The sequence below is a fragment of the Mesorhizobium sp. USDA 4413 genome, assembly GCF_056280365.1.
In genome coordinates, this window is the sequence record NZ_JBVPRP010000001.1 from 6,411,416 (window position 1) to 6,523,782 (window position 112,367).

Below are 112,367 nucleotides of genomic sequence, written 5' to 3' on the forward strand. Positions count from 1 at the left end.
GAGGCGAGGAAGCCGCAGGCGAGCAGCGGCAAGGCGCCACCCTTCCCCTATCCGGCGCTCGTCTGTCTCGGCTTCAGCGTCGTGCTGATCGCCGCCGCCGGCATCGACATCGCCCTGCTGCGCTCGTCCCTGCTCCTCCTGCTCGGCCTGATCGGCCTGGCGCTGTTCTTCCGCATCGATGCCCTTAGGCCGCAATCGCGGCTCTTTCCCTCGCCCTTGTTTTCATGGCGCTCGCCGCTTGGCAGCGGCATGACCATGGTTGCGGCATTCTCGGTAGCGACCTGCACCTTCACCATTTACGGGCCGCTGCTCCTCACCACGCTGCACGGCATTCCGATCCTGACCACCGGCTACATCATCGCCGCCGAATCGATCGCCTGGTCGATCCTGTCGATCCTCATCGCCAATGCGCCACTGGAGCGCGAAAGGCTGATCATCGTTATCGGCGCACTGATGATCGCCTCCGGCCTTGCCGGCTTCGCTTACACCATCCCGGCAGGCTCGATCCCGCTGATTCTGCTCTGCGCCCTGCTGCAGGGCGGCGGCTTCGGCGTTTGCTGGCCTTTCCTCACACGCGTCATCGTCGCTTCGGCGCGCGATGGCGAGCAGACGATCGCCTCGGCCGCGGTGCCGACCATGCAACGCATCGGCTATGCCGTGGGCGCGGCACTTGCCGGCATCGTCGCCAATGCCAGCGGGTTCTCGGAGGGTCTGAACCGTGAAGCGGCTGCAGGCGTTGCCGGCTGGCTGTTCCTGGCCTTCGTGCCTCTGGCTATTCTGGGATGCATCGCCGCCCTGAGGATCGCGTTGCCGACGCTGCGGCCTCAGCAAGCGCCCGGCTAGAGCAATTCCAGGAAAAGTGTGTAACGGTTTTCGGCCCGGAATTGCGTCAAAACAAAGGGTCTAGACTAAACAGTGACGGTCTGCTGCAGACGCTCCGCGATCAGCGCGGCGAGCCGCGCCGCCACCTCCTCCTTGCCCATTTCCGGCCATTCCTCGACGCCGGTTCTGGAGACGATGCGCACCTTGTTGCGGTCGCCGCCCATCACGCCGGACGGCCCGATGCCGCTTTCATGCGAGACGTCGTTGGCGACGATGAAGTCGGCGCCCTTTTTCTTGAGCTTGGCCTCGGCATTGGCGATGAGATCCTGCGTCTCGGCGGCGAAGCCGACGACGAGGCCCGGCCTCTGAACGTGATGGCCGATGCCGGCCAGGATATCCGGGTTCTCGACCATCTGCAGCGAAGGCGGCCCTTTGCCCGCCACCTTCTTGATCTTCTCGCCGGCGGCGTTGGCCGTGCGCCAGTCTGCGACGGCGGCAACGAACACCGCGGCATCCGCCGGCAATAGGCTCTCCACCGCTTGCTTCATCTGCGCGGCTGTTTCGACGTGAGTGGTCGCGACCCCGGCCGGATCGGCGATGGTGACCGGGCCCGACACCAGCCGCACGTCGGCGCCGAGCTTTGCCAGCGCGGCAGCGATCGCATGGCCCTGCTTGCCGGAAGACCGGTTGGCGATGTAGCGCACCGGATCGATCGGCTCATGCGTCGGCCCGGAGGTGACGATGATGCGGCGCGCCGCCAGCGGCTTCGGCCTCTCGTCGAGCATGGCCTCGATCGCGGCGACGATCTCCAGCGGCTCGGCCATACGGCCCTCGCCCGCTTCGTTGCTCTCCGCCATCTCGCCCTTGGCGGGACCGACAAAGGCTATGCCGTCCTTCTGCAAGGCCGCCCGGTTCCGCCGCGTTGCCGGATGCGCCCACATTTTCGGGTTCATCGCCGGCGCCATCAGCACCCTCTTGTCGGTGGCCAGAAGCACCGTCGAGGCAAGGTCGTTGGCATGGCCGTTGGCGAGCTTCGCCATCAGGTCGGCGGTGGCGGGCGCCACCACCAGCAGATCGGCCTCGCGCGACAGCCTGATATGGCCGACATCGTGCTCGTCATTGCGGTCGAACAGTTCGGTGAAGACATGATCGGCCGAAAGCGCGCCGACCGACAGCGTGGTGACGAATTCCTGCGCGGCTGACGTCATCACCACCCGCACCGCAGCGCCGCGCTCGCGCAGCCGTCGTATCAGGTCGAGCGCCTTGTAGGCGGCGATGCCGCCGCCGATGACGAGCAGGATGCGCTTGCCGGAGAGAGAACCTCGCGAAACTGATTTGGCGGATGCGGCGACGACCGGCGCTGCCTGCTCCTTCGAGCCCGTCAGCGCACGCAGCTTTTCCTCGATCTGGCCGATGCGCTCGGCCTGCCCTGCCCGGCCTTTGACCGCGGCGCGTATCATCGCCCGCGCCTGCTCCTCCATCGAACGGCCATTCTCGGCCGCCAGCTGCCGGAGCAGGTCTTTCACTTCATTGTCAAGATTGCGGATGGTGATGCTGGCCATGCGATTGCACTCGCCTTCGGATAAGCGCTGGCAATGATAGCAATGCAATCAACTGGCGACAAGCCGCGTGGGATCAGAGCAATTTCCACGCGATATAAATCAGCGTCAGCGCGATAACCCACAGCGCCACGCGGCCGGAGCGGGTGTGGCGCGCTTCCGCCCTACCAATTGCGTGCGCGGTCGCTTCGTCGAAGCGCAGGCCGTTCTCGGCCATCAGATCGATCTCGCGCGACAGCCGCTCGGTGCGGGCGACAAGATCCGGCGCCTGCCTTGCCAGCGACACAAGGGCTCTGCCGGCGTCGCGCGCGTCCGTGAGCATGCCGCGCGGGCCGAGATTGCCGGCGATCCAATCGCTGACCACGGGCTCCGAGGTCTTCCACATGTTGAAGGCCGGATCGAGTGTGCGTGCGACACCTTCGACCACCACCATGGTCTTCTGCAAAAGCACCAGTTCGGTCCGCGTCGCCATATCGAACAGTTCGGTGACTTCGAAAAGCAGCGTCAGCAGCTTCGCCATCGAGATCGTCTCGGCCGATTGGCCGTGGATCGGCTCGCCGATGGCGCGGATCGCCTGCGCGAAGGCCGAGACATTGTGCTGGCGCGGCACATAGCCGGCCTCGAAATGCACCTCCGCGACGCGCTGGTAGTCGCGCACGATGAAACCGTAGAGAATCTCGGCGAGGAACCGCCGCTCCTTCTTGCCGAGCCGGCCGGCAATGCCGAGATCGACGGCGACGATGGTGCCGTCCGCCTCGACGAACAGGTTTCCCGGATGCATGTCGGCATGGAAGAAGCCATCGCGCAACGTGTGCCGCAGGAACGACTGGATGAGGTTGACGGCGATCGCCTTGAGGTCATGCCCGGCGGCGGCAAGGCCCGCCAGATCGTTCATCTTGATGCCGTCGATCCACTCCATGGTGAGCACGTCGCGGCCGGTCCGTTCCCAGTCGACGGCCGGCACGCGAAAACCCTGATCGTCCTTGGTGTTCTCGCCGAGTTCCGAAAGCGCTGCCGCCTCCAGCCTCAGGTCCATCTCGATTCTGGTGGTCTGCGCCAGCGTCTGGGTCACCTCGACAGGGCGCAGCCGGCGCGACGACGGTATGTATTTCTCCTGCAGGTGGGCGGCGAGGAAATAGCTTTCGAGGTCCTGAAAGAAGCGCCGCCGCACGCCGGGCCGGATAACCTTCACCGCCACGCGCGAAGCGCTGCCCTCGCACAAGACCTCGGCACCGTGCACCTGCGCGATCGAGGCCGCCGCCACCGGTTCGCCGAAGCTCGAATAGAGATCGTCAATCCTGCGCCCGAGCGAGGCTTCGATCGCATGGATCGCTGCGGCCTTCGGGAAAGTATGCATCTTGTCCTGCAGCAATGCGAGGTCGAGCGCCATGTCGTTGCCGACAACGTCGGGCCTCGTCGCCAGGAACTGGCCGAGCTTGACGTAGGAGGGTCCGAGCCGCACCACCGCGCGCGCCAGCCTGTCGCCGCGCTGATAGCTCAGCGCCCGGCGGCGGGTGAAAAGCCGCGCCACGCGCCAGCCGAATTTCGGCATGCCGGAGAGCTCTTCGCCCGGCAGCGCGGCGACGACGCCTTCGCGGACCAGCACCCAGCCGGCCCGGGCGAGCCTGAAGGCGGCGGCGACGCTGCTCATAGCCCAACCTGCGTCAAAGGAGGCTGCTTCAGAGGGGCCTGCTTCTGCTGCAAAGCGCCGCGCCTCAAAGCTTCCAGCCGGAATGAAGGGCGGCGATACCGCCCGAGTAATTGCGGAAGGTGACGCGATCGAAGCCGGCGCGGGTAATCATCGCCGCGAAATTCTGCTGGTTGGGGAACTTTCGGATGGATTCGACCAGATAGGAATAGGGCTCGCCGTCGCCGGTCACCGTCTTGCCGATCCTGGGGATCGCGTTGAACGACCAGGCTTCATAGGCCTTGTCGAGCAGCGGCATGTCGACCTCCGAGAATTCCAGGCACAGAAACCGTCCGCCGCGCTTCAGCACGCGATAGGCTTCGGTAAGCGCGACCTCGATGCGCGGCACATTGCGGATGCCGAAAGCGATCGTATAGGCATCGAAGCTATCATTCGCGAACGGCAGTTCCTCGGCATTGGCCTCGACGAAGTCGGTATTGGCTGACAGACCCTGCTTTTCGGCGCGGTCGCGGCCGACGGTAAGCATGGAGCCGTTGATGTCGAGCACGGTGGCGTGCGCATGGCGCTGGCTGGCCTCGACGATGCGGAAGGCGATATCGCCGGTGCCGCCGGCGACATCGAGCACCTTCCAGCCCGGCCGCTTCGGCGGGTTGAGCCAGGCGACCATCGCGTCCTTCCACAACCGGTGCAACCCGGCCGACATCAGATCGTTCATCAGGTCGTATCGGCTGGCCACCTTATGGAAGACGTCGTTGACCAGGGGCTGCTTCTCCCCTGCCCCGACCTTCCTGAAACCATAGGAGGTTTCCATCCCGCCCGCGGTCGTGGTTCTCTCAACTGACATTATTTTGATCCGTCATAAAACCGGCGGGACCATAGCCGATCGATGGTGCCGACGCTATTGTCCAAGGCGCGGTTTTCGGCCGCGCTTTCAAACCCCGGCCGGGAGAGGTCTTGCATGATTTTCCGGCCAGCCCCTGTGCGAGAGCAGCATACCGGACGGGATGACCGCATGATTTTGAAGGCCGAACTGCACTGCCACATCGAAGGAGCGGCAGCGCCCGAACTCGTCGTCGCCCAAGCCCGCAAATACGGCAAGGACCCTTCGCCCTATATCCAGAACGGCTCATTCGTCTGGCACGATTTCACCTCCTTTCTCGCGGCTTACGATTTCGCTTCCGACCTGTTCCGCAGCGAAGAAGATTATGCGCGCCTTGCCGACCATTATCTGACCAGCCTCGCTCGCGACGGCGCCATCTATTCCGAGGTTTTCACCTCGCCGGACCATGCCAAAAGGGCCGGGCTGTCGCCAAAGGCCTATACGGACGCGCTGGGCGAAGGCATGGCCCGCGCCAGGGCCAGGACCGGCATCGAGGGCCGCATGATCGTCACCGGCGTGCGCCATGTCGGCGTCGAGTCGATCGAGCAGGCGGCGCGCTTCGCGGCGCGCTGCGCACATCCGCTGGTGACCGGTTTCGGCGTCGCCGGCGACGAGCGCATCGGCGATTTCGAGGATTATGCGCGAGCCTTCGAGATCGCGCGCGAAGCGGGCCTCGGCATCACCATTCATGCCGGTGAGCTGATGGGCTGGGAAAGTGTTGCGGCGGCCCTCGACCACATCCGCCCGTCGCGCATCGGCCACGGCGTTCGCGCTATCGAGAACCCTGACCTCGTCCGCCGCATAGCCGACCAGGGCGTGGTGCTGGAATGCTGCCCGGGCTCCAACATCGCGCTGAAAGTCTTCGACAGCTTCGCCGACCATCCCTTTCCGGCGCTGCGCGCCGCCGGCTGCAAGGTGACGCTCAACTCCGACGACCCGCCCTACTTCTGGACCTCGCTGAAGCGCGAATACGATATCGCCGCCGAGCATTTCCGCATGGACGACAAGGCGCTCACCGCCGTCACCAGGACGGCCATCGAGGCGGCCTTCGTGGACAAGAAGACCAGGGCGATGCTGCTGAGCCGGCTGGACGTGAAGGTGCGGTGAGTGAGTAGGGAGTAGTCGGTAGTCAATAGTTATGGATTTGGCCGAGCGCGCATAGATCGGTTGAAGGCCGGAGCTTTGCCCGAGGCCGGGACTCGCAAATCGGCTCACTATTCACTACTCACTACTGACTACTACCCACTGCGAACCAGTCGGAGCACATCATGCAGGGCGTCACCGTCGTCGACCACCCCCTTGTCCAGCACAAGCTGACCATCATGCGCAAGAAGGAGACCTCGACGGCCGGTTTCCGGCGGCTGCTGCGCGAGATTTCGCTGCTGCTCGGCTATGAGGTGACCCGCAATCTCGAGCTGACCACGACCATGATCGAGACACCGATCGAGGAGATGGAGGCGCCGACGCTGGAAGGCAAGAAGCTGGTCTTCGCTTCGGTGCTGCGCGCCGGCAACGGCCTACTCGAGGGTCTGCTCGACCTGGTGCCGGCCGCGCGCGTCGCCCATATCGGCCTCTACCGCGACCATGAGACGCTCGAAGCGGTCGAGTATTTCTTCAAGGCGCCGAGCGATCTTGCCGACCGGCTGGTTATCGTCGTCGATCCGATGCTGGCGACCGCCAACTCGGCGATCGCGGCGATCGACAAGCTGAAGGGACGCGGCGCCACCAACATCCGCTTCCTGTGCCTGCTGGCCGCCCCGGAAGGTATCGAGCGTTTCACGAAGGCGCATCCGGACGTGCCGATCTTTACCGCTTCCATCGACCGCCAGTTGAACGACAAGGGCTACATCATGCCCGGTCTCGGCGACGCCGGCGACCGCATGTACGGGACAAAGTGAGCGCCTTTCTTAACTGGCCGTTTACGCAAGCTTGCGGTTCCAGCACGAGTTAAAGTCGTAAAAACCATGCCGGGCTTATGGATGCTGCTTCGCGAAGGGGCATCCATGCTGCGCAAGCTTCTCATCCTCGGCATCTTTGCCGGAACCTCGGCTTCGATTCCGATCGTCTATCAGGCTAACCCGCATCTGGTGGACGGCCTCTTGAAATCGACCGTCGCCTCGCAGCCGGCAGCACCGGAGGCCCAGCCGCAGGTCAATCTCGCTTCGGTCCCGGCCAAGCCGGCGGCGCCGATGCCGCTCGGCCGCCAGGTGCTGGTCAACGCCGATGCGCGCGGCCACTTCACATCGCAGTTCAAGCTCAATGGCCGCCAGATCGACGGCATGATCGACACCGGCGCGACATTGGTTGCCATCAACGCCTCGACCGCGCGCAGGATCGGCATCTCGCTCAACCCGTCCGACTTCAATCGACAGGTGAACACCGCCAATGGCGCGATCAAAGCCGCCGTGGTGACGGTCGAGCGCCTGCAGATCGGCAAGATCTCGGTCGACAATGTCCAGGCGATGGTGCTCGACGACCGAGCGCTGCAGACCAACCTGATCGGCATGAGCTTCCTGCAGCGGCTGCAGAAATACCAAGTCCAGGACGGATCGTTGCTGCTCGTTCAGTGAGTCCGACGTAAGAAATTCCAGGAAAAGTGCGCAGCGGTTTTCCGTCCGGAAACACAAAAGATAGAGCAGTTCACCATTTCCGCGAAATGATGAACTGCTCTAGCGATGCAGTATCCGCCTGAGCACGGTCTTCTCGGCGGGCGGTTTGGAACCCCCGATCGTATAAGCGGCACGCACGGCCGCTGCCGCCGCCTCGGCCTCCGCATTGGTGCGGGCATGGACCAGCGCCAGCGCCTCGCCCGGGCGCAGCTCGGCACCGATCGGCAACAGCCGGGTCAAACCGACGGCGTGATCGATTTTGTCGTCCGGACGGGAACGGCCGCCGCCGAGCGTGACGACGGCAAGCCCGATATCGCGCGTGGCGATGCCGGTCACGAACCCGCCCTGTTCCGCTTTCACGGCCAGCTCGACCGGTGCCGTCGGCAGGTACTTTTCCGGGTTCTCGATGAAATCACCGGGACCGCCGAGCACGGACACCATCCGCGCGAAGACGGTAGCCGCGCGGCCGCCGGCGAGCGCTTCGTTGGCGCGCCTGATGCCGTCCTGGTTGGACGAGACGAGCCCCGCCGACTGCAGCATCTCGGCGGCCAAAGCCAGCGTCACGTCCTCGAGCCGGCGGTCACGATAGCGGCCGGTGAGGAAATCGACGGCATTCTTCACCTCGACGGCATTGCCGGCGGCCGAAGCCAGCGGCTCGTTCATGCCCGTCACCAGCGCCGACGCGCTCAGGCCGGCGCCATTGGCCACCTCGACCAGGCTGTTCGCCAAGGCGGCCGCGTCGCGCGACTTTTCCATGAAGGCGCCGTTGCCGACCTTGACGTCGAGCACCAGCGAGCCCAGGCCCGCGGCAAGCTTCTTCGACAGGATCGAAGCGGTGATCAGCGGGACCGATTCGACCGTGCCGGTCACGTCGCGGATCGCGTAGAGCCGGCGGTCGGCCGGCGCGAGATTGGCCGTCTGGCCGATGATGGCGCAACCGGCCTCGAGCACCGTCTTGCGGAACAGCGCCACGTCCGGCTGGCTGGCATAGCCGGGGATGGCATCCATCTTGTCCAGCGTGCCGCCGGTGTGGCCGAGGCCGCGGCCTGAAATCATCGGTACATAGGCGCCGCAAGAGGCGACGATCGGCGCCAGCATCAGTGAGACATTGTCGCCGACGCCGCCGGTCGAATGCTTGTCTGTGGCCGGACCCGGCAGATCGGACCAGTCGAGCACGTCGCCGGAATCGCGCATGGCGAGCGTCAGCGCCACCGCTTCCTCGCGGCTCATGCCGTTGAGGAACACGGCCATGGCGAAAGCGCCGACCTGGCCTTCGGAGATGCTGCCGGCCGTCAGCCCGGCGATGAAGGCCGCGATCTCGTCGGCCGAGAGTTTGTGGCCGTCGCGTTTGCGGCGGATGATCTCCTGCGGCAGCATCAGTCGGGCAAGCCGTCCTGGAAGACGCGCCGCAGGATCGTCGCCAGCCGCGCGCCGCCCACCGGCGCCATGTCCTTGGTTTCCTGGTGCGAGAGTTCCGCCCCTGTCATGCCGGCCGCCAGATTGGTGATGACCGAGCAGGCGGCGACCTTGAGCCCGAGGAAGCGGGCAAGGATGACCTCCGGCACGGTCGACATGCCGACGGCGTTAGCGCCCATGACGCGCGCCATGCGGATCTCGGCCGGCGTCTCGAAGCATGGTCCGGAAAACCACATATAGACGCCTTGATGCAGCGCAGTCCCCGTTGCCTTGGCCGCCTTTTCGATCGCGCCGCGCAGGCCCGCATCATAAGCCTCGGTGAGGCCGACGAAGCGGCGGTCGCTCGGCTCGCCGATCAGCGGGTTGGAGCCGGAGAAATTGATGTGGTCGGTGATCAACATCACCGAGCCCGGTCCCATCTCAGGATCGACCGAACCGGCCGCATTGGTGAGGATCAGATGCGAGATGCCGATGCCGGCAAGCACCTCCAGCGCCGGGCGCATCGCGGCCGCGTTGCCATGCTCGTAATAATGCGCCCGGCCGGAGAGCATCAGCACCGGCGTGCCGGCGAAATGCCCGGCAACCACCTCGCCGGCATGGCCGGAAACACCGCTGCGCGGAAAGCCCGGCAGTTCCGCATAGGAGATGCGCCTGGCATCCTTGACCTGGTCGACCAGCCCGCCGAGGCCCGAGCCCAGCACGAGCGCCGTCGTCGGCGCCAGCCCGTCCAGTTTCTCGACCAGATGATCCAGCGCTTCCTTCATTTCAAGATATCGCCTCTGAAGCCGTAGGGCAGCATGTCGCCCATGGTGACCGTCTCGGCCACGCCGCTGTTGTCGCACAGATAGAGCTTCGTATCCGGCCGGCAGAATTCCGCCAGCCGCTGCCGGCAGCCGCCGCAAGGTGAGCATTTGGCCATGCGTTCGGCGATCACCGCGATTTCCACAATCTTGCCGCCGCCGCCCATGATGTAGTGGCCGAGCGCCGTCGTCTCGGCGCACCAGCCTTCCGGATAGGACGCCACCTCGATATTGGCGCCGGTGAAGACGCGCCCATCCTCGGTGCGAAGTGCTGCACCCACCGGGAACTTCGAATAGGGCGCATAGGCCTTGGCCATCGCCGTCTTCGCCGCCTCGAACAGATCATGCGACATCCGGTTCTTCTCTCCCAATGTCCAAATGCCGGTCGCCGCCGGACGAAATTCTGCCCCGGCGCTCGGCGACCTCAACGTTCCTTCACATAGGGTACGCCGCCGGCGCGCGGCGGAATGGCCTTGCCGATGAAGCCGGCGAGCAGGATGACGGTAAGCACATAGGGCAGCGCCTGCATGAACTGCACCGGCACCTTGCCGATGACCGGCAGCGGCGTGCCTTGCAGGCGAATGGCGGCTGCATCGAGAAAGCCGAACAAAAGGCAGGCGAACATCGCATTGACCGGCTTCCATTTGGCGAAGATGAGCGCTGCCAGCGCGATATAGCCCTTGCCCGCCGTCATGTCCTTCACGAAGCCGCCATTCTGCACCATGGAAAGATAGGCGCCGGCGACCCCGGTGAGGATGCCGGTGCAGATCAGCGCGCGATAGCGCAGCCAGGCGACCGAGATGCCGGCGGTATCGACGGCGGCGGGATTTTCGCCGACGGCGCGCATCCTCAGCCCAAAGCGGGTGCGAAACAGCACCCACCATGTGAACGGCACCATGGCGAAGGCGAAATAGACCAGGATCGAATGGCCGGAGATCAGCTCGGCATAGATCGGGCCCATGACCGGCACATCCTTGATCGCATCGGCGCCGGGCCAGGTGATCGCCTCGAAGCGCTCGCCGGGCTGCAGCGCCGGCGTGCGTCCGCCTTGGCTGAACCAGGCCTGGCCGAGGATGATGGTCGATCCGGCGGCGATGAAATTGATCGCCACGCCGGAGACGATCTGGTTACCGCGATGCGTGATCGAGGCGAAGCCGTGCACCAGCGCGAAGGCGACCGAGATCAGCACCGCCGTGCCGAGGCCGATCATCGCCGAATGGAAGACGGCGGCCGCGGAAGCCCCGGCAAAGGCGCCGACCAGCATTTTGCCTTCCAGCCCGATGTCGAAGATGCCGGCCCGTTCCGAATAGAGACCCGCCAGGCAGGCGAGCAGCAGCGGCACCGAAAGGCGAATCGTCGAATCCAGCACCTGGACGATGGCGTTGAACGTGTCCATCTCAGGCCCCCTTCCCGTTCACCGCCTGCATGCCGACCGACTTCGGACTGACCGAGGCGAACAGCGCCTGGATGTAAGGCCTGAACATGTGTTCCAGCGCGCCGGCGAAGAGGATGACCAAGCCCTGGATGATGACGATCATGTCGCGGCTGATCGCCGGCATCTCGAAGGCGAGCTCGGCGCCGCCCTGATAGAGCATGCCGAACAGGATCGCTGCCAGCACGATGCCGACCGGATGCAGCCGGCCCATAAGCGCCACGGCGATGCCGACATAGCCGGCGCCCGAGACGAAATCGATCGCGACATTATGCTGGTCGCCCATGACAGGATTGAGCGCCATCATGCCTGCCAGCGCGCCCGAGATCATCATCGCGGTGATGATGATGCGGGTTTCCGAAATACCGGCATAGCGCGCCGCCTTCGGGCTGTGGCCATAGGTCGCGCATCTCATAGCCGAGCCTGGTGCGCCAGATCAGAAGCCAGACCAGGAAGGCCATGACCAGCGCCAGCAGGAAGCAGATGTTGAGCGGCGCGGAACGGATCTTGGCGCCGAACAATTCGATGATCCAGTTGAGCTTCGGCAGTTCGGCCCCGGCGAGGAAGTTGCGCGTCTGCGGCGCCTGCGAGCCGGCCGGCTTCAGCGGGCCGACCAGGAGATAGACCATCACCGAAGCGGCGATGAAGTTGAACATGATGGTGGTGATGACGATGTGCGAGCCGCGCTTGGCTTGCAGATAGGCAGGGATGAAACCCCAGGCCGCGCCGAACACCGCCGCGGCCACGATCGCGATCGGAAAGATCACCCACCAGGGCAGCACGCTGTCGAGGCTCAGGCATACGAGCGCGATGCCGAGGCCGCCTATATAGGCCTGGCCCTCGGTGCCGATGTTGAACAGGCTGCAATGCGCCGCCACCGCCACCGACAGCCCGGTGAAGATGAAGGTGGTGGCGTAGAACAGGGTGAAGGCGATGCCCGTGCCCTTGCCGAAAGCGCCTTCGACCAGGATGACGGCGGCGCGGAACGGGTTTTCCCCGACCAGCATCACGACGAAGCCGGCAACGATGAAGGCGACCGACAGGTTGATCAGCGGAATCAACCCATAATCGGCCCAGGCCGGCAGCTTGGCGTAAGGCGTGCTCATTCGGCGGCCTCCTGGTGCTCGACGCCGGCCATGAGCAGGCCGAGCTCGCCTTCGGTCGCGTCGGGGCCGCGCTCGCCGACGACACGGCCGGCGAACATCACCAGGATGCGGTCGGAGAGCGAGCGGATCTCGTCGAGCTCGACCGACACCACCAGCACCGCCTTGCCCTGATCACGCATGGCGATCAGCCGCTTGTGGATGAATTCGATGGCCCCGACATCGACGCCGCGCGTCGGCTGGCCGACGATCAGCACGCCCGGATCCTGTTCCATCTCCCTGGCCAGCACGATCTTCTGCTGGTTGCCGCCGGAGAAGTTCGCCGTCTTCAGCCGCGGATTGCCGGGGCGGATGTCGTATTTCTCGATCTTGTCCTTGGCGTCGGCCATGATGGCATCGATGTCGAGGAACGGTCCTTTCAGATAGCGCTCGTCGTCATGATAGCCGAGGATCGAATTCTCGTTCTCCTCGAAGGCGAGCACCAGCCCGACATGGTGGCGGTCCTCGGGCACGTGGGCGAGCCCGCGGTCTCGCAATTCTCCCGGGTCGGCCCTGCCGGTGAGATCGATCGGCTTGCCCTCCAGCATCACCTCGCCGGAGACCGCATGCCGGATACCCGAGATCGCTTCCAGCAGTTCGGACTGGCCGTTCCCGGCAACGCCGGCGATGCCGACGATCTCGCCGCCGCGCACGTCGAAGGAGACATTGTCGACCATGGTGACGCCGCGCGAATCCTTCACCGTCAGGTTCTTGACCGACAGTCTTATCGCGCCGGCTTCCGACTGGCCCTTCTCGACCCTGAGAAGCACGCGCCGGCCGACCATCAGCTCGGCCAGTTCGCCGACCGTGGTTTCCTTCGTCAGCCGGGTCGCCACCATCGTGCCTTGGCGCATCACCGAAACCGTGTCGGTGATGGCCATGATCTCGCGCAGCTTGTGCGTGATGAGCACGATGGTTTTGCCCTGCTCCTTCAATTGCTTGAGGATGCGGAAGAGGTGGTCGGCCTCGGCCGGCGTCAGCACGCCCGTCGGCTCGTCGAGGATCAGGATCTCGGCGCCGCGATAGAGCGCCTTGAGGATTTCGACACGCTGCTGCAGGCCGACCGGCAGCTCTTCGATCACCGCGTCGGGATCGACTTCGAGCCCGTATTCGCGCTCCAGCCGATCGAGCTCCGAGCGCGCCTTGGCGATGCTGCTCTTCAGCAGCACATCGTTCTCTACGCCGAGGATGACGTTTTCCAGCACGGTGAAATTGTCGACCAGCATGAAATGCTGGTGCACCATGCCGATGCCGAGCGCGATGGCGTCGTTGGATGTATTGATCGACACCGGCTTGCCGCCGACGCGGATTTCGCCGCTGTCGGCCTGGTAGAAGCCGTAGAGGATCGACATCAGTGTCGACTTGCCGGCGCCGTTCTCGCCGACAATGCCGTGGATGGTGCCGCGCGCCACTTCCAGGTTGATGTCGCGGTTGGCGCGCACCGCGCCAAAACTCTTGTTGATGCCTATGAGCTCGATTGCGGCTTGCGCCATGCAGCCTGTCCCACTCGTTATTTTTATCGCTTGGTCAAAACGCCTAGCATGACGCCCCGCTTATGCCAATCGGCCGTTCACTCTCGACAAATCCCCGCGCCCTTGTCAATTTCGAACCTGAGCAGGTTCCGCAAAAGTGTCCCGCGTTTTGAGGTCAGAACCTGCGAGAACCAACAGAGCATGAGCAGATATTCGCGGGCGTCCCACGAATATCCGCTTGGGTGAAGGCTTCATATTTGCAAGGGTCGGTTTGCATGGCCACGCCTGACGATCGGCTGACGACGCTGGAAATCCGCGCCGCCGAGCAGGAAAAGACCATCGAGGAACTGTCCGGCCAGATCGCCGAACAGTGGAAGGTGATCGAGCGCATGGAGCGCAAGCTTGCGGCCCTCACCGACCGGTTCCTGGAGTTGGAGGAGAAGACCGCTCCCGATGTTCCGGTGACCAAGCCGCCGCATTGGTGAGGCCATGGGGAAGGACGGCCATGTCCAATGAAAGTGACCGTGTCGCCAGGGCCGGCGATTATGTCTTTGGCCTGATGAACGACAGGGAACGCGCCCGCGCCGAGCGCGACCTCGAGATCGATCCCGCCTTTCGCGACACGGTCCTGCGGCTGGCCGAGCGCTTGCGCGCCTTCGATCCAGCGGGACCCGAGGGGCGCGACAGCCGTTGGGAACTGGTCACGCAACGCCTTGCCGAACTGCCGCAGATGCAGACGCGGCTGGCTGGCATTCCTACCCCCGCCGCCGAGCCGCCGCCTGTGATGATCCACCGGCTCGAGCGCAAACCCTACGGCGTCGGCCTGCATTCGCTGGGCGGCAGGCTGGGTTTTGTCATCGCGCTCGCCCTCGTGGCCGCCTTTGCGCTCGGCTATCTCGCCGGCACGCTATAGCGCGCTTCTTCACGGAAACGGCGAAACGCCCTATCTTTTTGTTTTTACGCAATTCCGAACGGAAAGCCGCTCACACTTTTCTGGAATTGCTATAGGTCGCGCGACATCAGAAGCATCGGCGCGCCGTCCTGCTCGAAAGTCTCGACTGCCGTCCAGCCAAGCGCTTCGTAAAACCCGCGCGCCTGCCAGGTATAGAGATAGAGCGTGCCGATGCCGGCCGACGCGGCATGGGTCTCGACGGCCTTGACCAGCGCCGTGCCGATGCCGCCGCCTCGATAGGCTTCCTCGACAACCAGTCCGGCCAGCCATGGCGTGAGATCGTGCGGCGAATCGATTTCGTCGCGGACGAGCAGGCAGCTCCCGATAGGCCGGCCACGGTCGCGGGCCACGAAAGCCGCCTCGAAGCCGTCGCCGGCGATCAGCCCGCGCAGCCCGGCCATGTCTTCGTCGAATGTCCGGCCGGTGCCTTCAAAGAAGGCCTTGAGCCGAAGCCGCGCTATCGTCTCGACGTCGCCTTCGGCCATGGTTTCGATCGTCGGTTGCATCATGCCGTCTCCAAAACGAAACCGCCGGGCCATGGCCCGGCGGTTCAAAGCTTGGTTCGACTGCCGATCAATACGGGCAGTTGTTGTCGGAGGTGTAGTCGTGCACCTGCACCTTGCCGGCGATTATATCGGCCTTGGCCTTTTCGACGGCCGCCTTCATCTCATCGGTCACCAGGGCCTTGTTGTTGTCGTCCATGGCGTAGTCGACGCCGCCTTCCTTGAGGCCGAGATTCTCGACGCCGCCCTTGAAGGTGCCGTTCTTGCCGTCCATGAAGGCGTTGTAGACGGCAACGTCGACACGCTTCATCATCGAGGTCAGCACCTTGCCGGGCTGCAGGCCGTTCTGGTTGGAATCGACGCCGATGCCGAGCTTTCCGGCATCCGCCGCCGCCTGCAGCACGCCGACGCCGGTGCCGCCGGCAGCCGCGTAGACCACGTCCGCACCCTGGTCGATCTGCGTTTTGGCGATCTCGCCGCCCTTGGCCGGGTCGTTCCAGGCGGCCGGCGTGTCGCCGGTCATGTTCTGGATGACCTCGGTGGCGCCGGCCGACTTGGCGCCGCCGACATAGCCGCATTCGAACTTGCGGATCAGCGGGATGTCCATGCCGCCGACGAAGCCCACCTTCTTCGACTTCGACGCCATCGCGGCCAGGATGCCGACGAGGTAGGAGCCTTCATTCTCCTTGAATACCAGCGAGCGGACATTGGGCAGGTCGACGGCATCGTCGATGATGGCGAAGTTGAGGTCGGTATATTCGGCCGCGACCTTCTTCAGCGCGTCCTCCCAGGCAAAGCCGGCCATGACGATCGGGTTACGGCCGTCCTCGGCGAAGCGGCGCAGCGCCTGCTCGCGCTGCGAAGCGTTGGAGACCTCGAATTCGACATAAGAGACGCCGGTTTCCTTCTTGAACTTCTCGGCGCCGTTATAGGCGGCCTCGTTGAAGGATTTGTCGAACTTGCCGCCCAGATCGTAGAGAATGGCCGGCTGCACATCCGCCGCGAAAGCCGGAAGAACCATTGCGGTTGCGGCCAGAAGGCCAAGAACGATACGTTTCATGTGATCCACACCCTGTCGGTTATTTTTCCGTTTGCACCGCCTGCCCGCCCGGTTCTCCGGCGGGCTTGGGAGGCCAGGCAGGAAGTGTTTTCCCCTCCCGCTCGCGGTCAATCTGGCACGGCGCGAAACAAAATTCACGTGGAATTTTGACCTGTTGGAAAAAGCGGTTACCGGCGGTTGGGCTCGGCGGCTTCGCCGTAGCCGTCCCTCCGCAATCGCGTCAAAAACGAGAGCCTTCAAGGGGTTGGGGCGAATTCCGCGCCGCGGCGCTTGCGCCGGTAGCCGATGGCGTAGAGCAGGAAAGCCAGCACCGCGAACACCGCGAAACCGGGTTGCGCGAGCACCCAGGCGACGGCGCCGTCCCAGACCAGCGGGCCTGCCTTGGTGCGCACGAAAGTCTCGAAGGCCGCGCGGGTATCCGGCGAGACGGCCAGCCAGCTTGCATTGAGCGGCGTCATCACCAGCGTGGAGGCCGCGACCGAGCGTGTCGTGTCGATCACCGCCATGATGACGGAAATCGACAGCGCAACCATGGCTGCCAGCCGAAAGATGAAACGCAACATCGACGCTCTCCCCGGGAACGCTCCGTCTACCCCGCAATCGACATAGAGGGTGCGTGGTTCCCGCGCAATCGCCGCCCATAAAATTAGCGAGCCCGCGCCGGCCTGCGCCGGTTCACCCGCCAGACGGCGAAAATGCCGCCGGCGATCGCGCCGACGATCAGGCCGCCCAGGCCGACAAAAGCCGCGAAAAATCCGCAGGCGCCCTCGAAGCAGCTCATATGCGTAAGGTCCGCGATCAGCGAACCGGCGAAGAACCCGCTGAATGCGCCGATCACGCCGCCAAGGATGATGCCGAGCAGCGCGGCAAGGATCGAGACGAAGACCGGCGGCCGCTCGGTCTCCGGATTGGCATAGACGGTCTCGGAGCCGGCACCATTCCGCAGAAGGTAGATGCAGAGCAGGCCGATGGCGATCTCGGCCACGGTGAAGCCCAGAGCCTCGACCGAGAAGACGAAGGCATAGGACACACAGGCCTGGCGCAGGACAAGCCAGATGATGACGGCGATCTGCCAGATCGTGTAATGGCGCGGGAAACGAGCCGAGCGGTTGAAGGCCAGGCCAAGCAGGTACAATCCCCACAGGATGGTGATCACGCCGCCGGTCAGGCCGCCATAAACGAGAAGGAATGCATTTTCCGGCAGGCTGAAGTCGCCGATCAGCCGCCAATTCGCAATCAGGCCGTAGGCCGACAGGCCCATGACGATGACGAGCCAGGCCACCGGTATGAAGGAAAGCCCGCTGTCCGGCCGCCCCGCGGGTTGCTGGTCGATCGACGCCATGCCAGGACGATCCCCTCGCCCGAACAATTCCATGGAAAGCGCGTGATGGCTTTCCGTCAGGAACTGCAAAAAACCTGAACCCGCAATTCCAGGGAAGCTCGCAACCGTTCCAACCGGGATTGCACGGAAACCAAGAATTCCGGGCAGTCGACAGCCGCGCGCAGCCGAAGTCAAGCAGCGCCAGCCGGAGGCGGCCGGCCTGTGCACATCATTCGAACGCATGACCTCTTTTGGACCCGGCTTTTGCTGCCATCCAGGGCAAAAGCTGCGGCAATGCCATTATGGCTTGGCATTCGCTTTCGGATCGACTAGATGAGCCCCGCGCCTGTTTGCCTAGACGGCTATCGGCGCAGGGAAGGGTTGCCTGCCGGTTGAAGGCACACCAGATATCCGTTGAGGACTTCCCATGGGAGCATCTCCCCAACCCGCACGGCGAAACCGGCCGGCGCGAGATGCTAAGGACGGAGAGGTGGCCGAGTGGTTGAAGGCGCACGCCTGGAAAGTGTGTTTACGGGAAACCGTAACGCGGGTTCGAATCCCGCTCTCTCCGCCAGCTAACTTCCCAAACCAGATTAAGAACTGGCGGAACTCCAAGAAGCGCGCTACGCAAACTTGATCGGCGTCATCGGCGACAAAGAGATCGCTCGCCTGACGCGAGATGACACAGTCGCTTTCCGTGAGTGGTGGCAGAAGCGGATCGTCGGGGGCGGTCTCGATATCGCTACAGCCAACAAGGACATCGGTCACATCTCCAAGATGCTGCGCGTCGTGGACCTCACCCACCAGCTCAACCTGGAGCCGGTGTTCCACCAATTGCGTCTCTCGGGTCCCGTCGCGGCTCAACGCGCGGCGTTCACAGCGGAGTTCGTCCAGGGACAGATTCTGGGAGCGTTCGAGTTCCGCGACCGATGGATGGAAGGAAGCAGCTACGCCCTCGCGAGGTGCGCAAGGTCCTCTCCGGTAGGCGAACCATGCGATCGGTCAGCGCAGCATCGTCTGCCCAGAATTTTATACCTGATCCATGCCCCTGCAGGGATCAACAACCTCGGACAGTGCAAAGGCCTGCGCCCCTCCAATCTCGTTCCGAGTGTTGACCATATAGTCGATCGGTTTTGGCAGCCGCACCACATTGTAGGCGGCAGCCGCGAAGGTGAAGGCACATCAGACGCGGTCGCGATCATGGACCTTCCCCTCGCCCTGCCCGGCGATGACCTTGATCCAGCCGATGCTTCCTCGAGCCGCTTGCGGATGCGCTGTCTGACAGCATAGCCGCTGTGCCGCGTCGTGCGCCTTTGTGCCCTGCAGGCTGGCCTCGATCTCAGCTATGGTGCCTCGATGGTCTTCTTCGCATAGCGGCATCGACGAGATGACCGAAGTCAGCGGTGACGGCTTCGCCGAAGTGCTCGAAGTCGGCTCGATCGACACCACTTTCGTCTGTCACAAAGGCGGTGCGGCCTTCTCGCGGCCATGCGCGATGGAAGAACCATGATAGTCGGAGCGCCAGTAGAGGAACTCAGTTGCTTTTTCGCGCACGCGGAGCCGATGATGGGCTTGGATCGGCAGCGTCTAGTGAAAGGACGGCATTCTTCCGCATTGGCCTCGCTCTTCGTCAGAAGGTCGAGACCAGTCATGCTGAAGCCATACTGGGCCAATAAACGCCTGCCACCGGGACCATTTCGGAGAATAACGTTTGAATCTCGTTCTCAGACGTCCGCTCGTCCAGGCTTCTATTCACGGGCATGGACAAGCGGGGCTTACTTATCGTGCAGATATTGACGGTCTGCGTGCCTTGGCCATCGTTCCGGTGGTGCTTTACCATAGCGGAGTACCAGGCTTTGGGGGCGGCTTCGTTGGCGTCGACGTGTTCTTCGTCATCTCCGGCTTTCTCATGGCGTCCCTGATTTCGGGGGAAATCACTCGCGGCGATTTCAGCTTACTGCGTTTTTACGAGCGTCGCATCCGGCGGATCTTTCCGGCGCTCTTCGCAGTTCTGGCGGCCTCGTCCATTGCCGCATGGTTCCTGCTGATGCCCGCCGAACTGGAATACTTCGCCCGCAGCGTCAAGGCCGCAGCATTGTTCACGTCGAATATCCAGTTCGAGAAGGAGAGCGGCTATTTCGACATTGGCGCGCAGATGAAGCCGCTGTTGCACACTTGGTCGCTTGCGGTCGAGGAGCAGTTCTACATTCTGTTTCCGCTGCTGCTGGTCGCAATCAACCGATTCGCGCGGCGATACACGATGCCCATCCTGATCGGGTTGCTGACCGTCTCGTTTGTGGCGGGCGCATGGATGGTCTTCCGTTCGCCGGTCGCGGCGTTCTATCTGCTGCAGTTTCGCGCCTGGGAACTGCTGGTTGGCGCGCTGATTGCCTTCGACGCGATACCGACGCCGAAGCGGTCGACCATGCGGGGAGGCCTGGCAGCCGCCGGCATCTTGCTGATCCTTCTGGCCGTGTTCGGGTTTGATGATCGCACCCTCTTTCCCGGCCCGACGGCGCTGCTGCCGTGCCTTGGCGCCGCGCTGGTGATCCACGCGCGCGACGAGCAAGGGCCGGTCAGTCGGGTCCTTCGATCGAAGCCGGTTGTATTCATAGGCTTGATCTCCTACTCGCTTTATCTGTGGCATTGGCCCGCCATCGTGTTCAGCCGGGAGATAGCCGGCCGTGAGCCATCCTCGCTTCATGGCAGCCTGATCGCCCTGGCGTCTTTAGCCACTGCCGCTTTTTCTTGGTGGTTTATCGAACAGCCCTTCCGCAATCGCAGTGGCCGGATCGGCCGACGTTCGATGTTGGCCGGAGCGGCCCTTATGACTGCCGTAGCCGTCGGCTTTGGAAGTCATATCATCCACGACAAGGGCGTTCCATCGCGCCTTCCTGTCGATGCTCGGACCGCCTACGCCGCGACCTACGATGAAAGCCGGTTCAGCGTTCCGCCCTGTTTCGCCGATTCCGATACAACGGGGCCGACCCCGGCCGACATACGCATGGGCAAGCTGTGCCCGCTCGGCGTCGAAGGTTCGAACAAACCCGCTTTCCTCGTGTGGGGAGACTCCCACTCCGGTGCAATGGCCCCGGCCATCGACGTAGCTGCCACGCAAACCGGCGTTTCCGGTCTCTTCGCCGGTCATTCATCATGTCCGCCTTTGCCAGGCGTTCAGCTTACGCCGCGTGGCGATACCAAACGGTGCGGCGACTTCAATGGAGCAGTGCGCGATCTGATCGTATCCAGGCACATCCCCCTCGTCTACCTGCTCGCCTACTGGCCCAAATACGTGCACGATGCCGAACTGCCGAACGAAGGTGTTTATTTCGACCCCTCGGTGCCCCCACCGCTTGACGACAGATCCGCCTCGGTCGTCGAAACGCTCGATCGTCTGATGAAAGAGTTGACGCAACAAGGCACTAAGATTGTTTTGGTCATGGATGTCCCAGAGATGGGACATTATATGCCGGAGGCGGTCGCCAAAGCGATGATTGCAGGACGGTCCACCGATGTGGCCGCTCCTTGGGATTATGTTGAGAAGCGGCAGGCGCTTTCACGTGCGATATTGGCGCGACTGGCCGCAAAATATGGCGCTGCCATTGTCGATCCGCTTCCAACGATCTGCAGCCATGGCCATTGCGACGCAGTTCGAAACGGCTTGCCCATCTATAAGGATGCTGATCACATTACCGCAACCATGGCAAGGAACCTGAGCTCTCTGTATATCCCTTCGCTATCGACGACTCGTCAGTCGCCGGCGATGCCCACCCCCTGAACATCTAGTCGCGATTCAGATCTGGGCAGATTGGATGTGCACGGTTGGGAGACGATGGGAGGCGTTTGACAGCCAGCAGCGTTCAAACTCGGTCTGGAGACTGAACGCGTTGTCGAGCGAGCTGGTGAAGCTGTACTGCTCGCCGATCACCGGATCGATGACCGCGCGCCTTTCTTCACGGTTTCAAGCCAGCCGGTCATGGCTGTCGCCAATGGTTGGAGCAGGTTCAGTCGGTGTATCACTAGCCCGCTGTCTCACTGCATCTATCAAGTCTCGTGTCGCTTGAGCGACTTTGGCAACGGGTAGTCGCTGAACGCAATATACGCCGCCCGGGTTGTTAGGTTTGCACAAATCGGGCGCAACACACTGGCAAGGCAACGGCGGCGCAACGGTGCGGTGAAGCACCCCAACAGGCCCCCAGATGTCGGGGGGCGTAAGGCCATACAGGCCCACAACTGGGGTTCCCACTGATGCAGCCAAGTGCATTGGGCCGCTTTCGTTTCCGAGAAAAATAAATGCATCCGCAAGCAATGCGGTTAGCGTCTCAAGCGAGGCTTCGCCAACAACGCTCACCAACGGCGACTTTGCCACGTTCAAGATAGCTTGCGCGATTGCCCTTTCATCAGGTCCACCGACCAGCAGTGACCGCAGGCCAGTGGTTGCGTAAACCTCGTCGATTACCGCAGCGAACCGTTCAGGTTGCCAACATCGTCCTTCGAATCTTGCTCCAGCGTGTACTGCAACGAAAGCTTTTACGGGCAGATTGCTTTGCGCCAGAATCTGGGCAGATGCGCTCCGCCCGACTGGTGTAGGTTCAAGCCTCGGTGTCACTTCGCGTAATTCTATACCGAGCGCTTTGGCCGGGGACAGATATCGGTACAAGTAGTGCGCGCCACTACGGCGGCCCGAGGGTTCGGCAAATATATTAGCAGGCTGAACTTCCCAGAATTTCAGCGGCCTGTCCGGCGGATTATATCCGACGCGCAGCGGAGCCCCGATCAACCTCTGCACTATCCTGGATGTCTTCGAGTCAGCCACATCAATGGTGAGATCGAATTTTCGGCGGCGGAGGTCAGCGACCAAGCTTGAATATTCCTTCACTCGCTGAAGCAGACTTCTACCAGCACTTCGACCGTCGAATCCGATGGCCACGTCAGCGATATTCTGGCGGACTACGAAGTCTCGCAGGCCAGGAGCGCAAAGCATGGCGATCACAGCGTTTTGGTAAGCGAGGCGCAGGTTTCGCACGAGCGCCGAGGTCAGAACAACATCCCCGATGTACTTCGTCTGAATAACGAGAATGGACTTGATAGCCAGCCGATCGGTCGTCGAGATATTCAGCACATCGACCTCACGAAGGGCGGGTGACATCGGTGATGGCGGGCTCACGATTCCGGCTAATGGACGTTGCCCTTTTCAAAGTCGAAGCATGGTCGCCTTTGCTATGAAGTTCGGAATGGTCCTCCATATTGCGAGCTCCTAAGAGACACTGCGCACTCTCCCTCCCGAAAACACGCAGAGGTGCGCAAAGGATGCTGCGACAGGAAAGCCGCTCACATGCGAAACCTCAAATCCTTGGCCGCTGACGCCGGTTGCCTTCACTATCGTCGGCGCTTTTGGAAATGCTAGGCGATGCCGCACCGGCCCGAGTATCTGCGCTATTCGCCATCGGCCCTGCTGCTGTCGTCGTCATGGCATCTGCCCCTGCCACAACGGCAATCCACTTTCTGCAGCGAAGTCTCTATCCTCTGCGTAGATCGGTTCGCCCCTTCTCACCACCCGCCGAAGCAAATCCGCGTCTTCGTCGGCATGATATCGGAAGGCATTTCGGGTGTCGTATCCATGCCCGGCTTGGGAGAGGGAAAACCCGCTGACTACAACGGGAGCGAACCCCGCGAAACGCGCCAGCATGATTGCGAAGACTCCGGTGGAGATTTTCCGATACCAGCCGCGGGATACATGATACTTGCCGCTAAGCCGCCAGACGATGTTGGCAAGCTGCCATTTGGTAAGCGCCTGCAAGGTGTCATAACGATAATTGAAGGTGCGACAACCGGCTTTCAACTTGTCCTCAACGTCCGTCCAAACCGGGATGATCAGATGCTTTGCTTGCCGTCCTTTTAACAAATCGCGCTTGTAAAAATCCTGGTCGCCACTGTCGACTAGAATGCCGCGGCGTATCACCGCAAGATCAGGAACCCGGAGGCCGAAGGTTTCCGCCAAAAGCTGAGAAGCGTTAACGGTCACAAGCGCCCAGTCGGCATCATAGCCCTTGGGAAGGCGAAAATTCGGCGCCGACCCCATCACCAAAGCAGGACCCATGACCCTGGGCACGTGAAGAATTGGTTTTGAGAAGGTTGGCAGGAGCTTCAAAAGCGAAGTTTTCATGCGGGAATCTGAATCGCATATTCCTCAAACGCGCGCAGAATGCTCTCTTCTCGGCTCCACAAGTCGTCCCATTGCGTGGCACCGGACCAGCCCGCAAACCAAGGGCCGCCGAGCGTATAGTGCGCCAGCGAGACATCGGCGGGATCCAGTTCCGAAGCCGAAGCTCCTACGAGGTAGTTCCAGGCCAGAGGCAATTCCCCAATCTCATGGTCCTCAAGCCATTTGAAGGCGTGGAGGTCACGTCCGGGCCAGGTATTGAGCATCTCGTTGGTCAGCCGTTTGTTGGAGGGATGATCTAGATTCCACAAAACGACCGACGACCAGTTTTTGCGGCGATAGAAGGTCTGCGTTTGTCCGTCCATCTTGACAGCTTCGGATTCGCGTTGCTGGTGCTTAACCGCCATAATCGCGTAGGAAGGATCGACGAGTTCGAGCAACTTGACTGGATCCTTCAAAAAAAGGACGTCACAATCGCAGAACATCGCCCAACCGCTTTGCCTCAAAAACGGAACGGCAAAACGCGATATGGCAAACTCGGTCGCCATCGGTGCCTCGGAAATCGGGCACCAGAGCTTACCATCACGCACCACTATCGGCCGCTTCATGATTCCTTGGGCTTCAAGATCTTTGAGCACGAGTGGCTCTATCTGTAACGGCGCGCTTGTCCGCCGATAGGCGCTCCATCGCGCTACGTCTAGAACTCGGGATTCGCGTGGATCGTACCCAATGTAGATTGGTATCACGTGCCAACTCTATAATTTGACTTCGATTTGCTCGAATTAAGCATGGCAGCGCTGCCAGCGGAAGACCCCGAGTTCAGCGGATCACCTCGTCGCGTGCAACCCGACTCTGGCGTCCGTCCTGCACGGCAGGCGGTATGATCCTCCGCTCCCTGCCCTATTCGAACAGAAATCTCGACCGTCAAGCGAACTTTCCTTTCCGCCGGGCATCTTTGATGATGATATTGTCGAAATCCGGAGGCGCGTATGGAGCACGTGAGCTTTGCGCAGCGGAAAGGAACCAGCGATGCGGCGCTGGTCATCGAGGCCCGGAATGGCCAGGTGCACAGCCTCGGTCTGCTCTTCGAACGCCACCGGCCGCAGCTCTATGCGGCAGCCGTATCGCTGCTCGGCTACACGAGCAACGCCGAGGACGCCGTTCACGACACTTTCCTGACCGCGCTCGCGCGGCTCGACCAATTGCGCGAGCCCGCGGCCGTAGGCGGTTGGCTTCATGCGATTCTCAGAAACTGCTGCATGACCGAGCGGCGGCGGCGCCGGCCCCAGATCGGCGGCGCGCAGGCGGAGCAGCATTTCCGCGACATGCCGGACGACGAGCGGATCGAGACCGGCATCGAAAGCCGCGAGCTGCGCGACTGGGTGTGGGCGGCATTGCGGAAGCTGCCGGAAGAGCATCGCGCTACGGTCATGCTGCGCTATTTCAGCTTCTACAATTCCTATGAGGAGGTTTCGACCATCCTCGGTGTTCCGGTCGGCACCGTGCGGAGCCGGCTGTTCGATGCCAAGATCAGGCTGTCCGAACTGCTCCTGTCTGCCGCAGGCGACCGCGACGAGACGCACGAGCAACTCCAGGCGGAACGCCGGTCATTTTATGAAGACGCCTTCCGTACGCTCTATTGCGGGCAGCGCGACAAGTTCCTTTCGCATTTCTCCGACGACCTGCAACTGATCTGGTCAACCACCGGCAACCGCTTCCACGGCCGGGAACATTTCGATGCGGAGATGGATTCCGATCTGCGAACGGGCGTGCGGGTCCAGCCGAAGCGGATCATGGCGAGCGACAACATCACCGTGCTCGAGGCGGCGATCGCCAATCCGCCGGAAATGCCCGATCTCTGCCCGCCCGGCGTCGTGATGGTCATGAAGGAGGGCGCGGCGCAGGTGGAGCGTCTCTATCTCCATATGGCTGCCCGTCCTCCGTTTCCAATCGGCTGACGCTGACGAAATATCCGCTCCTTCTCCCCGAGCGAACTTTCGCGGCGGCGAATGCATCTCATTCCCATAGGGACCGCTGTGGTCCCAGACCAGGAAGGAGTTCCATGATGACTGCTTTGCTTTCGACCTTCGCGCGGGTGCTGGCCGCCGGCGGCACCGCGGCATTTCTAATCTATGTTCCGTCGCCCGCTTATGCGGACGATGCGTCCAATGCCCTCGCCGCAACCCATAAGGATATCGAACAGACCTTCGGCAAGGTGCCGGATTTCCTCAAGGCGTTTCCCGACAGCGGGTTGCCCGGAGCCTGGGCGGAAACCAAGGCTCTCGAGTTCAGCGACGGCGCCCTGACGGTGAAGACCAAGGCCCTGATCTCACTCGCCGTATCGGCGCAAATCCCTTGCAGCTACTGCATCTGGTCCGACACGGTCTCGGCCCGGCAGGCGGGCGCCACCGACGCCGAAATCAAAGAGGCGGTGGCGATGGCGGCCATCACACGGCATTGGAGCACGATCTTCAATGGCATGCAGGTGGATTTCGAGCAGTTCAAGAAGGACCTGGGCGGCGACACCACTGCCAACAAGTAGCCGGCGCGGCGCCAATCCTCGGCGAGCGGTGGGCAATTCCATCCGTTCGCCGGTTGGCGCAACCACGTCGTTCGCACCAAGCCTGACAAGCCTGGCCATTCATCGAGGCGCCTAAAAAGCCAGCGTCACGACGTTGGCGCCACCCGTCACGGCTTTGCGCTCTGTAGGGGTTCGCTGCAGCTGCCGGCGAAGGTTTCGCCGTGCGCTGCGGCCAATAGTGCTAATGACCTCCAGGCTCGACCAGACGATATTTGAAACGATCGCGCACAAACTCATTGAAAAATTGCCCTTTGGAAAAAGCCGCCTTGAAAGCGTTGAATATCTCTGGTCCCACGTTCTCGTAGTCATAGCGCTTGCCCGTCGGAACGAACCAGACCGAAAGGACCCGTTTCGACCGATCGTAATGAATATTCCGGATCGCGGTGGAAGGCATGTGCCGTCTCCTGCTTCCAACTCTTAATCCTTCATGCTCTCCCTAGGTTCCACCATGCCGGCACCGGCCTTGCACAGGTGTCCCGATTGCCTATCTGAGCCCCATGTCATCAGCCAGAAACCGAAGCGGCGGGCGCGCTTTCCAGGGCGACCTCTTCGGCGCGCCCGCAAGCCCGCCGCCCGCACCCGAAGGCTTCTCCTACCAGCCGGACCTGATCGACCGCGACGAGGAGCGCGAACTGATCCGTGACATCCGGGGCTTGCCTTTCAAGCCGTTCGATTTTCACGGCCATCTTGCCAACAGGCAGGTCGTCGGCTTCGGCCTGCGCTATGATTATGAGCGCCGCGAGGTGCTCGAAGCGCCACCGATTCCGGACTTCCTGATGGCGCTTCGCACCAAGGTCGCCGCCTTCGCGGGCGTCCCGGCAAGAGAATTCGCGCAGGTGCTGATCAACGAGTATCGCCCGGGCGCCGGCATAGGCTGGCACCGGGACAAGCCGCATTTCGACCTTGTCGCGGGCGTTTCCCTGCTCTCGTCCTGCAGTTTCCGGCTGCGCCGCAAGAACGGCGCGGCATGGGACCGTGAGACGGTCGAGGTCGAGCCCAGGTCCGTCTATCTCATGGCCGGCCCGGCGCGGAACGAGTGGGAACACAGCATCCCGCCCGTCGAACACCATCGCTATTCGGTGACGTTCCGGACAATGCGCGCGCTTTAAACAGCCGCACCGGCGACCATCCGGGAACCATCGCCAGACCCCAGGGTTGTGTCGTCAGATTCGAGATCGAAAGGAAACACGATGCGTATATTGACGATGGTCCTGACGCTGTCGGCAATGGCGTTGGCGCCCGCTTCCGCTCAACGCGCCGATCCGCAGCCGCCGCAAGCCCCGCCTCCTGCCCAGGAGCCGATCCCCGACCAGCCCATTCCCGGCCAACCCCAACCCGGCCAGGGCGATGCCGCCCAGAACGTCACCAACATCGTCGTGGTGGCGATGGAGGACTTGCCCGCGGAAGTGAAGGCGCAAGCCGAAGCCATAGTCACCAGGACGACCGCCAAGGAACTGGCCAAGCTGCAAAGCTCGGTCGACGCCTCGCCCGAGGCGACGTCGGTTCTGCATGCGAACGGGCTGAATTCCTCGCAGGTGGTCGCCGCCAACATCGATGGTGACGGCACGCTGACGCTGATCATCCAGACGACGGCCTGACTGGGGGATGCCCCGGCCGAACGGCGGCCGACGGCCCGCGGTTCGCATTCCATCCTCACTCTTGCGGAGGCCGTCATGACCGAAACCGCAGTCCGCAACTTCACGCTCAACTTCGGACCGCAACACCCTTCGGCCCATGGCGTGCTCAGGCTGGTGCTGGAACTGGACGGCGAGATCGTCGACCGTGCCGACCCGCATATCGGCCTGCTGCATCGCGGCACCGAGAAGCTGATCGAATACAAGAACTATCTGCAGGCCCTGCCCTATTTCGATCGGCTCGATTACGTCGCGCCGATGAATCAGGAGCATGCCTTCTGCCTCGCCGCTGAAAAGCTGCTCCAGCTGTCCGTCCCCCGGCGCGGCCAGTTGATCCGCGTGCTGTTTTGCGAGATCGGGCGGCTCCTGTCGCATCTTCTCAACGTCACCACGCAGGCCATGGACATCGGCGCGCTGACGCCGCCACTCTGGGGTTTCGCCGAGCGCGAGAAGCTGATGGTTTTCTATGAACGCGCATCCGGCGCCCGTATGCATGCGAACTATTTCCGTGTCGGCGGCGTGCATCAGGACCTGCCGGAAGAGCTGCTCGATGACATCTGGGATTTCTGCGATCCGTTCCTGAAGGTTTGCGACAATCTCGAAGGCCTGCTCACCGACAACCGCATCTTCAAGCAGCGCAATGTCGATGTCGGCGTGATCTCGCTCGATGACGCCTGGGGCCTGGGCTTCTCCGGCCCCATGATTCGCGGATCGGGCGCCGCCTGGGACCTGCGCAAGGCGCAGCCATACGAATGCTACCCCGAGATGGATTTCGACATCCCGATCGGCAAGCACGGCGATTGCTACGATCGTTATCTGGTGCGCATGGAAGAGATGCGCCAGTCGGTGCGCATCATGCGGCAGTGCCTGGAGAAGTTGCGATCGGCCGACAGCCGGGGTCCGGTCGCGGTGCCGAACCAGAAGATCACGCCGCCGCCGCGCGCCACCATGAAGCGCTCGATGGAAGCGACCATCCACCATTTCAAGCTCTATACCGAAGGCCACCGCGTGCCGCCCGGCGAAGTCTATGCGGCAGTCGAGGCGCCGAAGGGCGAGTTCGGCGTCTATCTGGTCTCGAACGGCAGCAACGTTCCCTATCGCTGCAAGATACGCGCGCCGTCCTTCGCCCATCTCCAGGCGATGGATTTCCTCTCGCGCGGGCATATGGTGGCGGACGTCGCAGCCATCATCGGCTCGCTCGACATCGTCTTCGGCGAGATCGACCGCTAAAGAGGGAGCGCAGAGGCCCGGTCAGGCCTCCACCGCTCCCATCGAGGTCTTGATCGGTCGCGATTGCATGCATCGCGGCCGTCAATGCATGAACACCGCTCTCAACCAGGCAAGAATACCCGCGCCCGGAGAGATCGCCGCGCGCACGCGCGATGCCGCCCAGCGGGCCGGCATGTTGGCGCCGACATGGCAATGGCAGACGACCTCATGCAGTTGCCAGTCGCTCATCTCGAAGAAGCGCCTGGCTTCACCATAGGTGTCGTCCCGCAAGCCTTGCGCGCGAAAGATCGGATCCTCGAAAGCGACGGTGATCGCCGATCCGTCCGTGCGCATTCTTTGACGCACATCTGGCGACGCGTATTCGGTGCCGGTCAGCGCCGTAAGCCGGCGGCCGGGATTTTGTTCGAGAAGTTGCGCCCAGCGCTCGAGGCGCTGGCCACGATTGGCGATGAGAGCCGGTGCTTCGGCATGAACGTCGGCAACGGCGTTGATTTGGTCAAGGGTTTGGTGCTTCACGGCCGTCTCCTGTACAGGCACAATTGGCCACCCGCTGACAATGGAACTAAGGCACGGCCAGTCGCCGGCAAGAGCCGAAACAGGCGCGCAGAATCATTTGATCGCCGCTTGCCGTCGTCGCACGGCGCGGTCGTGTTGGAACCATCCGCGGGCGTGGCCGTTCTGCCAGCTTGCGCTGCCCATCGCTCCCGACGAAGCGGCTGAATGCGGCAGCGATCACACCATCGTTTCAGATCGGGCTGCAGATCCCGGTTTAGGATCGCGGCAAAGCTCGTCGGCCACAGAGTGGAAGGAAAGCGCGATGGCCATTCTCCCCAATCCGGACCCGTCTCCCACGCCGGTGCCTACACCGCCGCCAATCCCGGAGCCGAAGCCGATGCGCGAGCCGGATCCCGACCGGTTGCCCGACGAGGAGCCGGTCCCCAATCCCGACGAGAATGACTCGCCGCCCAAGCATTCCGCAACCGGACGCGGCTCCGCCGTCAACACCGGACTGGTGATGGCCGGCGCCAGGCTCGCCGTGCTGCCGCCGCTGGTGCTCTTCGTCTTCCTGCAGCGCTTCTTCGTCGATTCGATTGTGGGCTCGGCGATCAAGGGATAATGCCGCGCCGGCGATCGGCGTGGGTGGGGCTTCACGATCTGACGGCGCGCAGGTAATGGAGGCTGAGCCAGTTGAGCGGGCCGCCTTCTATGCGTTCGAACCCGGCTCCGGCCAGCGGTTCGCGAAGGCGGTGCAGGTCGAATTGGCCATGCAGGCCGTGTTTTGCTGACATGTGTCCGCGCTCACTCACCGGACCGCCATAGTCGATCAGCAGCAGCCGCCCGCCTGGGGGCAGAACGGGCGCGGCCTCGCGCAGGCAAAAGCCGCGCCTTGCCTCCGGAACCATATGCAGCACCGTCGTGAAAGTGACCACGTCGAAGCGACCGTTCTCGAACGGCAGACTGGCCGCATCAGCGTGATGAAACGGAATTTCCAGCCCAGCCCGGTTTGCCTTGCGGCGAGCGGCGGCGAGCATTTTTTCGGAGACGTCGACGCCAACCACGGATCCACCGGGCTGCACGCGGCGCCAGGCCGAAATCGCCTGGGTGCCAGTACCGCATCCGACGTCCAGCAACTGGAAGCCCGGCGCCAAGCCGGCCAGATCGAGCAGCGCCTCACGATAGGCCCTGTCACGCCCACGGGTCAGCATGAGGACCAGCAGGTCATAGAGGCGCGGAAAGCCGATGCCCTTGTTGGCCTCAGGACCGACTGCGGCTCCGGCGGCACGTATTTCGCTTCGCAAATGGTGCATGTTTGTCACGTCCTCTCTTCAGCGGCGGGGCCGGCCAATGCCGGCATTGCGACTGAGGCTGGTGCTGTTTCGAAACGGCTCGTATGATAATGGACAGCTTGTTCGGGATTTTCGACGAACAAAGAGGATGGAACGTTCGTTACCGAACAATCCCGACCCGCTGTCCCGGAAAAGTCGCCCCATCCATGTGAGCAGCAAGGAAGCGACCCATGCCACGGGATATCGACCGGCGGGCCGCCCGCACCCGCAAAGCCCTTCACCAGGCACTGCTGACGCTGATGCTGCGCAAGGGCTACGAGGCCCTTTCAGTGCAAGACATTATCGACGAAGCCGATGTCGGCCGCTCGACATTCTATGCGCACTATACCGGCAAGGAGGACCTGCTGCGCAGCGGCTTCCAGATGCTTCGGGGAGAACTCGAGGAGGCGCAATCGACAGCGCGCGCCGGAGCCGAAGCATCGCATGACGATCCGCTAGGCTTCAGCACGGCCATGTTCGAGCATGCGGCCCGGTATGCCGACCATTACCGCACGATGATCGGCGGTCGGGGCGGCGCCGTGACGGAAAACGAAATTCGCCTGATCCTGTCGGAAATGGTGCGGCAGGAATTGCCGCCTACCCTCCACGGCGATGCCATCCCGCGCGACTTCGTCGTGCAATTCATCGCGGACGCCTTTCTTACGGCGCTGAATTGGTGGTTCGAACGAAAGCCTCGGCTGCTTCCGTCTCAGGTCGACGCCATGTTCAGGCGCCTCGTGCTCGGCGGGCTCTCACAGCTGATCGGCGACGAGCGCCGGCAGATCGATCGCCCGACTGCAAATCGCGATATGGATTGATTGGTTCATGGACGCAAGAGGCGCATCGCTTATCCAAACCGCGCCGGCGTCCACGCCCCTCCAGCCGCGTTCGACTCCACCGCCGCCGCGACGAACTTCACGCCGCGCGCGCCGTCGACCACGTCTGGCACCTGCGCGACGCGCCCTGGATCGACCGCAGCGCCCGAACGATGCGCGCGGATGATGTCGGCGGCGTCGCGGTAGAAATTGGCGAAGGCCTCGATATAGCCTTCCGGGTGGGCGGCCGGCATGCGCGAGACGCGCCTCGCTTCCGCCGTCGAGCCGTGACCGCCGCGCACCAGCGTGCGCGTTTCCTCGCCATAGGGCGAGAAGCGCAGTTCCTCCGGCCGCGATCCAGACCATTCGAGCCCGGCCTTCTCGCCATAGATGCGCACGGAGAGGTCGTTGTAGTGGCCGGGCGAGGTCTGGCTGGCGAGGATGGTGCCGCGCGCCCCGCCCGTCCAGCGTAAGAGCACATGCGCGTTGTCGTCGAGCCGCCGACCGGGCACCGCGGTGAAGAGGTCTGCAGAAACCGCCTCGGCCTCGAAGCCGGAGACGAAGCTGGCCAGGTTGAAGGCATGCACGCCGATATCGGCGAGCACCGCCGACTGGCCGGCGCGCGCCGGGTCGGTGCGCCACTCCGCCTGTTTCTGACCCTCGGCGTCGATCGGCTTGGTCAGCCAGTCCTGGATATAGGCGCCATGTACCGACACGATCCGGCCGAGCTCGCCCGCCGCCACCATTTCGCGCGCCTGGCGGACCATGGCGTAGCCAGTGTTGTTGAGCGTGACGACGAAGCGGCGCTGCTTGGCTTTGGTCAGCGCCACCAGGGCTTCGGCCTCGGCAAGTGTCGTCGACAGCGGCTTGTCGCAGATAACGTCGATGCCGGCCTCCAGGAAGGTGGTGGCGACCGGCGCGTGCAGGTGGTTGGGCGTGACGATGACCACCGCCTCGATGCCGTCGGCCCGCGCTGCTTCGGCTTTCGCCATGGCGTGGCAGTCGGCATAGCTGCGCTCCGGCGCGATGCCGATTTCGGCGGCGGAGACCGCGGCGTTCTCCGGATCCGATGACAAGGCGCCGGCGACCAGCGCGATCTGGTCGTCGAGCCGCATGGCGAGGCGATGCACGGCGCCGATGAAGGCGTTGCGGCCGCCTCCGACCATGCCGACCCGCAGGCGTTGACGCGACGTACCATCGGCGGTTGCATAGACCATGATTGCGATTACTCTCCCCAAGGTTCGATCTGCCGGCCGGTGCGGATATCATAACCGGCGGCGGTTGTTTTCGAATGATATTTCTATTTTTTGTTTTGTAAAACGATTGTGCCGCGTTAGCTTTTTACCCTGGGTCCAGGTGATGGACCGCATCCGGTGGGCAGGGATCGGATGATGCATCCGATGGTTGGGGTTACGATGAGGCATATCCCATGAGCGGCCGCGGCAAGGCGACCGACGAGCCGTCTGCGCATAGCTTGGAGACGGCGGCGAGAAAGCGGAGCCGATCACTGGCAGCACTTGGCTACACAAAGCCGCAAACCTATGAAGAGCTGCGGGCGGTGCTTGCGTCGGGAACCGTGCATTTCCCGAAACGGCTTCGTCAGGTGGCGATCTTCCTCTGGCAGCATCCGAGCGAAGTGGCGCTGGGCACGATCGCGCAGGTGGCGGACCAGGCCGGCGTGCAGCCCTCGACCCTGGTGCGCTTCGCGCAGATCTTCGGCTATTCCGGCTTTTCCGATTTCCAGCTCCTCTTCAAGGACCGCATGAAGGGCTCCTGGCCGGATACGCAAGGCAGCCAGGACAAGGCCGGGGAGCCGAATGCAAACCTGCATTTCCTCAGTGGCATGGTCGGCGCCTGCCAGGCTTCGCTCGGCCGCATCGGCAATGATTTCGATATCACCGCTTTCGAGACGATGGTCGATCAACTGGCGGCGGCCGACCTGATCTATGTCATCGGCAGCAAGCGCGCCTTTCCCGTCACCACCTATCTGTCGCTGACGCTCTCGCAGCAGGGCGTGCGCAACGTGCTGGTCGACAATGTGGGTTCCACCGCCTTGGACCAGGTCGGCTGCATCACGCCGCGCGACGCGGTGCTCGCCGTCTCCTTCAGCCCCTACAATTCGATCACGCCCGACCTCGTCGCCGTCGCGCATGAGCGCAAGGCGCGCATCCTCACCATCACCGACAGCACCTTCTCGCCGCTGGGCAAAACTCTCCGACACCTGGCTGGAAGTGGTCGAGCAGGACTTCGGCGGTTTCCGCTCGCTTGCCGCCTCGCTCGCCGTCGGCATGGCCTTGGTCCATGGCGTCGTCGCGCGCCGGACGGGCTGATCGGCGCGGTTGACTAAAGGGAACTACCGTTCCATATTTGAAAAAATGGAAACTTTGTTCCGGGAGGAGGAATGGAGGTTCGTCTCGACGGCAAGGTGGTGCTGGTCACCGGCGCGACGCAAGGCATCGGCCGGGCGATCGCCGAGATTGCCGCGCGCTCAGGCGCCGCCGGATTGCTGATCACCGGGCGGGACCAGCAGCGCGGCGACGCGGTCGCCGCCGAGCTGGTGGCCACGGGGATCCCTGCCGCCTTCGCTGCTGCCGATCTCGGCGATCCCGAAGCTCCGGCACGGCTGGCTGAGGCCTGCATCGAACGTTTCGGCCGCATCGACGGCCTGGTCAACGCCGCCGGCCTGACCGATCGCGCCTCCTTCGTCGATGCAACGCTCGACGACTGGGCGTCGCTGTTTGCCGTCAACGCCCGCGCGCCTTTCTTCCTGATGCAGGCGGCGATCGCCGACATGAGGAAACGCGGTCAGGGCGGCGCGATCGTCAACATCCTGTCGATCAACGCGCATTGCGGATCGCCGGAGCTGGCCGTCTATTCCGCCACCAAGGGCGCGCTGGCGACGCTGACCAAGAACGCCGCCAACGCCCACCGCTTCGACCGCATCCGCGTCAACGGCATCAATGTCGGCTGGACCGACACGCCGGCCGAACGGGTCATGCAGGCCGAGACGCTCGGCCAGGGTCCGGGCTGGCTCGACGCCGCCAATGCGACGCAGCCCTTCGGCCGGCTGTTCTCTGTGACCGACATCGCCAACCTGGCCGTCTTCCTGCTGTCCGACGCGGCCGGCCCGATGACCGGCGCGCTGATCGACCAGGAGCAATGGGTGATCGGAGCCAACCGGTGAGCGCCGGGAACCTCAGCCCTGCCCTGCTCGACCGCTTGCCGCCCGAGGTCAGCAAGCCGGCTTACGATCGCGCCGCGCTCAAGCCCGGGATCGCCCATTTCGGCGTCGGTGCCTTCCACCGCTGCCACCAGGCAGAATACACCGACGATCTTCTGGCCAAGGATTTCGATCGCTGGGGCCTGGTCGGCGTCAACATAAGGCCGCCTCTGCTGGCCGAGACACTCGGCCGGCAAAGCGGGCTCTACACGCGGCTCATCCGCCAGAACGACGAGATCGAAGCGCGCGTCATCGGCAGCATCGTGCGCGTCATCGACAGCCAGGACACTGCCGCCCCGGCGCTGGAAGTGCTCGCTTCGCCCGAGATCCAAATGGTCACCATGACGGTGACCGAGAAGGGCTATTGCCATATCCCGTCGAGTGGCGCGCTCGACCTCGACCACCCCGATATCGTCCACGATCTTGCCAATCCTGAGGCGCCGCGCAGCGTGCCCGGCATCATGGCGCGCGCGCTGGAATTGCGCATGGCCTCGCATGGCCGGCCGGTGACGCTACTCTCCTGCGACAACATCCCCAGCAACGGCATCATCCTCGGCAATGTCGTGCGCACATTCGCTGAGCGGCGCGGCGGGAAGCTGGCGGACTGGATCGAAGCCAACACCGCCTTCCCCTCGGCCATGGTCGACCGCATCGCGCCGGCGACGACCGAAGCTGACATCGAAACCGTCGAAAAGCGCTTCGGCTACCGCGACGCCGCCGTGGTGGTGGGCGAGCGCTTCCGCCAATGGGTGATCGAGAACCGCTTCGCCGGACGCGTGCCGCGCTGGGATCTTGTCGGCGCGGCTTTCGTCGACGATGTCACGCCGTTCGAGCATCTCAAGATGCGGGTGCTGAACGGTGCCCAGACGACGCTCAGCTATCTCGGCGTTTTGGGCGGCTTCGAGCATACGTTCGAAGCGATCGCCGACCCGCTCCTGGCCAGGTTCGTCCGTCGCATGCTGACGGAGGAAACGCTGCCGACGCTGATGCCCGTGCCCGGCATCGTGCCGGCCGTCTATGTCGAGCAAAGTCTCTCGCGCCTCACCAACACCGCGATCCGCCACCGCAATCACCAGATCGCCACCGACGGCTCGCAGAAGATCGTCCAACGCCTGCTGAACCCGATCCTCGACCGCCTGACGAAGGGCGGGAGCATCGCGCTTCTCTCGGTGCCGGTCGCCGGCTGGATGGCTTATCTGATCAAGGCGTCAGCGCGCTTCGGCCGCGCCTGGCAGGTGTCCGATCCGTTTGCCGACAAGATCGCTGCCATTGCCGACCGCATCGGTGCGGACAGCGAAGCGCTTGCCGATTCGATCCTCGCCATCGACGCTATCTTCGACCCGTCCTTGGCCGCCGACGCGACGTTTCGCGCACATATCGTCGCCGGGCTCGACGGCTTGCTCTCGAACGATCCGATGGGCTTTGTCGGACAAGTCTGCGCTGGGCCAACCGATGCGCGGTTGAAGCAGCCGGCGCGATCTGCATAGTTAGCACCTGGGAGGGATCATGAAGCTTGGACTGCTGACAGCACCGTTTCCGGATACGCCGCTCGGCGAAGTCGCCGACTGGGCGCGCTCGGCCGGCTTCGAGGCACTGGAAATCGCCTGCTGGCCGAAGACGTCCGGCGCCAGTCGCCGCTATGCCGGCACCAGCCATATAGACGCGGACGTCTCGGCCGCTGAGGCCAAGGACATCGCCGTCGAGCTTGCCCGCAAGGGCCTGGCCGTCTCGGCTCTCGGCTTCTACCCCAATCCACTCCATCCCGACCGGGCGCATCGCGAAGCTGTGATCGACCATCTGAAGAAGGTGATCGTGCTGGCGAGCCGCATGGGCGTGTCGCTCGTCAACACCTTCTGCGGCGGCGATGCTTCGAAGAATGTCGATGCCAATTGGGAAGACGCGCAGGAGGTCTGGCCTGCGATCATCGCCCATGCCCGCGAGCATGGCGTCAAGCTCGCCTTCGAGAACTGCCCGATGATCTTCAGCTATGACGAATGGCCGGGCGGACACAACATTGCCTACTCGCCCTACGTCTGGCGCCGCATCCTTGAAGCCTGGGGCGGAGATGTCGGTATGAATTTCGACCCTTCGCATCTCGTCTGGCAGATGATCGACCAGGAGCGCTTCATCCGCGAGTTCGGCGGCAACATGCTGCATGTGCATGCCAAGGACCTGATGATTGATCATGATGGTTTGTACGAGCGCGGAATCCTTTCGGCCGGCATAGGCTGGCAGGTGCCGCGCATACCGGGACTTGGGGATATCGATTGGAGCAGGATTTTTTCGGGCCTCTACCGGGCCGGATATGACGGGCCGGTCATCATCGAGCATGAGGACCGGCGCTTCGAGGGGACGGACGAAAAGGTCAAGCGCGGCTTCCTGCTGGCCCGCGACGTGCTGCGCCCCTTCATCAAATGACCAAAAGCTTGGCGCCGACCGCATCGGCGCCCAGGAACTGAACCGAAAAAATCGAACTGAAAGATCAATGTGGAGGAGTACTGACATGAAAAGACATTTGACCGTGGCTTCGCTGCTTGCCGGCGCCGCCTTGCTTGCCTCGGTGGGCGCCTCGGCCGCCGCGGGCAAGTACACGATCGGCATTTCCAACACCGTGCAGGGCAATGGCTGGCGCGAGGAGATGATCTGCGCCATGAAGGCGCAGGCGCTGGCTTCCGGCGAGGTGGCGAAGCTCAACATCGCCCACCGCAACACCGACGCCGCCGGCCAGCTCGAGGACATCCGCAACCTGATCAGCGCCAAGGTCGACGCCATCGTCGTCAATCCGGCCGATCCGGCAGGCATCAAGGCCGGCCTCGAGGAAGCCACCAAGGCCGGCATCGTCGTCGTCGCCGTCGACCAGGCGGTCACCGAGCCGTCCGCCTACATCATCTCCAACAACCAGGAAGAGTACGCCTATCTCGGCGCCAAGTGGCTGTTCCAGCAGATGGGCGGCAAGGGCGATGTCTTCTACATGCGCGGCGCCGCCGGCGCTTCGGCCGACAGCGATCGCGACAAAGGTTTCAAGAAGGCACTCGCCGAATTCCCCGACGTGAAGGTCGCGCAGGAAGTCTTCACCGGCTGGCAGCAGGACCAGGCCAAGCAGCAGATCCTGTCCTTCCTCGCCACCGGCACACCGATCAACGGCATCTGGACCTCCGGCATCGATAACGTCATCGTCGACGCGCTGGTCGAGCAGCAGGCGCCTATGGTGCCGGTCGTGGGCGCCGACAATGCCGGCTTCGTCGGCCAGTTGAGCTCGGTCAAGGGCCTGGTGGGTGCGGCCGTCACCAATCCTGGCTCGATCGGCGGCGCGGGCATCACGTTGGCGTTGCAGATCCTCGATGGCAAGAAGCCGGCGCAGCAGACCGTTCTGGTCCAGCCGCAGCTCTGGGAAAACGCCACCGAGGAAGGCAAGGCTAAGCTGAAGAGCGTCGTCGATCCTTCGCTCAGCCCTGAATGGCCGGTCTCGATCTCGATCCCGGACTGGACGACCTACACCAAGGAGCAGATCGTCGCCTGCAAGGGCCCGGGCGAGTAAGAGATCAAACACCCTTCTGCCTTCTCCCCATTGTGGGAGAAGGTGGATCGGCGCGCAGCGCCGAGACGGATGAGGGGTGCTCCAGCGGAGTGAGACGTCGGCATCAGTTTCTGGAACGAGAACCACACGATTTGACAACAAACCCGTCGCCGCAAAGCCCTCTCCTCGACGCCACAGGCGTGGCGAAGAACTACGGTGCTGTCGCCGCGCTGCGCAACGCCTCGCTATCCGTTCTGCCGGGCGAAGTGCATGCGCTGATGGGCGCCAACGGCGCCGGCAAGTCCACGCTGGTGAAGATCCTGACCGGGGCGATCAAGTCGGACGCCGGGCGCATCCTCATCCGGGGCCAGCAGCTCGATGTCCGCTCGCCCGCCGACGCCCGCCGCGCCGGCCTGCTGCCGGTCTACCAGGAACCGGCGCTGATCCCCGACCTCGACGTCCTGTCCAATCTTCGGCTGACCGGCACGCCGGTCGAGCCCTTTCGTGCTTGGGTGCGCGAGCTCGGCATTCCCAACCTCGATATCCGCGAGACGGCTCGCCATATTCCTTTGGCCATCCTGCGCGTGCTCGACCTCGCCCGCGCGCTCGCCGTCGAGCCCGACGTGCTTCTGCTCGACGAGATGACCGCGGCCTTGCCGGCGAACCTCGCCGAGAAAGTGCTGGAAGTCGTGCGCCGCCAAGGCGACGCCGGCCGCTCGGTCATCTTCATCTCGCACCGTTTCGTCGAGATTTCCGCGCTCTGCGACCGCGCGACGGTTTTGCGCGACGGCTCTACGGTCGGTGTCGTCGACATCGAGCCGGGCATCGAGGAAAGAATAGTCGAGATGATGCTCGGCACCCGCATCGAGAAGACACGCGTCACCGCGCGCGCGGCAAACGATGTGGTGATTGCCGGCGGCGGCCGGCCGCGACTGTCGGTCCGCAACCTGCAGCTCGGCACCAAGCTAAATGATGTCTCCTTCGATCTCGCCAATGGCGAGGTCGCCGGCGTCTTTGCGCTCGAGGGACAGGGCCAAGACGAGCTCTTCGCCGCCCTTGCCGGCTCGATCCGCCCGACAGGCGGCAGCATCGAAGTCGACGGCGCGCCGGTGAAATTTTCGCATCCGAGCGACGCCATCCAGGCCGGCATCGCCTATGTGCCGGGCGACCGCGCCGAGGCCTTGGCCATGCAGCGTTCGGTGCGCGAGAACATCGCCCTGCCCTTCAGCGCGGCGCTGCGCAAATGGGGGCCGATCCGCATGCGCCGGGAGCAGGTGGTGGTTTCCGGCGCCATCGGCAGATTGCAGATCGATACCCGCGCACAGGGCGAAGTGCAGCGCCTTTCCGGCGGCAACCAGCAGAAGGTGACGATCGCCCGCTGGATCGCGGCCAACGCCCGCACCATTCTCTGCTTCGATCCGACGCGCGGCATCGATGTCGGCACCAAGCAGGAGATCTACAAGCTGCTGCGCGAGCTCGCCGGCCAGGGCAAGTCGGTGCTGTTCTACACGTCCGAGATGGAAGAGGTGCAGCGTGTCTGCGACCGGGTCATCGTCATCTTCGGCGGCCGCGTCGTCGACACTTTCCCGGTCGAAGAAGCCGACGAAGCGGCCTTGATGCGGGCTGCCTACGGCCTGCCGCGCGGCGCCAAGGCGGATGTCGGCATCCTTGCCGACGTCAAACCCGGTTCCCATACGGAGGCCGCGTCATGAGCCGCTTCCTCCGCAACCAGGGCTGGGTCGCAGGCCTCTTCGCCCTGCTGATCTTTCTTTTCGTCGTCACCAAGCTGATCCAGCCGGGCTATGGCAGCGGCGACTTCGGTTCGCTGGCGCGGGCGGTTCTGCCTTACGCCTTCGCGGTCGCGGCCCAGACGGTCGTCGTTATCGCCGGCGGCATCGACCTGTCGGTCGCAGCCATGATGGCGCTGACCAGCGTGACCGCCGCCTCGATGATGAATGGCGCCAGCGAGGAATATGCGTTCTTCGTCGTGCCCTTCGTGCTGGCCATGGGGCTGGTGCTCGGCGCGCTGAACGGCATCCTCATCGTCGTCACGCGGGTGCCCGACATCGTGGTCACCCTGGCCATGCTGTTCGTGCTGCAGGGAGCGGCACTGCTTGTGCTTGAAGCGCCCGGCGGCGCCGCCGCCGAATGGCTGAAGGCAAGCGTCATCGGCACCGTGCCGATCCCCGGCCTGCCCGATTGGGCCGACGCCTGGGTTCCCAAGGCTCTGGTGCTGCTTTTCGTCTGCCTCTGCATCGTATGGATTCCGCTCCGGCGCTCGCGCCTCGGCCTTTCCATCTGCGCCATCGGCAGCAACGAGCTCGCCGCCTTCCGCAGCGGCGTGCCGGTGGCGCGCACCAGGATCGTCGCCTATGCGCTCTCCGGCCTGTTCGCCGCGCTCGGCGGCCTGTCGCTCACCATCAGCACGGGCATCGGCGCGCCCATCCCCGGGCCTTACCTGCTCGCCAGCGTCGCCGCGGTGGTGCTGGGCGGCGTCGCCCTCGGCGGCGGCAAGGGCGGCCTGCTCGGGCCGATCATCGCCGTCTTCGTGCTGAGGCTGGTGCGCACCGACCTGACGCTTCTGGCCATCGATCCGAACGTCACCGCAATCATCGAGGGCTTGATCATGGTCGCGGTCGTGATGTTCGGCGCCTTCATCACCATGCGCAGCCGCCCGGCAGGAGCAACGGCATGACCGACATCGCGACCATGCCCCAGCCGGTCTCGTTCGGCCGGCGCCTGAAGCGCTTCATGGCGGACCGGCCGCTCATCCCGCTGATTATCCTTTTGATCATCCTCGTGGTGATCCTGCAGATCCTGCGCCCCGGCATCGTCAACGAGCGCTGGATCGCCAACACGGCGAAATTCGCCATCCCGCTGGCGATCCTCGCCGGCTGCCAGACCATGACCATGCTGACCGGCGGCATCGACCTTTCCGTCGGCACGGTGGCGACGATGAGCGCCTTCATCATGGCTACCCAGATCGTCAACCAGGACCCGGCGGTGGCCTTTCTGCTGGCCATGCTGCCCGCCGTGCTGATCGGTCTCGTCAACGGCGTCGGCGTCGGCGTGTTCCGGGTGCATCCACTGATCATGACGCTCGGCACCAGCCTGATCGGCACCGGCTTCCTGCAGGTCTACCAGCGCACAGTGATCGCTTCCGGCGCGAAGATCCCGGGTTTCCTCAACTGGCTGGGCACTGGCCTCACCTATGGCTTTCCCAACGCGCTCTTCCTGTTCGTGCCGGTGGCGGTGCTGATCGTCTTCATGCTGAACCGCACCGGCTTCGGGCGCCTGCTCTACGCCGTCGGCGACAATGAGCGCGCCGCGCGGCTGTCCGGCGTGCGCTACTGGCAGGTCATCACGGCGCTCTACGTCCTCTCCAGCCTGCTCGCCGGCATCACCGGCCTGCTCTATATCGGCCTGATCAAGGCGCCCTCGCTGTCGCTCGCCGAACCGCTGGTACTGGCCTTCGGTGGCAGCGGCCGTCATCGGCGGCACGTCGATCTTCGGCGGCCGCGGCGGCTACACGGGCACCATCATCGGCGCGCTGATCCTGACCGTGCTGACGACGCTGCTCACCATCCTGCAGATGCCGGAAGGCGGCCGCCGCATCCTGTTCGGCTTCATCGTGCTGTTCGTGACGGCGGCCTATCTGCGGATTGTCGAGGACCGCTGAAACCGCCCGTAACGGTCACAGCTCACTCCGCCGCCTGCACCTGGCGGGCCTCGATGATCGCCCGGATCTCGGAGCGGCACGAGCCGCAGTTGGTGCCGGCGCGCAGCGTCGCGCCGATTGCTTCGAGGCTGTCGCATCCGGAAGCCACCGCCGACGCAAGCTGGTTGGCGCCGACATGGAAGCATGCACACACAACGCGGCCGATGGCCGGCATCGGCACCGGCGAGCGGCCGGATAGAAGCGCGTGGCGATCGGCCGTCGACAGCTTTTGGGGGCTGGCAAGCAGCGACACCAGCCAGTCCCGCATCGGCAGTTGGTCGGGAGCGGCGACAAGCAAGGCTTCGGCCATGGCGCCGGCATCGTCGATGGCGGCGGCGCGATAGGTGAGCCCGCGGCGATCGGTGTATTCGAGCAGCTGATCCCGCCGCTGGACGCCGAGCAGCTTGCGCGCCAGAAGAATGCCCTGGTCCGGCGGCTCGGTACCGGTCAGCTCGTAAACCCAGCCGCCGTCGACCGCATATCGGCTCCAGTGGACGAAACCTGTCGGCCTGAGATCGCGGCGGGTGATGAGCACGCCGGCCCAGCCGGTCTCTTCCCGCACGATCCGGACCGGAACGTGCTTGAGTTCCGGCTGGCCGGAATGCGGATCGGTGACCGGCGAGGACAACAGGCCGGCGGAAGCCCTGGCCGCGAACTGCCCGCTCCAATGCATGGGCATGAAGGCCTGGCCGCGCCGCTGTGCGTCCGCCACCCGCACCCTCGCGCGGACGAAGCCGAAGCGCGTCGAAAGCTGGGCGAGGTCGCCATCCTTGAGATGATGCGCGGCCGCATCCGCCGGATGGAGATCGACCGCAGGTTCCGGCGCGTTTGCCATCAGACGCGGCACATTCCCGGTGCGCGTCATCGTGTGCCACTGGTCACGAAGCCGGCCGGTGTTCAGGGCAAGCGGATAGTCGGCGTCGACCGTGAAGGCCGTCGCCTCCTGCCGCACCGGCACAAAACGCGCGCGGCCGTCGGGTGTTGGAAAACGGCCATTGCCGAACAATCTTGTCTGGTGCTCGCCTCGCTCCGACGCAGGCCAGTGGCGTGGCGCGAAGGCGGCGTAGCCGGCGTTGTCGAGGTCCGCCAGACCGCCGAGATCGAACAGGCGCTCGCCGTCGTTCTCGAAGGCGGAGAGCGCGGCGTGCTCCCGGAAGATCTCGGCCGGTGACTGGTAGGCGAAGGCATCACCAAATCCCATGCGGGCGGCGACCTCGCAAATGATGCGCCAATCGGCCTTCGCTTCGCCAGGCGGCGGCAGGAACGGCCGCTGACGCGAGAGGCGCCGCTCCGAATTGGTGACTGTGCCGTCCTTCTCGCCCCAGGCAGCGGCCGGCAGCAGCACGTCCGCATAGCGCGTGGTGTCGGTGCGGGTGACATCCGAGACGGCGACGAAGTCGCATTTGGACAGCGCCACACGCACGCGCGAAGCGTCCGGCATCGAGACCGCGGGATTTGTGCCCATGATCCACAGCGCCTTGATGCGGCCGTCGGCGACCGCCTGGAACATGTCCACGGCCTTCAGCCCGGCGCGGCGCGCGATGCCGGGCGCCTTCCAGAAGCGGGAGACCCGGTCGATGTTTGACTCGTCCGCGAAGTCCATATGCGCAGCGAGCTGGTTCGCCAGACCTCCCACCTCGCGGCCGCCCATGGCGTTCGGCTGGCCGGTGACCGAGAACGGCCCCATGCCGGGCTTGCCGATACGGCCGGTGGCGAGATGGCAGTTGATGATGGCGTTGACCTTGTCGGTGCCATGCGCCGACTGGTTGACGCCCTGGCTGTAGACGGTGACGGTCCGCTCGGTGCCGGCGAAGAGATCGTAGAAGGCCTCGACGTCGGCGGCCGCCAATCCGCAGCCTTTGGCGACACGCGCGATCGACGGCGCATCGGCGCCGGCCAGCGCGGCTGCGGCGTCGAAGCCGGACGTATGCTCGCGGATGAAGTCTAGATCGATCTTTCCGCTGTGGACGAGATGCGCGAACAGGCCGCTGAACAAGAGCACGTCCGTGCCGGGATCGAGCGCCAAGTGCAGATCGCATTCGTCGGCCGTGGCGGTGCGGCGCGGGTCGATGACGACGATTTTCGTCCCACGCTCCCTGCGCGCCGTAAGCATCCGCTGGTAGAGGACGGGATGGCACCATGCGGTGTTGGAGCCGGTGAGCACGATGAGATCGGCGCACTCGAAATCCTCATAGACGCCAGGAACGATGTCCTCGCCGAAAGCGCGGCGGTGGCCGGCGACGGACGAGGCCATGCAGAGTCGCGAATTGGTGTCGATATTGGCCGAACCGATGAAGCCCTTCATCAGCTTGTTGGCGACGTAATAATCCTCGGTGAGCAATTGCCCCGAGACGTAGAAGGCGACCGAATCCGGCCCATGCTCGGCAATTGCCCGCGCGAATTTTGCGGCCACAAGGTCGAGCGCTTCGCCCCAACTCGCGGGCTTGCCGCCGATTTCGGGGTAAAGCAAACGGCCGTCCAGGCCGAGCGTCTCGCCGAGCGCGGCACCCTTCGAGCAGAGCCGGCCGAAATTAGCCGGATGCTCGGGGTCGCCGCGGACGGTTGTCTTGCCGTCCGCGGCGATCTTGGCCAGCACGCCGCAGCCCACCCCGCAATAGGGGCAGGTGGTCCTCACCTCGCGTGCTTCTTCCATGCCTCAGGCCGCTTTCGAAGCCAGCGCTTAGAGCGCGATGAACAGCCGTCCACCCTCGACCTTGACCGGGATCGTCCTGACCGAGCCTTCGTCGGCGCCGAGCGCTTTGCCGGTCTCCAGCGAGATCACCCAGTTGTGCAGCGGGCAGGTCACCGCCGCACCATGGACGATGCCCTGGCTGAGCGGCCCGCCCTTGTGCGGACAGTGGTCGTCGATGGCAAAGACCTGGTCGTCCGCGGTGCGGAAGACCGCGATCTTGCCTTGCGGGGTGGCCACGCAGCGCGCGCCGCGCATCGGGATGTCGGCGATGGAGCCGATTGCAATCCAGTTCATATTGGTCATTCCGCCGCCTCAGCGAAGCCGACCGTGGCAAGTGGCCGGAACTCGTGCTTGTCCTTGCCGGAGACGCGCTCCGACCACGGGTCGACCTGCGCGAATTTCTGGGAAAAGACGAAGCGCTCGAAATAGGCGCGGCGCTTCTCGACGTCGTCCAGGATCTGCTTCTTGATCTCGGCGGTGCCGACGCGCTTGGCCCATTTGTAGATGCGCTCCAGATAGCGCGCCTGCTCGCGATACATCTGGACGAGCGCCACGATCACCTCCAGCGCCTCGTCCTCGGCCTTCACCAGGCCGAGCACTTCGGTGCCCTTGATATCGAGGCCGGCGGCGCCCGCAAAGTGGATCTCGTAGCCGCTGTCGACACAGACCACGCCGACATCCTTGCAGGTCGCTTCCGCGCAATTGCGCGGGCATCCCGAGACCGCCATCTTGACCTTGGCCGGAGTCCAGGAGCCCCACATGAATTTCTCGATGCGGATGCCAAGTCCCGTCGAATCCTGCGTGCCGAAGCGGCACCAGTCGGAGCCGACGCAGGTCTTCACCGTGCGCAAGCCCTTGGCATAGGCATGGCCGGAGACGAAGCCGGCCTTGCCGAGATCGGCCCACACCGCCGGCAGGTCCTCCTTGCGGATGCCCAGCATGTCGATGCGCTGGCCGCCGGTGACCTTCACGGTCGGGATGCGGAACTTGTCGACCACGTCGGCGATGGCACGCAATTCGCTGGCGCTGGTCACCCCGCCCCACATGCGCGGCACGACCGAATAGGTGCCGTCCTTCTGGATGTTGGCGTGCACGCGCTCGTTGATGAAGCGCGACTGATAATCGTCGGCATATTGGTCCGGCCAGTCGCAGACGAGATAGTAGTTGAGCGCCGGCCGGCATTTCGCGCAGCCGCAGGAGGTCTTCCATTCGAGTTCCTGCATGATGGCGGGGATCGTCTTCAGTCCCTTCGCCTTGATCAGGCGCCGCACGTCGTCATGGCCAAGGCTCGTGCAGCCGCACATGGGCTGCACTGCCGTCGGATTGTAGGCCTCGCCCAGCGTGAGCTTCAGGAGCTGTTCGACGAGACCCGTGCACGAACCACATGAGGCCGAGGCCTTGGTATGGGCGCGCACGTCGTCGAGGCCGGTCAGGCCCTTGGTTGTGATCGCGCCGGTGATCTTGCCCTTGCAGACGCCGTTGCAGCCGCAGATTTCCGCATCATCCGCCAGTGCCGCAACGGCCGCCAAAGGGTCCGAGGAAACGCCTCCCTGGAACGCCTGTCCGAAGATCAGCGTGTCCCGCATCTGAGAGATGTCGGTCGCCTTCTTTTTGAGGTCGTTGAACCAGGCGCCGTCGGCGGTCTCGCCGAACAGCACGGTGCCGATGATGCGGTTGTCCTGCAGCACGACACGCTTGTAGATGCCGGCGGACGCGTCGCGCAGGATGATCTCCTCGCGGTCGTCGCCGTCGGCGAAGTCGCCCAGCGAATAGAGGTCGATGCCGGTGACCTTGAGCTTGGTCGGCGTGTCGGAGTGGACGAAGCGCTTGTCCTCGCCATCCGCCAGCCTGGCAGCCGCGACACGGGCCATCTCGTAAAGAGGCGCGACCAGCCCGTAGACATGGCCGCCGACCTCGGCGCATTCGCCGAGCGCCATGATCGCAGGATCGGACGTCTGCATGCGATCGTCGACGACAATGCCGCGATTGACCTCCAGCCCGGCTTCCTTGGCAAGCGCGCTGTTCGGACGGATGCCGACCGCCATCACGACGAGCGTCGCGGGAATGATCGTGCCGTCCATAAGCTCGACGCCCTCGACCTTGCCATTGCCGACGATTGCCTTGGTGTTGGCCTTGGTCATGACCTTGATGCCGCGCGCCTCGACGGCTTTTTGCAGCAGGTAGCCGGCGGCCGGATCGAGCTGGCGTTCCATCAGCGTCGGCATGACGTGCAGCACGGTCACGTCCATGCCGCGTTCTTTAAGCCCAGCCGCGGCTTCGAGCCCGAGCAAGCCGCCGCCGATGACGATCGCCTTGGCGCGCGACTGCGCGGCGAGCAGCATGGCGTTGACGTCGTCGAGATCGCGATAGCTGAGCACGCCAGGCAGGTCCTTGCCCGGCACCGGAATGATGAAGGGCACCGAGCCGGTGGCGATGACGAGCCTATCGTAGCTCTCGGTCACGCCGTGGTCCGAGGTAACGGTCTTGGCCTCCCTGTCGATGGCGACGATCCGGTGGCCCTTGTAGAGGGTGATGCCGTGCTTGATGTACCAGCCGTCGCCATGAATGACGATTTCCTCGAATTCCTTCTCGCCCGAAAGCACCGGCGACAGCATGATGCGGTCGTAGTTCACGCGCGGCTCGGCGTTGAAGATGGTCACGGCGTAGCGGTCGGGTGCTGCCTCCAGCAGGTGTTCCAGCATCCTGCCCGGCGCCATGCCGTTGCCGATGATGACGAGTTTTTCGCTCATGTCCGGTCAGCTCCGATCTATTCGGCGGCGTAGGAAAGGGACGGGCTCTTGACCTCGGCCGCGCGTTCCATCCGGCGGATGGTGACATGCATCCAGACGAGGCAGGAGACGACGATGAGGAAGAGCAGCATGAAGCAGCTCGACCAGACGCCGGTGAGGTCGTTCAGCGCGCCGAAGGCGATCGGCAGGATGAAGCCGCCGAGACCGCCGATCATGCCGACCACACCGCCGACCGCGCCGACGCTCTGTGGGTAATAGGCCGGGATGTGCTTGTAGACGGCGGCCTTGCCGAGGCTCATGAAAAAGCCGAGCACGCAGGCGACGGCGATGAAGGCGAGCGGGCCGATCTCGACATGGAAGGGGATCGGCCCGCTGATGCCGCGCACGACATAGTCTGCCGAGGGGAGAGACAGCACAAGCGTCGCGACGGCACAAACGCTGAAGGTCCAGTAGAGCACGGTGCGGGCGCCGATGCGGTCGGAAAGTACGCCGCCATAGGCGCGGAAGATGCTTGCGGGGATCGAATAGGCGGCGCCGATCATTCCGGCGGTGGCGATGCCGAAGCCGTAGACGCCGATGAGATAGCGCGGCAGCCAGAGCGACAGCGCCACGAACGCGCCGAAAGAAAAGAAGTAGTAGAAGGCAAAACGCCAGACCTGCAGGTTCTTCAGCGGCGCGAATTCCTGCCAGAAAGTTCTTGCGGGCATCGCCTTGCCGGCGCGGCGCTCGCGGATGACCGGATCGTCGTCGGTCGTGACCCAGAACACGATCGCCATCACGACCAAGGCAGCGGCCCAGATCAGCGCCACCGACTGCCAGCCCCAGGCAAGCAGCACGAGCGGCGCCAGGAACTTGGTGACCGCCGCGCCGACATTGCCGACGCCGAAAATGCCGAGCGCGGTGCCCTGTTTCCCGGCTGGGAAGAAGCGCGAGACATAGGCGACGCCGACCGCGAAGGAGCCGCCGGCTAGCCCGACACCGAGCGCGGCGAGCAGCATCTGCCCATAGGTATGCGCGAAGGCGAGCAGGAAAGTCGCGACCGCTGCCGCCAGCATGGTGAGCGTGTAGACGAGGCGGCCGCCGTAACGGTCGGTCCAGACGCCGAGCACCATGCGCACGAGCGAGCCGGTGAGGATCGGCGTGCCGACGAGCAGGCCGAACCCGGTCTCGTTGAGCCCAAGCTCCTGCTTGATGCGCACGCCGATGATGGAAAAGATCGTCCACACCGCAAAGCAGACGGTGAAGGCGATGGTGGACATGACAAGCGCCTGCCGGGAGCTACTGTCCTGGCTTTGCGCGGCTGGGAGGTTTGCGGTCATGGTCGGCTCCGGTTTGCGGGCGTGGGAGGCGCCGCGAGTTGTGTTGGTCAGAGGCGCGGCATCGGTCAGCGCGGCGACAGCGGGCCTTGCGCGGTCACTTGCGGACCCTTGCCCTCGGTTTCGTGATTGGCCGGGAACAGCAGCAGCGCCGCGATGAACAGCGCCGCCGTCAGCGCGCTGCTCGCCAGGAAATCGCGGCGGGTGAAATCCTTGAGCGAGGATCCGATCCGTTTCGTCATCGTCGTCTCCGGTCCAAAACAAAAAAGCTGCCGTCCAGGCCTCTCGCGTCCGTACATCCGGGATCGCGTGGTGACCTGAGCGGCAGCTTTGCCTGTGGCGCCCGCCATTGGACGCCTGTTCCATTGCCCGCGAAAGGGCTCGATTATTTCAAAGCACGAAGCGTGCCAGTTTCGCGCGGAAGCTGAAACTCACGGAAAATCAACGAATTGGGAGTTTTGACCCTCGGCCACGCCGAGCGGCGGCGCGGTCAAACATTGATCAACGGCATAGACATGCAGCATAATTTTTGTGCAATGCACAAGAATGGCGCGCAAACGATCAGGTGCGTTTCTGGCCCGCGATATAGGTATCGATCCTGTCCGGATCGAAAATCTGACCGTCGAAAAATCCGTCCGGGCCGAGCATGAGGCTTGCCCCTGCCGAGCCGACCGGCGTCGCCGTCTTCAAGGCCCCTTCGACCTTGGCATTGGCGCCCGGCAGCGCCACGCCGAGCGGCTTCAGCGCCGAGCGATAAAGGTCGGGCCGGTAGCAGTCGCGGGCGATGGCGAGATTTTGCGGCGTGTGCGGCAATTGTCCCCAGCGCACCATCTGCGTATAGAACCAGAGCGCGTGGCTCTTCCAGGGAAAGTTCGCCGCCTTGTCGAAGGGCAGGAAGAAATCCTCCACGCTCCGTTCCGCGCCGCCGCCAAGCTGAAGGCGTCCGGTGAGCGCCGGCATCTGGATCGCCTCCGGCTGGCCGAGGAAAGCGGACCTCGCCATCAGCGCGGCCAGTTCGCCGCGATTCGCAGGATCCTGGCACCAGCGGGCGGAATGATGCAGCGCCCTCAAGAGCGCAGCCAGCGCGTCCGGGTTCTCCTCGGCCCAGTTTCTGCGCACGCCGATCACCTTTTCGGGGCTGTTGCGCCACAGCAGCGCCTTGACGGTGACGATGCGGCCGGTGCCTGCCGCCACGGCGGCGCTGTTCCAGGGCTCGCCGACGCAATAGCCGTCGATGCGGCCGGCCGCCAATGCATCAGCCATGAAGGGCGGCGGCACGATGACGATCTCGATGTCGCGGTCGGGGCCGATGCCGCAGGCGGCGAGCCAGTAGCGCAGCTCGTAATTATGTCCCGAGTGCGGATGCACGACCGCGAAACGCAGCGGCTCGCGACCGGAGCCAGCTCGTTCGCGGGTCAAAGCGCCGAGCGCCGCCCCGCCACGCGCCGGATCGAGATCGGCCGTGGCGCCATGCGCCGCCATGCCTTCCCACACCGAGTTGGACACGGTGATGCAGTTGCCGCCGAGCCCGAGCGAGAAGGGCACGATGGTTTCCGACGCAAGCGGCGTGAGGCCGAGGCTGCAGGCGAGCGGCATCGGCCCCAGCATATGCGCGACATTGAAATGCCCGATGGCGATGCGGTCGCGGATGTTGGCCCAGGACGTCTCGCGATTGAGCTTGAGCTCGACGCCCTCGCGGGCGGCAAAGCCCATCTCGCCGGCCGCGACCAGGACGGCGCTGTCGAACAGCGGCATGAAGCCGGCGGTGATCTCATGCGTCGTGCTCATTCGCCCTCCAGCGGGCCCAAAAGCCCTGCCGCCGTCACGAGGCTTTGGGCGATCTCGGCGATCTTGCGGTTCTGGTTCATGGCGGTCTTGCGCAGAAGCGCGTAAGCCGCTTCCTCGTTCAGACCGCGCGACTTCATCAATATGCCCTTGGCCCGGTCGACAACCTTGCGGTTCTCGAGCTCGCTGCGCGCTTCCTCCAGTTCGCGCGCCATGCGCGAGAAGGCATTGAAGCGGCTGATCGCCATGTCGAGGATCGGCTTGATGCGCTCCTTCTTCAGCCCATCGACCACATAGGCGGAGACACCGGCATCGACAGCCGCCTCGATCGAGGCCCGGTCGGAGCGGTCGACAAACATGGCGATCGGCCGTTTTACCGCGCGCGAAAGCTGGAACATGTTCTCCAGCATGTCGCGGTTCGGATTTTCGAGATCGATGACGATGACGTCCGGCTCGAGTTCGGCGATGCGCTTGGCGATGCCGGCCACGTCATGGACCACCGTGACATGGCGATGGCCGGCGTCCCGCAATCCGGCCTCGATGATCGAGGCGCGGATGCGGTTCTCGTCGATAACAAGGATAGTCAACGAACCGGCGGACATGCGCCTATTGTGCAGGCGGACCGGATTTGTGCAATGCGGCAATCGATCGGATCAGGCAGAGCCTGTTCATCCTGAATGATCGCGCCGGAATAGTTCGCACTTTCCGGCGCTTCTGCGAGCAGTACCACGCCAAGGCGGAAGGCCGGCGGCGGGCGCGGCATTGGACCGGCTGCTCGACGCCAAGCGGCTGATCGCCCGGCTCAGCGACCGAATCGCCGCCGTCTCTACCCATCGCGCGCCGCCTCCTGGCGTCAGCGCGATCGAGCCGCAACCGTGAATGCTGTGCGCAACCATAGGCTGGAGGCGCTCTCAGTCCTCCCTGAAGGCATGAGCAAAACTGTCGGCGACCGGCTGGAAGAGATATTCGAGCATGGTTCGCTTGCCGGTGACAACGGAGACGTCCACCGGCATCCCCGGATATAGCTTCACCTGCGGAAGCTTCCTGAGTTCATCGGCGCCCACCTCGACCGTTCCCCGGAAGAACGTCGCCCCGCTGCGCTCGTCGACCTCGGCATCCGCTGACACACGGGTGAGCGCGCCTTCCACCGTAGGCGTGGTTCTCTGCTTGTAGGCCACGAGCCGCACCGTCGCCGGCAGGCCGGGGCGAACGACATCGATGTCAAGCGGCTGAATCTTGACGTCCAGCACCATCTTGTCCTGGTCGGGAACAAGATCGAGGATGATGCCCCCCGGCGGTACAACTCCGCCCGGCGTGAAGTAGCGAAGGTTCATCACCACCCCGTCCTCCGGCGCGACGACATCCCGGCGCGCCGCGCGTGCGCCGGTCTTCTGAAGCGCCTTTTCGAGCTCGGCGCGTTTGGTCTGAACGTCACGAAGGTCCTCGGCGGCCTTCTTGATATACGAAAGCCGGCCATTATCGATCTGCGCATTGGCCTCGGCGACCTGCTGCCGCAGGCTTTCTATATTCGCCCGGTTCGCGTCTGCCTCGCCCTGGGCCGCGAGGATCTGCCGCTCCAGCTGGAGCACCCGCGACTTGATCCCGTAGCCTCTCTTGAGGAGTGTGCGGGCGTCCGCCAACTCTTCCCGCAGAGAGGGCAGCTGGACTTCAAAGGCCGCAACGCGCGCGGCGAGCGACGACATCTGGGCGTGGTACTGGGCGATCCGCTGCTGCCAGACCTCGACCTCCGATGCCTGCACCTTGGCCTGGTCCCGAAAGATGCGCTCCTGTCCGCCCATGGCCTCGGCGACGGCCGGTTCGCTTCGCCGGGCCGACAGGTCCGCCGGAAAGGGAATCGTGCTCAGGCGGTCGCGCTGCGCGATCAGGCGGGCTTCCCCGGCCAGCGCGGAATCGAGTTCGCCACGCACGGCATCGCGATCGGACTCCGCATCGAGCCCGTCGAGGCGGACCAGTATCTGACCCTGCTTGACCAGGTCTCCCTCCCGGACCAGGATCTCCCGGATAATGCCGCCTTCCAGGTGCTGTATGGTCTTGCGATTGCTGTCGACCTTCACCACCCCGGGCGCGACCGCCGCGCTCGTCAGCGGCGCGGTGGCCGCCCAGAGGCCGAAGCCGCCGAACAGCAGGCCGATGACGGTCAGGCCGCCGAAGACATGGGCGCGTACCGCCGGCCAAGCGGGCGGTGGCGGCGGCATTTTCAACGACAGCGCGGCTTCCGTCATGACCCAGTCCTTTCGGAGCTGACGACCCGGACCTGCGGCGCTGCCGACTGCTGCTCGGGACGGCGCAGTTGCGCAAGCACACCGTCGCGCGGGCCGAACATCTGCGGCTGGCCGTCGTTCAGCACCAGGACGCAATCGACGTTCACCATCAGCGACGGGCGGTGGGCGACGATCACCACGGTCGAACCTGCCTCCTTCATCGCAGCAATCGCCTGGTTCAGGGCTTCCTCTCCGACGGCGTCGAGATTGGAGTTCGGCTCGTCCAGCACCACCAGCGCCGGACGGCGATAGAGCGCTCTGGCGAGTCCGATGCGCTGGCGCTGCCCACCGGAAAGCACGGAACCCTGTTCGCCGATCTCGGTATCGTAGCCGTTCGGGAGCCTGAGGATCATCTCATGCACGCCGGCCATCCGGGCTGCGGCCACGATCTCGGCCGGGTCGCCCTGCTCCATGCGGGCGATGTTCTCGCGGATCGTGCCGGGAAAGAGTTCGACGTCCTGGGGGAGGTAGCCGACATATGAGCCGAAGTCGGTTCGGTTCCAGGAAAACACGTCGACACCGTCCAGCCGAACCCGGCCCTGCTGCGGCGAAAGCATGCCGACGATCAGGCGGGCGAGCGTCGACTTGCCTGCCGCCGACGGCCCGATGACCGCAAGCACCTGGCCCGGCGGCACGACGAAAGAGAGGTTCCTAAGTACGGGCTCCTTGGCGCCGGCTGGTGTGTAAGCGACAGCCTCGACCGAAAGCCGCCCTTGCGGGCGCGGCAATTCCATCCCCGGCGGGCGGAGCGAAGGAGCCTCGAACATCCGGTCCAGCCGACGCCAGGCCTCGCGCGCGGCGGTGGTCTGCTTCCAGGTGGCGATAGCCTGTTCGACGGGCGCGAGTGCGCGCGACATGATGATCGAGGCCGCGATCATGGCGCCGGGCGAGACTTCGTGGCGCAGCGATAGCCAGGCGCCGAGCCCCAGCACCGCGACCTGCAGGAACATCCGGAACGGCTTGGTGAAGGCGTTGATCAGGCCGGCCCAGTCGCTGGCCGTCGTCTGCAGCGCGAGCACGGACGCATTGGCCGCATCCCAACGCCGGGCGAGCACGCCGCCCATGCCCATCCCGTCAATGACTTCGGCGTTGCGGAAACCGGCATCCGCCGCCTGGTAGGCGCGCGCGGAATCGGCATTGGCCTGTTTGAGCGCGCCCGCCGTCAGCGCGTTGTTGGCAAGGGCGAGGCAGAAAAGCACAACGGCGCCGCCCAGCGCCAGAAGCCCGAGCAGCGGATGAAGCAGGAAGATGAAGCCGAGATAGAGCGGCATCCACGGCGCGTCGAACAGCGCCATGATGCCGCCGCCGCCGAGATAGCCACGCAGCGTGGCGAGGTCACGCAGCGCCTCGGTGCGGTAGGAGGAGCCGCGCAACGCGTTCTCAAGCCCGCGGCCCAGTACCTGCGGCGACAGCACGCGGTCGATCCAGGTGCCGAGCTGCACCAGCAGCCGCGAGCGGAAGAATTCGAGCGCGCCCATCGCAGCCAGTGCCGCCGCCGCAATCAGCGTCAGGTAGACAAGCGTCTCGACGCTGCGTCCCGGCAGCACGCGGTCATAGACCTGCAACATGTAGATCGAGGTCGAGAGCACGAGCAGGTTGATGACGAAGCTGAACCCCGCCACCGCGGCGAAACCGCCGCGGCAGCGAGAGAGGGCGATACGCAGGGCGCTGTTCATCGCAGGCACCGCGATTGCATAGAGCTGCTCAGGTCCACTCGACGAACTTGGTGTTGTCGAGCCCCAGCAACTGCGTCAGCGTCGTCACGTCATCCAGCGTGGCCACATGGACGCGGCCTCCCGTGTCGCTCCAATTTGCGTCGTGCCAGAGCTCCCCTTTGCCGGTGTCGCTGTTGAAGACAACGACGTAAGCGTTGGCGGCGCCTGCCGTGCCGTTGGTGATCTGAGAGGTAGTCTGGGCGGATTGGATTTCCACCACCTTGTTGGCGTCGCCGGGCGCGATGTTGGCGATGGCGTTCCTGTTCTGATAATCGGAGGCACTAAGCGCGGCGCCTGTGGCGGTCGCACTGGTGTTGGCCGCGTTCCAGCCGCCGGCCCCCTGTTGGAGGCCAATCGTGTGGCCCGCGACAGCGAAGTCCAGAATGGTGTCGGTGCCGTTCAGGCTCGGAGCGATCATCCGGAATTGATCATTTCCGCTGCCGCCGAGCAGCACATCGTTGCCGCCGCCGCCGCTCAAAATGTCGTTTTGCTGGCCGCCGAGCAGATAGTCGCGTCCGGCGCCGCCGTTCAGCGTATCGCCGCCATTGTAGCCGGCAGCGATGTCGCTGCCGCTTCCGCCGGTCAGCGTGTCGTTGCTGCTTCCGTTAAGCCCGACAAGCACATGAAAATCCGCGCTGGTCGTGTTGTTCGCCTGATCGGTGACAGTCACGTGGACATTGTAGTCGCCGATACCCGCATTCGATTGAGACGCCGTCAGATTGCCGGCCGAGTCAACCGAGACGTTCGACGCCGGAAGAATGTTGTTGGAGGTGGCCGAGTAGCTGAACGTGAAGGTGTCCGCGGCATCCGGATCGCCCAGCTCGATAAAATGACCCAGAAGCGCATTGTTGCCGGTCTGCGTCGGTACGAAATCGATGCCTGTCGGGCCGCCGAGATCGCTGGGGTCATTGTCGATGATCGTGCCCAGCCCTTGCGTGTCGGAGATGGTCGCGTTGGTCGGGCTGCTGAGGTTGACGTAGAATTGCTCCGTCTGCTCGAACACCGCATTGTCGACGATGGTCAGGGTGATGGTCTTGCTCGTCTCGCCGGCTGCGAAGCTGAGCATGCCGCTCAACGGATCGGGTCCGGCGCCATAGTCGGTTCCGGCCGATGCCGTGCCAGCCGCCACCTGGTAGTTCACCGTGGCCGGCAGCACCGTCGCGCCCGTCTTGGTGACCGTGAAGGTGATGGTGCCGGCCGTCTCGCTGACCGTAACGTCGTTGATGGAGAAGCTCGGCGGCGAGTCGTTGTCGTTGATCGTCACCTTTGCGGTGTCGCTGGTGTTGAGCGCCTCGAAGTTGGCGCCGCTCGTGCCGGTGATGCCGACCTGATAACTGGTGATGTCGCCATAGACATTGTTGTCGGCGATCGCGAAGGCGGTCGAGACGCCGCTGGTGGCGCCCACCGCGATGGTGACGCTGACGCCGTTGTCGAGGTTGATCACCAGAGGCGTGCCGGTGACGGCGTTGGCGACATGGGCGGTGATCGTCGCCGTGCCGGCGCCTTCGTTGACGCTGACGTCGTCCAGCGTGATCGCGGTGGTGTCGATGGTGTCGGTGACGTTGGCCGTCGCCGTGCCGGTGCCGACCACAAGGTGCTCGAAATTGCCGCCCGAAGTGCCGGTGATGGTGGCCGTCAGGTGGGAGGCGTCGACATAGACGTCCTCGCCGTTGCCCGACGCAATCGTCAGCGTGCCGGTGGTCTGGCCGTCGGCAATGGTGATGTCGCCCTGGTCGGTGTGGACCGTGGTGACGCCTTGCGAGGCATTGCTCAACGTCGCCGTGAACACATAGTTGGCAACCGCCCCCTCGGCGACCGTCGAGGCGCTGAGGTCGACCGTCGCGTCGGTCGTGGTGTCGGTGACGTTGGCCGTCGCCGTGCCGGTGCCGACCACGAGGTGCTCGAAGTTGCCGCCCGAGGTGCCGGTGATGGTGGCCGTCAGATGGGAGGCGTCGACATAGACGTCCTCGCCGTTGCCCGACGCAATCGTCAGCGTGCCGGTGGTCTGGCCGTCGCCAATGGTGATGTCGCCCTGGTCGGTGTGGACCGTGGTGACGCCCTGCGAGGCATTGCTCAACGTTGCCGTGAACACATAGTTGGCACCCGCCCCCTCGGCGACCGTCGAGGCGCTGAGGTCGACCGTCGCGTCGGTCGTGGTGTCGGTGACGTTGGCCGTCGCCGTGCCGGTGCCGACCACAAGGTGCTCGAAGTTGCCGCCCGAGGTGCCGGTGATGGTGGCCGTCAGATGGGAGGCGTCGACATAGACGTCCTCGCCGTTGCCCGACGCAATCGTCAGCGTGCCGGTGGTCTGGCCGTCGGCAATGGTGATGTCGCCCTGGTCGGTGTGGATCGTGGTGACGCCCTGCGAGGCATTGCTCAACGTCGCCGTGAACACATAGTTGGCACCCGCCCCCTCGGCGACCGTCGAGGCGCTGAGGTCGACCGTCGCGTCGGTCGTGGTGTCGGTGACGTTGGCCGTCGCCGTGCCGGTGCCGACCACGAGGTGCTCGAAGTTGCCGCCCGAGGTGCCGGTGATGGTGGCCGTCAGATGGGAGGCGTCGACATAGACGTCCTCGCCGTTGCCCGACGCAATCGTCAGCGTGCCGGTGGTCTGGCCGTCGCCAATGGTGATGTCGCCCTGGTCGGTATGGACCGTGGTGACGCCCTGCGAGGCATTGCTCAACGTTGCCGTGAACACATAGTTGGCACCCGCCCCCTCGGCGACCGTCGAGGCGCTGAGGTCGACCGTCGCGTCGGTCGTGGTGTCGGTGACGTTGGCCGTCGCCGTGCCGGTGCCGACCACAAGGTGCTCGAAATTGCCGCCCGAGGTGCCGGTGATGGTGGCCGTCAGATGGGAGGCGTCGACATAGACGTCCTCGCCGTTGCCCGACGCAATCGTCAGCGTGCCGGTGGTCTGGCCGTCGGCAATGGTGATGTCGCCCTGGTCGGTATGGATCGTGGTGACGCCTTGCGAGGCATTGCTCAACGTTGCCGTGAACACATAGTTGGCAACCGCCCCCTCGGTGACCGTCGAGGCGCTGAGGTCGACCGTCGCGTCGGTCGTGGTGTCGTGGACCGTCACCGTCGCGGTGTGACTGGTGTTGAGCTGCTCGTAGTTGCCGCCGGTTGTCGAATTGATGCTGAGGTTCAGCGTGCTGGCGTCCTTATAGACGTCGTCGCCGGGCGCAGCGAAGGTCACCTGGCCGCTGGTCTGCCCGCTCAGGATGGTGATGGTCTGGCCATTCGACAGGGTGATGGTGAGATCGCCCTGCGGTGGGTGGTCGACATTGGCCGTGACCGTGATCGAACCGCCTTCATCCACCGCCGCCGGAGCGCTCAGCGTGATGGTGGTGGTGTCCTTGTCATCGGTGATCGTGCCGACGCCGCTGTTGTCGGTAAAGCCCAGGTTGATGTTCGACCCGAGGACGTTCGTCGTCGCGCTGCTCAGCGTAACATTGAACGTCTCGTTCGCCTCCTTGTAGTAGTCGTCGAGGGTCTGCATATAGACCGTGGCCGTGGTCTGGCCGGCGGGAATGACCACATAACCGCTGGTACCCGTGTAGTCGGAACCGGCGGTGGCCGTGCCGTCCCCGGTGCCATAGTAGACCTTTATATCATAGGCATAGGCATTGCTCAGGCTGACGGTGAACTGGGCCTTGCCGCCCTCGGTAACGGACGCATCGCCGATCGAGACCGTGGGCAGCTTGAATGCCTGGTCCGCGCTCGTGTCCACGCCCTTGATGCTGTCGCCGCCGTTCACGCTCGTCGCTCGGATGCCAAGCGTGCTGACATCTGCCAGGCTCACATTGGCGGTATAGGTCAGCGTCTCGCCCTGCGTTATGAACGTGGATTTGGCCTCGCCGAGCTTTCCCAGGCCCGTGCTCGAAAGGTAATCATAGCCATCCCAGACGATGCCGGTGCCGTTCATGTTGAGCGAACTGTCCGACTTCGAAAGCGTGACGCTGCCGTCGACCGTGGAATCGCCGTCGGACCACCAGATCGCATTCAGGTCTCCCTGGCCCTGAATCGACTTGATGACGAACTGGGTCTGACCACCGCCCATGTCGACGGCCTGGACCGACAGCACGAAGCCGTTCTGACTGATAGTAAAGACTTTGATATCGCCGACAGACATGAATAACTCCCCTTTGCGAGCGCTTGCGCGCTCGCACCCCAACATTCCTATCTGGCGTGCCCCCCTTGGTCGCCGCAATCGCGGGACAGGCATACCTATATTCAGGTATATTAGGTTTTCATGATTTGGAAACCATAACGGAATATATACTGTCGCGTAATATTAACGATTCATTAGACATTTAACAAATCTGAGATCCCGCCGATCGATGCATGTGTCCCTCAAAGCGGGCTGCGATCTGGAGCGAATGACAGGCATCAAAATAAAAATTTAAAGTGCGCGGCCCGAATACGTTCCGGCGCAGCCTGCTTTGACGGCGCAACGTCGATTTCGCCGCCGCTCGGTCGCTGGCATTCTGTTGGAAATTCTATTGAACTATGTAGTGCCGCGCGCAACCAAGGCGGGCTGGCCGTCAACCAATGGCGCAAAGCTGATTCGCCAAGGCCTCGTCGGCGGCGCATTTTGATGCAAGCTCACACCCCCAGCCTGTCCTGCTCCGCGGCATTCGGATCGCCCGGCGCCGTCGCCCAGGCGAGCTCGACAAGCGTCACTGTTCGCCGGCCGACGCCGTCGATCTGGCAGACGATGAGCCCCTGCTCTTCGATATAGTCGAGCAGCCGGCGCGCGCGGCGCAGCGAGTGCGAGCCGTAGGCCCGCGCGATCGCTGCGTCGCTCGGGCATGGCCAGCCCTCCTTGGCTGCGCGTGCAATCATCATGAACACGCCCTGCATGTCCTCAGGCAACAGCGATGCGCGCACCGACACGTCCCGCCACGCATCGTCCTCGGCCATGTCGGAGCCAACGCCGGCGCGGGCGCGCGTCAGCATGCGGCGGAATTCCGAAAGGTCGGGTACTACCGAGGCAAGCCCTTCGATGCGGCAGCGGACCACGAACTCCTGGTAGAGCACGCCGATGACGCGGAAGCCGGCATCGGGCTCGGCCAGGATGGCGCGCAGGATGCGGTCCATCCGCTCGCGCCGTTCAGCCAGATCCTCGGCGCTGGGCTGCGGCTCCGCCGGGTCGGGGCGGATGTCCAGCGGCGCGGCCTTGGCCGCCATAAGCTGGTCGAGCAGGTCGGGCGACGGCCGGCGCTGCGGCCTTGCCGTCTCCGGCGGCGGCGCAGCGAGAATGATCGAGCGCGCATCCTCAAGCGCAGCTTCCGGCAGCGGCATCAGCCGCGGCGTGCCGTTGCGCGGGCTGGTTTCGGTCTGGCCGATGCGCACGCTGAGCGGGCGGCGCGACAAGGCAGGCCCAAGCGCCATGAAATGCCCGCGCTCCAGGTCGCGGAAAGCTTCGGCCTGGCGCCGCTCCATGCCGAGCAGGTCGGCCGCGCGCGCCATGTCGATGTCGAGGAAGGTCCGGCCCATCAGGAAGTTGGAGGCTTCCGCCGCGACGTTCTTGGCAAGCTTCGCCAGCCGCTGCGTGGCGATGATGCCGGCCAGCCCGCGCTTGCGGCCGCGGCACATCAGATTGGTCATGGCGCCCAGCGAAAGTTTGCGCGCCTCGTCCGAGACCTCGCCGGCGGCGGCCGGCGCGAAGAGCTGCGCCTCGTCGACCACGACCAGCATCGGATACCAATGGTCGCGCGCGACCTCGAACAGCCCGCCGAGGAACGCCGCGGCGCGCCGCATCTGGTTCTCGGCGTCGAGCCCTTCGAGGTTGAGCACCGTCGAGACGCGGTGGATGCGCGCCCGCTCGCCGGCCGCCTGCAGGCCGCGCTCCGTATGCTCCTCCGCGTCGATCACCAGATGGCCGAAGCGCTCGCCCAGCGACACGAAATCGCCTTCGGGATCGACGATGGTCTGCTGGACCCAGGGCGCGCTCTGTTCGAGCAGCCGCCGCAAAAGATGCGACTTGCCGGAGCCCGAATTCCCCTGCACCAGCAGGCGGGTGGCCAGCAATTCCTCAAGGTCGAGGGCCGCCGGCGCGCCTGCCGTGGTCTGCCCCATCTCGATTGCAACGGTCATGTCTCGATTCGGATCGTCTCCCTGCGCGCGACGGGCTTACCAACCGGAGCGCGGCGCGTCGAGCACGGCCGGTGCTCGGTCGCGCAGTGTTCCACACCTATGGGCGAGCGTTAGCCCGTCCCTATGGGCGAGCGTAAGCTCGCGAGCGGCGGCAGGCTGTCGGCAATCGCACTGGTCGGACCACCATTTCGCTGGCGCAATTCCACCATTGGCGTATCATCTTTTCAGAGAGAGTTCACAGCAGGAGGAGGCTGATGAACGTCGCTTCGGAACTGCCCGACGTGGATCCGACGGTGCAAGATGTTGTTTCGTCTGCCCTTTCGAAATTTCGCGCCGGTGACACGATCTCGACCCGCGCGATGATCGACGCCGTCCGCCAATCGGACCCCGCCTGTGAGGACAGCGACGACCATCTGGTCGAGCTGATCGTCATGGCCGCCGTTGGTAAGACCATGGGTGTCGTGTTCGACCATCGCTCGCCCGACGAGCGATTGCCGCGTCTTTCCTAGGGGGCCTACGCAAGAGCGATTGCCTGCGGCTCGCCGCGCTCCAAGGTCTGTTGAGATTCAGGTCAGGGTGAGCCGAGAATGGCGGATTCCGAGAACCGGAGCGGAGCGTACTTAAAATACGTGAGCACCGGAAGCGCAGGACGCCGCCGTTCGCAGGCCAGCCTCACCCGAATATCAACAGACCGCCTAGCCTCCCAGCGGATGCGGCATATAGCCGACAAAGCCGGCGATCTTCCAGCGGCCGCCGATTTTGCGGCAGAAATAGAGCGTCTGCCATTTGAGCCGGTCGGCGCCACCGTCGGCCTTGGCGACCGACCCGTCGAACTTCTTGTGCAGCACCGCGCGGTCGCCGTTGACGTCGATGTCGCGCATGTTGGTGACACGGAACAACGCCTCGCGCAGCGGCTCGGCGAATTTCGTCGCCGCTGTTTCCTTGGCCTGCCGCAGCCATTCGTCGCGATAGATTTCGAGCCTTGGGAACTGCAGCCGCCAGGCATCGGCGTTGGGGAGGAAATGCGCATGCATGCCGAAGAAGCTTTCGGCGATGAAATCGTCCTCGACCATCGACCAGTCCTGTCCGAGGAAGGCATCGATGTCGCGCCGCACCAGCATCTCCCACAGCGCGTGACGGTCGGCGTCGCCTTCCGGGAACGGGTTCTTGTCGAAGGTCATGCAGGATCTCCCCTCACCTCTGCGCCGCCCGACGGAGGCAACATCGAGCGCAACATGCTCACGCTTCTGTAATAAAGCAACATGGATTCCGAAAAAATGTTGCTTTCCGACATCGGCTCTAGGAGGATCGCGCCGACAGGCGTAGACGGCTATGAACGGTCCCGCTCAATCGCCAAGAGGAGGCCCACCTTGCCCAAGCAGTGCTTCGGAAAATCGCATGTTCCGCTCTCGCCCGCCGTGCGCGCCGGCGATTTCGTCTATGTTTCCGGCCAGGTGCCGGTGGGCAGCGACGGGCTTGTGGTGAAGGGTGGCATCGCCGAACAGACCGAGCAGGTGCTGCAGAACGTCAAGGCGGCGCTGGCCCTTGCCGGCTGCACCATGGACGACGTGGTGAAGACCACCGTCTGGCTGGAGGACGCGCGCGATTTCGGCACGTTCAACACCGTCTATGCGAAGCATTTCCCGAAGGATCCGCCGGCGCGGACCACCGTCGAGTCGCGCCTCATGATCGACATCAAGATCGAGGTCGAGGCCGTCGCCTACCGGCCGGTTTGATCGCTCGGTCGGATCGCGCGGTCGGATCGCTTGCGGCAATTCCAGGAAAAGTGCTTAGCGGTTTTCCGTCCGTGAACCAAACAAAGGGAGGGCACCGATGCAGTTCGATCTCCTGATCAAGGGCGGGCGCGTCATCGATCCCGCATCGGGCCTGGACGGGCAACGCGACGTCGCCATCGCCGACGGCCGCGTCGCCGCGATCGAGGCCGCCATCGACGCCGAAGCGGCGGGTGAAGTGGTCGATGCCAGGGACTGCATCGTCACGCCCGGCCTGATCGACCTGCACAGCCACGTCTATTGGGGCGGCACCTCGCTCGGCGTCGATGCCGATCGGCTTGCCGCCAAGAGCGGCACCACCACCTTCATTGATGCCGGCAGCGCCGGCGCCGGCAATTTCCTGGGCTTCCGCCGCCACGTCATCGAGCGCTCGAAGGTGCGCATCCTGGCTTACGTCAACATCTCCTTCGCCGGCATATTCGGATTCTCAAACACTGTGTCGGTCGGCGAATGCAGCGACCTCAGGCTTTGCGAGCCGCGTGAGACGGTTGCCGCGGTGCGCGAGCACGCCGACGTGGTCGTGGGCGTGAAAGTCCGCTCCGGCAAGCATGCCGGCGGGACCAGCGGCATCGCCCCGGTCGATCTCGCGCTCGAAGCCGCCGACAAGGTCGGTCTGCCGCTGATGGCGCATATCGACGAGCCTCCGCCCGGCCGCTCGGAAGTGCTGCCGAGGCTGCGACGCGGCGACATCCTCACCCATTGCTTCCGACCTTTCCCCAACGCGCCGGTCTTCGCCTCCGGTGCGGTGCGGCCGGACATGCGGCTCGCCCGCGAGCGCGGCGTCATCTTCGACATCGGCCACGGCATGGGCTCCTTCGACTTCGAGGTGGCGAAGGCGATGCTCGCCGAGGGCCTGGCGCCCGACGTCATATCGAGCGACGTGCATCTCTACTGCGTCGAAGGTCCGGCCTTCGACATATTGGTCTGCATGTCTAAGCTCGTGGCGCTCGGCATGCCGCTGGTCGACGTGCTGCGGGCGGCGACGCAGCGGCCGGCAGAGGCGATCGCCAGGCCGGAACTCGGCACGCTGAAGGTCGGCGGCATCGGCGACGTCGCGGTGCTGAAGCTCCAACCGGGCCGCTTCACCTTCATCGATGCCGTCGGGGCGCCGCTGGTCGCGGATCAGCGGCTGATCTCCAACGGCATCGTCATCGGCGGCAAATGGTGGCCGAACGAAGCGCCCGACCACATTGAGACCGAGCGTTTCGAGACCCATGCGCATCACACGCATGTCGATGTGGCGGCGAGGCATTTTCGGTAGTGATTGGCTAATCTCCCCCCTCGTGGGGGAGATTGGCTCTTCACCGCCGCGCGTTACTCGGCTCGCCATAAACCGGCGTGGCAATCCCTTCCATGCGCGCCTTGAGCTGCAGCCCAACGAACTTCGAATAGAACCTCGACAGCGCCAGATTGCCGCCATGGAACCACAGCGCCTCCTGCGCCGTCGGTTTCCACATATTGCGCAGTTCGCCCTGCCACGGACCCGGATCGCCCTTCACGCCGGAGCCGAGGCCCCAGCATGGACCGACCTTGTCGGCGACCTCGCGCGAGACGATTGCCGCAACCGTCTCGTTCATCGACTGGTAGCCGGTGCAGCAGACGATCGCATCGACTTCCAATTCGCTGCCGTCATCGAACAGGATGCCGTCCGGTGTCAGCGACTTGATGCCGACGCCGCTTTTGACCTTGATTTCGCCGTTCAGGATCAGCTCGCAGGCGCCGACATCGATGTAGTAGCCGGAGCCTGTCCGGTAGGCCTTCATCAACAGCCCGGTTTCGTCCTCGCCGAAGTCGATGGCAAAGCCGCTGTCGCTGAGCCGCTTGTAGAAATCCGCGTCGCGCTCGCGGATCACATCATAGAGCGCGCGCTGGCCCTTGGGCACCAGCGCGAAGGGCGTCGAGGCGACGATCATGTCGGCCTTGTCGGTGGTGATGCCGCGCGCCAGGGCCTTCTCGGAGAAGATCTCGAACCCGACCTCCATCAGCGTGTCGGATTTCACCACCGTCGTCGGCGAGCGCTGGACCATGGTGACCTTGGCGCCGGCTTCCCATAGGTCGACGCTGACATCGTGGCCTGAGCTTGCCGCGCCGATGACGGCGACGCGCTTGCCGCGGAATTTTTCGCCGGTCGAATATTGGCTGGAATGCAGGAGCTCGCCCTTGAAGCCGTCTTTGCCCGCGAGCTCGATCTGCCGTGGCGGCCCGTAGGCGCCGGTCGCGAAGACGATATGCTTCGGCTTCAGCGTGATGCGTTGGCCGACCCGGTCGACCACCACGGTCCAGACCTTTTCGGCCTCGTCATAGGCGGCGCTGATGCATTTGGTGGCGACCCAATAGTTCAGCTCCATGACGCGGGCATACATTTCCAGCCAGTCGCCCATCTTGTCCTTGGGCGTGAAGACCGGCCAGTTTTCCGGGAACGGAATATAGGGCAGATGGTCGTACCAGACCGGATCGTGCAGCACGAGCGAGCGGTAGCGGTTGCGCCAGGAATCGCCGGCGCGCGCATTCTTTTCGATGACCAGCGTAGGCACGCCGAGCTGCCGCAGCCGGGCGCCCAGCATGATGCCGCCCTGACCGCCGCCGATCACCAGGCAATAGGGCTGCTCATGCACGCCGAGATCGCGCGCCTCGCGCGCTCTCGCTTCCGTCCAGGTCTCGCGCTCGGGATCGGCCTTATGGCGGATGCCGAGCGGCCGGGCCGGGCCCTTCCGCTCCTCGAAACCCTTGAGCTCGCTCGTCGCCGTGAACAGCGTGCGGCAGCGGCCATTCTTGAGTCGCAGGATGCCCTCGCCGCGCGCCACCGCCGTCTCGAATGTGAACCAGGCCTCGATGATGCCGTCGTCGACGCCCGGCTCTCCGGCCAGATGCCAGTGCGAGGGCTGCGTCGAAGACAGCGTCGCCTTCAGCATCTCGCGGATCGCGGCCTGTCCCTCCATGGTCTTGATGTTCCAAGTGAAGGTCAAAAGATCGCGCCAATAGCCATCCTCCGCGAAGAGGTTCGTGGCCGCATCGATATCGCCGGCATCGAGCGCCCGGCCGAAAGCGCCGAGCCAGGTGGCCGCCTGTTGCGATGGTGCGATGTCGAGCATTTGTTCTTGGTTCCTTTTTTCAGTTCGAATTCCTTGGCGGCGGCGCCTCAGCCTTCCCTTCTCCCACAAGGGGGAAGGAAGAACCCGTCTCAATCTCCCAGCGGCTCCATCTCCTTGCCTGTCCGATGGATCTGGGCGTTGTATTTGATCCGGCGCACGGTCTCGCGCGCCGGGCCGTCGATCCTGTAGGCGGTCGCCACCGCCAGCAGATCGATGGCCGCGAGGAATGCGTAGCGCGAAGCGGTCGGCTTCAGCGTGTCGGGATATTCCGGAACCGCCATCGTCAGTCGCACGTCACAGACACGTGTCAACTCGGTGTCGGGCGCCGTCACGCAGATCGCGTCGGCGCGGTAATGCTTGGCGAGCTCGACCGCCTCGATCACTTCGCGCGTGCGGCCGGTTGCCGAGATCGCAATGACCAGATCGCCGGGCTTCAGCGTTGAAGCGGTCATGCGCATCAAATAGGGATCGCATTGCGCGCTGATTGTGATGCCGTAGCGGAACAGGCGGTATTGCGTTTCCTGGGCCAGCGCCGACGAACTGCCGCCGAGGCCGAACACCGTCACCTGCCGCGCCTTGGCGATCAGTTCCGCCGCTTTCTGCAATTGTCCCGGATCGATCTGCCGCTCCGCCTCCTGCAGCGCCCGCCGCGCCTCGCCGAACACGGCGTTCCAGAACGGCATGCCGCTATCGCTGTTTACGGGTTGCGGCTTGGTGGCAAGATAGAGCGCGCCGACGACCAGGCTCTGCGCCAGCTTCAGCTTGAAGTCACGCACGCCCTCGCAGCCGATGGCGCGGCAGAAACGGGTGACCGTCGGCTCGCTGACCCCGGCTCGCTGGGCAAGCGCGGCATTGGAAGCGTCGACCGCATATTTGACATCGTCGAGCACGACATCGGCGACGCGGCGCTCGGCAGGCCGCAGCTCCGCATAGCTGTCCTTCACCTGCGAGATGATATCGGGAATGCGCCTAACATGGTCATGCCGGTCGCTATCCTCATCGGTCATTCGCAACGCCTGGCTGTCGGCTTCGGTCATTGGCCAGTCCTCCCCAGCCCGCTTCGGGACCTGTCATCTTCGCGATTATCGGCCCGCTGACCATAGGCAATCAACCGATACGAGTATGTAGGAAAGTAACAAGCACTGCAAGTGATCATAAAACCAATAAAAACCGGACCCTTAGATAAGAGCTGATTGAAGCTGATTGCTTGCGATGTCTGCCGCCGCTTGACAGTAAAGTAGGATAGTTACAGACTGATTTCGCGGACAGATGGGCCTTCCGGCAACGCATCGCGCAGTCTCCGAGGGGGAGCATGAGTACGGCAAGCGCAAGAACGCCAAAGCTCGGCGTGCAGGCAGCGACGAAGGTCTATCAGACGGGCTCCGGCGACCTCCTGGCGCTGGATCGCTGCAGCCTCGATGTGCACTCCAACGAGATCGTTTCGATCGTCGGTCCCTCCGGCTGTGGCAAGACCACGCTGTTGTGGTCGATGTCGGGCCTGCATCGCCTGACAGCCGGCTCCATTCTGCTCGACGGCAAGGAGATCACCGGCCCGCGCCCGGAGATCGGCATCGTCTTCCAGGAAGCGAACCTTTTGCCCTGGCGCAACCTCGACGCCAATATCAACTTCCCCTTCGAGATCAAGGGCGAGAAGCCCGATCGCGCCTGGATCGCGCATCTGCTCAACCGCGTCGGGCTCGACGGTTTCGGCGGCAAGTTCCCGCGCGAGCTTTCCGGCGGCATGCAGCAGCGCGCCGCGATCGTGCGCGCGCTGGCGCTGAAGCCTTCGGTGCTGCTGATGGACGAGCCCTTCGGCGCGCTCGACAGCTTCACCCGCGAGGAGATGAACCGCCTCGTCGAGGAGATCTGGCTCGACACCAAGACCACCATCGTCTTCATCACCCACAGCATCGAGGAGGCGATCTTCCTCTCCGACCGCGTGGTGGTGCTGACCACACGTCCGGGCCGCGTCGCCAAGGTCTACGATGTGCCGTTTCCGCGGCCACGTTCGCTGGAGATCATGGCGACCAAAGAGGTCTTCGACCTCACCAACAAGGTCAAGATGGACATCGTCGGCGAGCGCCGGCCGAAGGCCCAGGAACAGCCGGAGCATAAGAGCGCTGAAATCGTGAGGATCAGGCCGTGAGCGGGGGCGACGCCATTCCGGAATTCTCGAAGGCCAAATCGGGAGATGGGCAGGACGTCAGCCTGACCAACCTGTCGGCTTTTTCCAGCGGCCCCGGCATCAAGTCCGGCGCAGAGGTGGCGGCTATCCTCGCTGTTGCCGTGGTAATCATCGGCGGCATCGAGCTGGCGCTGCGTATCTTCCACGTGCCGCAATACATCATGCCGCCGCCGAGCTCGATCGTTTACGCCTTGTTCGACGAGTTCCCGCTGATCGCCCCGCATCTCGGCTATACGCTGGTCGAGCTTGTCTCGGGCTTCGCCATCGGCGCCGTCGTCGGCCTGGTGATGGCGGCGGTGATCACGCAGTTCCCCTTTGCCGAGAAAATCGTCGCTCCCTACATCCTGATCCTCGTCACCACGCCGATGCTGGCGCTGGTGCCGCTGCTCATCCTGCGCTTCGGCTTCGGCTACACGCCGCGCATCATCGCCGTGGCGCTGGCAGCCGGCCCGATGGTGATGATCAACGCGGCCACCGGCTTCCGCCGCGTCGACAGCGCCAAGATCGCCTTGGCCCGCTCCTATGGCGCGAGCACGCTCCAGATCTTCTGGAAGATTCGCGCGCCGATGGCGCTGCCGATGATCCTGGTCGGCCTGATGATCGGCGCGATCTTCGGGCTCTTGACCGCCGTCGGCGCCGAGATGGTCGGCGGCGGCTTCGGCCTCGGCAACCGGCTCACCTCATATTCGTCGATGATCCAGATGCCGCAATTCTTCGCGGTGGTGCTGATCCTGTCGACGCTCGGGATCCTGATCTACGTGCTGTTCTTCCTGATCGGCAAGAAATGGGCGAGTTGGGAGACCTAAAGACGAAAAAAATGAATGCCCGGGAGGCGGGCTAAGGCAGCAATCAACAAAAGGGGAATGCCATGACCAACGACAATCCGATCCATTCCAGCGTCCCGGCCGGCATCAGCCGCCGCTATTTCCTGCAGGTGACGGCAGCCGGCGTCGTGACCGCCACCGCGCTCGGCGCATCCGGCCTGAAGGCGAGAGCCGCGGCCTATGAAAAATTCACCTGGATCTCGCCGCGCGGCACGCTCGAAGTGCTGGACGACTATCCCTACTGGTCGGCGAAGAAAGCGGGCTATTTCGGCGACCTCAACACCGACATGCAGCCCGGCCCATCCGACGGCACCGCGACGGTGAAGTTCGTCGATGTCGGCCAGGCCGACATGGGCTTTCCCTCTCCCGGCGTCTTCTCCTTCGCCATCCAGAACGGCATGAAGCTGAAGTCCGTCTTCCACATGGGCGCGCGTGACACCTTCAGCATCGCTTTCCGCAAGGGCCAGGGTACCAAGAACCTTAAGGATCTCGAAGGCAAGACCATCCTGCTCGGCTCCGCCGCCTGGCAGGCGATCGTCGATCCGCTGCTTGCGGCTCAAGGGGTCGACATCAAGAAGGTGAAATATGTCGAGGCCGGCTGGCCGACCTGGGGCACCGCGCTTGCTGGCGGCCAGGGCGATGCAGCACTCTCCTGGGAAGGCTTGCGCGCCGAATGGATCGCCAAGGGGCTCGATTTCGAATACTGGCTCGGCGTGCAGAATTCCAAGCTGCCGGCCAACACCTTCGTCGTGCGCACCGCCGACCTCGAGGATGCCGACAAGAAGGCATTCCTGGAGAAATACCTGCGCGGCTGGGCGATGGGGCTCGAATTTGGCTACCAGAACCCGCGCGCCGCGGTCGAGGCCGTGTTCGAGCAGTTCCCGACGCTCGCCAAGAATCTCGGGCCGGAACTCGGCACAACCTCGATCCTACAGCAGATCAACGTCTTCCGCGGCGACATGGACAAGCGCGGCGGCTGGGGTTCGCACGACATGGCGAGCTGGCAGGGCTTCTTCGACGAGATCCTCAAGATCGGCCAGATCACCGCGCCGGTGAAGGCAGAGGATGTCTGCACCAACGACCTGATCCCGGCCGCCAACGACTTCGACAAGGCCAAGGTCAAAGCCGATGCCGAAGGCGTGAAGCTGTCGGAAGGCTTTGCAGCCCTCGACGTCGAGAAGATCAAGGCGCACCTGTTCGACTCGGCAGTGAAGTGAGGGGCTGGCTCCTTTCCTCTCCCTCCGGAGGGGGAGAGGAAAGGGCCGGGCAATGAGCGGTGATCGATCGCCGCCCATGATTGAATCAAGAATTAGGGAGGCTGACATGGCCGACAAAGTAAGAATCCTGGTGATTGGTCTGGGCAACATGGGCGCCTCGCATGCCAGCGCCTATCACCGCTCCGAAGGCTTCGAGATCGTCGGCATCATGAGCCGCTCGATCAAGAGCAACAAGAAGATCCCGAAGGAACTGGCCGGCTATCCGCTCTATGAGGATTTCGACTTGGCGCTGAAGGAGACGAGGCCGGACGCAGTTTCCATCAACAGCTGGCCGAACACGCATGCCGAATATGCGCTGAAGGCGATTGCCGCCAACTGCCATGTCTTCATGGAAAAGCCCCTCGCCACCAACATCGCGGATGCCGAGAAGGTGGTGGCCGCCGCGCGCGCCAAGAACCGCAAGCTGGTGCTCGGCTACATCCTGCGTGTCCACCCGTCTTGGATCAAATTCATCGAGATCGGCAAGACGCTCGGCAAGCCGCTGGTAATGCGCCTCAACCTCAACCAGCAGAGCAGCGGCAGCGCCTGGCACTGGCACAAGAACCTGATCGACTCGCTGATCCCGATCGTCGATTGCGGCGTGCATTACGTCGACGTCATGTGCCAGCTGACCGGCGCCAAGCCGGTGCGCGTGCACGGCATCGGCGCGAAGCTGTGGGCCGAGGCCGACAAGCAGAATTACGGCCATCTGCACGTCACCTTCGACGACGGCTCGGTCGGCTGGTATGAGGCGGGCTGGGGTCCGATGATGAGCGAGACCGCCTATTTCGTGAAGGACGTGGTCGGCCCGAAGGGCGCCGTCTCGATCGTCGCCGGCCAGTCGGGCAGCGGCGCCAAGGATGCCGAGGAGGTGTCCGATTCCGCCGACATCGACCGCCACACCAAGACCGACGCGCTGAAGATCCATTATGCGCAGGTCGACGGCGACAAGAATTTCTCCAAGCCCGACGAAATCATCAGCATGGAGGACGAGCCCGGGCACCAGGAACTTTGCGACCGTGAGCAGGCCTTCTTCCTGCGCGCCATCCGCGAGGACCTCGATCTCAGCGAGCAGATGGATGCGGCGGTCAACAGCCTGCGCATCGTGCTGGCGGCCGAGCAGAGCATCGCGGAAAAGCGCACCGTCGAGTTGGCGTGAAGGTTCCCGGTCACCGGTCGCGCCAGTCCCCTCATCCGGCCGCTTCGCGGCCTTCTTCTCCCCGGGGCGGGGCGAAGAGGGAATGCCGGCGCTGACAATCTCCTCTCCCCCGGGGAGAGGTCAGCCGAGCGAGGCGGAGGCTGGGTGAGTCCACCGAGCCATTCTCAGCCTTCGGCTAGGACCTAACGGGAGGAAACACATGGCCGCGATTTCGGAGAGCCTGCTCGAGACCTACACCGCTTCCGACGCCTTGGCGCTGGCCGGCCTGGTGAAGCGCGGCGAGGTTTCTCCCGGCGAGCTGGTCGAAGCGGCGATCACCACGATCGAGCGCCTCAACCCCTCGCTCAACGCGGTCGTCCATCGCCTCTACGACATGGCGCGCGCCCAGGCGGCGACGGTGGACAAGAACGCGCCCTTTGCCGGCGTGCCTTATCTGCTCAAGGAACTCGCCTCGTCCTGGAAAGGCGCGCCCAACACCAACTCCTGCTTCTACCTGAAGGACTTCGTCGCCGATTCCGACAGCGAGGTGGTGCGCCGCATCAAGGCGGCGGGCCTGGTGCTTGTCGGCAAGTCCAACGCACCGGAAAACGGCTGGTCGATCACCACGGAACCGAAACTCTACGGCACGACGAAGAACCCGTGGAACGAGGGCATCACGCCGGGCGGCTCCAGCGGCGGCGCCGCCGCCGCGATCGCTTCGCGCATGGTGCCGATCGCCGAAGCCAGCGACGGCGCCGGCTCGATCCGTGTGCCGGCATCCTGCTGCGGCATCGTCGGGCTGAAGCCGTCGCGCGGTCGGGTCAGCCTCGCGCCCTTCGGCGACTATTGGTATGGCGGCGCCTATTTCCTCTGCTGCTCGCGCACGGTGCGCGACACCGCCGCCTATCTCGACGCGGTGGCCGGCGGCCTGCCCGGCGACGCCTACACGCCGCCGGTTCCCGGTGACAGTTGGCTCAACGTCTCCGCGCGTGCACCGAAGAAACTGCGCATCGGCTTCACCGTCACGCCGCCCAACGGCACGGCGATCGATCCCGAAGTCAAGGCGGCCGTGCTTTCCACGGCTGCCGCGCTCGAACGCCTCGGCCACGACATCGAGCAGCACGACATGCCGCTCGATGCCGACGCCGTGTGGATGACCTATACCGATATGACCTGCGTACAGACGGCCGCCACGTTCGACTTCTTGGAGACGCTGGTCGGCCGGCCAGTCACCCCGAACGATGTCGAACCGGTGACCTGGGCGATCATCCAGCGCGGTCGCGCGACCAGCGGCATCAAGCATATTTCCGACGTCGAGCAGTTGAGGCTGATCGGCCGCGACATCGTCGGCGACCTCTACCCCTATGACATCTTCATCACCCCGACATTGACACAGCTGCCGCGTCCGCTCGGCTACTACGACATGTCGGAAACCGACCTCGACCGCTACAACGCCAAATGGGGCGACGCGGTTTTCAACTTCCCCTTCAACATCTCCGGCCTGCCGGCGATCTCGCTGCCGCTCGGGCAATCGGCCGGCGGCGTGCCGATCGGCGTCCAGCTCGTCGGCCGCTATGGCGACGAGGCGACGGTGCTGGCGCTGTCCACGCAACTTGAAGAGGAGATGCCGTGGAAGGACCGGCGACCGGCGCTCTGAAGCGCTTGAGGCATCGGCGCAAGGGAAGCGCCTTTCTCGGCTGCATGGCGCACTGGTTCACCCAAGGGCCCGGGCCAAAACCCCTATAGAATTCCTATATCTTTCCCATCCTTCCCGTCTCGAACCTTTATGGCGGTTGGGTCCATATCTTCCTTTGAAAAGCGCTTCGATCGCCGCAGCCAAGGTGGCGTGCGTCCGCGCGCCGTTTGAGCCCGCAAACACAGACAAGGAAGACCTGCAATGGACCTCATAGTTCTCGGGATCGGGGTTTTGTTCTTCGTCCTGTCCTTCGCCTACGTCAAAGCCTGCGACATGATCTGAGCGGAAGAGCCGGACCATGCTTTTCGATTACACGCTCGGCGGCGCCGTGACCTCGTTCCTGCTCGCCTACCTCACCTACGCCCTGATCCGCCCAGAACGCTTCTGATCGGCGCACGGAAGGTCACATCATGACACTCAACGGCTGGATACAGGTCCTCGTTTATTGCGGGATCCTGCTTTTGCTCGTGAAGCCGCTCGGCCTCTATATGCACCGCGTCTTCAGCGGCGACCGCACCTTGCTGTCGCCGGTGCTCGTTCCGATCGAACGCGGGCTCTATCGTCTCGCCGGAACCAGCGACAGGCAAGAACAGCACTGGGCCGTCTACGCGACCGGCATGCTGCTCTTCAACCTCGCCGGCTTCCTGGTCCTCTATGCGCTGCAGCGGCTGCAGGGCGCCCTGCCCTACAACCCCGCCCGCATGGCTGCGGTCGAGCCCGGCCTCGCCTTCAACACCGCAGTCAGTTTCGTCACCAACACCAATTGGCAGAACTACGGCGGCGAAAGCACGATGTCGTACCTCGTGCAGATGGCCGGCCTCACCGTGCAGAACTTCGTCTCGGCCGCCACCGGCATTGCCATCGCCATTGCGCTCATCCGCGGCTTCGCCCGCGCGTCCGGCAAGTCGATCGGCAATTTCTGGGTCGATCTCACCCGCTGCATGCTCTACGTGCTCCTGCCGCTCTGCATCGTGCTGACGCTTGCCTATGTGTGGCTCGGCATCCCGCAGACGCTCGGGCGGTATGTCGTCGCGACCACGCTGGAAGGCGCCAAGCAGACCATCGCGCTCGGCCCGGTCGCCTCGCAGGTCGCCATCAAGATGCTCGGCACCAATGGCGGCGGATTCTTCAACGCCAACGCCGCGCATCCGTTCGAGAATCCGGACGCGATCTCGAACCTGATCCAGATGCTGTCGATCTTTGCGATCGGCGCCGCGCTCACCAACGTCTTCGGCCGCATGGTCGGCAGCGAGCGCCAGGGCTGGGCGATCCTCGCCCCCATGGGCGTGCTGTTCCTGGTCGGCGTCGCCGTCTGCTACTGGGCGGAAGCCACCGGCAACCCGCTGGTCCATGCGCTCGGTATCGACGGCGGCAACATGGAAGGCAAGGAGACGCGCTTCGGTATAGCTGCCTCGGCGCTGTTCGCCGTCATCACCACGGCCGCTTCCTGCGGCGCCGTCAACGCCATGCATGACAGCTTCACCGCGCTCGGCGGCATGATCCCGCTCATCAACATGCAGCTCGGCGAAGTCATCGTCGGCGGCGTCGGCGCCGGCTTCTACGGCATCCTGATGTTCGTCGTCGTCGCCGTCTTCGTCGCCGGCCTGATGGTCGGCCGCACGCCGGAATATCTCGGCAAGAAGATCGAGGCCAGGGAGGTCAAGATGGCGATGCTCGCCATTCTGTGCCTGCCGCTGGCGATGCTCATCTTCACGGCCATCGCCGTGGTCCTGCCGAGCGCCGTGGCCTCGATCGCCAATGGCGGTCCGCACGGCTTCTCGGAAGTGCTCTATGCCTACACCTCGGCCGCCGCGAACAACGGCTCGGCCTTCGGCGGCCTTTCCGGCAACACGCCCTGGTACAACATCACGCTGGGCGTCGGCATGCTGATGGGCCGCTTCCTGGTCATCGTCCCGGCCTTGGCCATTGCCGGCTCGCTGGCCGCCAAGAAGACCGTGCCCGCCTCGGCCGGCACCTTCCCGACCGACGGCACGCTGTTCGTCGGTCTGCTGGTCGGCGTCATCGTCATCGTCGGCGGCCTCACCTTCTTCCCGTCGCTCGCCGTCGGTCCGATCGTCGAGCACCTGGCGATGATCCATGGACAGATCTTCTGAGATGACCATGCCTCGCTTCAACGACATACGTCGCAACGGCCGTCACCGGACCGGTGACGGGGCGCCCGACAACGGAAGGAACGAGAAGCCTCGTCCCTTCCCGACGCTCTCAACCTTTCTCGGCATGGCGGTCGTGCTGTTCGCGCTGTGGCTGCTGGCCACCGGCCTTCCGCACTTGTTCCCGAAGACCGAACACCCGGCGCCGTCCAACATAACCGATACCGGAGTGCAAAAATGAGCCAGTCCAAATCCGCTGTTATCATGGATCCGCACATCCTGGTGCCCGCCATCGGCGGCGCCTTCCGCAAGCTCGATCCGCGCACGCTGGTCAGGAATCCGGTGATGTTCGTCGTCGCGGTCGTCTCGCTGCTCACCACCGTGCTTTTTCTCCGCGACCTGATCGCCGGCGGCGGCGATCGCCGCTTCACGCTGCAGATCATCATCTGGCTGTGGTTCACCGTGCTGTTCGCCAATTTCGCCGAAGCCGTGGCCGAGGGCCGAGGCAAGGCGCAGGCCGATTCGCTGCGCAAAGCGCGCACCGAGACTGAGGCCAAGCTGCTCGTCAACGGCGACCGCCACAAGTTCAAGCTGGTGCCGGGCACCAGCTTGAAGGTCGGCGATGTCGTGCTGGTCGAAGCCGGCGACATCATCCCCTCTGACGGCGAGGTGATCGAAGGCGTGGCCTCGGTCAATGAGGCCGCGATCACCGGAGAATCCGCCCCCGTGATCCGCGAGTCCGGCGGCGACCGTTCGGCCGTCACCGGCGGCACCCAGGTGCTCTCCGACTGGATCCGCGTGCGCATTTCCGCCGCCTCCGGCCAGACCTTCCTCGACCGCATGATCTCGCTGGTCGAGGGCGCTGAGCGCCAGAAGACGCCGAACGAGATCGCGCTCAACATCCTGCTCGTCGGCATGACGCTGATCTTCGTGCTGGCGATCGCGACCATCCCGAGCTTCGCCTCCTATTCGGGCGGCTATATCCCGGTGACGATCCTCGTCGCTCTCTTCGTGACGCTGATCCCGACCACGATCGGTGCGCTGTTGTCGGCCATCGGCATTGCCGGCATGGACCGCCTGGTGCGTTTCAACGTGTTGGCCATGTCGGGCCGTGCCGTCGAGGCCGCCGGCGACGTCGACACGCTGCTTCTCGACAAGACCGGCACCATCACGCTCGGCAACCGCCAGGCGACCGAGTTCCGTCCGGTCAAGGGCGTCACCGAGCAGGAGCTGGCCGACGCCGCCCAGCTCGCCTCGCTGGCCGACGAGACGCCGGAAGGCCGCTCGATCGTCGTGCTGGCCAAGGAGAAATACGGCATACGCGCCCGCGACATGGCAACGCTGCACGCCACCTTCGTGCCCTTCACCGCGCAGACCCGCATGAGCGGCGTCGATATCGACGGCTCGTCGGTGCGCAAGGGCGCCGTCGACGCGGTGCTCAATCACGTCAACCAGGTGACCGTCGCACCCCACGGCACGCGCCCGACAAGCGACACCATCCGCGATCTCCAGGCCGTTGCCGACGAGATCGCCAAGGCCGGCGGCACGCCGCTGGCTGTCGAACGCGACGGCCGCCTGCTCGGCGTCGTCCACCTCAAGGACATCGTCAAGGGCGGCATCCGCGAGCGCTTCGCCGAGCTGCGCAAGATGGGCATCCGCACGGTGATGATCACCGGCGACAACCCACTTACCGCCGCGGCCATCGCCGCGGAGGCCGGCGTCGACGATTTCCTCGCCCAGGCCACACCGGAGAACAAGCTGTCGCTGATCCGCGAGGAGCAGGCGAAGGGCAAGCTGGTCGCCATGTGCGGCGACGGCACCAACGACGCGCCGGCGCTCGCCCAGGCCGATGTCGGCGTCGCCATGAACACCGGCACGGTCGCCGCGCGCGAGGCCGGCAACATGATCGACCTCGACAGCGACCCGACCAAGCTGATCGAGATCGTCGAGATCGGTAAGGCGCTGTTGATGACGCGCGGCTCGCTGACGACCTTCTCGATCGCCAACGACGTGGCCAAGTATTTCGCCATCATCCCGGCGATGTTCGCCGTCTTCTATGTGGCGCCCGGCCAGTCCGCCGGTCCGCTGCAGGCGCTCAACATCATGCATCTGGCGACGCCGCAGAGCGCCATCCTGTCGGCGATCATCTTCAACGCGCTGATCATCATCGCGCTGATCCCGCTGTCGCTGAAAGGCGTGAAATACCGCGCCATCGGCGCCGGCTCGCTGCTCACCCGCAACCTGCTGGTCTACGGCCTCGGCGGCATCATCGTGCCGTTCGTCGGCATCAAGGCGATCGACCTGATCGTCACGGCCCTCGGCCTCGCATAAGGATTGATCCGATGCTCAAGCAACTCAGACCCGCCTTTGTCATGATCGTCTTCTTCACGGTGCTGACCGGTCTGATCTATCCGATCGCCATGACCGGCATCGCCCAGGCGCTGTTCCCGAACCAGGCCAATGGCAGTCTGATCGTCAGGGAGGGCAAGGTGATCGGTTCCAGCCTGATCGGCCAGGCTTTCGCCGGCGACCGCTATTTCCACGGCCGGCCGTCAGCCGCCGGCAATGGCTACGACGCGACCTCCTCCGGCGGCTCGAACCTCGGCCCGACCAACCCGAAGCTGCTCGACCACATCAAGGGCGACGCCGAGAAGCTGAAGGCCGAAAACCCCAATGCACCGGTGCCGATGAACCTCGTCACCACCTCCGGCAGCGGGCTCGATCCCGACATCAGCCCCGACGCCGCCTATTTCCAGGTGCCACGCGTCGCCAAGGCACGCGGCATGGACGAGGCCAAGGTGAAGGGGTTGGTCGACAGCCATGTCGAGGACCGCGAGCTTGGCGTCCTCGGCGAGCCGGTAGTCAACGTTCTGGCGCTGAATCTGGCGCTGGACGAGCTGAAGTAATCCGCTCCGCGCCAGGGATCGACACGATCCCCGGCGCAATTCATGATTGGACTGATGCCGGACGACAGGATCGACCCCGAGAACCGCCCCTCTCCCGACGCGCTCCTCGAACATGCCGGGCGCGAGGGCCGCGGCCGCCTGCGCATATTCCTCGGCGCCGCGCCCGGTGTCGGCAAGACCTATGAGATGCTGATGGCGGGCCGCGCTCGCCGCGCCGACGGCATCGATGTCGTGATCGGCGTCGTCGAGACGCATGGCCGCAAGGAAACCCAGGCCCTGGTCGACGGCTATGAGGTGATCCCGCGCCGTCTGGTCGATTATCGCGGCCAGACCTTGGACGAGATGGACATCGACGCCATCTTGAAACGGCGCCCCGCTCTCGTCCTGGTCGACGAGCTCGCCCACACCAACGCGCCCGGCAGCCGGCATCCCAAGCGCTATCTCGATGTGCAGGAGATCCTGGCGCAAGGCATCGACGTCTACACCACGCTCAACATCCAGCATGTCGAAAGCCTGAACGACGTCGTCGCCCAGATCACCCGCGTCAGGGTGCGCGAGACGGTTCCCGATTCCATCATCGACGAGGCCGACGACATCGAGGTCATCGACCTCACGCCCGACGACCTGATCAAACGGCTGCAGGACGGCAAGGTTTATTTCCCCAACACCGCGCAGCGCGCCATCGACAACTATTTCTCGCCGGGCAATCTGACGGCCCTGCGCGAACTGGCGCTGCGCCGCACCGCCCAGCGCGTCGACGAGCAGCTGCTCAACCACATGCAGTCGCACGCCATTCCAGGGCCGTGGGCGGCCGGCGAGCGGGTTCTCGTCTGCGTCGACTCGCAGCCTGGCGGGGCGGCCCGCATCCGCTATGCGCGCCGGCTCGCCGACAGGCTGCGCGCGCCCTGGACGGCGCTGCATGTCGACACGCCGCGCCTTGCGGGCCTCTCCGAGGAGGACAAGGACCGTCTGGCCAGGAACCTGCGTCTCGCCGAACAGCTCGGCGCCGAGATCGCCACCATTCCCGGCCAGAACGTCGCTCAGGAGATCGTGCGCCATGCGACAGCGAACAACTTCACCCATATCGTCATCGGCAGGCCGACCCGCTCGCGCTGGCGCGAGCTGATCGAGGGCTCGCTCACCTACGACCTGATCCGCAACGCCGGCGACATCAGCGTCCATGTCATTTCGGGCGCCGAGCGCGATGTCGATGCCCCCTCGGCGCGGGTCAAGGCCGCGCCCGAGCAGAAGCCTTTCCAGATTTGGCCCTATCTGTTCTCGACCGCCTATGTCGCCGGCGCACTGGCCGTCAGCTCGATCCTCGACCAGTTCCTCGACGTCCGCAATCTCGCCAGCGTGCTGCTTCTGGCGGTGCTGACCGCAGCCGTGAGCTTCGGGCTCTGGCCGGCGCTCTATGCCTGTTTTCTCTCCGCGCTCGCCTTCAACTTCTTCTTCCTCGAACCGCGCTACACGCTGACGATCAGGGATCCGGAAAGCGTCGTTGCCTTCACGGTCTTCCTCGTCGTCGCCATCATCGCCAGCAACCTGACGGCGCGCGTGCAGCGCCAGGCGGTCGCCGCGCGTTCGCGGGCGCGTGCCACCGAGGACATCTATTCCTTCTCCAAGAAGCTTGCCGGCGCCGGCACGCTCGACGATGTTCTATGGGCCACCGCTTTCCAGATCGCCTCGATGCTGAAGGTCCGCGTCGTGCTGCTTTTGCCGGAAAACGGCACCATCACCGTCAAGGCCGGCTATCCGCCGGACGACACGCTGGACGAGGCCGATATCGCGGCCGCGCGCTGGGCCTGGGAGCACAACCGCGCCGCCGGCCGCGGCGCCGACACGCTGCCCGGCGCAAAACGCCTCTATCTGCCCCTGCGCACTGGACGGACCGCGATCGGCGTCGTCGGCCTCGACAATGACAAGCAAGGGCCGCTGCTGACGCCCGAGCAGCAGCGCTTGCTGGATGCGCTCGCCGATCAAGCCGCGGTGGCCATCGAGCGTGTCCAGCTCGTCGCCGACGTCGACCGCGCCAGGCTTGCGGCTGAAGCCGACCGGCTGCGCTCGGCGCTGCTGACCTCCATCTCGCATGACCTGAAGACGCCGCTCGCCGCGATCATGGGCGCGGCCGGCACGCTGAAGGAATTCGCGCCGGCGCTGCCGGAAAAGGATCGCGCCGAGCTTCTGTCGACGGTCGTCAGCGAGTCCGAGCGGCTGAACCGCTTCATCGCCAACCTGCTCGACATGACCAGGATCGAGTCGGGCGCGATGGAGCCGAATTACGCGCTCCATTATGTCGGCGATGTCGTCGGCTCGGCGCTGAACCGGGCGCAGAAGATCACCGCCGAGCACAGAATAGAGACCGACATTCCGGCCGACCTGCCCATGTTGCGGCTCGACCCGGTTCTGTTCGAGCAGGCTCTGTTCAACCTCCTCGACAATGCCTCCAAATACGCCTTGCCCGGCTCTGCCATCCGGCTCCAGGCCTGGGTGGACAACGCCGCCGTCATCCTGCAGGTGATGGATGAGGGACCGGGCATCCCGCCGGACGACCTGGAGCGGATATTCGACACCTTCTACCGCGTGCGCAAACGCGACCAGGTGCGCGCCGGCACCGGCCTCGGCCTGTCGATCAGCCGCGGCTTCATCGAAGCGATGGGAGGCACGATCGCGGCGGCCAACCGCACCGACTGTCCGGGCGCGATCTTCACGATCCGCATGCCGGTGCCGGCTGACTTGCCGGCGCTCGGCGCACCCCTTACGGACGATGCGGCATGACAAATCAGACCGTCTCCATTTTGGTCGTCGACGACGAGCCGCCGATCCGCAAATTGCTGCGCGTCGGCTTGGGCAGCCAGGGCTATGCGGTCTCCGAGGCGCCGAGTGCCAAGGCGGCGCTCGAAGTCATCCAGGCCGCACGTCCCGACCTCATCCTGCTCGATCTCGGCCTGCCCGGCATGACCGGCCTGGAACTGCTCGGCAAGTGGCGAAGCGACGGCCTCGATATTCCGGTCGTCATCCTGTCCAGCCGCACCGACGAGGCCGGCATCGTCCAGGCGCTCGAGCTCGGCGCCGACGACTACGTGACCAAGCCTTTCGGCATGAACGAGCTGGTCGCCCGCATCGGCGTGGCGCTGCGCCACAAGTTCCAGCGGCAGGGCGAAAAGCCGGTGTTCCACACTGGCGACCTCTCCGTCGACCTGGTGAAGCGCATCGTCAAGGTCGAGGGCAAGGAGGTGAAACTGTCGCCCAAGGAATACGACATCCTGCGCATCCTCGTGCAATATGCCGGCAAGGTGCTGACGCACCAGTTCCTGATGAAGCAGATCTGGAACGACTCGACCGACGTCCAGTATCTCAGGGTCTATGTCCGCCAGCTGCGGCAGAAGATCGAGAAGGCCCCGGATCAGCCCCGCTACATCATCACCGAGACGGGCGTGGGCTATCGTCTGCGCGAGGCGGACATAAACGAATGAAGGCGACCGGCTTCGCCGATCGCCCGGCGTGAAACCTTGCCGTCCGCTCAGTCCGCCAACAGGTCCGCCGTCCGCGCCAGCGCGCTGCCGAAGCCGTTGAGTGAGATGGTGAAGGAGATCGGCTGCATGGTATCGGCCGCCGTGGCGTTGATCTTAAGCGTGGTGCCGTTCTGCAGGAGCGGCGTTGTGTCGGCGTCGAACGTCACCGGCACCAGGCAACCCACCGCCTGGCAGGTGTTGAATTGCAGCGTGCCGTCCAGCTTCTTGTCATCGATCTCGAGCGAGATGCCGTTGGCCAGGGCAAGCCCGAAGGGCAGCGCCAGCGTGCCCGTAGAGTCCTGGCCGGTCTTGGTCGTCAATTCGATCGCCAGCAGCCGCTGGCCGCTCTGCTTGTTGAACTGCTGATGCGACAGGCTGCAGACCTTGTTGGCGCCGGTGACCTGGCAGTTGACCGTCCAGTCGCCATGCGTTTCCGACAGCGCCGAAGCACCGCCCGGCAGCTGCGGCTTGGCCGCCGCCCCGCCGGGCTGGGCCGCGGGCGCCGCCTTGTCGCTCTTGTTTTGCGCTGCAAATCCGGCCGCCGGCACACCGGCAATGCAGGCGATTGCCAGCATCGCCGCGATAGACGCGTACTTCGTCCTCATGACATCCCTTCTTGGCCGCCGTCCCGCGTCAGCTGGAAGCTGACCTTGAGAGACGCGCTGACCGCGTTCTGCTTTGCCGTTTCCACGAAAGCGCCGTTGTATCTGATCGCCAATCCGACGCCGTTGACGCCATTGAGCTCCAGCCCGGCGCCGACCTGATAGAGCGGCGAATCGATCGCTTCCGTCAAGTGCAATGCCGGGTTGCGGGACAGATTCTCGGCAGCGGCGAAACATCCCTCGATCTCCCACTGCTTGGTGGAGAACTCTCGCCTTTCCGCAGATGCGGAACTGGCGACCTCGCCGACTGGGATATCGGCCCGACCTCCAGCGCCGGCGTCACGGCATAGCCGATCGCGCGGCTTCCCTGAGCGCATCATGGTTCGCAGTCACCCATGGCGTTATCGGCCACCCGCACTATATGAGATGCATGGTTTTTCGTTTGGGAGCCGCGCGGATGTTTCGTCCCACCTTGGCTGTTCTTGCCGGCGCCGTGCTGGCGACCTCGGTTTCCTTGATTGCGCCGTCTTATGCGCAAATCGTCATCCCGACGAACCGCAATGCATTGGTGCAGCAGAATGAGCTGCAGCAGCTGCAGAACCGGTTGCAGCGGCAGCAATACCAGCAGCAGCAGCAAATCTACCGCGAGCTCGACCGGCCGACCCCGCCCACGAGCCAACCCGATGTGCCGGTATATGACAAGAGATGCAGGATGGAAGCGGTCGGCAACACGATCTCCAGGATTTGCCGCTGACATTTTGTTTTTTTCAGTTTATTAGCCGACTACTTGCTCACAAAATGCGGATTGCAAGGGCGGTGGTTTTGGAGCAATTCCAGGAAAAGTGTGACACGGTTTCCGTCAGGAATTGCATCAAGGCAGGGAATAGAGCGGTTCGCCGTTTCCAACCGAAACGGTGAGACGCTCCAGGGTTTGCAGGAGAACAGGCTTTGCCGCGCGGAGAGCGTGCGGCGAGACGCTCGCTCTCACCGGAATTTGGGATGGCAACGACCAAAAAGAAAGCAGTTCGCAAAGCCAGGAAAGGCCAACGGATCCGCCAGGTGGCGGCCATTCCGTATCGGTTGCGGGAGGACGGCAGTCTTGAAGTGCTGCTGGTCACCTCACGCACCACGCGGCGCTTCATCGTGCCGAAGGGCTGGCCGATGAAGGGCAAGAGCGGGCGCAAGGCGGCAACGATCGAAGCCCAGGAGGAAGCGGGCGTTCTGGGCAAGGCGCTGAAGCAGCCTGCCGGGACCTATTCCTATTGGAAACGCATGACCGACGGCTTCATCCGCGTCGATGTGGCGGTCTACCTGCTGCAGGTCACCGAGGAGCTTGCCGACTGGCAGGAAGCCGCGAACCGGCAGCGCGCGTGGCTGCCCGCGGCAGACGCCGCATTGCTCATCGACGAGCCGGAGCTTTCGACCCTGCTGAGGGATTTGACCATTACGCCGGGGGACCCGGTGTGACAGCCATCTATTCGGTGTCGTCCGGGAGCGGCCGTACCGGCGTGCCGGTATAGGCCCATAGCCACTCCCTGGGCAGCGGCCCCTTGTTGCGATCGCTTTGCTGCGACTGTTCCCAGGCATGCGCCAGAATGCCGACCGACCTTGACAGCACGAACAGGCCGCGCGTCAGCGCCGGGGGGAAGCCGAGCTCGCCATAGATGACGGCGGTGGCGCCGTCGATGTTGAGCGGGATCGTTTTGCCCTTGCGTGCGGCGACTTCCGCCTCGATCGCACCGGCAATATCGGCGAAACGCCCGCCGATCACGCCGCGCGCGGCGAATTCCCGCGTCAGCTCGATCAAGCGCGGCGCGCGCGGATCGATCGGATGGAAGCGATGGCCGAACCCTGGCACGTAGCCTTTACCTTCGGCGAAAAAATGATCTAGCCGCGCCTTCACCGCCTCGACCAGGGAAACGCCGCCATCCATCGTCGCGGCGATATCGCCATAGAAGGACAGCGCCTGTTCGCCGGCGCCGCCATGCACGTCGCCCAGTACGTTGACGGCCGAGGCCATGGCGTTGTTGATGCCGATGCCGCAGGTAGCGGCCATGCGGGCGATCGCGATCGACGGCGCCTGCGGGCCATGGTCGACTGCCGCGCCCAACGCAATGCCGAGCAGCGCCGACTGCTCCTCGCTCGGCAACTCGCCGCGCAGCATCAGCCAGATCATCGCCGGGAAGTTGGCGCGGCCGATCAGGTCCTGGATCTCGTAGCCGCGCAGCCGGATGACGCCCGGCCGCATCTCGATGATGGAGGTCTGCCACCATTCCTCCGCGCGCTCGCGGCCGGTCTTTTTCTCCCCACTCATGCCCGCGCTCTCGACCTATCGCGCTCGGGCAAGGCGGCGAACACCTCGTCCATATGCTCGCCGAGGCGCGGCGGCGGCCCGGCAGGTAGCGGCGCGGCGCCGTCGACCATGAAGCCGCCGCGCACCACCGTCAGCGGGCGATCCATGCCGGATACCCCTTCGAAGGAGGTTGCCATGGCGCGCTCCGTGACCTGAGGCTCCTCGAGCACCTGCGGGATCGTCAGCACCCGTCCCGCCGGCACGCCGGCCCGGTTGAGTTTTTCTTCCCAGATCGCGGCGGACGCGCCCGCAAGCGCATCTTCGATCAGCACCTTCAGCGCGGCGCGGTTCCGCTTGCGCGTCTCGCGCTCGGCGAAGCGCGGATCGGAGGCGAGTCCCGGCCGTCCGATAAGCCCGCATAGAGTGACGAACTGCTCCTGTTTGTTGGCGGCGATGTTGAGCAGCCCCTCGCCGGTGCGGAATGCACCGGAGGGCGCCGCCGTCACATTCTCATTGCCCATCGGCCGCGGCTCGACGCCGGCAGTCAGATAGTTCGACACCGGCCAGCCCAGCGCCGACAGCGTGCATTCGAGCATCGAGACGTCGAGGAAGGCCCCCTCGCCTGTCGTCTTCTGCTTGACGAGAGCCGCGGCGACGGCGAAGGCCCCAACGAGCCCGCCGAGCGTGTCGGCAACTGGATAGCCGACGCGAAGCGGCGCGGTTTCCGGCGTGCCGGTGATGCTCATTATCCCCGACAGGCCCTGGATGATCTGGTCATAGGCCGGATTGCCGCGCATCGGCCCGGTCTGGCCGAAGCCGGATATCGCGCAATAGACAAGGCTGGGCCGAATCTCCCTCAGCTTTTTATGACCGAGCCCCAGGCGGTCCATGACGCCCGGCCGGAAATTCTCGACCAGCGCGTCGGCCGTGGCGACCAGATCGAGAAAACGCTCGCGGCCGTCAGGGTTCTTCAGGTCGAGCACCACCGATCGTTTGCCGGCGTTCTGCGCCAGGAACGAAGCCCCCATGCCGGCCCGGTTGAGCTCCGGCGAGGCGCCGAGCTGACGCGCCAGATCGCCGCCCGGCGGCGCCTCGACCTTGATGACGTCGGCGCCGAGCAACGCCAGCTGATAGGCGCAGTAAGGGCCGGCCAGCACATTGGTGAGGTCGAGGACGCGGATGCCGGAAAGCAGGTCTGTCATGATGCTCCAAATGACTCAGGCATCGCCCGGCACATGCTCTGGTCCGCGCCTGCGGCGCTGCTGGATCCAGGCCCAGATATGCGGCCCGACCAGCCCGAGGAAGGCGAGCGCCAGCAATGTCAGCGACAGAGGGTGCCGGTAGAACACCGTCCAGTCGCCATTGGCGATCGTCATCGCCCGGCGGAACTGCGTTTCGGCGAGCGGTCCGAGGATCATGCCGATGATCACCGGCGCGGTCGGGAAATCGAAGCGCCGCATCAGGAAGCCGGCGGCTCCCAGAAGGTAAAGGATGACGAGGTCGATCGGCGACTGCGAGATGCCGTAGGTGCCCACGGTGGCGAACACCAGGATGCCGGCATAGAGCTGCGGCGCCGGGATTTTCAGCAGGCGCACCCAAAGGCCGATCAGCGGCAGGTTGAGGACGACAAGGATGATGTTGGCGATGAACAGGCTGGCGATCAGGCCCCAGACGAGGTTGGCCTGCGTCGTCAGCAGCAGCGGCCCGGGATTGATGCCGTAGCTCTGGAAGGCCGAGAGCATGATCGCGGCGGTCGCCGATGTCGGCAGGCCCAGAGTAAGCATGGGGACGAGCACGCCGGCCGCGGACGCGTTGTTGGCGGCTTCCGGCCCGGCAACGCCTTCGATGGCGCCGACCGTGCCGAACTCCTCCTTGTGTTTCGACAGCTTCTTCTCGATGGCATAGGACAGGAAAGTCGGGATCTCGGCGCCGCCGGCCGGCAAGGCACCGATCGGGAAGCCGATCGCGGCGCCCCTGAGCCACGGCTTCCAGGAACGCGCCCATTCGGCGGCCGTCATGTAGAGTGAGCCCTTGAGCGGCACGATCTCGTCCTTGCCGGCATAACGGCGCGAGGCCATGTAGAGCGTTTCCCCGACCGCGAAGAGGCCGACCGCGACGATGATGACGTCGACGCCGTCGAGCAATTCGGCCGCGCCGAAGGTAAAACGCGGCTGCCCGGTCTGCAGGTCGACGCCGATCATGCCGATGACGAAGCCGGCAAACAGGCTGGTAAGCCCCCGAACCGAAGACGAACCCAGCACCGCCGAAACGGTGATGAAGGCCAGCACCATCAGCGAGAAATACTCGGCCGGCCCGAACTTTATCGCGTATTTGACCACGGTCGGCGCCAGGAAGGCGACGCCCATCGTGCCAAGCGTGCCGGCCACGAACGAGCCGATCGCCGAGGTGGCGAGCGCAGCGCCGCCGCGCCCCGAACGCGCCATGCGGTTGCCCTCGAGCGCGGTCACGATAGTCGCACTTTCGCCGGGCGTATTGAGCAGGATCGACGTCGTCGAGCCGCCATACATCGCGCCGTAATAGATGCCGGCAAACAAAATGAACGAAGCCTCGGGCGCCACCTGATAGGTGATCGGCAAAAGCAGCGCAATGGTGAGCGCCGGCCCGAGGCCAGGCAGCACGCCGATCGCCGTTCCAAGCGTGGTGCCGACCAGGCACCACAACAGATTGGTCGGCGTGAAGGCGACCGCAAAACCATGCGCGAGATGACCGAGCGTGTCCACTGCCTCAGCCCCCCTTGCCGCTGAAGGCGGCGCCGAGCAGCGCGTTGAGCTGGTTCTCGATCAAGCCGGCGCCGATATTGACGCCGAGCGCCTTGGCGAAGCCGAAATAGGCGGCAAACGCCAGCACAAGGCCGAGCAGCGCGTCGCGCAGCGGGTGCCGACTGCCAAAACCGAAGCAGACCAGCACGAACATGATCACCGAGGCGGCGGTGAAGCCGAGCGGCTGGATGAGGAGGAGATTGGCGACCAGGCCCGCCGCCACGAAGCCCATCGCCTTCCAGTCGGTTGGCGTTTCCTTTTCTTCCTGAGGCTGCCAGCCGCCGCGAATAGCGGCAAGTATGAGCAGCAGCGAAAGCACGATCATCCCGGCCATGGTGATGTACGGGAAAACTGTCGGGCCGACCTTGGAGTAGAGCGGCGACACCGGAATCGCCAGCGTCTGCCAGGCGACGGCGCCGGCGCAGATCAGCAGCCCGATGCCGATCAGCAGTTCGGGTAAGGCAAGACGCGGGGCTGACGCCTGCTGCTCGCTGGTGCTCATGATATCCTCCCCGAATGGCGGGCTCGCGGCCGCCGGCTTCGCCGCAGGCTGCACGGTTCGCATGTTCATGCTGTCGCGGAGGCGGTGCCGCCTCCGCGCTCCGGTTGAAGCGGCGTCAGGCCAGACCGAGGTCCTTGAGGATGGCGCCGATGCGGGCGGTGTCCTCGGTGACAAACTTGGCGTAGTCGTCGCCGGTGAGCAGGATCGGCGTCCAGTTGCGGTTCTTGCATTCGGTCGCCCAGGCGTCGCTCTTGGCCATGGTCTCGACCAGCTTGATCATCGCGGCTTTGTCGTCATCGGAGATGCCGGGCGGCGCGAAGACGCCGCGCCAGTTGAACAGCTCGACATCGATGCCGGCCTCCTTCAGCGTCGGCGCATCGATGCCTTCCTGGCGCTTGTCGGCCGAGATGGCGAGCAATCTCAGCGCGCCCGCCTTCACCTGCTCGGAGAACTCGCCGTAGCCGGAAATGCCGGCCGCGACCTGGTTGCCGAGCAGCGCCGACAATGCCTCTCCGCCGCCCGCGAACGGCACGTAAGAGAGGTTCGCCGCCGGCACGCCTGCCGTCTTGGCGATCAAGCCGAACAGGATGTGGTCGGAGCCGCCGGCCGAGCCGCCGGCGACCGGAACCTTGCTCGGATCGGCTTTCAGCGCGGCGACGAAATCGGTGGCCGTCTTGAATGGCGACTCCGCCGGTACCACCAGCGCCTCGAACTCGCCGGTGAGACGGGCGATCGGTGTCACCTCGGTAAGGTTGTTGGCGGCCTTGTTGGCAATGATGGCGCCGACCATGACCATGCCGGCGACCATGAGCGAATTGCCCTTGCCCTTCCACTGGTTGACGAATTGCGGCAGGCCTACCGTGCCGCCGGCGCCGCCGACATTGGTGATCTGCGAGCCGGAGATGAGCTTCTCGGAGCGAAGCACCTGGTCGATCGCGCGGGCCGTCTGGTCCCAGCCACCACCGGGCGCCGCGGGGACGAAAATCTGGAGTTGCGGCGTGTCCTGCGCGAACGCCGGCGTGAGATGCAAGGCCGCGATAGCGGCGGCTCCGGCTGCCGCCGTGCCCGCCAGGAAATTGCGTCTGTTCAGCATGGGATTCCTCCAAATCACGACACCTCCTCCGGTGCCTGCCAAGACGTGGCCTGACCTCAGACCCGCAAAGAAGTTCAAGCAAATGTTACCGCGTTCTGTCAATGGGAATGGCATTCTGCTGGACAGAACGACTTGGGCGGGACTAAACCTGCGTGTCCGGGTCGGTCCGGACAGGCGACCGCGATGAAACCACCATTGAAATGACAGACACGACCCCCAGCCCGTCATCGGCCGACGGCGTTGCGGCGCTCGACCGCGCCATTGCCATCCTCGACGCCTTCACCACCGCAGACCGCTCGCTCGGCCTCGCCGAGATCGCTGCCCGTACCGGCCTCTACAAAAGCACGATCCTGCGGCTCGCCAATTCGCTGATGCGCGGGCAATTGCTGGAGCGTCTGGATAACGGACGCTATCGCATCGGGCCTGCCACGTTCCGGCTCGGCGCACTCTACCAGCGTTCGGTCGTGGCGATGGATATCCTTTCGCCGATCATGCGCGATCTTTCCGAGCAGAGCTGGGAAAGCGTCGCTTTCTATGTTCGCTCCGGCGACCTTCGCACCTGCCTATACCGAGTGGAGTCGAAGCACCCGATCCGCTACACGATCCGGGAGGGCGACGTACTGCCTCTGCTTGTCGGTTCCGGCGGCCGCGTGCTGGCCGCCTTTTCCGGCCAGCAGGGCGAGCCCTACGAGACGATCCGCAAGACCTACAACTACGTTTCGATCGGCGACCGTGATCCGCAGACCGCCGGCATATCGGCGCCTGTCTTCGGACCGGGACGGACGCTGCTGGGGGCGCTGACGCTGGCTGGCCCCAGCACGCGCGTCGACGCGGCCTTCCTCGAGCGCATGAAAGCCCCGCTGCTCAAGGCGGCGGCTCGCGCCACCCGCGCCTTCGGCGAGGATGCATCGATGCTGGACGAAGCCGCCAACGCAGAGAACGGATCTTAGCCAGCCATTGCGATTTGCCCTGGTGCCCTCATTCGCTGCTTGACTCATACATATCCCAGTGGTTATACGTCAATCAATAGCCAACGGGTTATTGATTGAATGACGGCCGATCACGACATGCTGTTCAGGACGCTCGCCGATCCGACGCGGCGCGCCATCTTCGAACGTCTCTGCCGCCAGGGCGAGCAGACGGTCGGAGCCCTTACGGCGCAGGCCGGCGTGTCGCAGCCGGCGGTGTCGAAGCATCTGGGCCTCCTCAAGGAGGCAGGCCTGGTGCGCGACCGTCATGAGGGGCGCCAGACCCACTACAGCGCGCAGCTCAAGGCGCTTGCGCCATTGATGGACTGGACGCGCGACATGGCGGGGTTCTGGGAAAGCCGGTTCGACGATCTGGAAGACCTGCTCAAAAGGATGGATCAATGAATGAAGCCGCAACGCGCTCCGTCGTCGTCGAGCGCGAGATACCTTTTCCGCCGGAAAAGATCTGGCGCGCGCTCACCCAACCGCATCTCATCGAGGAGTGGCTGATGAAGAACGACTTCAAGCCGGTCGTGGACCATCGCTTCAGCCTGAACGCGGAATGGGGCGGTGTCGACTGCCAGGTGCGGACGGTCGAGGCCAACAGGACCCTGTCCTACAGCTGGGACACCAAGGACCTCGAGAGCGTGGTCACCTGGACGCTAACCCCGACGGGCACGGGCACGCATCTGCGCATGGAGCAGGTCGGCTTCCGCACGGATCAGGAGCCGTACTACCGCGGCGCCACGGTGGGTTGGAAGCGCAACTTCACGGCCCTGGAACAGCTGCTTTCGCGGATCGACTGACGTCCGCCGAAGCTTCAAAAGACAGGCACGGTCCTGGCGGGGCGGCAAACCGCAGGCGTAAGCAATGGAGGCACCAAAAATGAAGATCAAGCTGACCAGCATCTATGTCGACGACCAGGAAAAGGCGCTCGGCTTCTACACCGACGTGCTGGGCTTCACCAAGAAGGCCGACTTCACCAACGGACCGTTTCGCTGGCTAACCGTCGTCTCGCCGGATGACCCCGACGGCACCGAGCTGCAGCTGGCCCTGAACGACAATCCGGCCGCAAAAACCTATCAGCAGGCCATCTTCAAGCAGGGCCAGCCGGCGCTGATGCTGTTCACCGACGACGTCAAGGCCGACCATGAGCGCATCAAGGCCAATGGCGGCACCTTCGCCATGGCGCCGACCGCGGTGACCGGCGCCACCATCGCGCAGCTAAACGACACCTGCGGCAACCTCATTCAGCTTTCGCAGCTGGCGCGCTGGTAGGCAGCTCGATCCGTCTCGTCATTCGCAAGGGAGGTTAGATTGCACTGGAGCAAATGGATCAGGCAGCTTCACCGCTGGCTATCGATCATCTTCACCATCACCGTCATTGCCAATTTCGCCGCCATGGCCATGGGCCCGCCGCCCGCCTGGATCGTCTATTCGCCGTTGGTCCCCCTTTTCCTGCTGCTGTTCAGCGGGCTCTACATGTTCGTGCTGCCCTACGCCGGCAGGCAGCGCGGTGAGCCGGCGGGCGAGCGCACGGGATCGGCCTGATGGCGAAGGCGAAACCTGTCCTGCTTTCGGGCGGCAACCCGCAAATTGCCAAGGGCTATGGCGACGCTCCCGTGCAGGCCTATATCGCGGCGATGCCGGGCTGGAAGAGCGGGGTCGGGCGCCGGCTCGACCAGCTCATCATCGAGGCCGTCCCCGACGTGCGGAAGGCCGTCAAATGGAACTCTCCATTCTATGGCATGGAAGGCGAAGGCTGGTTCCTCGGCATCCATTGCTTCGCCAGATACATCAAGGTGGCGTTTTTCCGCGGCCTGTCGCTGAAGCCAGTGCCGCCCGTCGAATCCAAGAGCAGGGACACACGCTATTTCCATATCCATGAGGACGACCAGCTTGACGAGGAGCAGTTTGTCTCCTGGGTGAAACAGGCAAGCCGGCTGCCCGGCGAACGGATGTAGGTGTAGAAAAGGTCAAGCGCCGTCTCCCTGACAGAGCCACGGTTGCACTTTCCAATCAGCTAAGGAGAACCCAACATGCAAAAAGCCGGCACGCGGGAGGAGAAGTCTCCGTCCGAGCTGATCGACGCGAGGATCAAGGAACTCGGCGACTGGCGCGGCGAGATGCTTGCCGGGCTCCGCGCCTTGATCCGGCAAGCCGCGCCCGATGCGGTCGAGACATGGAAATGGCGCGGCGTGCCGGTCTGGGAGGATGCCGGCATCATCTGCACAGGCGAGACCTACAAGGCCGTCGTCAAGCTGACCTTCGCCAGGGGCGCGGCACTGCCCGATCCCAAGAAGCTCTTCAACTCCAGCCTCGAAGGCAATACGAGGCGCGCCATCGATTTCAAGGAAGGCGACAAGGTCGACGCAGACGCTCTGAAGGCGCTCGTTCGCGAAGCCGTGGCTCTCAACAAATCCAAGACCAAACGCTGAGAGACGGCTGCCGCCGGTGCTATCGGATTGATGTTGCCAACTTTTCTTCCGCGCCCGCGCAACGCGGATCGATACTATCCAACTACTATCGTCCTCACGCAGCGTAAGCGTACTTCTCCTTCGTAAGCAATAAATCATGAAACAAATACTGGACAAATTTATCGGCCGTTAAGCCAGGCGCGCTATCTGGATCGATGTCGCCGGCAAGCGGGCGACATGCGGGGAAGAACATCGTCTCAACCGGCGGATGAACCAGTCGGACAGACACCGAGGGAGCCGGGCACGGGCTCCATGGGAATGGGATGAAGCTCTCGCCGACCGATGCCGCGCCGCGTCTCATCGGACTGGTCTGGCCTTTCGTCGCGGTCGTCCTGATCCAGGCGCTGGTTGCTACGCTCAGCCTCCATACGCTGTCCGCCGTCCGCGCCTATGTCGGCGGCGAAAGCCAATGGTCGAAAGGGCAGAAGCACGCCATCTATTTCCTGAGCCTCTATGCCGACACCGGCCGGGAAGAGTATTTCAACGAATATCATCAGGCCATCGCCGTGCCGCTCGCCGATCGCGCCGCGCGGCTGGCGCTCGAACAGGCCGAGCCCGACACGAATACGGCCCGGCTTGGTTTTCTTGGCGGCAACAACCACCCCGACGATGTCGCCGGCCTGATCTGGCTGTTCCGCAATTTCCGCGGCGTCAGCTATCTCGACACCGCGATCCGCCACTGGACGGCCGCCGACGAGATGATCCTCGCCATCGAAAGACTTGGCCACGACATGCATCGCAGGCTCGAAAAAGGGCCGGCCTCGCCGGTCGAGATCGGTCTCTTGAAGGCGGAAATCCACCAGCTCGACTACCGGATCGGGCCGCTTGCCAAGGCTTTCTCCGACAGCCTGGGCGAAGGATCGCGCTTCATCAAGATGGCGCTGACGGCGGCCAATATCGCGACCGCCGCGCTGCTTATCCTGCTCGCCGTCTGGCGCACGCGCAAGCTGATGAAACAGCGCCAGGCATTTCAGACAGCCCTCAACGCCGAGCGCGAGCGCGCTCAGATCACATTGGCCTCGATCGGTCAGGCCGTCATCAGCACCGATGCCGGGGGGCGGCTGGACTATATGAATGCCGGAGCGGAAAGGCTGCTCGCCTGTCCGCTGGCGGCCGCCAGGGGCAAGCCAGTCGCCTCGTTGCTCCGGCTCGTCGACAAGGACAGCGGCGTCGAGGAGACCGACCTGATCATGCGCCTGCTGGCAGGTGAGCCGCGCCGCTCCAACGTGCGCCCGCAGCTTTTGGAGCGTCTCGACGGCTCGGTCGTGCCCGTGGCGTTGAACGGCGCCCCGCTGATCGTTTCCGGCAAGATCCTCGGTTGCGTTCTGGCCCTGCACGACATGACGCGCGAGCAGGACTATATCGAGCGCCTGTCGTGGCAGGCATCGCATGATGCGCTGACCGGTCTCGTCAATCGCCGCGACTTCGAGAACCGGCTGGCGGGCGCGATCTCCGAAGCGCCGGAAAGGCTGCGCCGGCACGCGCTGATGTATCTCGACCTCGATCAGTTCAAGCTCGTCAACGACACATGTGGCCATGCCGCCGGCGACCAGTTGCTGCGCCAGATCTCGGTGCTGCTCGCCAACGAGCTGCCGCCCGGCGACATCCTGGCGAGACTGGGCGGCGACGAGTTCGGGGTGCTGCTCTTCGATTGCGATGCCGACTGTGCCGCGGCGACCGCCGAGCGCTTGCGCGCGACGGTCCAGGATCTGCATTTCTCCTGGGATGGGCGTCCCTTCAACATCAGCGTCAGCATCGGCATGGTCGAAGTCGCCAATGCCGGCATGACATTGGAGGAGGTGCTGCGCGCCGCCGACGTCGCCTGCTACATGGCCAAGGAAAAGGGCCGCAACCGCGTCCAGCTCCACAGCGACGGGGACACGGCGCTGCGCGAACGCTTCGGTGAGATGGCCTGGGTGCAGCGCCTGCATGCGGCGCTGGACGAGAACCGCTTCAGGCTGCATGCGCAGGAGATCGCGCCGCTGCGGAGCGATATTGCCGAGGCAGGCGCGCATATCGAAATCCTGCTGAGGCTGACCGACGAGGACGGCAGCTTCGTCACCCCGCAGAGCTTCATTCCGGCGGCCGAGCGCTACGGCTTGATGCCGGCGATCGACCGCTGGGTGGTGCGCAACGCTTTCGCCACCTTGGCGGCGATGCTTACCGATCCGCGCGCGGCGCCTATATCCACCTGCGCGATCAATCTATCCGGCGCGACGTTCGGCGACGAGACGTTCCTGGGCTTCATGCGCGAGCAGTTCGCCGCGCACGCGATCGCACCCGAAACGATCTGCCTGGAGATCACCGAGACCAGCGCTATCGCCAATCTGACCGAGGCGATGCGTTTCATTGCCGACCTGCGCGGACTGGGCTGCCGCTTCGCGCTCGACGATTTCGGCTCCGGCATGTCGTCCTTCGCCTATCTCAAGCATCTGCCGGTCGATTATCTCAAGATCGACGGCGGCTTCGTCAAGGACATGCTCGACGACCGCATCGACCGCGCCATGGTCGAGATGATCCATCATATCGGCAAGGTCACGGGAAAGCGCACCATCGCCGAATTCGTCGAAAGCGACGGCATCGTCGAGGGCCTGAAGACGATCGGTGTCGATTATGCCCAGGGCTATGCGATTGCCCGGCCCCAGCCGTTCGATGCCACCACCGTTCTGCGTGGCAATCGGAGCGAGTGCGATGCAACGGCGGATAGCTGGGAGACTTTGGCGCGAACGCTGCGCCGCAAAGCCGGCTAATTACCGAGCTGGAGCAATTCCAGGAGTGGGAGGGCTCGGCGCCTTGCCGCAGCCTTCCGCCTGGATTCGCGTCGAAACAAAGGATAGAGCGGTTCGCCGATTCCGTTAACCGCTCTAGCGGACAATCCCTCCGGCCTGCCGTTCCAAGAGGATCGTAGGCTTCTCGTGATAGGTGGTCCGCAAAATCTCTCTATAGCCGTTCCTTTCGGCCACCTTGAGCGAGGCGCCGTTTTCCGGATCGATGATGCAGACGGTTCTTGCCTGTCCGAACACCTCGTCGCTCCAGGCGACGATCCGCCCGACGACCTCGCTCGCGAGGCCCCGGCCATGCGCCTCCGAGGCCATGGCCCAGCCGGCTTCCGGCACGCCTTCGATCGAAGGTTCGATCTCGCGCTTCAGGTCATGGAAACCGGCCTCGCCGATGAAGCGCCCCGTCGCCTTGTCCTCGATCGCCCAAAACCCGTAGCCGATCAGCGACCATAGCCCGGCATGGCGCAGGAAGCGCATCCAGCTTTCCTCGCGCGTGCGCGGCTTGCCGCCAATGAAACGGGTGACGGCAGGCTCCGCCCACATGACGGCATAGGTCTCGAAATCGCCCAGGCGGTGCGGCCGCAGAACGGTGCGCGCCGTCTCGAGTATCGGCACGCCGGCTTCCGTTGTGATGCTCATGGCTTCCTCCATTGAGGCGACAGCGCTTAGCAAACCGGGACGCGCGAACAAGGGCCAGGACAATGCGGTGGCTCTTCCAGCCATACCGGCCTTCGCACGGCCGCATCGCTATGGGCTTTTCGCCTGACGATGCTAGTTTGCGCGCGAAGCCGACCTGGAAACGCAAAGTCGACCGGAGAAAACCATGGACACCACCGACCTGTTGCTGGCGATTGCGCATCATCTTCTGGTGTTCTCGCTGGCCGGCATCATCGGCGCAGAGTTCGTGCTGGTGCGCGGCGATCTGGGCGCGGCGACGCTGAAGCGCCTTGCCGGCATCGACCGTCACTACGGCATCATCGCCGCGCTGATCGTCATCGTCGGCGTCAGCCGGGTGTTCTTCGGTCTCAAAGGCTGGGAATTCTACGTCTACAACTGGGTGTTCTGGGCAAAGATAGTGGCCTTCGCCATCGTCGGCCTGCTGTCCATCGTGCCCACCACGCGCTTTCTCTCCTGGAACAGGCAGGCCGGCGGCAACCCCTCCTTCGCGGTGCCGGCCGCGGAACTCGCCTCGGTGAAGAACTATGTTCGCGCCGAGGGCTTTATCTTCCTGCTTATTCCGGTCTTCGCCGCGGCCATGGCGCGCGGCTACGGTTATTAGCGAACGGCCTTAGGCTTCGACCGGAAACGTCTCATCCAGCGGCGCGATCGGCACCAGCGGGGCCGGTATGTCGGTGGTCTTTTCCTTCGACTTGCAGATATCGGCTATCACGCAGACCGGGCAGTCGGGCTTGCGCGCCTTGCAGACATATCGGCCATGCAGGATCAACCAATGATGCGCATGGCGCATATATTCGGCCGGGATGACCTTGAGCAGCCTTTGTTCGACCTGCTCGGGCGTATTGCCGGGCGCCAGCCCGATCCGGTTGCCGATGCGGAAGATATGCGTGTCGACCGCCATGGTGGGCTGGCCGAAGGCGACGTTGAGCACGACATTGGCGGTCTTGCGCCCCACGCCCGGCAACTTCACCAGCTCGTCGCGATCCTGAGGCACCTTGCCCCCATACTCCTCGATCAGCGCCTTCGACAGCGCGATCACGTTCTTGGCCTTGTTGCGCCACAGACCGATGGTGCGGATATAGTCGCCGACCTTGGCCTCGCCCAATGCCAGCATCTTGGCCGGCGTGTCGGCCGCCGCGAACAACGCCTTCGTCGCCTTGTTGACGCCGGCATCTGTCGCTTGCGCCGACAGCACCACCGCGACCAGCAGGGTGAAGGCGTTGACATAGTCGAGCTCGCCTTTCGGCTCCGGCCGCTGCACGGAAAAACGCCGGAAGATCTCATCCACCTCGGCAGGGCTGTAGAGCGATCGCGACGCGGCTTTTCGCGGCCGTGCGCGGGGCGCCCGGCCGCTGCCGGCAAGGAAAGGTTGAGGTTTTTTGACAGCTGCGGATTTTTTCGACTTGGGAGGCGCCATTTCCTTCCTATAATATTCCCTCATGAGCGACACAAACGCCTCGTTCCGGGCCGACGAGCCATTTTTCCAGGCCCTGCTGACGCCGCACCGCTCGCTCGGCCGCACCGGCTTTCTGATCCTGATGGGGGCGCTTCTGTTCGGCTGGGCGGTCACCGGCGCCTTCTTCCTGGCGCATGGCGCCTGGCCGGTATTCGGCTTTTTCGGCCTCGACGTGATCGCCGTCTACATCGCCTTCCGCGCCAATTACCGCGCCGCGCGCGCCCGCGAGGAAATCTCGGTCTCGCGCACCAGTCTCGACATCCGCAAGACAGCACCGTCCGGGCGTTCCGAAGCGCATCATTTCAATCCGTTCTGGACACGGTTTTCGATCGCCCGCCATGCTGAGATCGGTATCACCAGAATGGCGGTGGAAGCGCAAGGGAGGAGCGTGGCGATCGGCGGTTTCCTCAATCCCGACGACCGCGAAAGTTTCGCTACCGCCTTTTCGCGCGCGCTGGCGACCGCCAAGACGCGCTGAGCATGATCCCGAACCGAAGGTCCGCGTCAGCGAAAAGTGGACGCCGGTTTTCGGACAAGATCATGCTTTGAGCAAAACAGGCGTATCAGAACCGGTAGCGCAGCAGCCTGCCGACCTTGCGCATGCCGGGGATGAGCCTCCAGAGGTTGATGAACAGGCGCGCGGACCAGCCCAGGCGCGCGCCTTGCTCCGGCTTGTAGGACGGAATCTCGCCGATGAAGCGAAGTTTCGGAACCGCCCGCTCCAGTTCGCGCGGATCCTCGATCCCAATGAACTTCGGAGCCCGTTGCCTTGATGGCCGGATTGAGGCGGATCAGCTTCAGCCCGAAACGGCTGTAGGCATCGAACATCAGCTCTCCGCCGGCGAGATGCGAAACAAGCCGCGCGAAGAGCCGCGGCCCCTCGTCGGCGGCAAGATACGGCGTCAGCCCCTCGGCTACGACCATCGCCGGGCGATTGCGCGGCACCTCGGCCAACCATCCCGGTTCGATCACCGATGAAGCGATCAGATGGTAGTAACGGTCCCTGGACGGATAGAGCCTGCGCCTGAGCTCGACGACATCAGGATAGTCGACATCGAACCAATCCACGCCCGGCGGCGGATCGACCCGGTAAATGCGCGTGTCCAGCCCGCATCCCAGATGCAGCACGATCGCGTCCGGATATTTTGCAAGGAAATCCCGGACGTTGACGTCCAGCGTCTTCGCCCTGATGGCAAAACCCAGGCCGAGATTGCCGTCGACCTTGAGCCTTGCGAAATCGTAGTCGATCTTGCGTACCGCCTCCTCGGCGAAGCGGTCCTGGAGCAGCGAGTTGGGCGACCGGCTCTCCAGCGCCTTGCCGTAGAGCGTCATCAGCAAGGTTTCCTTCGCCCCGGTCAGATCGACCTTTTCGCCGGCCATGATTGTCCTCTTCGTTCCGAAGCTCACTCTATCTGGATGCGGGCGGCGGGAAGGCAAGTTTCGGGTGGTTGCAAAGCTCTGGAAGACCGATATTCGCGGCCAAGGAGATATTGCCATGAACGCTCAGATGACCATGAATACACGGATGAAACCGACCGCGATCCTTGAGAACGACGTCACGCCCGAAGGCAGCGACTATGATGTCGTGCGCCGCGCCATTGAGAAGATCAGCCTCGACTATCGCGACCAGCCCTCGCTGGAGGTGCTGGCCGAGGAAGTCGGCGAGACGCCGACCGGCCTGCAGAAGCTGTTCACGCGCTGGGCCGGCCTGTCGCCCAAGGCCTTCCTGCAGGCGGTGACGCTCGACCATGCGCGCAGGCTGCTCGATTCCGGCATGCCGCTCCTGGAGACGTCGTTCGAGCTCGGCATGTCCGGCCCTGGCCGGCTGCACGACCTCTTCGTCACCCATGAGGCGATGTCGCCCGGCGACTACAAGACCCGCGGCGCGGGTCTCACCATCCGCTACGGCTATCACATCTCGCCTTTCGGCATCGCGCTCATCATGGTCACCGACCGGGGTCTCGCAGGCCTCGCCTTCTGTGACGCCGGCGGCGAGCGGGCTGCCTTCGCCGACATGTCCGGCCGCTGGCCGAACGCGACCTATGTCGAGGACATGTCGGCCACCCAGGCTTACGCGGCGCGGGTCTTCGACCCGACGAAGTGGCGCGCCGACCAGCCGCTGCGCGTGGTGATGATCGGCACCGATTTCCAACTCCGCGTCTGGGAAGCGTTGCTGCGCATCCCGATGGGCAGGGCCTGCACCTATTCCTCGATCGCGGCAAGCATTGGCGCGCCCAATGCCAGCCGGGCCGTCGGCGCGGCCGTAGGCGCCAACCCGATGTCCTTCGTGGTGCCCTGCCACCGGGCGCTGGGCAAGTCCGGCGCGCTCACCGGCTATCACTGGGGCCTGACGCGCAAACGCGCCATCCTCGGTTGGGAAGCGGGGCAGGTGGCGTCCTGAAGCGCGCGGCCAGGACCCTGTGGAGATTTCCTAGCACTTTGATTTTGCGCATGATCGCCTCTGAAATCGGTTTCGATTTTCGGGGTCATGCGTTAGCTTCCCGCGCATCAGCGGGAGGCAGTTTCTTGATTATCGTTGTCGGTTCGATCAACCTCGACCTCATCGCCAACGTCGACCGCTTGCCGGAACCCGGCGAGACGGTGCGCGGCTCCGGCTTCGTCACCGCGCCCGGCGGCAAGGGCGCCAACCAGGCCCTGGCCGCGGCGCGGGCGGGAGCGCAGGTGCGCATGGTAGGCGCGGTCGGCAAGGATAGCTTTGCCGCCGAAGCGCTCGCCCTTCTCAAGGCCGGCAATGTCGATCTCTCCGGTGTCGGCGAGAGCTTCGCCTCCACCGGCACGGCTTTGATCCTGGTTGGCGCCGATGGCGAAAACGTCATCGCCGTCGTGCCGGGCGCCAATGATTCGGTGGTGCCGGGCGATGTCGCCAAGGCTTACCTCAAAAAGGGCGATGTCGTGCTCTTGCAGCATGAGATCCCGCTGCAGACGGTCGAGGCCACGCTGGATGCCGCGCGCGCGGCAGGCGCCGTCAGCGTGCTCAACACCGCCCCCTTCCGGGCTGAAGCCGCCGGCTTCCTCGGCAAGGCCAACTATGCCGTCGCCAACGAAACCGAATTCGATCTCTATGGCGAGGCGCTGTCGCTTTCGGGCCGTGACCGCCCTGCCCGCATGCGCGACTATGCCCAAAAGACCGGCCGCGCCATCGTTGTCACGCTCGGCGGCGACGGCGTGCTCGCGGCCACGCCTCACGATTTCCTCACCATTCCGGCGCTGAAGATCACGCCGGTCGACACGGTCGGCGCCGGCGACACCTTCTGCGGCTATTTCGGCGCCGGCCTCTCGTCCGGTCTCTCACTTCAGGATGCGCTCGCCCGCGCCGCCGCGGCCGGGTCGCTCGCCTGCCTGAAGCCCGGCGCGCAGCCGGCGATTCCGCTGGCCAAGGATGTCGACGGGGCTTTGGCGGGCACCCGTTAAGCCATGCGCCCCGCCACAAAACATGCCGTGCCGCCAGTCGGCGACATCTGCCGCCTATCCGCCGTCGAGCTCGCCGACAGGATCAGGCAGCGCCACTTTTCGGTTCGCGAGGTGGTCGGCGCGTTCCTCGAGCGCATCGAGGCCGTAAACCCGCTGGTCAACGCCATCGTCTCGCTGCGCGAGCGCGCCGACATCCTGGCCGAGGCCGACAGGGCCGATGCGCATCTGGCTCGCGGCGGCGAGGCCGGATCGCTGTTCGGCCTGCCGATCGCCATCAAGGACCTCGCCCAGACCAAGGGCCTCAGAACCACCTTCGGCTCGCCGATCTTCGCCGATTTCATCCCTGAGGAGGACGATTTCTTCGTCGAACGCATCCGCAAGGCCGGCGCCATCATCATCGGCAAGACCAATGTTCCGGAATTCGGCCTGGGCTCCAACACCTACAATCCGGTCTTCGGGCCGACGCTCAACGCCTTCGACCCGGCGCTCACCGCCGGCGGCTCGAGCGGCGGCGCGGCCGTGGCGCTGGCGCTCGACATGGTGCCGGTCGCCGACGGCAGCGACTTCGGCGGCTCGCTGCGCAATCCGGCCGCCTACAACAATGTCTACGGCTTCCGTCCCTCTCAGGGCCTCGTGCCCGCCGGCCCCGATATCGATGTCTTCCACGCCCAGATGGGCGTCGAGGGACCGATTGGCCGCAGCGTGCGCGACATCGCGCTGCTGCTCGATGAACAGGCCGGCTATCATCCGCGCGCGCCGCTGTCGCACGCCAAGGAGGATTCGTTCCTCGACGGCTTGAGGACAAAAGCATCCGGCGGCCGCGTCGCCTGGCTGGGCGATCTCGGCGGCCACCTGCCGACGGAGCCAGGTGTGCTCGACCTCTGCGAGGCCGCCCTTGCCCGCTTTGCGGACGCGTCGTTCCACAGCGAAACACTGGTTCCGGATGTCGATTTCGAGGCGCTGTGGCAGGCTTTTGTCACCTTGCGCCAGGCGAGCAGCGGCTGCGGGCTGAAGGCGCATTATGACGATCCGGCAAAACGCAGGCTTCTGAAGCCCGAGGCTGTCTGGGAAGTGGAGCAGGCGATGCGTCTGACCGCGCCGCAAATCCATGCCGCCAGCGTCCGGCGCACCTCCTGGCACCGCACGCTGCTATCGCTGTTCGATCGCTTCGACCTGATCGCCCTGCCGACCGCGCAGGTTTTCCCGTTCGACGTGACGACCCACTGGCCGCGCGAGGTCGCGGGGCGGACCATGGACAGCTATCACCGCTGGATGCAGGTTTCGGCCTTCGCCACGCTGGGTGGCTGCCCGGCGCTCAACGTGCCGGCCGGCTTCGACGAGAAGGGACGGCCGATGGGCATGCAGCTGATCGGCCGCCCGCGCGGCGACCTCGCCGTGCTCAACGCGGGAGCCGCCTACGAAGCGACACTGCCATGGGCGGCCGGGGCTGGGTGACGGGCCGGCGTGCCCGGCCAGCTTGCGCGAGCGCCAATCCCGTGCATTGATCGCGCTCCGCCCAAGTCGGCGCTGTCCTGTTCGAGGGAAGTCATGTCGCTGGAACTCTACGCAACCTATGTCGTCGCCTGCATCGTCATCATCCTGGTGCCGGGACCCACGGTCACGCTGATTATCGCCAACAGCATCCGCCACGGCTCGCGCGCGGGCTTGGCCAACGTCGCCGGCACGCAAGCGGGGCTCGCCATCATGATCGCCATCGTCGGCATCGGCCTCAACACGCTGATCGCCGGCATGGGCCACTGGTTCGAATGGGTGCGGCTGCTCGGTGCCGCCTACCTGATCTGGATGGGCGTGCAGATGTTCCGGGCGAAAGGCGTGCTGAATCCGGATGGGTCGGCGAAGAAGCCGCGCGGCGGCTTCTTCCTGCAAGGCTTTCTGGTGGCGATCTCCAACCCCAAGACGCTTGTTTTCTTCGGCGCTTTCTTCCCGCAGTTCATCGCGCCGCAGGGCAATTACACGCTGCAGATCGTGGTCATGGGCCTGACCGCCATGATCTTCGCCGCCATGTCGGATTCGACTTACGCTCTTGCCGCCGGCCGTGCCGGCCGGCTGCTGTCGGCCAGCCGCGTCAAGCTGATGTCGCGCATCAGCGGCAGCTTCCTGGTGGGTGGCGGACTGTGGCTGGCGTTTTCGAAGGCGAAGTAAAAGCGCATGGGAGTCACAACCCGACGGTAATCTCATGCAATAGAAGGCCGATTGAAAGTCGGCCTTCTAATCACTACATGAGCTATAGTTGGGGATTCCGCCAGTGTCATGGACTTTTGCGGATGTGAAAAGGAACGCTCCTGGCGTGATCCTGATCGGCCTTTTGTCCGCAGGGGTGTATACATTGGGGCCCGACAAATGGGCCAATGACGCCAGTCCTATTCGCTCGGTTGAGCCGGTGGACGCGACAAAAGTGTCCAGTGGGACAAAGGCTCTCCGATCTATGTAGTCTTCCTCGATGACGGCTCCGCCGTCCTCGTTAACGACGATCGTCCGCATCTGCTCAATTCGCGCACGAACATTGAGCGCGTCACGCGCGACAACGGCTTCGTCTTTTACCGGTTCCCCGAGTGAGCGACAAACCGTTATTCCCGACCACGACGAAGTGGGGACGCCGCACCTTGTCGGATCGGCAATCCCCATCGAGCAGCAGCACCAGAAGCACGGCGCCGACACCTATCGATTGCTCAACGGGTGACGACGCGCGCTTGCCAATTCCAAAAATCAGTTCAGCCGCCCGAGCCGCTCCACCAGCAGCGCGAAGAAGCCGTCATGGTCGATGTCGCGCATCACCATGGCGTTCTTTTCCCGCTTGGTGACGCCCCACCAGTCGATCACCGTCATGCCCATGGTGAGCTCCGACGCGGTTTCGACACTGACATTGCAGCGGCGGCCCTTGAACAGCTCCGGCTTGAGGAGATAGGCGATCACGCATGGGTCGTGCAGCGGCCCGCCATCGGTACCGTATTTTTCCTCGTCATAGCGCTCGAAGAACTCCAGCATCTCGGCGGTCGCCGTGCCGACCTTGGTGCCGAGCTTACGGAACGCCTGTATGCGCTTGGACGTGGTCAGCGCCTTGTGGGTGACGTCGAGCGGCATCATCACGATCGGAATGCCCGATTTGAACACCAGATCGGCGGCCTGCGGATCGACATAGATGTTGAATTCGGCGGCCGGCGTGACATTGCCTCCCTCGAAGAAGCCGCCGCCCATCAGAACGATTTCCTTGATGCGCGGCGCGATCCTGGGCTCTCGGATCAGCGCCAGCGCGATGTTGGTGAGCGGTCCGAGCGGGCAGAGCGTGATCGTGCCGCTTTCCTCGCGCATCAGCGTCTCGACGATGAAATCGACGGCATATTGCTCCTGCAACGGCATGGTGGGCTCAGGCAATTGCGGGCCGTTCAGGCCGGTCTTGCCGTGCACTTCCTCGGCGGTGACGAGCTGGCGCACCAGCGGGCGGCTGGCGCCGGCATAGACCTTGATGTCGGGCCGGCCGGCCAATTCGCAGATCTTGCGGGTGTTGCTCTGGGTCAGCTTCAGCGGCACGTTGCCGGCAACTGCGGTGATGCCGACGATCTCCAGCTCGGAACTGCCGAGCGCCAGCAAGATGGCGACGGCATCGTCCTGGCCGGGATCCGTGTCGATGATGATCTTTCTGGACTGGGGCATTTCAATTCCTTTTGGGGAGTCTTTTTGGGCGGGGGTTTAGACCATGGTCCCGAAAAGTGGGAACCGGTTTTCGGACAAGATCATGCTCCACCGAACCAGATGGCGGTTCAACGAAACGTCATCCTGATCAGTGGCTTGAACTTGATCGCGCGGCGGACCATATCAAGACCATCGGGAAAAATGCCATCCGGGTTTTTCCAGTTTGTGTCGCTCTTCAGAGGACAGTGTAACAATGAGTCGAATGACGCCCTTCTCCAGCCCGCTTCTCCTGGGGTTCGATGCCATGGAAAAGACGCTTGAGCGTCTGGCGAAGTCGGGCGACAGCTATCCTCCCTACAATATCGAGCGCCTCAGCGCCGCCGACGGCAAGGCCGAGAGGCTGCGCATCACATTGGCCGTTGCCGGCTTCGCCGAGAGCGACCTCGATGTCACCACGGAGGAAAACCAGCTGATCGTGCGCGGCCGCCAGACCGACGATACCGAGCGCGAATTCCTGCATCGCGGCATCGCCGCGCGCCAGTTCCAGCGCTGCTTCGTGCTGGCCGACGGCATGCGGGTGATCGGCGCCGAGCTGAAGAACGGCCTTTTGTCGATCGATCTCGACCGTCCGGAGGCCGAGCGGCTGGTACGGAAAATAAACATATCGGTGAAAGAGTGACCTTTGCCGATGGCTCTATGCGAGGCGGCCAATCCTGGCGTCCTCGCGCCAAGGAGGCTTGAAATGACCAGAACTGACGAAACGATCACCATGACCAGCGGCGAATTCGCCCATCTCGGCGAAGGCTCGGTCGCCTATCTCAGGAAAGTGTCGAGCGACGACCTGCGCGGCCGCTTCCCCGGCCTGCAGGAAATCGCGCCCGGCCTTGAGCTGTGGGCGCTGTTTTCCGCCAACGGCCAGCCGATCCTGCTTTCCGATGCCCGTGACCGGGCGTTGGCGGGCGCGTTGGAAAACGATCTGACCACGGTCGCTATTCATTAGTCTAAGGCGACTGCTGGCTGTCCGAAAATGGAAAGGGCCGCTCTTCCGGCGGCCTCTTAGGGTTTCATCCCAAAAACCGGGGTTTCGCCCAAACTTCAGGCCGCGTGCGAGGCCTGCGTGTCCGAGAGCAGTGCGTGGATCGCCACCGCGTCGCGCGTACCCCTGATCTTGGCCACCGTGTCGGCATCGCGCAGCACGCGCGCGATGCGCGACAGCGCCTTCAGATGATCGGCGCCGGCGCCTTCCGGCGCCAGCAGCAGAAAGACGAGGTCGACCGGCTGGTCGTCCAGCGCCTCGAAATCGACCGGCGTTTCCAGCCGGGCGAAGACCCCGGCGATCCGCTTCACGCCGGCGAGCTTGCCGTGCGGAATGGCGATGCCGTTGCCGACGCCGGTCGAGCCCAGCCGCTCGCGCTGCAGAACGGTGTCGAACACCTCCCGTTCCGGAATCCCCGAAATCGCCGCGGCCCTCTCCGACAGCAATTGCAGAAGCTGCTTTTTGGAATTCGCCTTCAACGCCGGCATGATCGCCGGGACGCTGATGAGATCACTGAGATCCATACTTGAAAAATCCCTTGCTCGCCTGCCGCGCCAGTCGTCGTCCCCCTCGCGCGGCTGGCTTTTTATCCCTGAGCGACTTTGGTCGTCGACGGATCGATCCAGCCGATATTGCCGTCCGGCCGGCGGTAGACGATGTTGAGATGGTCGTTTCCGGCATTGCGGAAGACGAAAACCGGGCTGTCGCTGGTGTCGAGCTCGATGACAGCCGACGCCACCGACATCGTCCGCAGCGTCATGCTCGATTCGGCGACGATAACCGGAGCGAAGTCCTCCGGAATGTCTTCCTCGTCGTCGGTGAGGGGAGCCATCACCGTGTAGGCGATGTCGGTCGGCTCTTCGCCATTGCCGTTGCCGGTGTTGCGCGACTTCAGCCGGCGCTTGTAGCGGCGAAGCCGCGTTTCCAGGCGATCGGCCGCCGCCTCGAAAGCCAGTGTCGGGTCCTGGGCGTCGCCGGTCGCCTGCAGCGAAGCGCCGGAATCGAGCCGGACCATGCAGTCGGCGGAGAAACGCGATCCCGATTTGATGACCGTGACATGTCCTGAAAAACCCCGATCGAAATATTTCTCGATCGCCTCGCCGACCCGGTCGTTGATGCGCGTGCGGAACGCATCGCCGATGTCCATGTGTTTTCCCGAGATGCGCAGATTCATCTGAAAACTGACCTTCCTTGCTCAGGCTTCAAACTGTTCCCGAGTTTATACCCGTGGTGCGCGCGCACAAGCTTCGCAGCGGCATGTGCGCCGATTTTAGACCCGAACTTTCCGGTTGATCACAAGTCGCCTTCTTGGCCGTCCATGGCCGTATCTGACGGACCCATTCGCAAGCAGGCATTACCGCCCTGCTCCATGCGGGCGGGCTTCTAGACACTTCATTGCGGCTTGTCAATCAAGCTTGGGAATTGTGGGAAAACAGCCCGTCTCGTACGGGGCAAGGTCTGTCGGCATTCCGCGCCGGGCTTAGCGGCCGGCGTTCGCGAGCGCCCGCTTCTCCCGCCGTCTTTGCACCGACGACGGAATATTCATGCCTTCGCGGTATTTCGCGACGGTGCGGCGCGCAATATCGACGCCGCTTTCCTTGAGCATGTCGACAATGGCGTCGTCGGAAAGCACGTCGGCGGGCTTTTCCTCGTCGATCAACTGCTTGATGCGGTCGCGCACGGCCTCGGACGAGTGCGCTTCGCCGCCCTCGGCCGAGGCGATCGATGCCGTGAAGAAATAGCGCAGCTCGAAGACGCCGCGCGGCGTCAGCATATATTTGTTGGCTGTGACGCGGCTGACGGTCGATTCATGCATACCGATGGCATCGGCCACCGTGCGCAGGTTGAGCGGCTTGAGGTGGCGCACGCCATGGACGAGGAAGGCATCCTGCTGCCGCACGATTTCCGACGCCACCTTGAGGATGGTCTTGGCCCGCTGATCGAGGCTGCGCGTCAGCCAGTTGGCGTTCTGCAGGCATTCGGCGAGAAAATCCTTTTCCGCTTGGCCCTTGGCGTGGCTCGAAATGCGGGCGAAGTAGACATTGTCCACCAGCACGCGCGGCAGCGTGTCGGCATTGAGCTCCACCGCCCAGCTGCCATCATTGGCCGCGCGCACCTCGACATCGGCGACGATCGCGTCGCTCGCGCCGCCCGAAAACGCCAGGCCGGGCCGCGGATCGAGCGCGCGGATCTCGGCCAGCATATCGAGGAGATCCTCCTCGTCGACGCCGCAGATGCGTTTCAACGTCTGGAAATCCCGCCGCGCCAGAAGCTCGAGATTGGCGACCAGCGCTTTCATCGCCGGATCGAGCCGGTCGCGGGTCTGGAGCTGCAGCGACAGGCATTCGGCAAGGTCGCGCGCGAAAAGGCCCGGCGGCTCGAAGGTCTGGCAGACGCCGAGCACGCGCGCCACCGTTGCGTCATCCGCACCGAGCCGGGCCGCGATCTCACCGAGGTCGGTGCGCAGATAACCGGCTTCGTCGAGCCCATCGGCGAGCTCGCCCGCGATCAGCCGCTCGCCGGGGCTTAGCGAAGCAAGCGCGATCTGCTCGCCGACATGTTCGCGTAACGTGATGGCGGCCGCGGCCATGTCGCCGACATCGAATCCCTCCGATGACGCCGCGCCAGCGCCGCCGCCGGCCGACTTCCACTGCGCCGTGAGATCAGGCCCTAGCCTCTCATGGGTACCGGGATCGTCGGGAAACAGATTCTCCAAGGAAGAATCGAGCTTTTGCGAGATCGCTTCGGCGCTCCACTCCGTCTCGCCTTCGAACCAATCGCCTTCGGAATCCCGCTCGGGCGCAGTCTCGCTTTTCTGGGCCTGGTCGCCGGAGGTGTCGTCTTGCCCTTCGGCGCGCTCCAGGAGCGGATTGCGCTCGATCTCCTCGTCGATGAAGCGCTCGAGCTCGACATGTGTGAGCTGCAGCAGGCGGATCGACTGCATCAGTTGCGGCGTCATCACCAGCGACTGGGACTGTCTGAGCTGCAGTTTGGCTGCCAGCGCCATGGTAGAATTCAAACGCCTCGTCTACGCGTCGCACAATTGTTTTTCGGTCGGGCATAGAAACTGGCCCGGCTTTTGCTTGTCAAGGAAAACGCTAGCAGCTCCGGCTTACCGGGGCGTTATCGAGCGCTAAAATAGCGAAAAGCCGCCACGCGGCTTTCGAAAATCGCGCCACAGCCCGAAACCAGCAGTCAGAGGGTGAAGCCCTCGCCGAGGTAGAGACGCCGCACATCGGCATTGGCGACGATCTCGTCGGCCCGGCCATGCGTCAGCACCTGGCCGGCGTGGATGATGTAGGCGCGGTCGATCAGGCCGAGCGTCTCGCGCACATTGTGGTCGGTGATCAAGACGCCGATGCCGCGGGCCGTGAGGTGCCGAACGAGCTGCTGGATGTCGGCGACGGCAATCGGGTCGATACCGGCGAAGGGTTCGTCGAGCAGCATATAGGCCGGCCGCGTCGCCAGCGCCCGCGCGATTTCGAGGCGGCGCCGTTCGCCGCCCGACAGCGACATTGACGGCGCCTTGCGCAGATGGCTGATGTGGAATTCCTCGAGCAGCTCGTCGAGGTTGCGTTCGCGCACCTTGCGATCTTTTTCGACAACCTCCAGCACGGCGCGGATATTCTGCTCGACGTTCAGGCCGCGGAAGATCGACGCTTCCTGCGGCAGATAGCCGATCCCGAGGCGGGCGCGCCGGTACATCGGCATCGAGGTGACATCGAAGCCGTCGATCTCGATCGAGCCTTCGTCGACCGGCACAAGGCCCGTGACCATATAGAAACAGGTGGTCTTGCCGGCGCCGTTGGGCCCGAGCAGACCGACGGCCTCGCCGGCGCGCACGCCAAGCGTCACCCCGCTCACCACCTTGCGGCCCTTGTAGCTCTTGGTCAGGCCCTTGGCGATCAGGGTGCCCTTGAACTTTGCCTTGTCGGTGCCGACCGTCGCCGACGCAGCCGGCTTTGCGGCCGCCCGTCCCGGAAGACGGGCCAGCAGCGAGGTTACGCCGGCCATCAGTTGCCCGACGCTCCCTGCTGCTGCGTGCCCTGCTTCTGGGGCGTGAACGACATCATCACGCGGCCGCCGCAGCCATCGACATTGGCGAGGCCGCTCTTCATCTGCACGGTGAGCTTGCAGCCCTTGAGCACATTGTCGCCCTGCGACAGCACCACTTCCTTGCCCTTAAGCACCAGCACCTGCGTCTTCATGTCGAATGTGCCGCTGTCGCCCGTAGCGATCTGGTCGTTCGACTTGACGTAGACTTTGTTCTCGACCTCCAGGTGGTCGATATTGGCGGCGCCCGTCATTGCCGACGCGCCGGCGGCGGCGCTTTTGCCAGCGTTGGCATCCTTGACGTAATAGACCGTCATCTTGCCGGCCTTGAGCAGGGTCGGCCCCTGATTGACGGTGACGTTGCCGCTGAATATGGCCATGCTCTCGGCCTGACGGACCTCGAGCTTGTCGCTTTCGATCTGGATCGGCTGGTCACCTGATAGCTTGAGCCCGGGGATCTGGCTGGTCGCGCTCGATTGCGCGAAAGAATGCGCCGTCGCCAAAACCAGCAATGCGGAAGCAGCGCCCGAAAGCCACGCGGATTTACTGCGACGCATTCTGTTCTCCACCGTTTACCCCCGCTGCCTTCAGCGCGGCTGGATCTATGTTGACGCGAACCCGGTTCTCGAAGACCACGAGCCTGCCATTGTCCTCGACCGACATCGAGTCCGCGGTGATGCGCGACCCGCCGCGGCTGACGTCGACCGGATTGCTCGTCTTCATAGAGCCTTTGCCCATGTCTAGGAAGATCGATTTGAACTTCGCCATCAGGCCGTCCGTCGTCGTCACGCTGACCTCGCTGGTCAGGTCCATTGTATTGGCGTCGCGATTGTAGATGCCGTGCGCTGCATCGACCGACACGATGTTGTCGGTGGCGACCGGCAGTTTGGCATTGATGCCTTCGAGATCGATGACGGCCTGCTGGCCGACATCCTGCGTCGCCCTGGTCGCCGTCAGCGAATATGGCAGCTTCTGCTTGGTGAAGCCGTTGAGCTTCGGATTGGCCATCACCAGCTTGCCGTCGGAGAACGCGGTGCCGTCGGCCTGCACCGAGACCGACAGGGGCGCCTTGAGGTAGGAATAGACCGGAAAGGCGACGGCGATCGCGACCGCGAGCAGCGGCACCGCGAATTTCAGCACGCGCACGCGGCGCGAGTGCCGCTGCGCGCGGTTGAAAGCATCGCCACGCGTGCCTTGGGTCGCGGGAGCCGATGCCCTAGCGGCATCGCTCGTTTCGTCAGATCGCGCCAACATGACTTTTCTAATGGACCTTTGCCCGCCCAAACACCGCCTATAGGTGGTATGCCGGCACCTACAAGCAAGCACAAGCGGAGGAAAACTGCAAAAATGTGACGACTGCCGCCCGCAAAATCGACCAGAATCCGGCGAGACGGCTTGTACTTCATAGCAGATAGGGGACCCTGGTTGCGTTAATTTTTCGTGAGGTCGGCGTCGCCGCTTCACGGTAGGGCGCTCTCAGGAAACGGTAGCCGTGTGCGGAGGCTTGCTTTAAAAGCGTGCTTTCCCACCGACCAACGAGGCTGATGATGGCAATGAGAGCCGACGACCTGATCGACCGCCGCCGCTTGCGCCGCAAACTGACCTTCTGGCGCGTTGTCGCGTTTCTGGTTCTGGCGGCGGCAATTATCGCCTTCTCGACCTGGGTCTATGACGACAAATTTACCGGCCTGGCGGTTCCCCATATCGCCAAGGTCAAGATCGAAGGCACCATCACCGAGGACGAGGAACTGCTCAAAAGGCTTGAAGCGATCCGCAAATCGCCGGAGGTCAAGGGCGTCATCCTGTCGATCGATTCGCCCGGAGGCACCACGGTCGGTGGCGAGTCGACATTCGAAGCCGTGCGCAAGCTTGCCGGCGACAAGCCCGTGGTGGCCGAGGTCGGCACGCTGGCGGCGTCGGCCGGCTATATGATCGCCAGTGCGGCCGACCACATCGTCGCCCGCAAGACCTCGATCGTCGGCTCGATCGGCGTGCTGATCCAATACCCCGATGTCAGCGGTCTCATGGACAAGCTCGGCGTCAAGCTGGAGGAGGTGAAATCGTCACCACTCAAGGCTTCGCCCTCGCCCTTCAAGCCGACCAATGAAGATGAGCGCGCCATGGTGCGCAAGCTGATCCTCGACAGCTACGACTGGTTCGTCGGCATAGTCGCCGAACGCCGCAAGATGACGCATGACCAGGCGCTGGCACTGGCCGACGGTTCGATCTTCACCGGCCGCCAGGCTTTGGCCAACCATCTGGTCGACGCCGTTGGCGGCGAACAGGAGGCGATCGACTGGCTGGCGACAAAGGGCGTGGACGCCAAGCTCAAGGTCGTCGAGTGGAAGGAAAAGGACAGGCCTGGCGGTTTCCTGTTTTCCCAGTCGATGGCAAAACTGGCGGCCAAGGCGCTTGGCCTGCCGGATGCCGGCGGCGATGTCATTCACGAGCTCGGCGCCGACCGCTTGTTTCTTGACGGTCTCGTTTCGGTCTGGCACCCTTGACATCTCGCTGGGGCGAGCCAAAAAAGCAATAAAATCATCCTGATAATCGATTGCAGTGGTTTACGGGGAACGTTCCATGATCAAATCCGAGCTTGTGCAGATCATTGCCGCGCGCAACCCGCACCTTTTCCTGCGCGATGTCGAAAACATCGTCGGCGCGATCTTTGACGAGATCACCGATGCGCTTGCCGAGGGCAACCGGGTCGAGTTGCGCGGTTTCGGAGCATTTTCGGTGAAAAACCGTCCCGCCCGCACCGGCCGCAACCCGCGCACCGGCGAATCCGTCGAGGTCGAGGAAAAATGGGTGCCATTCTTCAAGACCGGCAAGGAGTTGCGCGAAAGACTGAACGGCGGCAAATAAGCGCCGCGCCGGCGGGTTGAAACGGCATCTTGGCGCTTAAACGCATGTCTCCCGAAAGTGGAGGCCGGTTTCGGGGCAAAGACATGCGCGCTTAGAAGCTTCTCTCTATGTGGAGATCTGATGTTCAATCGCTTCATCCTCGTCGTGGTCTTCGTGCCGCTGGCAATCATCCTGATCGCGCTCGCCGTCGCCAATCGCGGCGTCGTCGCTTTCACGCTCGACC

The 112,367-nt window shown here is 64.2% G+C and carries 107 protein-coding genes, 1 tRNA gene and 4 pseudogenes (2 of these 112 running past the window's edge); 60 read left to right on the plus strand and 52 right to left on the minus strand.

Features of this window, described 5'->3' with window-relative positions; all coding sequences use genetic code 11:
• Positions 1–843 carry the 3' portion of an MFS transporter gene (locus ACVMIM_RS31145; RefSeq protein WP_476116698.1) on the plus strand. It extends 624 nt beyond the left edge of the window, so the window shows 843 of its 1,467 coding nt (coding positions 625–1,467); its start codon lies off the left edge, out of view; its stop codon occupies positions 841–843.
• Positions 844–908: 65 nt separating this feature from the next.
• Here ACVMIM_RS31145 and coaBC read toward each other — a convergent pair whose 3' ends face one another.
• The 3 genes from coaBC to ubiE form a co-directional block, all read right to left on the minus strand.
• Positions 909–2,384: a bifunctional phosphopantothenoylcysteine decarboxylase/phosphopantothenate--cysteine ligase CoaBC gene (coaBC, locus tag ACVMIM_RS31150; protein ID WP_476116700.1), complete on the minus strand. Its 1,476-nt coding sequence runs from the start codon at positions 2,382–2,384 to the stop codon at positions 909–911.
• 73 nt (positions 2,385–2,457) lie between these two features.
• The gene (gene ubiB / locus ACVMIM_RS31155; RefSeq protein WP_476116702.1) at positions 2,458–4,032 is read right to left on the minus strand and encodes a 2-polyprenylphenol 6-hydroxylase; all 1,575 of its coding nucleotides are present in this window, start codon (positions 4,030–4,032) and stop codon (positions 2,458–2,460) included.
• Positions 4,033–4,096: 64 nt separating this feature from the next.
• Complete coding sequence (gene ubiE, locus ACVMIM_RS31160; protein WP_476116704.1) at positions 4,097–4,873, minus strand: bifunctional demethylmenaquinone methyltransferase/2-methoxy-6-polyprenyl-1,4-benzoquinol methylase UbiE; 777 nt, start codon at positions 4,871–4,873, stop codon at positions 4,097–4,099.
• 168 nt (positions 4,874–5,041) lie between these two features.
• Between ubiE and ACVMIM_RS31165 the strand changes: the two genes are divergently transcribed.
• From ACVMIM_RS31165 to ACVMIM_RS31175, 3 genes are all read left to right on the plus strand, one after another.
• Positions 5,042–6,016, plus strand: a complete 975-nt coding sequence (locus ACVMIM_RS31165; RefSeq protein ID WP_476116706.1) for an adenosine deaminase — start codon at positions 5,042–5,044, stop codon at positions 6,014–6,016.
• A 161-nt stretch (positions 6,017–6,177) separates the two neighbouring features.
• The gene (gene upp, locus ACVMIM_RS31170; protein ID WP_027165262.1) at positions 6,178–6,807 is read left to right on the plus strand and encodes a uracil phosphoribosyltransferase; all 630 of its coding nucleotides are present in this window, start codon (positions 6,178–6,180) and stop codon (positions 6,805–6,807) included.
• A gap of 105 nt (positions 6,808–6,912) precedes the next feature.
• Positions 6,913–7,479 (plus strand): TIGR02281 family clan AA aspartic protease, encoded by a 567-nt coding sequence (locus ACVMIM_RS31175; protein WP_040997738.1) that lies wholly within the window; start codon positions 6,913–6,915, stop codon positions 7,477–7,479.
• A 99-nt stretch (positions 7,480–7,578) separates the two neighbouring features.
• Here ACVMIM_RS31175 and deoA read toward each other — a convergent pair whose 3' ends face one another.
• The 6 genes and pseudogenes from deoA to ACVMIM_RS31205 all read right to left on the minus strand — a co-directional run bounded on the left by deoA (position 7,579) and on the right by ACVMIM_RS31205 (position 13,801).
• Entirely contained in the window at positions 7,579–8,895 is a 1,317-nt protein-coding gene (gene deoA, locus ACVMIM_RS31180) for a thymidine phosphorylase (protein ID WP_476116708.1), read from the minus strand.
• Entirely contained in the window at positions 8,895–9,698 is an 804-nt protein-coding gene (locus ACVMIM_RS31185) for a purine-nucleoside phosphorylase (protein WP_476116710.1), read from the minus strand. Before ACVMIM_RS31185 ends, deoA begins: the two co-directional genes overlap by 1 nt.
• Entirely contained in the window at positions 9,695–10,087 is a 393-nt protein-coding gene (gene cdd / locus ACVMIM_RS31190) for a cytidine deaminase (protein ID WP_040997740.1), read from the minus strand. Before cdd ends, ACVMIM_RS31185 begins: the two co-directional genes overlap by 4 nt.
• Before the next feature lie 71 nt (positions 10,088–10,158).
• Positions 10,159–11,130: an ABC transporter permease gene (locus ACVMIM_RS31195; RefSeq protein WP_476116711.1), complete on the minus strand. Its 972-nt coding sequence runs from the start codon at positions 11,128–11,130 to the stop codon at positions 10,159–10,161.
• A gap of 1 nt (position 11,131) precedes the next feature.
• Positions 11,132–12,272, minus strand: a pseudogene (locus ACVMIM_RS31200) (ABC transporter permease).
• Positions 12,269–13,801 (minus strand): ABC transporter ATP-binding protein, encoded by a 1,533-nt coding sequence (locus tag ACVMIM_RS31205; protein WP_476116713.1) that lies wholly within the window; start codon positions 13,799–13,801, stop codon positions 12,269–12,271. Before ACVMIM_RS31205 ends, ACVMIM_RS31200 begins: the two are co-directional and overlap by 4 nt.
• A 254-nt stretch (positions 13,802–14,055) precedes the next feature.
• On the opposite strand from ACVMIM_RS31205, the gene ACVMIM_RS31210 reads away from it, so the two are divergent.
• Both ACVMIM_RS31210 and ACVMIM_RS31215 read left to right on the plus strand, forming a co-directional pair.
• Complete coding sequence (locus tag ACVMIM_RS31210; RefSeq protein ID WP_278049080.1) at positions 14,056–14,265, plus strand: SlyX family protein; 210 nt, start codon at positions 14,056–14,058, stop codon at positions 14,263–14,265.
• 20 nt (positions 14,266–14,285) lie between these two features.
• Positions 14,286–14,693, plus strand: coding sequence for a hypothetical protein (locus ACVMIM_RS31215; protein ID WP_476116715.1), 408 nt, complete (start codon positions 14,286–14,288; stop codon positions 14,691–14,693).
• Between the two features lie 89 nt (positions 14,694–14,782).
• On the opposite strand, the gene ACVMIM_RS31220 is transcribed toward ACVMIM_RS31215, so the two are convergent.
• From ACVMIM_RS31220 to ACVMIM_RS31235, 4 genes are all read right to left on the minus strand, one after another.
• Complete coding sequence (locus ACVMIM_RS31220) at positions 14,783–15,241, minus strand: GNAT family N-acetyltransferase (protein ID WP_278049078.1); 459 nt, start codon at positions 15,239–15,241, stop codon at positions 14,783–14,785.
• 64 nt (positions 15,242–15,305) lie between these two features.
• Positions 15,306–16,295 carry a BMP family lipoprotein gene (locus tag ACVMIM_RS31225; RefSeq protein ID WP_040997342.1) on the minus strand — a complete coding sequence of 330 codons (990 nt, stop codon included), beginning with the start codon at positions 16,293–16,295 and terminating at the stop codon, positions 15,306–15,308.
• Between the two features lie 236 nt (positions 16,296–16,531).
• The gene (locus tag ACVMIM_RS31230) at positions 16,532–16,858 is read right to left on the minus strand and encodes a hypothetical protein (RefSeq protein WP_040997344.1); all 327 of its coding nucleotides are present in this window, start codon (positions 16,856–16,858) and stop codon (positions 16,532–16,534) included.
• 83 nt (positions 16,859–16,941) lie between these two features.
• The gene (locus tag ACVMIM_RS31235) at positions 16,942–17,637 is read right to left on the minus strand and encodes a hypothetical protein (RefSeq protein ID WP_476116717.1); all 696 of its coding nucleotides are present in this window, start codon (positions 17,635–17,637) and stop codon (positions 16,942–16,944) included.
• A gap of 463 nt (positions 17,638–18,100) precedes the next feature.
• Between ACVMIM_RS31235 and ACVMIM_RS31240 the strand changes: the two genes are divergently transcribed.
• Positions 18,101–18,190: transfer RNA gene (locus ACVMIM_RS31240), tRNA-Ser, on the plus strand.
• A gap of 608 nt (positions 18,191–18,798) precedes the next feature.
• Here ACVMIM_RS31240 and ACVMIM_RS31245 read toward each other — a convergent pair.
• Positions 18,799–18,926, minus strand: a pseudogene (locus tag ACVMIM_RS31245) (IS5/IS1182 family transposase); the annotation flags it as partial.
• Positions 18,927–19,003: 77 nt separating this feature from the next.
• On the opposite strand from ACVMIM_RS31245, the gene ACVMIM_RS31250 reads away from it, so the two are divergent.
• Both ACVMIM_RS31250 and ACVMIM_RS31255 read left to right on the plus strand, forming a co-directional pair.
• Positions 19,004–19,126 carry a hypothetical protein gene (locus ACVMIM_RS31250; RefSeq protein ID WP_476116719.1) on the plus strand — a complete coding sequence of 41 codons (123 nt, stop codon included), beginning with the start codon at positions 19,004–19,006 and terminating at the stop codon, positions 19,124–19,126.
• Positions 19,127–19,366: 240 nt separating this feature from the next.
• Positions 19,367–21,394 carry an acyltransferase family protein gene (locus ACVMIM_RS31255; protein ID WP_476117435.1) on the plus strand — a complete coding sequence of 676 codons (2,028 nt, stop codon included), beginning with the start codon at positions 19,367–19,369 and terminating at the stop codon, positions 21,392–21,394.
• A gap of 183 nt (positions 21,395–21,577) precedes the next feature.
• Here ACVMIM_RS31255 and ACVMIM_RS31260 read toward each other — a convergent pair whose 3' ends face one another.
• The 3 genes from ACVMIM_RS31260 to ACVMIM_RS31270 all read right to left on the minus strand — a co-directional run bounded on the left by ACVMIM_RS31260 (position 21,578) and on the right by ACVMIM_RS31270 (position 24,417).
• The gene (locus tag ACVMIM_RS31260; protein ID WP_476116720.1) at positions 21,578–22,738 is read right to left on the minus strand and encodes a glycosyltransferase family 9 protein; all 1,161 of its coding nucleotides are present in this window, start codon (positions 22,736–22,738) and stop codon (positions 21,578–21,580) included.
• Between the two features lie 345 nt (positions 22,739–23,083).
• Positions 23,084–23,782 carry a hypothetical protein gene (locus ACVMIM_RS31265; protein WP_040997354.1) on the minus strand — a complete coding sequence of 233 codons (699 nt, stop codon included), beginning with the start codon at positions 23,780–23,782 and terminating at the stop codon, positions 23,084–23,086.
• A complete protein-coding gene (locus ACVMIM_RS31270; RefSeq protein WP_278049072.1) occupies positions 23,779–24,417 on the minus strand; it encodes a hypothetical protein in 639 nt (212 codons plus the stop codon). Before ACVMIM_RS31270 ends, ACVMIM_RS31265 begins: the two co-directional genes overlap by 4 nt.
• 351 nt (positions 24,418–24,768) lie before the next feature.
• Here ACVMIM_RS31270 and ACVMIM_RS31275 point away from each other — a divergent pair, with 351 nt between their 5' ends.
• On the plus strand, positions 24,769–25,737 hold the full coding sequence (locus ACVMIM_RS31275; RefSeq protein ID WP_476116722.1) for an RNA polymerase sigma factor: 969 nt from the start codon (positions 24,769–24,771) through the stop codon (positions 25,735–25,737).
• Positions 25,738–25,844: 107 nt separating this feature from the next.
• Positions 25,845–26,321, plus strand: a complete 477-nt coding sequence (locus tag ACVMIM_RS31280) for a carboxymuconolactone decarboxylase family protein (protein ID WP_476116724.1) — start codon at positions 25,845–25,847, stop codon at positions 26,319–26,321.
• Positions 26,322–26,541: 220 nt separating this feature from the next.
• Here the strand turns inward: ACVMIM_RS31280 and ACVMIM_RS31285 are convergent, their stop codons facing one another.
• Entirely contained in the window at positions 26,542–26,754 is a 213-nt protein-coding gene (locus tag ACVMIM_RS31285) for a KTSC domain-containing protein (protein WP_476116725.1), read from the minus strand.
• Between the two features lie 103 nt (positions 26,755–26,857).
• Between ACVMIM_RS31285 and ACVMIM_RS31290 the strand changes: the two genes are divergently transcribed.
• The 3 genes from ACVMIM_RS31290 (at position 26,858) to ACVMIM_RS31300 (ending at position 29,224) form a co-directional block, all read left to right on the plus strand.
• Positions 26,858–27,469 carry an alpha-ketoglutarate-dependent dioxygenase AlkB gene (locus ACVMIM_RS31290; protein WP_476116727.1) on the plus strand — a complete coding sequence of 204 codons (612 nt, stop codon included), beginning with the start codon at positions 26,858–26,860 and terminating at the stop codon, positions 27,467–27,469.
• Between the two features lie 81 nt (positions 27,470–27,550).
• Complete coding sequence (locus ACVMIM_RS31295) at positions 27,551–27,958, plus strand: hypothetical protein (RefSeq protein ID WP_476116729.1); 408 nt, start codon at positions 27,551–27,553, stop codon at positions 27,956–27,958.
• A 75-nt stretch (positions 27,959–28,033) separates the two neighbouring features.
• Entirely contained in the window at positions 28,034–29,224 is a 1,191-nt protein-coding gene (locus ACVMIM_RS31300; RefSeq protein ID WP_040997363.1) for an NADH-quinone oxidoreductase subunit D, read from the plus strand.
• 81 nt (positions 29,225–29,305) lie between these two features.
• Here the strand turns inward: ACVMIM_RS31300 and ACVMIM_RS31305 are convergent, their stop codons facing one another.
• On the minus strand, positions 29,306–29,740 hold the full coding sequence (locus ACVMIM_RS31305) for a hypothetical protein (protein WP_476116731.1): 435 nt from the start codon (positions 29,738–29,740) through the stop codon (positions 29,306–29,308).
• Between the two features lie 301 nt (positions 29,741–30,041).
• Here ACVMIM_RS31305 and ACVMIM_RS31310 point away from each other — a divergent pair, with 301 nt between their 5' ends.
• A complete protein-coding gene (locus ACVMIM_RS31310; RefSeq protein ID WP_476116733.1) occupies positions 30,042–30,341 on the plus strand; it encodes a hypothetical protein in 300 nt (99 codons plus the stop codon).
• Between the two features lie 31 nt (positions 30,342–30,372).
• Here the strand turns inward: ACVMIM_RS31310 and ACVMIM_RS31315 are convergent, their stop codons facing one another.
• Positions 30,373–31,032, minus strand: coding sequence for a class I SAM-dependent methyltransferase (locus ACVMIM_RS31315; RefSeq protein WP_476117437.1), 660 nt, complete (start codon positions 31,030–31,032; stop codon positions 30,373–30,375).
• 209 nt (positions 31,033–31,241) lie between these two features.
• Here ACVMIM_RS31315 and ACVMIM_RS31320 point away from each other — a divergent pair, with 209 nt between their 5' ends.
• Positions 31,242–31,868, plus strand: a complete 627-nt coding sequence (locus ACVMIM_RS31320) for a TetR/AcrR family transcriptional regulator (RefSeq protein WP_476116734.1) — start codon at positions 31,242–31,244, stop codon at positions 31,866–31,868.
• Positions 31,869–31,897: 29 nt separating this feature from the next.
• Here ACVMIM_RS31320 and ACVMIM_RS31325 read toward each other — a convergent pair whose 3' ends face one another.
• Positions 31,898–33,082 carry a Gfo/Idh/MocA family protein gene (locus tag ACVMIM_RS31325; protein ID WP_476116736.1) on the minus strand — a complete coding sequence of 395 codons (1,185 nt, stop codon included), beginning with the start codon at positions 33,080–33,082 and terminating at the stop codon, positions 31,898–31,900.
• Between the two features lie 212 nt (positions 33,083–33,294).
• Here ACVMIM_RS31325 and ACVMIM_RS31330 point away from each other — a divergent pair.
• The 8 genes and pseudogenes from ACVMIM_RS31330 (at position 33,295) to ACVMIM_RS31365 (ending at position 42,281) form a co-directional block, all read left to right on the plus strand.
• Positions 33,295–34,195, plus strand: a pseudogene (locus ACVMIM_RS31330) (MurR/RpiR family transcriptional regulator).
• Positions 34,196–34,266: 71 nt separating this feature from the next.
• Positions 34,267–35,049, plus strand: coding sequence for an SDR family oxidoreductase (locus tag ACVMIM_RS31335; protein WP_476116737.1), 783 nt, complete (start codon positions 34,267–34,269; stop codon positions 35,047–35,049).
• A complete protein-coding gene (locus ACVMIM_RS31340) occupies positions 35,046–36,572 on the plus strand; it encodes a mannitol dehydrogenase family protein (RefSeq protein WP_476116739.1) in 1,527 nt (508 codons plus the stop codon). Before ACVMIM_RS31335 ends, ACVMIM_RS31340 begins: the two co-directional genes overlap by 4 nt.
• A gap of 19 nt (positions 36,573–36,591) precedes the next feature.
• Positions 36,592–37,503: a sugar phosphate isomerase/epimerase family protein gene (locus ACVMIM_RS31345; protein ID WP_476116741.1), complete on the plus strand. Its 912-nt coding sequence runs from the start codon at positions 36,592–36,594 to the stop codon at positions 37,501–37,503.
• A gap of 85 nt (positions 37,504–37,588) precedes the next feature.
• Positions 37,589–38,623 carry an ABC transporter substrate-binding protein gene (locus ACVMIM_RS31350; RefSeq protein WP_476116743.1) on the plus strand — a complete coding sequence of 345 codons (1,035 nt, stop codon included), beginning with the start codon at positions 37,589–37,591 and terminating at the stop codon, positions 38,621–38,623.
• Positions 38,624–38,754: 131 nt separating this feature from the next.
• A complete protein-coding gene (locus tag ACVMIM_RS31355) occupies positions 38,755–40,314 on the plus strand; it encodes a sugar ABC transporter ATP-binding protein (RefSeq protein ID WP_476116745.1) in 1,560 nt (519 codons plus the stop codon).
• A complete protein-coding gene (locus ACVMIM_RS31360) occupies positions 40,311–41,297 on the plus strand; it encodes an ABC transporter permease (protein WP_476116746.1) in 987 nt (328 codons plus the stop codon). The genes ACVMIM_RS31355 and ACVMIM_RS31360 overlap by 4 nt, the downstream gene beginning before the upstream one ends.
• A pseudogene (locus tag ACVMIM_RS31365) lies at positions 41,294–42,281 on the plus strand (ABC transporter permease). The gene ACVMIM_RS31360 and the pseudogene ACVMIM_RS31365 overlap by 4 nt, the downstream one beginning before the upstream one ends.
• Positions 42,282–42,303: 22 nt before the next feature.
• On the opposite strand, the gene ACVMIM_RS31370 reads toward ACVMIM_RS31365, so the two are convergent.
• The 11 genes from ACVMIM_RS31370 to ACVMIM_RS31420 form a co-directional block, all read right to left on the minus strand.
• Positions 42,304–44,973 (minus strand): nitrate reductase, encoded by a 2,670-nt coding sequence (locus tag ACVMIM_RS31370; protein WP_476116748.1) that lies wholly within the window; start codon positions 44,971–44,973, stop codon positions 42,304–42,306.
• A 27-nt stretch (positions 44,974–45,000) separates the two neighbouring features.
• A complete protein-coding gene (gene nirD / locus ACVMIM_RS31375; protein ID WP_476116750.1) occupies positions 45,001–45,306 on the minus strand; it encodes a nitrite reductase small subunit NirD in 306 nt (101 codons plus the stop codon).
• 5 nt (positions 45,307–45,311) lie between these two features.
• Positions 45,312–47,762 (minus strand): nitrite reductase large subunit NirB, encoded by a 2,451-nt coding sequence (gene nirB, locus ACVMIM_RS31380; RefSeq protein WP_476116752.1) that lies wholly within the window; start codon positions 47,760–47,762, stop codon positions 45,312–45,314.
• A 17-nt stretch (positions 47,763–47,779) separates the two neighbouring features.
• The gene (locus ACVMIM_RS31385; protein WP_476116754.1) at positions 47,780–49,081 is read right to left on the minus strand and encodes an MFS transporter; all 1,302 of its coding nucleotides are present in this window, start codon (positions 49,079–49,081) and stop codon (positions 47,780–47,782) included.
• A 65-nt stretch (positions 49,082–49,146) separates the two neighbouring features.
• Positions 49,147–49,320: a twin-arginine translocation signal domain-containing protein gene (locus ACVMIM_RS31390; RefSeq protein ID WP_476116756.1), complete on the minus strand. Its 174-nt coding sequence runs from the start codon at positions 49,318–49,320 to the stop codon at positions 49,147–49,149.
• 319 nt (positions 49,321–49,639) lie between these two features.
• Positions 49,640–50,866 (minus strand): CmpA/NrtA family ABC transporter substrate-binding protein, encoded by a 1,227-nt coding sequence (locus ACVMIM_RS31395; RefSeq protein WP_476116758.1) that lies wholly within the window; start codon positions 50,864–50,866, stop codon positions 49,640–49,642.
• On the minus strand, positions 50,863–51,465 hold the full coding sequence (locus ACVMIM_RS31400) for an ANTAR domain-containing response regulator (RefSeq protein WP_476116760.1): 603 nt from the start codon (positions 51,463–51,465) through the stop codon (positions 50,863–50,865). The genes ACVMIM_RS31395 and ACVMIM_RS31400 overlap by 4 nt, the downstream gene beginning before the upstream one ends.
• 309 nt (positions 51,466–51,774) lie before the next feature.
• Positions 51,775–53,106 (minus strand): HlyD family type I secretion periplasmic adaptor subunit, encoded by a 1,332-nt coding sequence (locus ACVMIM_RS31405; protein WP_476116761.1) that lies wholly within the window; start codon positions 53,104–53,106, stop codon positions 51,775–51,777.
• On the minus strand, positions 53,103–54,821 hold the full coding sequence (locus ACVMIM_RS31410; RefSeq protein ID WP_476116763.1) for a type I secretion system permease/ATPase: 1,719 nt from the start codon (positions 54,819–54,821) through the stop codon (positions 53,103–53,105). Before ACVMIM_RS31410 ends, ACVMIM_RS31405 begins: the two co-directional genes overlap by 4 nt.
• A 28-nt stretch (positions 54,822–54,849) precedes the next feature.
• Positions 54,850–58,995, minus strand: a complete 4,146-nt coding sequence (locus ACVMIM_RS31415) for a beta strand repeat-containing protein (protein ID WP_476116765.1) — start codon at positions 58,993–58,995, stop codon at positions 54,850–54,852.
• 473 nt (positions 58,996–59,468) lie between these two features.
• A complete protein-coding gene (locus tag ACVMIM_RS31420; protein ID WP_040997401.1) occupies positions 59,469–60,962 on the minus strand; it encodes a helicase HerA domain-containing protein in 1,494 nt (497 codons plus the stop codon).
• A 254-nt stretch (positions 60,963–61,216) separates the two neighbouring features.
• On the opposite strand from ACVMIM_RS31420, the gene ACVMIM_RS31425 reads away from it, so the two are divergent.
• Entirely contained in the window at positions 61,217–61,471 is a 255-nt protein-coding gene (locus tag ACVMIM_RS31425; RefSeq protein WP_476116767.1) for a hypothetical protein, read from the plus strand.
• A gap of 186 nt (positions 61,472–61,657) precedes the next feature.
• Here ACVMIM_RS31425 and ACVMIM_RS31430 read toward each other — a convergent pair whose 3' ends face one another.
• Positions 61,658–62,143, minus strand: coding sequence for a hypothetical protein (locus ACVMIM_RS31430; protein WP_476116769.1), 486 nt, complete (start codon positions 62,141–62,143; stop codon positions 61,658–61,660).
• Between the two features lie 189 nt (positions 62,144–62,332).
• Here ACVMIM_RS31430 and ACVMIM_RS31435 point away from each other — a divergent pair, with 189 nt between their 5' ends.
• Entirely contained in the window at positions 62,333–62,698 is a 366-nt protein-coding gene (locus tag ACVMIM_RS31435; RefSeq protein ID WP_040990259.1) for a RidA family protein, read from the plus strand.
• A gap of 97 nt (positions 62,699–62,795) precedes the next feature.
• The gene (locus ACVMIM_RS31440) at positions 62,796–64,016 is read left to right on the plus strand and encodes an amidohydrolase/deacetylase family metallohydrolase (protein WP_476116771.1); all 1,221 of its coding nucleotides are present in this window, start codon (positions 62,796–62,798) and stop codon (positions 64,014–64,016) included.
• Positions 64,017–64,056: 40 nt separating this feature from the next.
• Here the strand turns inward: ACVMIM_RS31440 and ACVMIM_RS31445 are convergent, their stop codons facing one another.
• Positions 64,057–65,847, minus strand: coding sequence for an NAD(P)-binding domain-containing protein (locus tag ACVMIM_RS31445; RefSeq protein WP_476116773.1), 1,791 nt, complete (start codon positions 65,845–65,847; stop codon positions 64,057–64,059).
• Positions 65,848–65,936: 89 nt separating this feature from the next.
• Entirely contained in the window at positions 65,937–66,884 is a 948-nt protein-coding gene (locus tag ACVMIM_RS31450; RefSeq protein WP_476116775.1) for a MurR/RpiR family transcriptional regulator, read from the minus strand.
• Positions 66,885–67,159: 275 nt separating this feature from the next.
• On the opposite strand from ACVMIM_RS31450, the gene ACVMIM_RS31455 reads away from it, so the two are divergent.
• From ACVMIM_RS31455 to ACVMIM_RS31510, 12 genes are all read left to right on the plus strand, one after another.
• Positions 67,160–67,993 (plus strand): ABC transporter ATP-binding protein, encoded by an 834-nt coding sequence (locus ACVMIM_RS31455; RefSeq protein ID WP_476116777.1) that lies wholly within the window; start codon positions 67,160–67,162, stop codon positions 67,991–67,993.
• Entirely contained in the window at positions 67,990–68,838 is an 849-nt protein-coding gene (locus ACVMIM_RS31460) for an ABC transporter permease (RefSeq protein ID WP_278052169.1), read from the plus strand. Before ACVMIM_RS31455 ends, ACVMIM_RS31460 begins: the two co-directional genes overlap by 4 nt.
• 62 nt (positions 68,839–68,900) lie before the next feature.
• Positions 68,901–70,073, plus strand: coding sequence for an ABC transporter substrate-binding protein (locus ACVMIM_RS31465; RefSeq protein ID WP_476116779.1), 1,173 nt, complete (start codon positions 68,901–68,903; stop codon positions 70,071–70,073).
• A gap of 106 nt (positions 70,074–70,179) precedes the next feature.
• Positions 70,180–71,271, plus strand: coding sequence for a Gfo/Idh/MocA family protein (locus ACVMIM_RS31470; protein ID WP_476116780.1), 1,092 nt, complete (start codon positions 70,180–70,182; stop codon positions 71,269–71,271).
• 199 nt (positions 71,272–71,470) lie between these two features.
• Positions 71,471–72,907, plus strand: a complete 1,437-nt coding sequence (locus tag ACVMIM_RS31475; protein WP_476116782.1) for an amidase — start codon at positions 71,471–71,473, stop codon at positions 72,905–72,907.
• A 337-nt stretch (positions 72,908–73,244) separates the two neighbouring features.
• A complete protein-coding gene (locus ACVMIM_RS31480) occupies positions 73,245–73,334 on the plus strand; it encodes a K(+)-transporting ATPase subunit F (RefSeq protein ID WP_476116784.1) in 90 nt (29 codons plus the stop codon).
• A 22-nt stretch (positions 73,335–73,356) separates the two neighbouring features.
• The gene (gene kdpA, locus ACVMIM_RS31485; protein WP_476116786.1) at positions 73,357–75,060 is read left to right on the plus strand and encodes a potassium-transporting ATPase subunit KdpA; all 1,704 of its coding nucleotides are present in this window, start codon (positions 73,357–73,359) and stop codon (positions 75,058–75,060) included.
• Between the two features lie 7 nt (positions 75,061–75,067).
• On the plus strand, positions 75,068–75,298 hold the full coding sequence (locus ACVMIM_RS31490; protein ID WP_040997753.1) for a hypothetical protein: 231 nt from the start codon (positions 75,068–75,070) through the stop codon (positions 75,296–75,298).
• Complete coding sequence (kdpB, locus tag ACVMIM_RS31495; RefSeq protein ID WP_476116788.1) at positions 75,295–77,388, plus strand: potassium-transporting ATPase subunit KdpB; 2,094 nt, start codon at positions 75,295–75,297, stop codon at positions 77,386–77,388. The genes ACVMIM_RS31490 and kdpB overlap by 4 nt, the downstream gene beginning before the upstream one ends.
• An 11-nt stretch (positions 77,389–77,399) precedes the next feature.
• Entirely contained in the window at positions 77,400–77,963 is a 564-nt protein-coding gene (kdpC, locus tag ACVMIM_RS31500; RefSeq protein ID WP_476116789.1) for a potassium-transporting ATPase subunit KdpC, read from the plus strand.
• Between the two features lie 54 nt (positions 77,964–78,017).
• On the plus strand, positions 78,018–80,741 hold the full coding sequence (locus ACVMIM_RS31505) for a DUF4118 domain-containing protein (protein WP_476117439.1): 2,724 nt from the start codon (positions 78,018–78,020) through the stop codon (positions 80,739–80,741).
• On the plus strand, positions 80,738–81,439 hold the full coding sequence (locus tag ACVMIM_RS31510; protein ID WP_476116790.1) for a response regulator transcription factor: 702 nt from the start codon (positions 80,738–80,740) through the stop codon (positions 81,437–81,439). Before ACVMIM_RS31505 ends, ACVMIM_RS31510 begins: the two co-directional genes overlap by 4 nt.
• Positions 81,440–81,486: 47 nt before the next feature.
• Here ACVMIM_RS31510 and ACVMIM_RS31515 read toward each other — a convergent pair whose 3' ends face one another.
• Positions 81,487–82,083, minus strand: coding sequence for an invasion associated locus B family protein (locus ACVMIM_RS31515; protein ID WP_476116791.1), 597 nt, complete (start codon positions 82,081–82,083; stop codon positions 81,487–81,489).
• Positions 82,080–82,460 (minus strand): hypothetical protein, encoded by a 381-nt coding sequence (locus ACVMIM_RS31520; protein WP_476116793.1) that lies wholly within the window; start codon positions 82,458–82,460, stop codon positions 82,080–82,082. Before ACVMIM_RS31520 ends, ACVMIM_RS31515 begins: the two co-directional genes overlap by 4 nt.
• A gap of 50 nt (positions 82,461–82,510) precedes the next feature.
• On the opposite strand from ACVMIM_RS31520, the gene ACVMIM_RS31525 reads away from it, so the two are divergent.
• Together ACVMIM_RS31525 and ACVMIM_RS31530 are read left to right on the plus strand one after the other, a co-directional pair.
• The gene (locus ACVMIM_RS31525; protein WP_476116795.1) at positions 82,511–82,834 is read left to right on the plus strand and encodes a hypothetical protein; all 324 of its coding nucleotides are present in this window, start codon (positions 82,511–82,513) and stop codon (positions 82,832–82,834) included.
• A 245-nt stretch (positions 82,835–83,079) separates the two neighbouring features.
• A complete protein-coding gene (locus ACVMIM_RS31530) occupies positions 83,080–83,547 on the plus strand; it encodes an NUDIX hydrolase (RefSeq protein WP_476117441.1) in 468 nt (155 codons plus the stop codon).
• 7 nt (positions 83,548–83,554) lie between these two features.
• Here the strand turns inward: ACVMIM_RS31530 and ACVMIM_RS31535 are convergent, their stop codons facing one another.
• The 5 genes from ACVMIM_RS31535 to ACVMIM_RS31555 all read right to left on the minus strand — a co-directional run bounded on the left by ACVMIM_RS31535 (position 83,555) and on the right by ACVMIM_RS31555 (position 88,748).
• Positions 83,555–84,394 (minus strand): citryl-CoA lyase, encoded by an 840-nt coding sequence (locus tag ACVMIM_RS31535; protein WP_476116796.1) that lies wholly within the window; start codon positions 84,392–84,394, stop codon positions 83,555–83,557.
• Complete coding sequence (locus ACVMIM_RS31540) at positions 84,391–85,575, minus strand: CaiB/BaiF CoA transferase family protein (RefSeq protein WP_476116798.1); 1,185 nt, start codon at positions 85,573–85,575, stop codon at positions 84,391–84,393. The genes ACVMIM_RS31535 and ACVMIM_RS31540 overlap by 4 nt, the downstream gene beginning before the upstream one ends.
• Before the next feature lie 15 nt (positions 85,576–85,590).
• The gene (locus ACVMIM_RS31545) at positions 85,591–87,114 is read right to left on the minus strand and encodes a tripartite tricarboxylate transporter permease (protein WP_476116800.1); all 1,524 of its coding nucleotides are present in this window, start codon (positions 87,112–87,114) and stop codon (positions 85,591–85,593) included.
• Positions 87,115–87,118: 4 nt separating this feature from the next.
• On the minus strand, positions 87,119–87,655 hold the full coding sequence (locus tag ACVMIM_RS31550; RefSeq protein ID WP_476116801.1) for a tripartite tricarboxylate transporter TctB family protein: 537 nt from the start codon (positions 87,653–87,655) through the stop codon (positions 87,119–87,121).
• 115 nt (positions 87,656–87,770) lie between these two features.
• Entirely contained in the window at positions 87,771–88,748 is a 978-nt protein-coding gene (locus ACVMIM_RS31555) for a Bug family tripartite tricarboxylate transporter substrate binding protein (protein WP_040997442.1), read from the minus strand.
• Between the two features lie 200 nt (positions 88,749–88,948).
• Between ACVMIM_RS31555 and ACVMIM_RS31560 the strand changes: the two genes are divergently transcribed.
• From ACVMIM_RS31560 to ACVMIM_RS31595, 8 genes are all read left to right on the plus strand, one after another.
• Positions 88,949–89,698, plus strand: a complete 750-nt coding sequence (locus ACVMIM_RS31560; RefSeq protein WP_476116803.1) for an IclR family transcriptional regulator — start codon at positions 88,949–88,951, stop codon at positions 89,696–89,698.
• A gap of 99 nt (positions 89,699–89,797) precedes the next feature.
• Positions 89,798–90,121 (plus strand): ArsR/SmtB family transcription factor, encoded by a 324-nt coding sequence (locus ACVMIM_RS31565; RefSeq protein ID WP_040997444.1) that lies wholly within the window; start codon positions 89,798–89,800, stop codon positions 90,119–90,121.
• Positions 90,118–90,522, plus strand: a complete 405-nt coding sequence (locus ACVMIM_RS31570) for an SRPBCC family protein (protein WP_040997445.1) — start codon at positions 90,118–90,120, stop codon at positions 90,520–90,522. The genes ACVMIM_RS31565 and ACVMIM_RS31570 overlap by 4 nt, the downstream gene beginning before the upstream one ends.
• Before the next feature lie 79 nt (positions 90,523–90,601).
• On the plus strand, positions 90,602–90,994 hold the full coding sequence (locus ACVMIM_RS31575; RefSeq protein ID WP_278052143.1) for a VOC family protein: 393 nt from the start codon (positions 90,602–90,604) through the stop codon (positions 90,992–90,994).
• 39 nt (positions 90,995–91,033) lie between these two features.
• Positions 91,034–91,267, plus strand: a complete 234-nt coding sequence (locus tag ACVMIM_RS31580; RefSeq protein WP_476116806.1) for a hypothetical protein — start codon at positions 91,034–91,036, stop codon at positions 91,265–91,267.
• The gene (locus ACVMIM_RS31585) at positions 91,267–91,680 is read left to right on the plus strand and encodes a DUF1801 domain-containing protein (protein ID WP_476116808.1); all 414 of its coding nucleotides are present in this window, start codon (positions 91,267–91,269) and stop codon (positions 91,678–91,680) included. The genes ACVMIM_RS31580 and ACVMIM_RS31585 overlap by 1 nt, the downstream gene beginning before the upstream one ends.
• A gap of 75 nt (positions 91,681–91,755) precedes the next feature.
• A complete protein-coding gene (locus tag ACVMIM_RS31590; RefSeq protein ID WP_476116810.1) occupies positions 91,756–92,154 on the plus strand; it encodes a DUF1801 domain-containing protein in 399 nt (132 codons plus the stop codon).
• Positions 92,155–92,456: 302 nt separating this feature from the next.
• Positions 92,457–94,943: an EAL domain-containing protein gene (locus tag ACVMIM_RS31595; protein ID WP_476116812.1), complete on the plus strand. Its 2,487-nt coding sequence runs from the start codon at positions 92,457–92,459 to the stop codon at positions 94,941–94,943.
• 114 nt (positions 94,944–95,057) lie between these two features.
• On the opposite strand, the gene ACVMIM_RS31600 is transcribed toward ACVMIM_RS31595, so the two are convergent.
• Entirely contained in the window at positions 95,058–95,612 is a 555-nt protein-coding gene (locus tag ACVMIM_RS31600) for a GNAT family N-acetyltransferase (protein WP_476116814.1), read from the minus strand.
• A 184-nt stretch (positions 95,613–95,796) separates the two neighbouring features.
• On the opposite strand from ACVMIM_RS31600, the gene ACVMIM_RS31605 reads away from it, so the two are divergent.
• Positions 95,797–96,252, plus strand: a complete 456-nt coding sequence (locus ACVMIM_RS31605; RefSeq protein ID WP_476116816.1) for a DUF2214 family protein — start codon at positions 95,797–95,799, stop codon at positions 96,250–96,252.
• A gap of 9 nt (positions 96,253–96,261) precedes the next feature.
• On the opposite strand, the gene nth is transcribed toward ACVMIM_RS31605, so the two are convergent.
• Positions 96,262–97,068 (minus strand): endonuclease III, encoded by an 807-nt coding sequence (gene nth, locus ACVMIM_RS31610; protein ID WP_476116818.1) that lies wholly within the window; start codon positions 97,066–97,068, stop codon positions 96,262–96,264.
• A 22-nt stretch (positions 97,069–97,090) separates the two neighbouring features.
• Here nth and ACVMIM_RS31615 point away from each other — a divergent pair, with 22 nt between their 5' ends.
• On the plus strand, positions 97,091–97,585 hold the full coding sequence (locus tag ACVMIM_RS31615; RefSeq protein WP_278052133.1) for a DUF2244 domain-containing protein: 495 nt from the start codon (positions 97,091–97,093) through the stop codon (positions 97,583–97,585).
• A 26-nt stretch (positions 97,586–97,611) separates the two neighbouring features.
• On the opposite strand, the gene ACVMIM_RS31620 is transcribed toward ACVMIM_RS31615, so the two are convergent.
• A complete protein-coding gene (locus ACVMIM_RS31620; RefSeq protein ID WP_476116820.1) occupies positions 97,612–98,487 on the minus strand; it encodes a class I SAM-dependent methyltransferase in 876 nt (291 codons plus the stop codon).
• Between the two features lie 115 nt (positions 98,488–98,602).
• Between ACVMIM_RS31620 and ACVMIM_RS31625 the strand changes: the two genes are divergently transcribed.
• The 4 genes from ACVMIM_RS31625 (at position 98,603) to ACVMIM_RS31640 (ending at position 102,702) form a co-directional block, all read left to right on the plus strand.
• A complete protein-coding gene (locus ACVMIM_RS31625) occupies positions 98,603–99,508 on the plus strand; it encodes a methylated-DNA--[protein]-cysteine S-methyltransferase (protein WP_278052131.1) in 906 nt (301 codons plus the stop codon).
• A gap of 125 nt (positions 99,509–99,633) precedes the next feature.
• Positions 99,634–100,539: a ribokinase gene (locus ACVMIM_RS31630; protein ID WP_476116822.1), complete on the plus strand. Its 906-nt coding sequence runs from the start codon at positions 99,634–99,636 to the stop codon at positions 100,537–100,539.
• Positions 100,540–100,542: 3 nt separating this feature from the next.
• Entirely contained in the window at positions 100,543–101,994 is a 1,452-nt protein-coding gene (locus ACVMIM_RS31635; protein WP_476116824.1) for an amidase, read from the plus strand.
• 93 nt (positions 101,995–102,087) lie between these two features.
• A complete protein-coding gene (locus tag ACVMIM_RS31640) occupies positions 102,088–102,702 on the plus strand; it encodes a LysE family translocator (protein ID WP_040997470.1) in 615 nt (204 codons plus the stop codon).
• A 564-nt stretch (positions 102,703–103,266) separates the two neighbouring features.
• On the opposite strand, the gene ACVMIM_RS31645 is transcribed toward ACVMIM_RS31640, so the two are convergent.
• Positions 103,267–104,211: a nucleoside hydrolase gene (locus ACVMIM_RS31645; RefSeq protein ID WP_476116826.1), complete on the minus strand. Its 945-nt coding sequence runs from the start codon at positions 104,209–104,211 to the stop codon at positions 103,267–103,269.
• Between the two features lie 232 nt (positions 104,212–104,443).
• Here ACVMIM_RS31645 and ACVMIM_RS31650 point away from each other — a divergent pair, with 232 nt between their 5' ends.
• Together ACVMIM_RS31650 and ACVMIM_RS31655 are read left to right on the plus strand one after the other, a co-directional pair.
• Entirely contained in the window at positions 104,444–104,869 is a 426-nt protein-coding gene (locus ACVMIM_RS31650; protein ID WP_476116828.1) for an Hsp20 family protein, read from the plus strand.
• A 63-nt stretch (positions 104,870–104,932) separates the two neighbouring features.
• A complete protein-coding gene (locus tag ACVMIM_RS31655; protein ID WP_476116830.1) occupies positions 104,933–105,190 on the plus strand; it encodes a BQ00720 family protein in 258 nt (85 codons plus the stop codon).
• Between the two features lie 95 nt (positions 105,191–105,285).
• Here the strand turns inward: ACVMIM_RS31655 and ptsN are convergent, their stop codons facing one another.
• The 6 genes from ptsN to lptC all read right to left on the minus strand — a co-directional run bounded on the left by ptsN (position 105,286) and on the right by lptC (position 110,533).
• Complete coding sequence (gene ptsN, locus ACVMIM_RS31660; RefSeq protein WP_040997478.1) at positions 105,286–105,750, minus strand: PTS IIA-like nitrogen regulatory protein PtsN; 465 nt, start codon at positions 105,748–105,750, stop codon at positions 105,286–105,288.
• A gap of 62 nt (positions 105,751–105,812) precedes the next feature.
• Positions 105,813–106,400, minus strand: coding sequence for a ribosome hibernation-promoting factor, HPF/YfiA family (gene hpf / locus ACVMIM_RS31665; protein WP_040997480.1), 588 nt, complete (start codon positions 106,398–106,400; stop codon positions 105,813–105,815).
• Between the two features lie 306 nt (positions 106,401–106,706).
• Entirely contained in the window at positions 106,707–108,233 is a 1,527-nt protein-coding gene (gene rpoN, locus ACVMIM_RS31670; protein WP_476116832.1) for an RNA polymerase factor sigma-54, read from the minus strand.
• Positions 108,234–108,421: 188 nt separating this feature from the next.
• Positions 108,422–109,240: an LPS export ABC transporter ATP-binding protein gene (gene lptB / locus ACVMIM_RS31675; RefSeq protein ID WP_476116834.1), complete on the minus strand. Its 819-nt coding sequence runs from the start codon at positions 109,238–109,240 to the stop codon at positions 108,422–108,424.
• Complete coding sequence (locus ACVMIM_RS31680; protein WP_476116836.1) at positions 109,240–109,836, minus strand: LptA/OstA family protein; 597 nt, start codon at positions 109,834–109,836, stop codon at positions 109,240–109,242. The genes lptB and ACVMIM_RS31680 overlap by 1 nt, the downstream gene beginning before the upstream one ends.
• Positions 109,823–110,533 (minus strand): LPS export ABC transporter periplasmic protein LptC, encoded by a 711-nt coding sequence (gene lptC, locus ACVMIM_RS31685; RefSeq protein WP_476116838.1) that lies wholly within the window; start codon positions 110,531–110,533, stop codon positions 109,823–109,825. The genes ACVMIM_RS31680 and lptC overlap by 14 nt, the downstream gene beginning before the upstream one ends.
• A gap of 293 nt (positions 110,534–110,826) precedes the next feature.
• Between lptC and sppA the strand changes: the two genes are divergently transcribed.
• From sppA to ACVMIM_RS31700, 3 genes are all read left to right on the plus strand, one after another.
• Entirely contained in the window at positions 110,827–111,783 is a 957-nt protein-coding gene (sppA, locus tag ACVMIM_RS31690) for a signal peptide peptidase SppA (protein ID WP_476116839.1), read from the plus strand.
• Between the two features lie 76 nt (positions 111,784–111,859).
• Positions 111,860–112,144: an integration host factor subunit beta gene (locus ACVMIM_RS31695; protein ID WP_027165368.1), complete on the plus strand. Its 285-nt coding sequence runs from the start codon at positions 111,860–111,862 to the stop codon at positions 112,142–112,144.
• Positions 112,145–112,264: 120 nt separating this feature from the next.
• Positions 112,265–112,367, plus strand: partial view of a DUF1049 domain-containing protein gene (locus tag ACVMIM_RS31700; RefSeq protein WP_476116843.1) — the 5' end (the start) only. 230 nt of this gene lie beyond the right edge of the window; only the first 103 of its 333 coding nucleotides appear in the window; it begins with the start codon at positions 112,265–112,267; its stop codon lies off the right edge, out of view.

Excerpts from the sequence above, each read along its gene's own strand:
- ACVMIM_RS31465 (WP_476116779.1), top strand. The coding sequence starts at position 68,901 with ATGACCAACGACAATCCGATCCATTCCAGCGTCCCGGCCGGCATCAGC.
- ACVMIM_RS31540 (WP_476116798.1), bottom strand. The coding sequence starts at position 85,575 with ATGACAGACCTGCTTTCCGGCATCCGCGTCCTCGACCTCACCAATGTG.
- ACVMIM_RS31605 (WP_476116816.1), top strand. The coding sequence starts at position 95,797 with ATGGACACCACCGACCTGTTGCTGGCGATTGCGCATCATCTTCTGGTG.
- kdpB (WP_476116788.1), top strand. The coding sequence starts at position 75,295 with ATGAGCCAGTCCAAATCCGCTGTTATCATGGATCCGCACATCCTGGTG.
- ACVMIM_RS31440 (WP_476116771.1), top strand. The coding sequence starts at position 62,796 with ATGCAGTTCGATCTCCTGATCAAGGGCGGGCGCGTCATCGATCCCGCA.
- ACVMIM_RS31410 (WP_476116763.1), bottom strand. The coding sequence starts at position 54,821 with ATGAACAGCGCCCTGCGTATCGCCCTCTCTCGCTGCCGCGGCGGTTTC.
- ACVMIM_RS31475 (WP_476116782.1), top strand. The coding sequence starts at position 71,471 with ATGGCCGCGATTTCGGAGAGCCTGCTCGAGACCTACACCGCTTCCGAC.
- ACVMIM_RS31470 (WP_476116780.1), top strand. The coding sequence starts at position 70,180 with ATGGCCGACAAAGTAAGAATCCTGGTGATTGGTCTGGGCAACATGGGC.
- ACVMIM_RS31420 (WP_040997401.1), bottom strand. The coding sequence starts at position 60,962 with ATGACCGTTGCAATCGAGATGGGGCAGACCACGGCAGGCGCGCCGGCG.
- ACVMIM_RS31425 (WP_476116767.1), top strand. The coding sequence starts at position 61,217 with ATGAACGTCGCTTCGGAACTGCCCGACGTGGATCCGACGGTGCAAGAT.
- lptC (WP_476116838.1), bottom strand. The coding sequence starts at position 110,533 with ATGTTGGCGCGATCTGACGAAACGAGCGATGCCGCTAGGGCATCGGCT.
- ACVMIM_RS31560 (WP_476116803.1), top strand. The coding sequence starts at position 88,949 with ATGACAGACACGACCCCCAGCCCGTCATCGGCCGACGGCGTTGCGGCG.
- ACVMIM_RS31430 (WP_476116769.1), bottom strand. The coding sequence starts at position 62,143 with ATGACCTTCGACAAGAACCCGTTCCCGGAAGGCGACGCCGACCGTCAC.
- ACVMIM_RS31275 (WP_476116722.1), top strand. The coding sequence starts at position 24,769 with ATGGAGCACGTGAGCTTTGCGCAGCGGAAAGGAACCAGCGATGCGGCG.
- ACVMIM_RS31625 (WP_278052131.1), top strand. The coding sequence starts at position 98,603 with ATGAACGCTCAGATGACCATGAATACACGGATGAAACCGACCGCGATC.
- ACVMIM_RS31455 (WP_476116777.1), top strand. The coding sequence starts at position 67,160 with ATGAGTACGGCAAGCGCAAGAACGCCAAAGCTCGGCGTGCAGGCAGCG.
- ACVMIM_RS31205 (WP_476116713.1), bottom strand. The coding sequence starts at position 13,801 with ATGGCGCAAGCCGCAATCGAGCTCATAGGCATCAACAAGAGTTTTGGC.
- ACVMIM_RS31195 (WP_476116711.1), bottom strand. The coding sequence starts at position 11,130 with ATGGACACGTTCAACGCCATCGTCCAGGTGCTGGATTCGACGATTCGC.
- ACVMIM_RS31300 (WP_040997363.1), top strand. The coding sequence starts at position 28,034 with ATGACCGAAACCGCAGTCCGCAACTTCACGCTCAACTTCGGACCGCAA.
- lptB (WP_476116834.1), bottom strand. The coding sequence starts at position 109,240 with ATGGCCGGCGTAACCTCGCTGCTGGCCCGTCTTCCGGGACGGGCGGCC.
- nth (WP_476116818.1), bottom strand. The coding sequence starts at position 97,068 with ATGGCGCCTCCCAAGTCGAAAAAATCCGCAGCTGTCAAAAAACCTCAA.
- ACVMIM_RS31390 (WP_476116756.1), bottom strand. The coding sequence starts at position 49,320 with ATGACGAAACGGATCGGATCCTCGCTCAAGGATTTCACCCGCCGCGAT.
- ACVMIM_RS31620 (WP_476116820.1), bottom strand. The coding sequence starts at position 98,487 with ATGGCCGGCGAAAAGGTCGATCTGACCGGGGCGAAGGAAACCTTGCTG.
- ACVMIM_RS31520 (WP_476116793.1), bottom strand. The coding sequence starts at position 82,460 with ATGATGCGCTCAGGGAAGCCGCGCGATCGGCTATGCCGTGACGCCGGC.
- ACVMIM_RS31570 (WP_040997445.1), top strand. The coding sequence starts at position 90,118 with ATGAATGAAGCCGCAACGCGCTCCGTCGTCGTCGAGCGCGAGATACCT.
- hpf (WP_040997480.1), bottom strand. The coding sequence starts at position 106,400 with ATGAATCTGCGCATCTCGGGAAAACACATGGACATCGGCGATGCGTTC.
- ubiB (WP_476116702.1), bottom strand. The coding sequence starts at position 4,032 with ATGAGCAGCGTCGCCGCCGCCTTCAGGCTCGCCCGGGCCGGCTGGGTG.
- ACVMIM_RS31450 (WP_476116775.1), bottom strand. The coding sequence starts at position 66,884 with ATGACCGAAGCCGACAGCCAGGCGTTGCGAATGACCGATGAGGATAGC.
- ACVMIM_RS31370 (WP_476116748.1), bottom strand. The coding sequence starts at position 44,973 with ATGGAAGAAGCACGCGAGGTGAGGACCACCTGCCCCTATTGCGGGGTG.
- ACVMIM_RS31635 (WP_476116824.1), top strand. The coding sequence starts at position 100,543 with ATGCGCCCCGCCACAAAACATGCCGTGCCGCCAGTCGGCGACATCTGC.
- ACVMIM_RS31315 (WP_476117437.1), bottom strand. The coding sequence starts at position 31,032 with ATGCACCATTTGCGAAGCGAAATACGTGCCGCCGGAGCCGCAGTCGGT.
- ACVMIM_RS31350 (WP_476116743.1), top strand. The coding sequence starts at position 37,589 with ATGAAAAGACATTTGACCGTGGCTTCGCTGCTTGCCGGCGCCGCCTTG.
- ACVMIM_RS31585 (WP_476116808.1), top strand. The coding sequence starts at position 91,267 with ATGGCGAAGGCGAAACCTGTCCTGCTTTCGGGCGGCAACCCGCAAATT.
- ACVMIM_RS31445 (WP_476116773.1), bottom strand. The coding sequence starts at position 65,847 with ATGCTCGACATCGCACCATCGCAACAGGCGGCCACCTGGCTCGGCGCT.
- ACVMIM_RS31335 (WP_476116737.1), top strand. The coding sequence starts at position 34,267 with ATGGAGGTTCGTCTCGACGGCAAGGTGGTGCTGGTCACCGGCGCGACG.
- ACVMIM_RS31290 (WP_476116727.1), top strand. The coding sequence starts at position 26,858 with ATGTCATCAGCCAGAAACCGAAGCGGCGGGCGCGCTTTCCAGGGCGAC.
- ACVMIM_RS31165 (WP_476116706.1), top strand. The coding sequence starts at position 5,042 with ATGATTTTGAAGGCCGAACTGCACTGCCACATCGAAGGAGCGGCAGCG.
- ACVMIM_RS31295 (WP_476116729.1), top strand. The coding sequence starts at position 27,551 with ATGCGTATATTGACGATGGTCCTGACGCTGTCGGCAATGGCGTTGGCG.
- cdd (WP_040997740.1), bottom strand. The coding sequence starts at position 10,087 with ATGTCGCATGATCTGTTCGAGGCGGCGAAGACGGCGATGGCCAAGGCC.
- ACVMIM_RS31490 (WP_040997753.1), top strand. The coding sequence starts at position 75,068 with ATGCCTCGCTTCAACGACATACGTCGCAACGGCCGTCACCGGACCGGT.
- ACVMIM_RS31280 (WP_476116724.1), top strand. The coding sequence starts at position 25,845 with ATGACTGCTTTGCTTTCGACCTTCGCGCGGGTGCTGGCCGCCGGCGGC.
- nirB (WP_476116752.1), bottom strand. The coding sequence starts at position 47,762 with ATGAGCGAAAAACTCGTCATCATCGGCAACGGCATGGCGCCGGGCAGG.
- ACVMIM_RS31210 (WP_278049080.1), top strand. The coding sequence starts at position 14,056 with ATGGCCACGCCTGACGATCGGCTGACGACGCTGGAAATCCGCGCCGCC.
- ACVMIM_RS31655 (WP_476116830.1), top strand. The coding sequence starts at position 104,933 with ATGACCAGAACTGACGAAACGATCACCATGACCAGCGGCGAATTCGCC.
- ACVMIM_RS31285 (WP_476116725.1), bottom strand. The coding sequence starts at position 26,754 with ATGCCTTCCACCGCGATCCGGAATATTCATTACGATCGGTCGAAACGG.
- sppA (WP_476116839.1), top strand. The coding sequence starts at position 110,827 with ATGGCAATGAGAGCCGACGACCTGATCGACCGCCGCCGCTTGCGCCGC.
- ACVMIM_RS31615 (WP_278052133.1), top strand. The coding sequence starts at position 97,091 with ATGAGCGACACAAACGCCTCGTTCCGGGCCGACGAGCCATTTTTCCAG.
- ACVMIM_RS31565 (WP_040997444.1), top strand. The coding sequence starts at position 89,798 with ATGACGGCCGATCACGACATGCTGTTCAGGACGCTCGCCGATCCGACG.
- ACVMIM_RS31175 (WP_040997738.1), top strand. The coding sequence starts at position 6,913 with ATGCTGCGCAAGCTTCTCATCCTCGGCATCTTTGCCGGAACCTCGGCT.
- ACVMIM_RS31310 (WP_476116733.1), top strand. The coding sequence starts at position 30,042 with ATGGCCATTCTCCCCAATCCGGACCCGTCTCCCACGCCGGTGCCTACA.
- ACVMIM_RS31325 (WP_476116736.1), bottom strand. The coding sequence starts at position 33,082 with ATGGTCTATGCAACCGCCGATGGTACGTCGCGTCAACGCCTGCGGGTC.
- ACVMIM_RS31695 (WP_027165368.1), top strand. The coding sequence starts at position 111,860 with ATGATCAAATCCGAGCTTGTGCAGATCATTGCCGCGCGCAACCCGCAC.
- ACVMIM_RS31400 (WP_476116760.1), bottom strand. The coding sequence starts at position 51,465 with ATGTCCGCCGGTTCGTTGACTATCCTTGTTATCGACGAGAACCGCATC.
- ACVMIM_RS31550 (WP_476116801.1), bottom strand. The coding sequence starts at position 87,655 with ATGAGCACCAGCGAGCAGCAGGCGTCAGCCCCGCGTCTTGCCTTACCC.
- ptsN (WP_040997478.1), bottom strand. The coding sequence starts at position 105,750 with ATGGATCTCAGTGATCTCATCAGCGTCCCGGCGATCATGCCGGCGTTG.
- ACVMIM_RS31650 (WP_476116828.1), top strand. The coding sequence starts at position 104,444 with ATGAGTCGAATGACGCCCTTCTCCAGCCCGCTTCTCCTGGGGTTCGAT.
- kdpC (WP_476116789.1), top strand. The coding sequence starts at position 77,400 with ATGCTCAAGCAACTCAGACCCGCCTTTGTCATGATCGTCTTCTTCACG.
- ACVMIM_RS31535 (WP_476116796.1), bottom strand. The coding sequence starts at position 84,394 with ATGAGTGGGGAGAAAAAGACCGGCCGCGAGCGCGCGGAGGAATGGTGG.
- ACVMIM_RS31480 (WP_476116784.1), top strand. The coding sequence starts at position 73,245 with ATGCTTTTCGATTACACGCTCGGCGGCGCCGTGACCTCGTTCCTGCTC.
- ACVMIM_RS31265 (WP_040997354.1), bottom strand. The coding sequence starts at position 23,782 with ATGAAAACTTCGCTTTTGAAGCTCCTGCCAACCTTCTCAAAACCAATT.
- ACVMIM_RS31405 (WP_476116761.1), bottom strand. The coding sequence starts at position 53,106 with ATGACGGAAGCCGCGCTGTCGTTGAAAATGCCGCCGCCACCGCCCGCT.
- ACVMIM_RS31600 (WP_476116814.1), bottom strand. The coding sequence starts at position 95,612 with ATGAGCATCACAACGGAAGCCGGCGTGCCGATACTCGAGACGGCGCGC.
- nirD (WP_476116750.1), bottom strand. The coding sequence starts at position 45,306 with ATGAACTGGATTGCAATCGGCTCCATCGCCGACATCCCGATGCGCGGC.
- ACVMIM_RS31595 (WP_476116812.1), top strand. The coding sequence starts at position 92,457 with ATGAAGCTCTCGCCGACCGATGCCGCGCCGCGTCTCATCGGACTGGTC.
- ACVMIM_RS31220 (WP_278049078.1), bottom strand. The coding sequence starts at position 15,241 with ATGATGCAACCGACGATCGAAACCATGGCCGAAGGCGACGTCGAGACG.
- ACVMIM_RS31385 (WP_476116754.1), bottom strand. The coding sequence starts at position 49,081 with ATGACCGCAAACCTCCCAGCCGCGCAAAGCCAGGACAGTAGCTCCCGG.
- ACVMIM_RS31215 (WP_476116715.1), top strand. The coding sequence starts at position 14,286 with ATGTCCAATGAAAGTGACCGTGTCGCCAGGGCCGGCGATTATGTCTTT.
- ACVMIM_RS31555 (WP_040997442.1), bottom strand. The coding sequence starts at position 88,748 with ATGCTGAACAGACGCAATTTCCTGGCGGGCACGGCGGCAGCCGGAGCC.
- deoA (WP_476116708.1), bottom strand. The coding sequence starts at position 8,895 with ATGCTGCCGCAGGAGATCATCCGCCGCAAACGCGACGGCCACAAACTC.
- ACVMIM_RS31415 (WP_476116765.1), bottom strand. The coding sequence starts at position 58,995 with ATGTCTGTCGGCGATATCAAAGTCTTTACTATCAGTCAGAACGGCTTC.
- ACVMIM_RS31505 (WP_476117439.1), top strand. The coding sequence starts at position 78,018 with ATGCCGGACGACAGGATCGACCCCGAGAACCGCCCCTCTCCCGACGCG.
- upp (WP_027165262.1), top strand. The coding sequence starts at position 6,178 with ATGCAGGGCGTCACCGTCGTCGACCACCCCCTTGTCCAGCACAAGCTG.
- ACVMIM_RS31395 (WP_476116758.1), bottom strand. The coding sequence starts at position 50,866 with ATGAGCACGACGCATGAGATCACCGCCGGCTTCATGCCGCTGTTCGAC.
- ACVMIM_RS31645 (WP_476116826.1), bottom strand. The coding sequence starts at position 104,211 with ATGCCCCAGTCCAGAAAGATCATCATCGACACGGATCCCGGCCAGGAC.
- rpoN (WP_476116832.1), bottom strand. The coding sequence starts at position 108,233 with ATGGCGCTGGCAGCCAAACTGCAGCTCAGACAGTCCCAGTCGCTGGTG.
- ACVMIM_RS31250 (WP_476116719.1), top strand. The coding sequence starts at position 19,004 with ATGACCGAAGTCAGCGGTGACGGCTTCGCCGAAGTGCTCGAAGTCGGC.
- ACVMIM_RS31640 (WP_040997470.1), top strand. The coding sequence starts at position 102,088 with ATGTCGCTGGAACTCTACGCAACCTATGTCGTCGCCTGCATCGTCATC.
- ACVMIM_RS31510 (WP_476116790.1), top strand. The coding sequence starts at position 80,738 with ATGACAAATCAGACCGTCTCCATTTTGGTCGTCGACGACGAGCCGCCG.
- ACVMIM_RS31680 (WP_476116836.1), bottom strand. The coding sequence starts at position 109,836 with ATGCGTCGCAGTAAATCCGCGTGGCTTTCGGGCGCTGCTTCCGCATTG.
- ACVMIM_RS31185 (WP_476116710.1), bottom strand. The coding sequence starts at position 9,698 with ATGAAGGAAGCGCTGGATCATCTGGTCGAGAAACTGGACGGGCTGGCG.
- ACVMIM_RS31345 (WP_476116741.1), top strand. The coding sequence starts at position 36,592 with ATGAAGCTTGGACTGCTGACAGCACCGTTTCCGGATACGCCGCTCGGC.
- ACVMIM_RS31530 (WP_476117441.1), top strand. The coding sequence starts at position 83,080 with ATGGCAACGACCAAAAAGAAAGCAGTTCGCAAAGCCAGGAAAGGCCAA.
- ACVMIM_RS31320 (WP_476116734.1), top strand. The coding sequence starts at position 31,242 with ATGCCACGGGATATCGACCGGCGGGCCGCCCGCACCCGCAAAGCCCTT.
- kdpA (WP_476116786.1), top strand. The coding sequence starts at position 73,357 with ATGACACTCAACGGCTGGATACAGGTCCTCGTTTATTGCGGGATCCTG.
- ACVMIM_RS31360 (WP_476116746.1), top strand. The coding sequence starts at position 40,311 with ATGAGCCGCTTCCTCCGCAACCAGGGCTGGGTCGCAGGCCTCTTCGCC.
- ACVMIM_RS31525 (WP_476116795.1), top strand. The coding sequence starts at position 82,511 with ATGGTTTTTCGTTTGGGAGCCGCGCGGATGTTTCGTCCCACCTTGGCT.
- ACVMIM_RS31235 (WP_476116717.1), bottom strand. The coding sequence starts at position 17,637 with ATGGCGTCGATCGACCAGCAACCCGCGGGGCGGCCGGACAGCGGGCTT.
- ACVMIM_RS31575 (WP_278052143.1), top strand. The coding sequence starts at position 90,602 with ATGAAGATCAAGCTGACCAGCATCTATGTCGACGACCAGGAAAAGGCG.
- ACVMIM_RS31590 (WP_476116810.1), top strand. The coding sequence starts at position 91,756 with ATGCAAAAAGCCGGCACGCGGGAGGAGAAGTCTCCGTCCGAGCTGATC.
- ACVMIM_RS31515 (WP_476116791.1), bottom strand. The coding sequence starts at position 82,083 with ATGAGGACGAAGTACGCGTCTATCGCGGCGATGCTGGCAATCGCCTGC.
- ACVMIM_RS31225 (WP_040997342.1), bottom strand. The coding sequence starts at position 16,295 with ATGAAACGTATCGTTCTTGGCCTTCTGGCCGCAACCGCAATGGTTCTT.
- coaBC (WP_476116700.1), bottom strand. The coding sequence starts at position 2,384 with ATGGCCAGCATCACCATCCGCAATCTTGACAATGAAGTGAAAGACCTG.
- ubiE (WP_476116704.1), bottom strand. The coding sequence starts at position 4,873 with ATGTCAGTTGAGAGAACCACGACCGCGGGCGGGATGGAAACCTCCTAT.
- ACVMIM_RS31230 (WP_040997344.1), bottom strand. The coding sequence starts at position 16,858 with ATGTTGCGTTTCATCTTTCGGCTGGCAGCCATGGTTGCGCTGTCGATT.